Below are 84,850 nucleotides of genomic sequence, written 5' to 3' on the forward strand. Positions count from 1 at the left end.
TCGAGGAGTTCGACCATCGGACGCCACGGCTGGACGGGCGGGCCGGCCGGGTGGGTGTCGAAGGCGAAGAACGGCCCGAGGGCCGCGACGCGCTGTGGCGTCGCGGCCCTCGGTGACGTCTGCGTCATACCGCGCCGACCGGCTCGGGACCGGCCGTGGCCGGTGCCGTCGCGGCCGCGGTGCGGGCGTCGAGCAGGCGCTCGGCCATCGGTCCGAAGACCAGGCCGACCGTGGCCCACAGCAGGAGCTGTGCGGCCACCGAGTAGAAGCGGAAGCTGAACAGCGTGTCGGCCGGGAAGCCCGGGTAGACGATGGCGCCCTTGTCGTCGGTCAGCGGCAGCGGCGTCTCGGTCGCGTGGTGGCCGTACTGCTGAACGTTGTCGGCGAGTTCACCGAGGGAGGGGAGCACCGCCATGACGATGCCGATCGCCACGACGTAGGCGCCGGCGGCGAGCAGGGTCGCGTTCCAGTTGCCGAAGCGGGCCTGCAGGCGCTTGCCGAGCCAGACCGCCAGGACGAGGAAGAGGACGGAACAGGCGACCATGCCCAGGTAGAGGTTTCCGCGGTCACGGATGGTCTCGGCGTGGCCGATGGCCGGCGGGTTGGCCGGGTACTTGACGAACGGCACGAAGTACATGCCGAGGAAGCCGCCCAGCGCCACCAGCATCGCCCGCGCAGCTCGCTCGGGTGGACGCTCACGGTGAACGTGCGGCCCTTGTCCTTGCCACCTCAACGGTGTCCTGCTGGAAAGTACCGGTGTCCGCGGGCCCCGACGCCGGATCAGATGAACCGCCACAGGTGGTCGCTGGCGCCGGTGTCGTCCCAGAGCACGGCCTGCGCTCCCAAGGCGGTGGAGGCACCGGAGACACCGAGGACGCGGCCGCTGTTGGCGCACTGGATCCTGAAGGTGTCCCCACCTCCGTGGCGCAGGCGCCACCGGTGGTCGGTGGTGCCGTTGTCGGTCCACTGGACGATCCTCGCGCCGTTGGCGGTGCCGCCGTTCTCCACGGCGAGGACTTTGCCGCTGTTGGAGTTGCGCAGGCGCAGGTGGCCGCCGGTGTCGAGGGCGGCCGTCCAGAGGTGGTCGGCGGTGCCGTTGTCGTCCCACTGGATGACGAGGCCGCCGTCGGCGGTGGACATGTCCTTCACTCCGAGGACCCGCCCGCTGGCGACGTTCTGGATCCGCCTGGCACCGACGGGAGCGAACTGCCACTGGCCGGCGGCGGCACCGCTGCCGGGCAGCTGTACGGCTGCGGTGCCCTGGACGGTGGAGCCGCCGGCGATGCCGAGCAGCTTGCCGGTGTGGACGTTCTGGAGCTCGTGGTAGCCGTTGCCGGCGTCGACGACGGTCCACCGGTGGTCGGCGGTGCCCGTGTCGGCCCACTGGAGGATCGGGGCGTTGTCGGCGGTGGACATGTCCTTCACGCCGAGGACCTTGCCGCTGTTGACGTTGCGCAGCCGCAGTGCGGTGCCGTCGACGACGAGGGCCCAGTTGTGGTCGGCGGTGCCGGTGTCGGACCACTGCAGGGCGAGGCCGCCGTCGGCGCTGGACATGTTCTGGATGCCGAGGACGAGTCCGCTGGCCGCGTTGACCAGGCGGAAGCTCGCGCCGTCGGTCCGCCAGTAGACGGTGTAGTTGAAGCCCTGGGCGTCGTGGAACGGGCCGAGGCCGACCGTCGCTCCGTCGGCGGTGGCCGTGAAGGCGAGGGCGGTGCTGCTGGTCCGGGTGATCGTGGTGGCGTCCAGGGCCGGGAGGGCGGACAGCGCGGTGCTGCCGTAGTTGCCGGCCAGGACGGCGGGGCCGTAGGTGATCGCCGCGACACCGGGGCTGTCGTTGGCGGCTTCGAGGGCCACCCGCATGGGGAGCTTCACGGTGACGGTGTCGCCGGAGACCCAGGCCCGGGTGAGGGTGGCGTACGTGCCCGGGGTGGCCGCGACGCTCTGCGCGACGCCGTTGACGCTGACGCCGGCGCCCGAGGTCCACCCGGGGATGCGGACGCGCATGGACCACGTCCCGCCGACGCCGCCGGTGACCTTGAGCGTCGTGGTGTCCTCGGCCGGGAACGCGGTGGTCTGGGTGACCGTGATGCCCCGCTCGGTCCAGTCCAGGACGGACGGGAGGAACAGGTTCACCGTGAGGGTGGTGCCCTCGTGGAAGTAGATGGAGTTCATCAGCTTGGTGTTGGACTCGACACCCGTTCCCTGGCAGCACCAGAACGTGCCGTAGTCGGTGCTCCAGGTGCCACCGCCCCAGGCCGGGCCCTTGCCCCGGCGGCCGCCCGGGTCGAGGGAGCTGAAGTACGTGATGTGGCCGTGCGGGTCGGCCGGGTTCTGGGCGCCGATGACATGGTTGAGCAGCGCCTTCTCGTAGAAGTCGAAGTACGAGGCCCGGTCCGGGCTCAGCTGCCACAGCTCCCGGGTCAGCTTGAGCATGTTGTAGGAGTTGCAGAGCTCGCAGGTGTCGTCGGTGAGGTAGCCGGAGATGGCATTCGCGGCCCGGAAGTGCTCCGCCTGGCTGTTGCCGCCGATGGCGTAGGTGTGCGCGCCGGTGGTGATCGCCCAGGCGTTGGCGGCGATGTCGCGGTAGCGGGTCGTCCCGGTGGCCTGGTATTCGCGGACGGCTCCGATCCACTTGGGCACCTGCGTGTTGGCATGTAGGCCGTCGAGCTGGTCCAGGTTCGCCGCGAGCGGGTCGAAGACCGCGGCGTGGTCGAACCGCTGAGCGGTGGTCAGCCAGCGTGCGTCACCGGTCTGTTGGTAGAGACCGGCCAACACGTCGTTCATGCCGCCGAACTCGGTGCCCAGCATCGACTGCATCGTGCCGTAGCCGAGCGCGGCGGTGCGGCGGTCGACCCAGCCTGCGATCGCGAGGAGCACGTCGCGGGCCTGGGTGTTGCCCAGGAGGCGCCACACGTCGAGCAGACCGGCCATGGTCTTGTGGACGCAGTAGTACGGGACGTTGCCGTTGCCCAGCCTGCCCGCTTCGAGGCTGGCGAAGTCGGACTCGGGGAAGCCCGACAGGTAGCCGGCGGAGAAGCCCGCGGCAGCGTTGTTGGCCTGGCACTTGGCGAGTTCGGCCACCATCCGGTTGGCCTTGTCTCGGCAGGTGGTGTCCCCGAGCGCGGCGGCGGCCTGGGCCCACGCCGAGAGGAAGTGGCCCTGCACGTGGGTGCGGAAGGGGAACCCCGGGTCGTCCCAACCCCCGTTCGCGGCAGCGGCGTTGGTGGAGAGCCGGTGGTTGGCGCGGAAGTTGTACAACAGACGGTCGACGTCGACGAAGCGGAGGTACGCCAGGGTGCGGTTCTGGTTGTCGAGCCACCGGCTGCTGGTGAGCCGGACCTGACCCAGCTCGAACGGGACTGTCGACACTCCGACGTCGGACCTGACCGGTCCCGTCTGCGCCGCGGCGGAGACCGGACCGAGGGCGGGGCCGGCGGCGGCCACGGCCGCGACGCCGGTCGCCTTGAACATGGCACGGCGACTGAAGGGGCGAGCCGGCATGGCGAACTCCACGGTGTGTAAGAGAAGAGAACGGGGAGTGCAGCGGCCAAGGAATCCGCACACAAGGGCTGTTCGGCTCCAACCGGCTACCTCAGGCGCGGCGCCCGCCCGCCTGTTACAAGAGTGTTAACGCTCACAAATAGCGTGTCAATACTTTCGACGGGCAGTACCGGCAACGTCGCTGCGGCCCAACTGTCCTGCATCCCCGCCGTCCGAGCTTTCCCGCCCCCACCAACCTCGGGAATCTCTTCACCCGTCACGTCGACACCTGCCCCGGCACCTTCCGCCGCATCCGCCAAGGCCAGCAGCAGTTCCGTGAAGGCCAATTGGCGCGCGCGGCCGATGCTGTCGAAAGCGATTCGACAGTCCTTCGAGGGCGATTCGACAGTCAGCAGGTGAAAGAAGTGTGTCCCCCTGCACAGAGCCTTGCTGTGCTGAGTCCCCGTCATTATTACTGTCCACAGACGCAAGCGCTTCGACCCTTCGCACCTGCATCCGGCGAGCCCGGTGCTTGCGAGCAAGGGGACCGAGCACCGTTCCCGTAGTTCTTGAGCGCGCCACCTCGGACGGGGCTGAGCCGCGCCCGTCCCGAGCCCGGACCCGCCGGCGAGCGACACCTCGCCGCGCCGGACCCCGCCACCAGACCGGGGAGTCCGGAACAACCCATCGCCGTCCTTGGAGGGACACATGAGATGGCACACCCGTAAATCCATCAGCAGCAAGTCGGCCGGGTCCGGTCGGCTGGTCCTTGTCGTCGCCGTGATCGCCGGGTTCCTGAGCTTCGCGTCTCCGGCTCAGGCCCAGGTGTACTCCACCTGCGACAAGGGGGGTCAGTACACCCAGGGCAGCTGGACGATCTACAACAACATCTGGGGCCAGAACGCCGGTTGGCAGTGCCAGACCGTCGACAGCATCAAGTCCTGGTACGTCGACGCCGGCCACTCCGGCGGCGGGATCAAGTCCTACCCGAACACCTCGGTCCGGCCCCGGACGCCGCTGTCGCAGTTGAACTCGGCGGGCTTCTGGTTCAACACGTCGTCGGCCCCCGTCTCCGGCAGTGACTGGTGGAACTGGACGAGCGACTTCTGGTCGACCGGCAACCAGGACGAGATCATGGTCTTCACCAGCTGGTCCGGGACGGCAGGCGGCTGGGGACGGCAGATCGCGTCCAACGTGACCATCGGCGGCATCCAGTACGCGTCGGTCTGGCAGGCCGATCCCGGCTGGAACGTCCTGCAGCTCATCCCCGCCCAGCAGAGCAACACCGGCACCATCGACGCCTCGGCGGTCTGGCGATGGGCCGCGTCGCAGAACCTCCTGCGCAACACCGACTTCGACACGATGCAGTTCGGCATCGAGATCACCTCGACCAGCGGCGCGCAGAAGCGGTACTCGCTGAACGCCTACAGCGCCTGGTGGAACAACACCTCCGGCGGCGGATCGACCATCTAACCGCACGTCGACGACGGGCGGCCACATGCGCCGCACGTCCGCGTGGCAGAGGCTGAGGGCCTTGGCCACGTGGGCGCCAGATCATGAGCAAAGCCCCAGGCCAGAGGCCTGGGGCTGGCCTTTTGCATGCCCGGTTCCCGCTGCGGGTGGCCGATCGGCGGGTCCGGCACCCCCCGCACACGCCGGAACGGGACCGGCCGGACCGTCACGCACGGTGACGGCGGCGACATCGGCACGTCGTTCATCACGATCAGGTTTCAGGCACCGGCTCAAGGCTTGCCCTGCGGGCATGTAATCGATTCCAATCGTGGGAACGCGTTGATGTAATCGATTCCACGAGGAGGTGGGACGGCCGTGACGAGCATCAAGGACGTCGCCGCCGAGGCAGGCGTGTCCGTCGCCACTGTCTCGCGTGTCCTGAATGAGCACCCTTCGGTGAGCGAGGACGCGAGGGCGCGGGTGCTGGCCGCCGTTGCGTCGCTCGGGTACCGGCCCAACGCCGTGGCGCGGTCGCTGCGCACCGATCAGACCCACACCCTGGGCCTCGTGATCAGCGACGTGCTGAATCCGTACTTCACCGAGCTCGCACGGTCCGTCGAGGAAGAGGCGCGGGCGCTGGGGTACAGCGTGATCATCGGGAACGCCGACGAGCGGCCGGAACTGCAGGACCACCACGTACGGACGCTTCTGGACCGCCGCATCGACGGGCTGCTGGTCTCGCCCACCGACGGCGGGTCGCCGCTCATGCTCGACGCCGCCCGGGCCGGGACACCGATGGTGTTCGTGGACCGGTGGATCCCCGGCGTCGACGTGCCGGTGGTGCGGGCGGACGGGCGGGGTGCCGTCCGGGATCTCGTCCTGCACCTGCACCGGCTGGGGCACCGACGGCTGGCGATCATCGCCGGGCCGGCGGCGACCACGACCGGGCGGGAGCGTGTGGAGGCGTTCCGCGAGGCGATGGAGGAGTGCGGCCTCGACCTGCCGGACCGGTACATCGGCCACGGTGACTTCCAGGCCGACAGCGGCCGGCGGGCGACCGAGCGGTTCCTCGACCTCGCCGAGCCCCCGCAGGTCGTGTTCGCGGCGGACAACCTGATGGCGCTGGGCGCCCTGGACGCCGTACGCGCCCGTGGTCTGCGGGTGCCGGACGACATCGCGCTCGCCGCGTTCGACGACATCCGCTGGTTCGTGCACACGGACCCGCCGATCACCGCGATCGCCCAGCCCACGGGCGAACTGGGCCGGGCCGCCGTGCGCGCGCTCGTGGACCGCATCGAGGGGCGGGAGCCACGATCCGTGACGCTCCCCGCCCGTCTCGTCGTTCGCCGCTCGTGCGGCGAGACCCCCACAACGAACGAGAACCCCGCAACGAACGAGAACGCGACGAACGAGAACCCCGCAACGAACAGGAGCCAGTCGTGAGCAACGCGGACGAGTTGCTGCGCATCGAGGGCATCCGGAAGACCTTCCCCGGAGTGGTCGCACTGGACCGCGTCGACTTCGACCTGCGGCGGGGCGAGGTCCACGTGCTGCTCGGTGAGAACGGCGCGGGAAAGAGCACCCTGATCAAGATGCTCTCCGGTGCCCACGCACCCGACGAGGGCCGCATCCTGGTCGGTGGTGAGGAGGTCCGCATCCATGGTGCGCAGGACTCCGAGCGACTCGGGATCGCCACCATCTACCAGGAGTTCAACCTCGTCCCCGATCTGACGGTCGCCGAGAACATCTTCCTGGGGCGCCAGCCGCGCCGGTTCGGGATGATCGACCGGAGGAAGATGGAGGCGGACGCCTCGGAGCTTCTGGAGCGCGTCGGCGTCAGCGTGTCGCCCCGCGCGCGGGTGCGCGAACTCGGCATCGCGCGCCTGCAGATGGTCGAGATCGCGAAGGCGCTGAGCCTGGACGCGCGGGTTCTGATCATGGACGAGCCGACGGCCGTGCTGACCTCCGAGGAGGTCGAGAAGCTGTTCGTGATCGTGCGCACGCTGCGCGAGGACGGCGTCGGGATCGTCTTCATCACGCACCACCTGGAGGAGATCGCCGCCCTCGGGGACCGGGTCACGGTCATCCGGGACGGCAAGTCGGTCGGACAGGTGCCCGCCTCCACGCCGGAGGAGGAGCTCGTCCGGCTGATGGTGGGCCGGTCCATCGAGCAGCAGTACCCGCGCGAGCGGGCGGTGCCGGGCACCGCGCTGCTGTCCGTGGAGGGACTGTCCCGGGACGGTGTCTTCCACGACGTCAGCTTCGAGGTGCGGGCCGGCGAGGTCGTCGGCGTCGCCGGGCTGGTCGGGGCGGGCCGTACCGAGGTGGTCCGGGCCGTCTTCGGGGCCGACCCGTACGACCGCGGTACGGTCCGCGTCTGCGGGGCTTCCCTGAAGCGGCATGACATCGGCGCCGCCATGACCGCGGGGATCGGGCTGGTGCCCGAGGACCGCAAGGGTCAGGGGCTCGTGCTCGACCAGTCGGTCGAGGAGAACCTCGGACTCGTCACCCTCAAGTCCGCGACCAGAGCCGGAATCGTCGACCTCAAGGGTCAGCACGACTCCGCCGCGCGGATCGCCGGGCAACTCGACGTCCGGATGGCGGGGCTCGGTCAGCAGGTGCGCACGCTGTCCGGCGGCAACCAGCAGAAGGTCGTCATCGGCAAGTGGCTCCTGGCCGACACCAAGGTGCTGATCCTCGACGAGCCCACGCGCGGCATCGACGTCGGCGCCAAGGTCGAGATCTACCAGCTCGTCAACGAACTGACGGCGGCCGGGGCCGCCGTACTCATGATCTCCAGCGATCTGCCCGAGGTGCTCGGGATGAGCGACCGGGTGCTGGTGATGGCCCAGGGCCGGATCGCGGGCGAGTTGTCCGCCGACGAGGCCACGCAGGACGCGGTCATGTCGCTGGCCGTGAGCAACCCCACTACCGAACTGGAGGCCTCCCGTGGCCGCTGAAACGCTCACGAGCGGTACGGACGCCGGTGGCGCCGCGGCGTTGCGCCGTCTGCTGCTCGACAACGGCGCGCTGACCGCGCTGATCGTCCTCGTCATCGCCATGTCGGCGCTGTCGGGCGACTTCCTCACCACCGACAACCTGCTCAACGTCGGCGTCCAGGCGGCCGTGACCGCCGTCCTCGCCTTCGGCGTCACCTTCGTGATCGTCTCGGCGGGCATCGACCTGTCGGTCGGTTCGGTGGCCGCGCTGTCGGCGACCGTGCTGGCGTGGAGCGCCACGGCGCACGGAGTGCCGGTGGTCGTCGCGGTGCTGCTGGCGCTGGCGACGGGTGTGGCCGCCGGTCTGGTGAACGGCTTCCTGATCTCGTACGGCAAGCTGCCGCCGTTCATCGCGACGCTCGCGATGCTGTCGGTGGGGCGTGGTCTGGCACTGGTGATCTCGGACGGATCGCCGATCGTGTTCCCGGGCTCGGTCTCCCACCTGGGTGACACGCTCGGCGGGTGGCTGCCGGTGCCGGTGCTCGTCATGGTGGTCATGGGGCTCATCGCGGCGTTCGTCCTCGGCCGTACGTACATCGGCCGCTCGATGTACGCCATCGGCGGCAACGAGGAAGCCGCCCGGCTCTCGGGTCTGCGGGTGCCCAGGCAGAAGCTCGCGATCTACGCGCTGTCCGGTGTGTTCGCCGCGGTCGCCGGTGTCGTCCTGGCCTCCCGGCTCTCCTCCGCGCAGCCGCAGGCCGCCACCGGGTACGAGCTGGACGCCATCGCCTCCGTCGTCATCGGCGGCGCCTCCCTCGCCGGGGGCACGGGCAAGGCCTCGGGGACGCTGATCGGCGCGCTCATCCTCGCGGTGCTGCGCAACGGGCTGAACCTGCTGAACGTCTCCGCGTTCTGGCAGCAGGTCGTCATCGGTGTCGTCATCGCCCTGGCGGTGCTGCTCGACACGGTGCGGCGCAAGGCCGGGGCCGCTCCCACGGCGATCGGGGCGCCCGGCGGCGGAAGGGGCAAGCAGGTCGCCACCTACGGGCTCGCGGCCGTCGTGGCGGTGGCGATCGTGGGTGCGACGTCGTTCCTGCACAACGATCCGAAGTCCGGCACTCGGAAGATCGGCCTCTCGCTCTCCACGCTCAACAATCCGTTCTTCGTGCAGATCCGGTCGGGTGCGCAGGCCGAGGCGAAGAAGCTGGGGGTGGACCTGACGGTCACCGACGCGCAGAACGACGCCTCGCAGCAGGCCAACCAGTTGCAGAACTTCACCGGTTCGAAGCTCGGGGCGATCGTCGTCAATCCGGTGGACTCCGACGCGGCGAGCAACCCGGTGGCGGCCGCGGGCAAGGCGAAGATCCCGGTCATCGCCGTCGACCGCGGCGTCAACAACGCCGACGTGAACGCGCTGGTCGCCTCCGACAACGTCGCCGGCGGTGAGCAGGCGGCGAAGAGCATCGCCGAGAAGCTCGGTGGCAGCGGGAAGATCGTGATCCTCCAGGGGCTGGCCGGTACCTCCGCCGCGCGCGAGCGGGCCGAGGGCTTCGCCAAGGGACTCGCGGCGTACCCGGGGATCGAGGTCGTCGCGCAGCAGCCGGCCGACTTCGACCGGACCAAGGGGCTCGACGTCATGTCGAACCTGCTCCAGGCACACCCGGACGTCCAGGGTGTCATCGCCGCGAACGACGAGATGGCGCTCGGCGCGGTGAAGGCGCTCGGGTCCAAGGCCGGCGATTCCGTGCAGGTCGTCGGCTTCGACGGAACTCCCGACGGACTGAAGGCGGTCGAGCAGGGGACGCTGTACGCGTCCCTGGCCCAGCAGCCGTCGCAGCTCGGGAAGATCGCCGTGGACAACGCGGTCAAGGCGATCAAGGGCGAGAAGGTCGAGGAGAGCATCAAGGTGCCGGTGAAGGTGGTCACGAAGGAGACCGTGGCCGGGTTCACCGGCTGAGACGGGGAAGGGGTGGCCGGAGTGCCCGCGGAAGCGGGGCTCCGGCTGCCCTGTTTCGGATTTCTGATTGGGGAGTTTCATGTACGACTACGACGTGTTGGTCGTCGGGTCGGCCAACGTCGACCTCGTGATCGGTGTCGAGCGCAGGCCCGGGGCCGGAGAGACGGTGCTCGGGTCGGACCTCGCCGTCCATCCCGGCGGCAAGGGGGCCAACCAGGCGGTCGCCGCCGCGCGGCTCGGGGCGCGCACGGCGCTGCTCGCGCGGGTCGGGGACGACGCGAACGGGCGGCTGCTGCTGGAGTCGCAGCGGAACGCGGGGGTCGACACCGAGGGCGTCCTGGTGGGCGGGGCCCCGACCGGCGTCGCGCTGATCACCGTCGACCCGTCGGGCGACAACAGCATCGTGGTGTCGCCCGGTGCGAACGGGCGGCTCACGCCGGAGGACGTCCGGGCCGCCGGGCCCCTGTTCCACGCCTCGCGGGTGGTCTCGGCGCAGTTGGAGATCCCGTTGGAGTCGGTCGTGGAGGTCGTGCGGCAACTGCCGTCCGGCACCAGGTTCGTGCTGAACCCCTCTCCGCCGCGGGCGCTGCCGGCCGAAGTCCTGGCGGCCTGCGACCCGCTGATCGTCAACGAGCACGAGGCCCGGGTGATCCTGGGCGGCGGGGCCACTGGCGACGATCCCGCCGCATGGGTACGGGAGTTGCTCGCGAGCGGGCCCAAGTCGGTCGTGGTGACGCTCGGTTCGGACGGTGCGTTGGTCGCGTCCGCCGAGGAGAAGGTCGTGCGGGTCGCGTCGTTGAAGGTCGAGGCCGTCGACACGACGGGCGCCGGCGATTCCTTCACGGCCGCGCTGGCCTGGAAGTTGGGTGCGGGGGCATCGCTCGCGGAGGCAGCCGCGTACGCCGCCCGGGTGGGCGCCGTCGCCGTGACGCGGCGGGGGGCCCAGGAGTCGTTCCCCACCGCCGCGGAGGTCGAGGCGCTGTGAAGAAGGGCGGGATTCTGAATCGCCATCTCGCCGGAGCCATCGCCGAGTTGGGGCACGGTGACCGGGTGCTCGTGTGTGACGCGGGGATGCCGATTCCGGACGGGCCCCGGGTGGTCGACCTCGCCTTCCGGGCGGGGATTCCGTCGTTCGAGGACGTACTGGCCGGGCTCCTCGACGAGTTGGTGATCGAGGGGGCGCACGCGGCGCAGGAGGTCCGGGAGGCGAACCCCGCCGCGGACGGGTTGCTGACCGGCTCCTTCGCCGGGCTGGAGTACGTGCCGCACGACAAGCTGAAGGAGCTGAGCGCGGGGGCGCGCCTGGTGGTGCGGACCGGGGAAGCCCGGCCGTACGCGAACGTGCTGCTGCGGTGCGGAGTGTTCTTCTGACCGACGCCGGGGCGCGGCTCGTCACCCAGGCCGTCCAGTCTGCGCTGCCGTAGCAGGCGACGGTACGGGCCCGGGTACGTCGCAGGTGTAGGCGGCCGGGTCGAAGCGGCTCAGCTGTCGGATGAGCCGCCCGGTGGACCAGGGCCAGGCGAAGGTGTTTCGCCCGCTCGGGCTGAAGTAGTAGCTGGTGCAGCCGCCGGAGTTGTACACGGTGGTCCGTAACGCCTCCTGCACCGCCGCATTGTGTGCGGCCTGCGCGGCGGCCCGGACCTCCAGGACCCGCCGGCCGTCGCGGTCGAGGTGGGCCAGGGCGTCGGTGAGGTAGGTCAGTTGGGCTTCCAGGACGGTGATCGCGGAGGTGGAGCCCCCGAGCAGGTTGGGGCCCAGCAGCAGGAAGAGGTTGGGGAAGCCGCTGACGGTGGTCCCCAGGTACGCCTGCGGTTCGCCGTCCCAGGCGTCGTGCAGCGTCCGGCCGCCGCTGCCGTACAGGCTCCGGGCGAGCGGCGGCTCACCCATGCGGAAGCCGGTGGCCGTGACGAGGACGTCCGACCGGGCGGTCGTGCCGTCGGCACCGACGACCTCGTTGCCGCGCACGGCTGCCACGGCGGTGGGGTGCAGGTGGACGTGTGGCTGGGCGAGGGCCCGGTAGAAGGTGCTGGAGGTCAGCAGACGCTTGCAGCCCAGTCGGTAGGTGGGCGTGAGCGCCTCGCGCAGCAACCGGTCACGGACCGCGAGCCGCAGGTGTGCACGCGCGCCCGTCTCCAGCAGGCGGGCGAGGCGCGGGTGGCGGAAGGCGTAGCCGAAGCCCTCCTGCAGCATGTACTGCCCGGCGCGCAGTGCGTTGCGGGAACGGGGCAGGTGGTCCAGCAGCCGGTTGGCCGCGGCGGGCACCGGTAGGTCGGGCTTGGGAAGCACCCACTGGGCGGTTCGCTGGAAGAGGTGCACGGCGGCCGCTCGGGAGGCGATGGCCGGGACGAGCTGCACGGCGGAGGCGCCGGTGCCCACCACGCTCACCCGACGCCCCGTCAGGTCGATGCTCTGGTCCCACTGGGCGGTATGGAGCACCGGCCCGCTGAACTCCTCGACCCCGGGGACGTCGAGGTGGCGCGGGATGTGCCACGGTCCGGTGGCCAGGACCAGCACCTCGGCACTATACGGCCCCTTGCTGGTCTCCAGCAGCCAGCGCCCGGCCACCGGATCCCACCGGGCTCCGCACACCTGGACGCCGAAGCGCAGCACCTCGCCGAGCCCGTGCCGCTCGGCCGTCGCCCGCAGATAGGCGTGGATCTCCTGCTGCCCGGCGAACAGCCGGCTCCAGGCGGTGTTCGGAGTGAACGAGTAGCTGTAGAGCGTCGATGGCACATCGCAGGCGCAGCCCGGGTAGGTGTTCTCCCGCCAGGTGCCCCCGAGTTGCGCCGCCTTCTCCAGCACGAGGAGATCGCGCACCCCCGCCTGGCGCAGCCGGATGGCGGCGCCGATACCCGAGAACCCCGCGCCGACCACGAGGACGCGCACATCTCTCCTGGGCCGGGTGTCCTGAGTCGGGATGACGGTGCCGGTTCGCAGGCCGGTCACGTTCATGGGTGCCTTCTGACTTCCGCAGCAACAGGACGAACCGGCGTGGAAAACACCGGAGTTGTTCCTGGAGAACGGAAGAGGAGGCCGGGAGGTCACTCCTTGATGGATGATCCGTGTTCGGCGCCTCTCAGCGGTCGAGCAGTCCCTCACGATCTGCGTGATCCGTGTGCCGGATCTCCCTGTAGATCGTCGCGACGCCGCCCGCGCCGCCCGCGCCGCAACCGCCAAGAACGGCACGGACGGCGGACGTGGCGGGCCCACCGCCAGGAAGGTCGCCCCGAAGCGCGGAAAGCCGCGCCGCCGCTCCTGAGCCGCACTCCCCGTCAGCCGCCCGCGGCCTTCCCCGGCACGGCCGTGGCCGCGTCGGGTCTGGACGGGGTCGCGTCGGATCTGGACGGGGTCGTCGCCGGGAGCCTGGCGCTGCCCAGCACGGCCGGGCCGACGAAGGACGGACTCGCGGGGAAGACCCGGCGCTCGACGTGGTCGACGACGAATCCGGCCGCCCGGATCGAGTCGAGCGTCGGACGGTTGCACTCGCAGCAGACCACCAGCCGGTTCAGCCAGTTCATCCGGTCCTGGTGGCGGGCCACCTTCGGGTCCTCCGAGCGCATGTGCTCCAGGAAGAGCAGCCGCCCGCCGGGGCGCAGCACCCGGCCGAGCTGGCGCAGTGCCCGCTGCTGGTCGCTCACCCCGCAGAGCACCAGCGTCGACACGACGACGTCGAAGCTGTCGTCCTCGAACGGAAGGTCTTCGGCCGGCGCCCGCAGGACCGTGGTGCGCGGAGCCCGCTCCGCGACGTGCCGCTCCAGCCGGCGGACCATCGCCGGCTCGGGCTCGGTAACTGTGAGCGACTCGACTCCCTCGCCGTAGAGGGCGAGGTTGGCCCCGGTGCCGCCGCCGATCTCGAGCACCCGACCGTCGGCCTCGGCGATCAACCGGCGACGCAGGTCGCTCAGGCCCTGCCGCTCGGCCTTGGCCATCATCCGGTCGTAGGTCACCGCGAACAGTGTGCTTCTGACACCCATGACTGCCTCGATTCACGGTCCGACGTTCTGCCTCGACGCTAGGCCCGTGCCGTGCCCGGCGCATGGGGCGGATGCCTCATCTTCGGCATCTTCGGCGCCGTCGTCCCGTGTCGTCCTCCCCGGAGCCGGCCCCGCTCTCAGAGCAGACCGTTCTGCACCGCGAAGAGGCAGGCCGAGGCCCGGGTCGAGGTCCCGATCTTGGCGTAGATGTGCTCGATGTGGTTGCGCGCGGTCTTGGGCGAGATCACCAGCCGTGCGGCGATCTCCTTGCTGGAGCAGCCGCGGGCCAGCAGCCGCAGCACGTCGATCTCGCGGGCGGTCAGGCCCGCGGGCCCGGCGCCGCGCCGCGGCGTGCGGTGCCCGGCGGCCGCGAGGACCGCGGCGACCGCCTCGCCGCCCAGGCGTCCGGCGGCGACCTCGCCGTGCAGCTGCGCGGCGGCCTCCGCCGCCTGGAGCGCCGCCCGGTGCGGGCGCGGCTCGATCATCGACTGGTACGCGTCCGCGACGCCCAGGATCCGGCTCGGCCGGGAGATCGCGCCGCCCGCGAGCCCGCGCGGGTAGCCGGAGCCGTCCAGCCGTTCGCGGTACTGCACGGCGACCTCGCCCAGGGGGGCGAGCGCCGGGGACTGCCGGAGCATCCGCTCCGTCAGATAGGGCTGCAGCCGCACCCGTTCCCACTCCCCCGCGCCCAGCGGTCCCGGTTTGTCCCAGATCGCGTTGGAGACGCCGAGGCGGCCCAGGCCGTGCACCAGGCCGGCCCGGCGCAGCGTCGTCACCTCGGCCGGATCCATCCGCAGCCCGAGCGCCGCCGCCTCGGCCAGCGCCGCCACGGCACGGCCGTGGCCCAGCGTGTACGGGGACTTCAGATCCACGAAGTCGGCGACCGCGAGCAGCGCCGCGTCGAACTCCTCCTCGCCGAGACGCACGCCGAGCGCGGGCTCGGCCCCGATCACCGCCTCCCAGGTACGGGCCGTGTCCAGTCCGCCCACGATCTCCTCGGGCTCCCGGCAGAACTCGACCGCGAGTCCGGGATCGAACTGCGTCCCCGCCCGACGCCGGGCCAGCGCCGTGGCCGCGCCGGTCCCGCCGATCCGGTGCGCCACCTCGACGTACTCGGACAGCTGAGCGAGCCGGGAGGGCAGCGGCACGGCCTCACCCTTGAGCTCCCCCGGCCAGCCGCGCCCGTCCCATTGCTCGTACGAACAGGCCACCGCCTCCTGTACGGCGTCCGGCAGACCGAGCCGCCGGGCGAGCTCGCGGGCCAGCGCCGAGTGCGAGCTGATCATCCCGTTCATATCGCGGAACCCGCCGAGCGTGAACTCCAGGCCGACCCGGAACCGGTGCAGCGGCGGGTTGCCCGATCCGATCAACCGCAGCGTCGCCGCCGCGCCCGCCAGACTGCGCTGCTCGTAGGCGTACTTGCCGGACTTCAGCGTGATGTCGTCGCCGAACCACTTCGCCTGCTCGTGCGCGTCCGAGTGACAGCCGACGTTGACCAGCAACGCGGTGTAGTAGACGACCAACCGGGCGTCGTCGTCCAGGCCGAGCCGCTCGGCCAGTCGCAACGCGATCAGGCACTGGCGCAGCACGTGCTCCATCGGCTGGCCGAAGCCCAAGTCCACGCCCAGCGAGAGCGCGGCCACCAGCTCCGCCAGACGCACCCCCGCTCCGCTCTCCGCGCGGCTCGTCACCCTCACCACGCTACGCCCCCACGCGCCGCTGATCTCGATCTGCGGAGGTCTTCGGCCGAGCCCGGCAGATCCAACACTCTGTTCACGTTGCATCCGATGCAGTACCGCGCATTGGACCGGCGGATTGTCGATATTTCGACCATGCCGTGTTCCCTGGCATCGTCCGTTGGATGGCCGAGTGGCAGTTCGCCTATGGGAGGTCGGCTCTCCTGGCTTTGGTTCGCGGGTAGCGACAGCGCCCTTTACCGGCCGCCGTCACCCGTGGGCACCGGGGGTTCGTTGGGGACCGGTCCGGTGTGGAAGACGGGCCAGCAGATCTCGGTGCGCCACTCGACGGTCTCCGCGCTCTCGTGGCGGCCAACGGGGTAGTACTCGCGGATCGGGCCGTCCACGGCCAGGGCATGTTCAGCGACGTACGTGCCGAGGGCTCCATAAGCCAGGTCGATATTCGCATGCAGGCCGCGGTGCACAATCGTCGCCAACTCGACCGCCGGGATGACCAGCGCGTCGACCCGACCCATGGGGCGCAGCGGTCCGGCGCACGGCACGAAGATCGTCGCCGGTCCGTGCCCGTGGGTGAACAGGTCGGTACCGAAGATCCCACCGGCCGGCGCGTCGGCGGCCAGGCCCTGGGCGTCGAGCGTCGCGTAGATCTCACCGAGCGCACCCTGGTACCAGGTCAACGCCTCGGCGACGTCCACCGTCTCGGTGATCGCAGCCGCCGGCGTGGCCGGAACGCTCCGGCGCCCGATCTCGGCCCGGGTGCCGCCCGGCGGGCGGGTGAGCAGGTCACGCAGCGAGGCGACCGCGGACTGGCTGCGCGCCAACTCCTGCTCCATCTGGTTCAGGTGTGCGGCCAGCAGCGCGTTGCGGGTGTCGAGGTCGGGGGCGGCCAGCACCCTGGCGATCTGCTCGACCGGCATGTCCAGGGCGCGGAAGCGGCGGATGATCTGCGCGGTCGGGATCTGCGCGGTGGTGTAGTACCGGTGGCCGGTGTGCCGGTCCACCTCGTCCGGTTCCAGCAGGCCCACCTGGTGGTAGTAGCGCAGCGTCTTCACGCTCAGGTGCGTGGCCCTCGCGAAGTCCCCGATCGGCAGTGTCGCGTCCATGCCTGCCACTGTGCCACCTCCCCCCACGGGAGATGCACGGGCGCGCGCGGGTCTTGCACCTCTCGTCGGGGCACGCCCGAGCCTGCTTGCGGGCGGTCGACCGGGCTGCCGACCCGCGTGCGCCGCCACTTCGTTGCGCACCCATCCGTCCACCTCCGGAAAGCGGGACCACTTCCCATGAACCACACCGTCGACCCCGAACTCGTCCCCCTCCTGGCCGCCCGCACCGAGCAGGCCGCCGGCGTAGCCGCCCGCGAGCGCGGGGACTGGAGGTCGATTCGCGAGGCCGGCAACCTCGGCCAGGCTGCCATGGCGGCCCTGGTCCCCCCGGTCACCGGGATCAAGACCGCCACCTACCTCGCCACGGCGCCCGACGGCGCCCGGATCGAACTGCGCTGGTACACCGCCGGCGAGACCACGGCGCCCGGCCCGGCCGTGCTCTACGCCCACGGCGGCGGCATGATCCTGGGCGACCTGGACGCCTACGACACCCTGCTCTCCTGGTACGTCGCGCACAGTCGGGTGCCGTTCCTGTCCGTCGGCTACCGCCTGGCCCCCGAGGCGACCGGCACCATGCTCGCCGAGGACGTCTTCGCCGGCCTGACCTGGCTCACCGACCACGCGCACGAACTGGCCGTGGACACCGGACGCATCGCGGTGATGGGCGACAGCGGCGGCGGCGCACCTGCCGCGGCCACCGCCATCCTGGCCCGCGACCGGCGCACTCCCCTGGCTCGGCAAATCCTGGTCTATCCCATGCTCGACGACCGCAACCAGGGCCCCGACCCGGCCCGCGAACCCTTCCTGACCTGGACCTACGACAACAACTACACGGCCTGGAAGGCGGTGCTCGGCGACACGTTCGACACCGCGGACGTCTCCCCGATCGCCGCACCGGCCCGCCTGACCGACTTCACCGGACTGGCCCCCGCCTACATCGACACCGGTGACCTCGACATCTTCCGCGACGAGGACATCGCCTACGCCGCGCGCCTGGCCGCCGCGGGCGTCCCCGTCGAACTGCACGTCCATCCCGGGGTCCCGCACGGATGGGACCGCCTCGCCCCCCAGTCCGGGGCCGCCCGACGGGCCTTCGCCGACCGCATCCGCACCCTGGCGGCCCTCTGAGCGGCCGGCTTCGCGGGGGAAACCCCCGATGTCCAGCACTGACGGCAGGCCCTTGGCAGGGGCTCTCCCCTCGGGGGAGATCCCGTCGCGGGGCCGGCTCTTGCACCTCCCCTGACGGCACGCCGCAGGGTTGTCCGTAGCGGCCGATCAGGGCCACGAGACGAAGGGAGCAAAGTCATGACGACGACCGAGCAGGACAAGGAAGCCATCATCGCCATAGTCCGCGAGATGGCGGCGTCGATGACCGGTGCGCAGAGCACCCGGCACTGGGCATCCGACGTGCTGTGGTTCGACATCCCCCCGTTCGCGTCCAGGGGCGTCGCCCCGGCGCGCAAGCTGTTCGACGACACCTTCGCCGACTTCGAGTCCTGCAACGTCGAGATCCTCGAACTGGACGCGAAGGTCAACGGGGACATGGGCATCGTCTGCACGGTGCAGAGCACGAACATCGTGCTCAGGAACGGCTCCGCCAAGCACGTCATGGCCCGGCAGACCGACTGCTTCGAGCGGCGTGAGAACGGCTGGGAACTGATCCACCAGCACGCCTCCGTCCCGGCCGGCGGCGAGTGGGACGGCAAGATCACCACCGTGTAGGGCCTGATCCGCGAGGCGACCGGCCTCCCTGCCGAGCGGATCCCCCTGGACCACTGCAGCGCCCTCGCGGCAGACTCACCCAGCCTCGCCGCAGGCAGCAGCCGAGCCCCCCCCTTTCACCACCTCCCGGGCCAGCAGATCCCGCCAGTCGCGGCGCCACCCGGGCTCACCGATTGCCACCGCCCGAGGGGCCCGCGCCCCGGTGGCCGAGGTGCCGGCGCTCGCACCGGATGAACGGCGCCCCGCCACTCCGGGCAGGAGTGGCGCGGCATCCGGTGCATTACGAGAGGTCTCGGAGCTGGCTCAGCGGTGTTCGGGGTTCTCGAAGTCGAAGCGGCAGCCGGCGTCCCATTCGGAGCGCTGGTTGCCGTGGGCCGGGATGCCGCCGGCGTCCTTGAGCATGCGGGCCAGGTGGAGCTGGTTCCACGTCATGAAGGTCGTATTGCGGTTCGTGAAGTCGTTCTGCGGACCGCCCGAACCCGGGTCCAGGTAGGACGGGCCAGGGCCCGCCTCGCCGACCCAGCCCGCGTCGGCCTGCGGCGGGATCACGTAGCCCAGGTGCTGCAGGCTGTAGAGCACGTTCATCGCGCAGTGCTTCGCGCCGTCCTCGTTGCCCGTGATCAGGCAGCCGCCCACGCGGCCGTAGTAGGCGTACTGGCCCTCGGGGTTGAGGATCGACGAGCAGGCGTAGAGGCGCTCGATGACCTTCTTCATCACCGAGGAGTTGTCGCCCAGCCAGATCGGGCCGGCCAGTGTCAGGATGTCGGCGGACATCACCTTGGAGTAGATGACCGGCCACTCGTCCGTATCCCAGCCGTGTTCGGTCATGTCCGGCCAGACGCCCGTCGCGATGTCGATGTCGACCGCCCGCAGGACCTCGACCTCGACGCCCTGGCGTTCCAGGATGCCGGTGCTGACGTCGATCAGGCCCTGGGTGTGGCTGCGTTCCGGGGAGCGCTTGAGCGCGCAGTTGATCACCAGGGCGCGCAGGTCGGCGTAGGACGTCGTCGGGTCCGGCACGGGGTCCTCCCTCGGGGTGGCGGGGAGGCCGGTTCGGGTCGCGGACTCCCCGCACAGCTCACCAGGCCGGGTGCACGACCGCTCGCGGGGCTGGGCCGGTTGACTGAAGGCTCAGAGGTGCAGGCGCAGGGTGTCGCTCGGGGGGCGCCGGTAGGCGTCGCGGTAGAGGCCGGCGAAGTGGCCGGGGTGGGCGAAGCCCCAGCGCATCGCGACCTCCGTCACCGTCGTGGTGCCCGGGTCGGCGGCCAGGAGGTCGCGGTGGGCCGCGTCGAGGCGGACGCGGCGCAGGTAGGCGAGCGGGGTGGTGTCCAGGTGGCGGCGGAAGGCGTACTGGAGGGCCCTCGGGGTGACGAAGGCGGCCGCGGCGATGTCGGCGAGGGTGATCTCCCGCTCGGCGTTCGTCTCGATGTACGCGATCGCCTTGCGCAGCGTGGTGGACGTGGCGTCGGTCCGGTCGGCGGGGGCCGAGTCGGTGCGGGCGGTGTGCGGCAGGGCGGCCAGGGTCGCGGCCGCCAGGTGCTGGGCGGCGGTGGCGACGAGCAGGTCGTTCGCGCAGGCGGCCGGGTTGTCGAGCACGTGGTCGCGGACGTAGGCGACGGCGGCGCCCAGTTGCCGGTCGGCCGCCTCGTCGACGGCGCGGAGCCCGGTGAGGCGCACCGGGCCGCGTCCGTTGGCGCCGGTGGGGGCGAAGGCGTCCAGCAGGCTGCTGTCGAACATGGCGATCGTGTAGCGGGCCGACTGGACCTCTCCCCGGTAGGGGGCGTCCGGCGGGGCGACCAGGAACGTCTCGCCGGGGCCGAACACCGTCTCGCGGCCGCCGGTCCGGTCGGCGAGCGTGCCGGTGTGCATGCTGAGCAGGCACACCCGGCCGAGGCTCTCGGCGTCGTAGGTGAGGTCGTAGCCGAAGGAGATCCGGTCCACGGTGAGCCCGTTCACCGCCCGGCGGCTGATGCTCGCCCGGGCGTCCGCCACCGACTTGGCGATGCGCATCGGCGTGTAGGCCGTGGAGAGGAACTCCTGCGTGGCGTCCACGCTCGCGCTCTCGAAGGACAACGTCTCGACCATCATCACCATCCGCCCCCGTCGGCGCGGCGGCCTCGTCCCCGCACCCCGGCGCCGAGGCTACGCGTCCAGGGGTGTTACGGAAAACCCGGCCGCTCCTGACAAGGCCTGTTTCGTTCCGGCGGCTGCGCGGGCGCGGGGTACTTCGTTCCCGGAGCTGTGGGCGGTCGCCGTGGTGTACCAGCGTTGGACGTGCACCCGTCCCGGGGTGTCCGTTGCTCCACGGGGAGGGACCGCTTTGACCGCGCACGCAGCCCCGCCGGATCGTCCCCCGCGTTCCGGCGCGGAGCTGTGTGCGCAGGTCGCGGAGCTCGCCGAGGAGGCCGAACGGCAGTCCCGGGACGGGGTGTCGGAATCGGCCCCGGTGGACGCGGCCCCGGTGGAATCGACTCCGGTGGACGCAGCACTGGCCGGGAAGGTCGCCGACGACCTCGCGGCGGCGGTGGGCCCGGCCGCCGAGCAGGAGCGGCTCGCGGTCGTCGACCGCCTGGAGCGCCTGCGTGAGGCCCTGGCCGCCCTCGCCCTCGGGATCGCGCGCTCGCACGGCCGCCTGGCGTGGTTCCTGGCCCGGGCCGGTATCGTCCTCGCGCCCGTCCTGCAGTGGCGCGCCCCGGGCGCAGATCAGGTGCAGGCCTCCGGCGGCGTCGTGCTGCCGACGCCCGACGAGATCTCCGACGCCGAGGACGCCGTGCGCCGCCTGCACTCCGCGCTCACCCGCACGAGCACGGCCGCCGTCGGCCCGCAGGCCGGTCCGCCACCGGGGCCGACGGCCGTCACCTGAGCATCACCGGCCCGCTGCTGTTCGACCGCATGGAGAGCCCCCACCGCATGACCTCCGCCACCTGCTGGTCCACCTCCGTGACCCTGCCCGAAGGCGCGTTCCCGCACGTCGCCCTGGAGGCGCAGCTGCGCTTCGACTCCTCGCTGCCGTACGCGGTGTGCCTGGCCTTCCCCGCGCTCGGCGACGGCGAGGAGCGCCGGTGGTTCTTCGCGCGGGACCTGCTGAACGAGGGCCGCCACGGTCGCGTCGGCCGGGGGGACGTCACCGTCGCTCCCGGGCCGGAGGGGCGGGTACTGGTGACCTTGTGCGGCCACGACCGGCGGGCGGTGATCAGCATTCCCTCCGACGTCGTGACGGCGTTCCTGCTGGACTCGTTCAACCTGGTACCGGCCGGCGGCGAGTCCGGCCACCTCGACATCGACGCTGCGGTGGCCAGGCTGCTCGCGTGAGCGGTCGCGCCCTCACCCCCGATGGACGCCACAGGACGTGACGGGCGCGACGCCCGTCACGCCGCCCTGGGCCCGGAGTCGCTGGTGAACAACGAGCGGCGTTCCTCCTCCGCCAGCCCGCCCCACACGCCGTGCGGCTCCCGTGCCGCGAGCGCGTGCCGCCGGCACTCCACCCGGACCTCGCAGCCCGCGCAGACGGCCTTTGCCGCCTCCTCCCGGTCCTTGGCGGCAGCTCCGTGCTCCTGGGCGGGGCGGTCGAAGATGCCGCGTTCGGCAGTGCGGCAGGCTCCGTCCTCCTCGCGGCTCCAGTGGTGCTCGGATGCTTCGGGCAGGCGGGCGGTGTCGGCCACGGCGGGTCCTTCCGGTCGCGGCTATCGGTGGGGGCGATCGGTGGTCCCACTCGTCTAACCCCGTCCCGCGCGTTCATGCCTACCGATTCGTCCGGGTTCGGGTTCCGGGCGGAGCTACGCTGCCCAAAGCCGTGCGGCTCAGCATGACGGCCCGCTGAGCCCGTGAGCCCGCGACCATCGACCTCACACGAGCGCCGGGTGGATCAGGCGGCCGTGGTGGATGAGGGAGGCGGCCTGCTTGAGGCGGCGGACGCGGACGCTGATCTCGTAGCCCTTGACGCCCTCGACGTGGGCGAGCCGGGTGCTGAGGTAGCGGTAGAAGTCCGCGGTGTCCTTGCAGATGACGATGGCCATGATGTTGTGCTTGCCGCTGGTGGCCGCGGCGAAGGCGCATTCGTCGTGCCGGCTGAGCTCCTCGCCGATGGTGTGGAGGCGGGGCGGGTCGACCTGGAGCCAGAGGGCGGCGTTGAGTTCGTAGCCGAGGCGTTCGGGCAGGGTGTCGACGTCGTAGGTGAGGGAGCCGCTGGTTTCGAGGGCCTCCAGCCGGCGGGCGACGCGGGGTTTGGACCAGCCGGTGACCTCGGCGAGGCGGGTGTGGGAGACCCGGCCGTCCTCCGCCAGGGCTTCGAGGAGCGGCAGGTCCTCGTCGGTCGGCGGGAGCGGCGGCCCGACGGGGACGGGGCGTTCCGCGATCAGCTCGCGCGCCTGGTCGGCGGTGAGGGAGCCCTCCCCTCCCGTCCAGCCCGTCGGGCCGGGGACTCCGAAGGCGTGCATGATCAGGTCGACGCTCATGTCGAGGACCGACGCGGCCCTGGGGAGCTGGCGGAGGAGGACGTCGTCGCGGGCGGTGCCGGCGGGTGAGCGGATGATGCAGATGATCTCCGAGCCGCCGGAGGCGAGGCTGGCGTAGGCCACCTCGGGCCTGCGGGCGAGGGAGTCGGCGAGGGGGCCGACGGCGTCCGGACGGCAGCGCAGGCGGGCGATCCACTCGGTCTGGCCGTGGGCGGCGGGGCTGCTCAGACCGACGACGCGGACGAGGCCGCCCCGGCGCAGGGCGTTGTAGCGGCGGGCCACGGTCTGTTCGGACACGCCGACGACCTCGCTGAGCCGCCGGAACGAGACGCGCGGGGCGCAGTGGAGTCCGTGGATGATTTTGCGGTCCAGGTCGTCGGTCATGGGTGAATCGTCACACATGAAACCATCGGGACGGAGGTTCCATCACGGTTCACGAGATCAGTTGGGGATTCCTCGCACCCGGGCGCGAAGCTGATCGGCGGCTCCCCCGGTGCGACCGGTCCGGGAGCCGGGCGTGCGCCGGACGGCGGCGCCCCCACCGCAGCCGGTGCCCGTGCGGCACCTCCGCAGTCGAAGGAACGTCTCGTGAATTCCGCAACGGTGCAGGGCCCCACGGCCGGACGGGGCGTCACGCTCGTCATGGCCTGCCTGGGCGTCTTCGTCGCCTACCTCCCCGTGACCACCGTGTCGGTGAGCCTGCCCGCGATCCAGCGGGCACTGGGCGCCTCCACGTCCCAGCTGTCCTGGGTGTCGGACGCGTTCGTGCTGCCGATGGCCGCGCTGATCCTCACCACGGGCGTGTGGGGCGACGTCCACGGCCGCAAGCGGGTGTTCCAGGCGGGCATGGCCTTCTGCGCGCTCGGTGCGGCCGTGTCGCTCTCGTCCGACTCGGTGGGGTCGGTGTGGGTCGGGCAGGCGGCCTCCGGGCTGGGGGCGGCGGCGCTGCTGCCCACCACGCTGGCGATGATCAGCCACGCGGTGCCCGACCACCGGGAGCGCGGGAGGTTCATCGGCCTGTGGGCGACGTCCCTGCTGGCGTCGCTCGCCGTGGGCCCGCTGATCGCCGGGGTGCTGCTGGAGCACGTCGCGTGGCGCTGGATCTTCCTCCTGCCCGTCCCGGTGTCCCTGATCGTGCTGGTCGTCGCAGCGTTCGTGCTGCCGGACTCGCGCGCGCCGCACGGCCGCCGGCTCGACTGGCCGGGCCAGATCAGCGCGGCGGTCGCGGTCACCGCGGTGGTCTACGGCGTGATCGAGGGCGGCGCGAACGGCTTCGGCGAGCCCGCCGTGGTGGCGGCCCTGGTGCTGGGCGCGGTGAGCGCGGCCGCGTTCGTGGCCGTGGAGCGGCGCAGCGCGAGCCCGATGCTCGACCCGGCGCTGTTCCGCAGCCCCGCCTTTACCGCCACGGCCCTGGTGGCGATGATCAGCTTCCTGGGCCTGATCGGCTTCTTCTTCGTGCTGAGCCTGTACTTCGGTCTGGTGCAGCACCTGACGACGATCCAGGCGGCGCTGCGGATGGTGCTGGTGACCGGGGCGGCCATCGTCGCCGGCGGACCGGTCGGCCGGCTGATGCACCGGGTGTCCGCCCGGGTCCTGATCACCACGGGCCTGGTGGTGACGGCGGGTTCGCTGCTGTCGCTGACCACGCTGGACGCCCACACCTCCTTCGGCTCGATCGCCTGGCGGCTGGTCCTGCTCGGCCTGGGCCTGGGCGCCGTCCTCACTCCGATGACCGCCTCGGCCGTCGCCTCCGTCCCGCACCACCTGGCCGGTATGGCCGCGGCCGGGAACAACGCCTTCCGTCAGGTCGGCGGCGCGCTCGGCCCCGCCGTGCTCGGCACCCTGCTCACCACCCGGGCCCTGCACACCCTTCCTGCACACCTCGCCGACGCGGGTGTGCCCGCCGAGACCGTCGACCGCGTCCTCGCCACCGCGCACGGCCAGGGGCTCGGCGCCGTGGCCGCACTCCACCTGGACGCCGCCACCGGACCGGCCCTGACCGCCCTGAGCGGCTCGTTCCTCGACGGCCTCCGGCTGTGCCTGGTCGTGTCGGCCTCGCTCGCCCTGCTGGCCGCGCTCACGTGTGCCGTGCTCCTGCGTCCGGCCGCGCGTGCGGGCCGCGGCGCGCGTGCGGACCGCGGCGCGCGTGCGGACCGCACCGCGCCGGTCGCCGACGGCCGGGGCGCCGCCGCTGAGGGCACGTCCGACCGGGAGCCGGCGCACACCTCGTGACGCCGCCAGGACCGAAACCGCCCCGGTGACACCGGCCACGTGACGCCGCCCGGATCCGCATACCGCCCCGGTGGGACCGCCCTCCCGCCGGGGCGGTGTGCGGATCCGGTCGCCGCGAGATTCAAGCCTTGGTCAAATTTCCCGCGGAGCAACCCGATCCGGTTTTCCCACTCCGCCTTTCCGGCCCGATCGGCGCGCATTCCGGGAGGCCTGCGGCAGCGCGGCCATCGATCGTGAACGAACGCTGACGCCGCGTCAAGGGTCACGATCACCGAGATGCGGTGCCATGACAAAGGTGTGCTAGTAATACGAATAATGACGCCCCTCGGGGAGGCGGGGAACCCGGGACCACACATCGGACATGGCGGCCACGGGCCCTCACCGGGACGCCTGGGCGTCACGCACGAGGGGACCGCAGTCCATGATCCATCCCGTCCGGTTCTTCCTGCTGGGCACGATGCGGGCACAGTACGGGGACGAGGGGCTACCGGTCGGATCGCCGCTGCAGCAGGCGATGCTGGCCGCACTGTTGTTGCGCGACGGCCGGGCGGCCGGCGCCGGAGAACTCATCGAGGCACTGTGGGGCGACGAGGCGCCCGCCAGCGCGTCCGCCATGCTGCGCACGTACGCCTGGCGGTGGCGCAAGGTCCTGGAGCACGACAGTGACGCACCGGTGATCCTCACCTCGGTGGGCGACGGCTACCGCACCGTCGTGCAGGCCGGGGCCGTGGACGCGCTGCACATGGAGAAGCTGGCCGCCGCCGCGATGGGCGCGGCGCGCGGCGGTGAAGAACCCGCGCAGGTGCGGCGGCTGTTCGCCGAGGCGCTGGAGCTGTGGGGCGGCGAGCCGCTCACCGGGGTGCCCGGACCGTTCGCCGAGCAGCAGCGCACCCGGCTCGGGGAGCTGCGGACCAGCCTGCTGGAGGAGCGCTGCGGCCTGGACCTGGAGCTGGGCGACACCGCCCTCGCCATCCCGGTGCTGCGCGACCTCACCGCCGAACACCCGCTGCGCGAGCGGCCGTACGCGCTCCTGATGCGGGCGCTCTACCAGAGCGGCTGCCAGGCCGACGCGCTCGCGCTCTACGACCGGGCCCGCCGGCTGCTCGCCGAGGAGCTGGGCGTCGACCCGGGACCGGAGCTGCGCGAGATCCACCAGCGGATCCTGCGCAACGACCCCACCCTGCTCGGTACGGCCGCCACGCGTCCGGCACCGGCCGTGCAGCCCGGCCCGGTGCCGGCCCAACTCCCGGCCGACATCGCCGACTTCACCGGGCGGGAGGCCGAACTCGAGGCGCTGCACACCGCGCTGACCGCGGCCGTGCGCGAGCCGGCCGGGGATTCCGCACTGCACATCGCGGCGGTCTCCGGGATGGGCGGGGTGGGCAAGACGGCGCTGGCCCTGCGGGTCGCCCACCGGCTGCGCGCCGGCTTCCCCGACGGCCAGCTGTACGCGGACCTGCGCGGCGACCAGGACACGCCGGCCGACCCGAACGTCCTGCTGGCCAGCTTCCTGACCGCCCTCGGCATCGCGCCGGGCGCCGTCCCGGAGGCGCTGGAGGACCGGGCCCGGCTCTTCCGCTCGCTGCTGGACGTCCGCCGGGTGCTGGTCGTGCTCGACAACGCCAGGGACGCCGCCCAGGTCCGCCCGCTGCTGCCCGGCTCGGCCCGCTGCGCCGTCCTCGTGACCGGCCGCGCCCGGCTGTTCGGCCTGGCCACCGCCGTCCAGGTCGACCTGGACGTGTTCAGCGTCGCCGAGGCGCGCAGGCTGCTGGCCCGCACGGCCGGCGCCGAGCGGGTCGCCGCCGACCCGACGGCCGTCGGCGAGCTGATCCGCCACTGCGGGCGGCTCCCGCTGGCGGTGCGGATCGTGGCGGCCCGGCTGGCCTCGCGCCCGGCCTGGACGGTGGCCCGGCTCGCCGACCGGCTGGCCGCCGAGCAGGACCGGATGGCCGAGCTCCGGCTGGGCGACCTGGCCGTGGCGGGCGCCTTCGAGTGGGGCTACCGCCAGTTGACGGCGGAGCAGGCCGACGCGTTCCGAGTGGTCGCCGCGGTGTGCCGGCCGGACATCGGCGCACGGGCCGCGGCGGCCGTCCTCGGGACCGGGCCGCGCCGGGCCGAGGACCTGCTGGAGTCGCTGGTCGACGCCGGCATGCTCACCGCCCCGCGGCCCGGCCGCTACCGCTACCACGACCTGCTGCGGGTCTTCGCCCTCCAGATCACCGGCCCCGACGGCCCCGACGGCGCCGAGGAGCAGGCCGAGGAGCAGGCCACGGCGCAGCGCCACCACCTGCATTTCCTGCTGGCGAACGCCGGCGCCGCCTTCCAGCGGCTGGTGCCCGGCGATCCGATCGGCACCGCGCTCACCCCCGCCCTCGCCCCCGCGCTCACCCCGGGCCCCGCCTTCGAGGACGCCCAGGCGGCGGCCGACTGGGTGGCCGAGGAGTTCGAGGCGGCCATCACCGCGGTCCTCGCGACGGCCGGCCGGGCGGCGCCGGTCGAGGACGTCCGGGCCGCCGCCGACCTGCTGGTCGCGCTCAGCCCGTTCGACGCCGACCCGCGCTACGGGCGTCTCGCCGACGCCGCCGCGGCCGTCGCCCAGGCGGCCGACGCGCTCGGCGATCAGCGCTCGCTGGGCCGCGCCGAGTTCGTCCGCGGCAACCTCGCCGTCCAGGCGGCCCGGCTGGACGAGGCCGCCGAGCACAGCCGCCGCGCGGCCGACGCCTGCCGGGCCGGCGGCGACGTGGTGGTGCTGCAGCAGGCGCTGAATGACCTCGGCCTGCTCGCGCAGTTCCAGCACCGCTACCAGGAGGCGGTGCGCCTCTACGACGAGGCGAACTCGCTGGCCCGCGCGCTCGGCCACCGCGACGGGCACACGACGACGGCGCTCAACTCGGCGCTCGCCCAGGTGCGCGACGGCCGGCCCGCCGAGGCCGCCGCCGCCTGCCGCCGCCTGCTGCCGGGCCTGACCGACGCGGAGGAGTGGACCGGCCTGTCCTACGCCCTCTACGTGCTCGGCCTGGCCTCGCACGAGCTCGGCGAGCACCAGCAGGCCGTCACCGCGCTGGAGGAGTGCCTGCGGATCTGCCGGGCCGCGGGGATCCCGCTGCGCGAGGCGCAGGCCCGCTACCGCCTGGCCGACACGCTGCGCCTGCTGGACCGTCACGAGGAGGCCCTCGACCAGGCGCTGCGGGCCCTGGCCGACTGCCGGGAGCTCGCCGCCGAGCGGGACCGGGGCCACGCCCTGGTGATCGTCGCCAGGACGCTCGACGGCCTCGGCCGCACCGAGGAGGCCCTCGACCGGCTGCGCGAGGCGCAGGCGCTGTTCGACGGGCTCGGACTGCCCGACGCCGAGGACGTGCGGCGGGTGCTGGCCCGGCTGGACGGTTCGGCCGACGCACCCGCATCACCGGCGAAGACCGGGTACGTCGTGGGCGTCGCGTAGGACACACCCCGGCCCGCCGGGGCCGGAACGGCGACCCCGGCGGGCAGCGACCCGCCGGGGTCAGGACCCGGTGTTGTTCCAGACCTTCATGTCGCCGGCCCTCCTCACTGCTCCCGCGCGCATCTTCGTGCGCGCGAGTTCCTTCGCTGCTCCCGCACGCATCTTCGTGAGCGCGGATTCCCCTCGCGGCGGCCGCGTGCACGGCACCGCTTGCGGCCACAGCCTCCCAGCCCCCGATATCCGTCCGATATCCGGCGCTCTTCGCCGCACCGCAACCCGCCGCCGAGGCGGCCCCCGGCCGCGTAGACCACGCGCGTATCCCACGTTGATCGACTGGGGGCAAGCTCATTCCTCCGCGGAGAAGAGGAAACGGAGTACGGGATTTGAGCACGGTCCTCGTCAAGCGCCCGCCTCGCGCCGACGGCCCCCCGCTCCCCGAGGGGCAGATCGAACTGGCCGAGCCCCCGGTGCTGGGCGAGCCCGCCACCCCCGACCTCGGCTCCGCGCTGATGTACCTGCCGATGGGCCTGGGCGCCGGCGCGATGGTGCTGATGTTCTCCATGCGCGGCGGCGGTGCGTCGACCTACATGATGTCCGGGATGATGGGCGTCGCGATGGTCAGCATGACGCTGACCCAGATCGGCCGCCCGGGCGCCGAGCGCCGGCGCCGGATGCGCGCCGAACGCCGCGACTACCTCCGCTACCTGACGCAGAAGCGCGTCCAGGCCCGGCAGGCCGCGGCCGAGCAGCGCGCCGCCGTGCTGTGGGACCACCCGGACCCGTCGGAGCTGTGGGCGCTGGCCCGCGGCACCCGGCTGTGGGAGCGGCGCCCCGGGCACGAGGACTTCGCGCGGGTGCGGATCGGGCTGGGCGCGCGCCGCGCCGCCCTGGAGTTCCTGCCGCCGCGCACCAAGCCGGTCGAGGACCTGGAGCCGCTGTGCGCGGTGTCCCTGCGCCGCTTCACGCACGCCCACCAGAGCGTCCCCGGGCTGCCCGTCCCGGTGGGTCTGCGCCGTTTCAGCAGCGTCGAGTTCGCCGGCACGGCCGAGGACGCGCTGGGCCTCGCGCGGGCGATCGTCGGGCAGCTGGCGGTCCTGCACTCCCCCGACGAGCTGCGGGTGGCGTTCCTCGGCGACGAGGGCGCCCGCGCGCAGTGGGACTGGCTGAAGTGGCTGCCGCACAACGCCCACCCCGGCGAGGAGGACGCCGCCGGGCCGGCGCGCCTGGCCGCCGAGGACCCCGAGACCCTGCTGGACCTGCTCGGCCAGGAGGTCCGCGACCGCCCCGAGCACGACCCGGCGGCCTCGCCCAGCGTCGCCGAGCCGTTCGTCGTGGTCGTCGCCCAGGGCGTGCGGATCCCCGCCAACTCCCGCCTGGCGGGCGGCGGTCTGCGCAACGTCGTGCTGCTCGACGTCACCGGCACGATGCCCGGCGGCCCCAAGGTGCTGCGGCTGACCGTGAACGACGGGAAGGTCGAGTTCGCCTCCGGCGAGGACACCGACTCGGCCGACGCCGACGCGCTCACCGCCACCGCCGCCGAGGCCCTGGCCCGCTCGCTGGCGCCGATGCGCACGAGCGGCAGCGTGGACCTGGCCGACCGTCCGCTCGAATCGGACCTCGACCTCGTCACCCTGCTCGGCCTGCGCGACCCGCACACCTTCGACGTCGCCGCCAAGTGGCGGCCCCGGCAGGTGCAGTCCGCCCGCCTGACCGTGCCGCTCGGTGTCACCGACGACGGCGAGGTCGTGGAGCTGGACCTCAAGGAGTCCGCGCAGGGCGGCATGGGCCCGCACGGCCTGCTGATCGGCGCGACCGGCTCCGGCAAGAGCGAGCTGCTGCGCACCCTCGTGATGGGCCTGGCCGCCACCCACTCCTCCGAGGTGCTCAACCTCGTCCTGGTGGACTTCAAGGGCGGCGCGACCTTCCTGCACATGGACCGCCTGCCGCACACCTCCGCGGTCATCACCAACCTGGCCGACGAGATCCACCTCGTCGACCGCATGCGCGACTCCATCAACGGCGAGATGATCCGCCGCCAGGAGCTGCTGCGCGAGGCCGGGTACTCCTCGCTCTTCGACTACGAGAAGGCGCGGGCCGCCGGCGCCGGCCTCGCCCCGCTGCCCTCGCTGCTGATCGTGGTCGACGAGTTCTCCGAACTGCTCGCCAGCAAGCCCGAGTTCGTGGACCTCTTCGTCTCCATCGGCCGGCTCGGGCGCAGCCTCGGCGTGCACCTGCTGCTCGCCTCGCAGCGCCTCGACGAGAGCCGCATCCACAAGGTGGAGGGCCACCTCTCCTACCGGATCGCCCTGCGGACCTTCTCCGCGATGGAGTCGCGCAGCGTGATCGGCGTCGCCAGCGCCTACGAGCTGCCGTCCTCGCCGGGCAACGGCTACCTGAAGATCGACACCACCAACCTGGTGCGGTTCAAGGCCGCCTACGTCTCCGGACCGGCGCCCGAGCCGCTCGCCGCCGACGAGCAGCCCGCCCAGGAGGCCGGCGCGTCCGGCGTGCTGACCGACTTCGGCCTGGCGCGGCAGGGCGCGCTGCGCTCCGAGAGCACCGACGAGTCGCTGGCCGCACTCGCCCCGACCGGCCGTCCCGAACCGGCCGCCGCCGCCGCGCCCGACGAGCAGGCGAACGCCGAGAGCCTCCTGGAGGTGCTGGTCGGCCGCCTAGAGGAGAGCGGGCCGCCGGCCCGGCAGGTCTGGCTGCCGCCGCTGGCCGCCTCCCCCAGCCTGGACGAGTTGCTGCCCGGCATCGTGCCGGACCCGGTCCGCGGCATGAGCGCCGCCGGCCACCCGTCGCTCGGCACGCTGCGCGTCCCGCTCGGCATCGTCGACCGCCCCTACGAGCAGCTGCGCGAACTGCTGGTCGCCGACCTGTCCGGGGCCGACGGCCACGTCGGGCTCGCCGGCGCCCCACAGACCGGCAAGTCCACCCTGCTCCGCACCCTCATCCTGTCGCTGGCGCTCACCCACACCCCGGGCGAGATCCAGTTCTACTGCCTCGACTTCGGCGGCGGCGGCCTCGTCTCCACCGCCGGCCTGCCGCACGTCGGCTCGGTCGCCACCCGGCTGGAGCGCGACCGCGTGCTGCGCACGGTGGAGGAGCTGACGCAGCTGCTGGAGCGCCGCGAACGCGAGTTCACCTCGCGCGGCCTGGAGTCGATGGCCGCCTACCGCGCGCTGCGCGCGGCCGGCGAGATCGACGACCCGTACGGCGACGTCTTCCTCGTGGTGGACGGCTGGTCGACGCTGCGCCAGGACTTCGAGGACCTGGAGGCCAGGGTCATCGACCTGGCCGCCCGCGGCCTGTCCTTCGGCCTGCACCTGCTGGCCTCCGCGGTGCGCTGGTCCGAACTGCGGCCCCGCCTGCGCGACCTGCTCGGCACCAAGTTCGAACTGCGCCTCGGCGACGCGCTGGAGTCCGAGGTCGGCTCGCGGATCGCCAATGCCGTCCCGCACCAGCCCGGCCGCGGCCTGAGCGCCGGCGGCCACCACTTCCTGTCCGCGCTGCCGCGCCTGGACAGCTCCGGCGGGACCGCCGACCTCACCCCGGCCACCAAGGCGGCCGTCGCCGAGATCGACGCCTTCTGGACCGGCTCCCCCGCCCCCGGCGTGCGCCTGCTGCCTACCCGGCTGCCGGCCGACCAACTGCCGCCCGCCGAGGGTGACCTGCGGCTCTGCCTCGGCTGGGACGAGCAGCGCCTGGAGCCCACCTGGCACGACTTCTCGACCAGCCCGCACCTCATGGTGTTCGGCGACGGCGAGACCGGCAAGACCAACGCGCTGCGCCTGGCCGTCCGCGCGATCACCTCGCGCTTCAGCACCGACGAGGCCCGGATCGTCGTCGCCGACCCCGAGCGCGGCCTGCTCTCCTCCGTCCCCGAGGAGTACCGGGCGGGCTACGTCGTCGACCGCGACTCGCTCGCCCAGCTCGCTGCGAACGCCGCCCACTCGGTGGGCAAGCGGGTGCCCGGGCCGGACATCACCCCGGAGCAACTGGCGCAGCGCGACTGGTGGGAGGGCCCGCGGCTGTTCGTCGTCGTCGACGACTACGACCTCCTCGCGGGGGCGCCCGGCGCACCCACCCCGCTGGCGCCGCTCGTCCCGCTGCTCGCGCAGGGGCAGCACATCGGGATGCACGTGATCATCGCCCGCAGCACCTCGGGGGCGATGCGGTCGATGACCGACCCCGTCCTGCGGCGGATGTGGGAGCTCGGCAACCCGGCGCTGCTCTTCTCCTACCCCAAGGAGGAGGGCAAGTTCCTCGGCGAGGCCAAGCCGCGCACGCTGCCCGCCGGGCGCGCCCAGCTCGTCACCCGCCGGGCGGTGCGCCTCGTCCAGACCGGGCTGGTGACGCCCGCGTGACCGCCGCTCTCCCGTCCACCGCCCCGTCCACCGTGCCTTCCGCCTCTTCCGCCTCTTCGCCGTCCAGGAGCAGCATGTCGACCCCCGCGCCCGCCGGTGCCCCGCCGGTCACCGAGGTGTGCCGGCTGACCGTCGTCCACACCGACGGCCGCTTCGACGTCTCCGTCCCCGTCTCCACCCCCGTCTCGGCCCTGCTCCCCGTGCTCCTCGGCAGGCTGACGCTGAGCCCGCAGGAGCGCGGCACCGTACAGGTGCTCCAGCGGCTCGGCGAGAACCCCCTCGACCCCGACGGCACCCCCGAGAGCCTCGGGCTGAAGCACGGCGACGTGCTCCACCTGCGGCCCGCCGAGGCCGCGCTGCCCGCGCTGCACTTCGACGACGTCGCCGACGGCGTGGCCCAGGTGATCGGCGGCCGGACGGACCGCTGGCAGCCGGTGGCCACCGTCCGCCTCGCGCTGGCGGCCGGGGCCCTGCTGCTGGCCGTCCTCGCCGCCGCCCTGCTCAGTGGCGGCCCGGGACCGCTCACCGCGGCCACCACCGGCGTGAGCGCCGCCGCGCTGCTGGCGGCCGCCTGCCTGGTGGGCACCCGCCCCGGCGCGCGGCGCGGCACCGTGCTGACCGCCGCCGTCGGCGCCATGGCCCTCGCCGCCCTCGCCGGGCTCACCTTCCGCGGCGGGCCCGACCACGCGTTCCTGCTCGGCCCGGCCGAGGTCCTCGCCGGCGCCGTCGCCACGGCCGTCGTCTGCGGCGTCCTGCTGATCGTCCGTCCGCTGCCGTTCCTGCTGCCGGGCACCGCGCTGCTCACCGCGGTCGCGGCGGCGGCCGGTGCCGGCCTGGTCCACGTCGCGCACTGGGACACCGCGCAGGCCCTCGCGGTGGTCGCGGCGGCCCTGTTCGTCCTCGGGCAGCTCGGCCCGCGGCTGGCGCTGCGGCTGGCCGGGGTGCGGGTGCCCGCCCTGCCGCACGACGCCGAGGAGCTCCAGCAGGACATCACCCCCGAACCCCAGGCCCGCCTGGAGCGCGCCGCCGGGGCGGCCAACGACTACCTGGACGCGCTGGCCCTGGCGTCGGCGGTGCTGTACGCGGCGGCCTTCTGGTTCCTGGTGCGCGAGCCCGGCTGGATCAACTGGGTGCTGCCGCTGGTCCTCGCCGGCGCGGTGCTGCTGCGCTCGCGCGGGCTCACCGGCGTCCTGCAGCGGGTCTGCGCCGTGCTCGCCGGCACGCTCGGCCTGGCACTGCTCCTGCTGGCGCACGCCGCCTCGCACGGCACCGCCGCCCGGATCCTGGTGCCCGCCGCGCTGCTCGCCGCGGCCGTCCTCCTGCTGGTCCGCGCGCCCCGGCTGACGGACCGGCTGCTGCCGATCTGGGGGCACGCCGGGGACATCCTGGAGACGGCCACCGTGATCGCCCTCCTGCCGCTGGTCCTCCAGGCCCTGCACGTCTACAGCGCGCTGCGCGTGCTGGCGAGCTGAGCGGGGGCCGGGCATGCAGACACGACGCGACCACCTCCAGGCGTACCGCTTCGCCATGGCCCGCCTGGCCACCGCCCTCGTCCGGGGCGACGTCGGCCGCGGCGAGGGACCGACCGGGCGGGCCACGCTCGCCACCGTGCTCGGCGCCGGAGTCGTGGTGCTGCTGTGCGTCGGCTTCGCCGTCTACGGGCTCATCGCGCCCGTCGCGGACACCCGTTGGCGCAACCCCGGGTCGATCATCGTGGAGCAGCAGACCGGCAACCGGTACCTGCTCCTCGACGGACAGCTCCGGCCGGTGCGCAACTACGCCTCCGCCCTCCTCCTCGGCGGCAAGAGCAGCGCCGTCCACACCGTCTCCGGCGCCGAACTCGGCACCACCCCGCACGGCGCCCCCGTCGGCATCCCCGGCGCCCCCGACTCGCTGCCCGCGCCCGCGGGCCTGCTGCCCGGCCCCTGGACCTGGTGCCTGCGGCCCGACCTCGCGGGCGGCCAGCTGCTCGACCTCGCCCCCGACGGCCAGACCGCCGCGTTCCCCGACGACCGGCAGGTGCTGCTCGCCGCCCCCGACGGCTCGCACTGGCTGCTCTGGCGCGGCGTCCGCTACCCCGTGCCCTCCGACACCGCGCTCATCGCGCTCGGCCTGGACGGCGACCGCCCGGTCCCCACCCCGCAGAACTGGCTCGGCGCCCTGCCCACCGGCGCCCCGCTGGCCGCCGCCGTCCCGGACACCGGTAAGCCGGCCGGCCGGGTCGCCGGACACGAGGTCACCGTCGGCCAGCTCTTCCGCACGGCCACCGGCGGCGTCCAGCACTCCTACGTGATGACCGACGCCGGCGTCGCCCCGGCCAGCGCCACCGCCGCGGCCCTGCTGGCGGCCCGCCCCGGCGCCCCGGCCGTCCTGACCGTCGGCGCCACCGACATCGCCGCCGCCCCCGTCTCCCCCGACCAGTCGCTGCTCACCGCGCTGCCGGACGTCCTCGGCGCCCCCGGCCTGGACGCCGGCGCCCAGACCGCCTGCCTGCGCCAGCGCGCGGACGGCACCAGGCTGACCAGCCAGCTGGTCGTCGAGGGCGGCCAGGCCGCCACCGGGACCCGGACCGTGCTCGTCCCGCCGACCCGCGGCATGCTCGCCGTCGACCTGGAGCAGCTCGCCCGCCAGAACGGCAACGCGCAGACGTTCCTGGTGACCGATCAGGGCATCGCCTACCCGCTCGGCGACAGCCGCGCCGGCACGGCCCTCGGCATCACCGGCGCCCCCGCGACCGCGCTGCCGGAGGACCTCCTCAAGCTCCTCGGCCACGGCCCGACGCTCACCGCCCGGGCGGCCGCCGACACCGTGCAGGGAGGCTAGCCGTGCGCCTCGCGATGAAGCCCGCCCGCGCCGCCGGCGCCGCCCTGCGCATCCGGACCGCCGGGCACGCCCTGCTGGTCCACCCCAAGGGGCCGCCGGAGCCCAGCGCGCTGGCCTTCGCCGGAGCGCTCACGCCCGACCCCGAGCACACGCTGGTCGTGGTGGACCTGCTGCCCGCCGACCTCGACACCGCCTGGCCGGCACTCGCCGACCTGCTCGCCCGCCGCCCCGGCAGCCTCCGGCTGGTCTTCCACCCCTCGGTGGAGGGCCCGCCGGTCGGCCAGCGGATCGCCGACCAGCTGCGGCGGACGGTCCTCACCCCCGACGGCGAGGCGCTGCCCACCGCCGGCGGCGGCCTGTTCGTCCCCGCCGACAGCGGCACCGGCTGGCTGCGCCTGCGGCCCGGCCGCGCGGCCGAACGCGACTCGCACCGCTACCCCAAGCCGCTGTGGGAGTTCGCCACCTACGACCGCATCTGGCAGACCAGCCCGCTCGGCGTCGTCGAACCCGTGCCCGGCGGCGTGTGGGTGCGCAGCGCCCGGCCCGCCGAACTCGCCGCCGGACGGCGCCGACTGATCGCCTCGCTGCCCGGCCACCCGAACGCGCTCACCGTCGTCCTCGGCAGCCCCGGCGGACCGGCCGTGCCGCTGGCCGACGTGACCCGCTTCTGGGGCACCGTGCTGCCCTCGGCCCGCACCGGGGTGCGGTTCGTCCACTTCGGGCCGGTCGCGCTGCCGGAGGGCAGCGGCGCGCTCGGACAGGTGCTGGCGGACGCGCTGCGCCAGCGCGTCGTGCTGTCGCCGGGGCCGACGGCCGCCGAGGCCGTCGGCGGCGGGCCGGTGCTCCAGGGTGAGGTGGTCTACTCGCCGGCGCCCGGGTACCTGGCGGAGCCGCCGGCGTGGAACGCGGATGCGGACGCCCCTGCGGTGCGGGTGGTGGAGCCGCCGGTCGCGTCCGTCGAGGCACCGGCGCCGGTGTCGGCGGCGGCTGCCGAGGGGGTCGTTGAGCTCGGCCCGGTGCCGGTGAGCGCGCCGACGTCGGCAGCTGGGACGGTCGTCGATGTGGAGCCGGTGACGGTGGGCGCGCCGATGCCGGCGGCCGGGGCTGTCATCGAGCCGGACCCAGTGACGGTGAGCGCGCCCACGCCCGCCGCCGGGACGGTCGCCGAGCCGGACCCAGAGCCGGTGAGCGGCCCGGATCCGGTGGCGGAGCCCGTCTCCGCGCCGCCGCCGCTGCCGACGTCGCTGGTGACGTCCTCCCCGGGTCCGGTCGCCGACTGGCCGGCTCCGGCGTTCGAGCCGAAGGTCCCCGTGCTGGAGACGGAGTCCGAGGCCCTCCCCGAGCACGCGCCCGCCCCGACGAGCCCCCCGGTCCTCACGTCCCTGCTGGAGTCTGCTCCGCCGGAGCCCGCGACGCCGGTCCCCCCGGTCACGCCCGTCACGCCGCAGCTACCGTCCATCGAGCCCTCGAACGCCCCTGCCGCCACCCCCGAACCGACCACGCCTGCCCCCGCACCCGAGCCCGCGACGCCCGTCCCCCCGGTCGCGCCCGTCACGCCGCCGCTGCCGCTGCCGTCCATCGAGCCGTCGAACGCCCCTGCCGTCGCCCCCGAGGCAGCGCCGACGGCCCCGCCCGCCGAAGCCCCGCCGACGCCCGCTCCCGCGCCCCTCCCTGCGATGCCCCGGATCCGTCTGGAGTCCGGCGCCCCCAGCACGCCGCCCGTCGAGCCCACCCCTGCCCTCGACGCCCCGGCGCCCCCGCCCACCGCACCCACCACGCCGACGCTCCCCCCGGCCGCCACCCGCGCGACCGCCGTACGCGTGCAGCCCGTCCCGTCGGCCGCCGCCCTCGCGCTGCCGCCCGAGCGAGGGCTGGAGCGCGAACGCGACTGGGTGCGCCGCAAGTTCAGCGCCCAGTACCACGCCGTCGCGGGCACGGTGGCCCGGGTGATGTCCGAGTCGCCGGGCCTGCGCAGCTCCTCGCGCGCGCTGGACGGCGACGCCCTCACCGACCTCGTCGCCGTGCGCCTCTACCTCTCCGGCGACAGCGCCGCCGTCGACGCCGCCGTGCGCGCCGGAACGGCGGGCCCGCACGTGCCGCTGGCCCGCTGCGTGGCGTCCGGGCTGAACCGCCTGCCCTCGTACCGGGGTGTGGCCCTGCTGCGGGCCGCGGTCTCCGGTCCGGAGCTCGACTGGTACGAGGAGGGCAGGGCGGCCACCGAGTGGGCGTTCTGCACCGCGCGGATCACCGTGCCCGAGACGCCGGGCGACGGCACCACCGACTTCCTGATCTGGTCGATGACCGCGCGCCGGACGAGCCTGCTCGACCCCTCCGACCCCGACCGCGTGCTCTTCCCGCCCGGGACGGCCTTCAAGGTGCTGCGCGCGGGCTCCGCGACGGAACCGGTGCTGCTGCGCGAGCTGCTGCCGTCCGAGGGCGACGACGACACCGACCCGGACGCCCCCCGGCTGCCGCTGGACGAGATCGCCCTGGAGGGCCTCACCCAGGCCGCCGAGCAACTGCCCACCCACGGACGCCCCGGGCCCGGCAGCCCGCCGCTCACCGCCCCGCCCGGACTGATCACCGCCCCGCCCGAGCCGTCGGCCCGCGCCGCCCAGGGCACCCGTGCACCTATCGAGGGAGCAGAGAAGTGACCCGGCAAGTCCTCCTGGTGTCCGGCGACCGGCCGGGCGCCCACCGGTCCATCGCCGCCGCCCTGGCCGACGCCGTGGACGGCGCGCTGATCACCGTCGCACCGGGCCGCTACGACGAGGCGCTGACGGTCACCAAGGCGGTGACGCTGGCCGCCGAGGGCCCGGCCGGCACCGTGCGGATCCACTCCGCGGCCGGCAGCACGGTGGTGCTCGACGCGGAGGCCGTCCAGCTGTCCGGCCTGCACCTGAGCGGCGCGGACCGCGAGGCGCCGGTCCTGGACGTGCGGCGCGGGCAGGCCGCGCTCGACGGCTGCCAGGTCGCGGGCGAGGCCTGGGCGGCGGTCCTGGCCTGGCACGAGGGCGTGCTCGGCCTGCGCGACTGCACGGTGACCAACACGCAGGGCGCCGGGATCGTCGTGACCTCCGGCGGCGGCAACGTCGTGGAGCGCTGCGAGATCACCGACGTCGGCTCGTCGGCCGTCGTGGTCGCCGAGCACGGGCGACTGACCGTGCGCGAGTGCTCCGTCCGGGGCGCCCGGGGCAACGGGATCTGCGTCAACGGCCACGGCACCGCGCTGGTCGAGTCCTGCCGCATCGACGGCAGCGGCAAGCCCGCGATCGCCGTCGAGCAGAACGGCCGCGCGGACCTGCGCAAACTCACCGTCACCGGCAGCGCCGCCCTGGACGCCTACCTCACCAGCGCCGTCCAGACCCTGCTGACCGACTGCACGTTCACCGGCTCGGGCGGCCAGGCCGTCCACGTCAGCGGCGGCGCGGCGCCGGTCCTGCGCAACTGCGTCGTCGAGGGCGCCACGAGCGGCGGCGTGCAGGTCGCCGCGGGCTCGCGGGCGCAGCTGGAGCACTGCCGGATCGCCGGCACGCCGGTGGGCCTGCTGGTCGAGGCCGGCGGCGAGGCGGACTGCGCCGACCTCACGGTGACCGGCGCGGGCGTGGCCGCCAGGGCCACCGGCGAGGCCAGACTGACGGTGCGACAGGGCGAGTTCACGATGGACGGCGGACCTGGCGGCATTGGCTTGGACCTCGCCGACCGCGCGCAGGCGTCGCTCACCGGTCTGCGCCTGCGCGCCACCGCGGGCACCGGCCTGGCGATGACCGGCGGCGCCCGCGCCGAGCTGACCGCCACCCTCGTGGAGGGCTGCCGGACCGTCGTCGGCCCCGACTGCGAACTCACCGCCCGGGACAGCGGGTTCGCCGGTTCGGACGCCGACGGCATCAAGGTCTCGGGCGGCGGCGCGGTGACGGCCGTCGGCTGCCGGATCAGCGGCGCGCGCGGCCACGGCCTGAACGTCCAGGCGTCCTCGCGCGCGGAACTGGACAACTGCGCCGTCTTCGACAACTCCGGTGACGGCGTGCGTTGCAACACCGACGAGCCGGTGCGCGTGCACGACTGCGAGATCCGCGACAACGGCGGCACCGCGGTCCACCAGCTCAAGTCCGGCGGACGGGTCTCGGTCGAGCGCCTCGACACCGGCGGCGACGAGCGCACCGCGCCGGCCGGGGGTGGCGGGCAGGGACCGGCCGACCCGGCGGGCTCGCCGCGCCACCTGGGCACCGGGCCGCTCGCCGAACTGGAGGCCCTGGTCGGCCTGGAGAGCGTCAAGCACGAGGTCACCGGCCTGATCAACGTCAACAAGATGGCCCAGCGGCGCCAGGAGATGGGCCTGCCGATGCCGCCGATGAGCCGCCACCTCGTCTTCGCCGGGCCGCCCGGCACCGGCAAGACGACCGTCGCCCGGCTGTACGGCGCCGTCCTCGCCGAGCTCGGCATCCTCAGCCAGGGCCACATCGTCGAGGTCGCCCGCGCCGACCTGGTCGCCCAGATCATCGGCGGCACCGCGATCAAGACCTCCGAGGTCTTCACCAAGGCGCTCGGCGGCGTCCTCTTCATCGACGAGGCGTACACCCTGACCAACCAGTCCCGGGGCAGCGGACCGGACTTCGGGCAGGAGGCCGTCGAGACCCTGATGAAGCTGATGGAGGACCACCGCGACGAGATCGTCGTCATCGTGGCCGGCTACTCGGCGCAGATGGACCAGTTCCTCGCCTCCAACCCGGGCATGGCCTCCCGCTTCGCCCGGACCGTCGAGTTCCCCAACTACAGCCCCGCCGAGCTGGTCACGATCGTGCGCGGCCTGTGCGCCAAGCACTTCTACGAACTGGACGCCGGCGCCCTGGAGGCGCTCAACCGCTACTTCGAGGACGTGCCGAAGGGCGCCACGTTCGGCAACGGCCGCGTCGCCCGGCAGGTCTTCGAGGAGATGATCAGCCGGCAGGCGTCCCGGCTGGCCGTCCACCCGCCGACCGACGACAGCGAACTGAGCCGGCTGAGCAGCGAGGACGTCATCACCGTCCCCGGCGACCAGGCGGGCGTCCAACCGGCCACCCAGCCGACCGCCCGGGCCACCGCGCCGACGGCGTCCGCCGCGCCGGTCCCCGTGAGCGAGGGCACTCTCCCGCTCGACACGCCTGCGCTGCGCCGCATCGACGGCCTCGTCGGCCTGGACGGCGCCCGGCGGACCCTGCGCTCCCGCCTCACGCAGCTGGCCCGCCTCCGCGACGCCGGCGAACCGCTCGCCGGCCTGGGCAACATCATCCTCCAGGGCCCGCCCGGCGGCGGCCGTCGCGCGCTCGCCGGACTGTACGGGCGCGGCCTGGCCGAACTCGGCCTGCTGCCCACCGGCGTGACCCACCGGCTGGCGCTCTCCACCGTCCCGGCCCGGTGGGCCGAGCAGCCCGGGTTCCGGTTCGCCGCCGCCTGCGCCGAGGCGGAGGGCGGGCTCCTCCTGCTGGACCTGGACCCGGCCTTCGCCGAGCGCGCACCCGCCGCCCGCACCGCCGTGCTGACGTCGCTGACCCGGCTGGCCGCCTCGGGGCCGGGCGTGGTGCTGGCCCTGAGCGGCAGCACGGCGCACGTCATGGAGGTGCTGGGCGAGCACACCGACCTGATGGAGGCCTTCGCCGAGAACGTCGAACTCGCCGCGTACCGCGCGGAGGAGCTCGTGACGCTCACCGACCGCCGCCTGCGCTCGCTCGGCTTCCAGCTGGGCGAGGCGGCGGGCACCGAGCTGGTCGCGCGGTACGCCGCGCAGCCTCCGCAGGGCGGCGCGTTCGCGGCGCACCGGCTGGGCGACGCGCTGGCCCGCTCGGCCCGCGCGCGCACCGTCGCCGTCGAGGACCTGCCGCCCGTGCCCACCCCACCCGAGACGCCGGCCGCGCCGCCGCAGGCCGTCCCGGTCCCCCAAGAGCCCCGGACGCCGGGCACCGCACCCCTGGTGCACTCCTGACCCCGGCTCCGTGACCCCGCACGGTGCGCGAGCGCCGTGCGACCCCCGAAATGAAAGGACGTACCCATGGCACTGACCTCCGTGGAAATCCAGGGCATGACGGCCGCCCAGGGCACCTTCCAGACCGCCCTGGACGAGGCCAGCGGCTCGTACGCGCAGATGGAGGGCCAGATCGACGGCCTGCGCGGCAGCTGGAGCGGCGAGGCCGCGCAGGTCTACCACCAGGCGATGCAGGACTGGCTGACCGACTTCCAGAAGGTCAACCAGGCGCTGACCACGATGCTGGAGAAGCTCGCGGCCAACACCAACGTGTACGCCAACACCCACGAGAACACCCAGCAGATCGCCGGCCAGGTGGCCTCCGCCATGGCCTCCGGCGTCACCGGCCTGCCCGGCTTCCCGGTCTGAGCCACCCCCTTCCACCGCCGGCGGCGGTCCGCACCGCCCCGGCACCCCGTCCCAGTCGAGGAGAACGCAGCATGAGCACGTACACGGTCCAGATGGAGCAAGTCGACTACATCGTCGGCGAGATGAACGCCATCACCCAGAAGCTCAACCAGACCCTGGCCGAGCTGGACAGCCAGGCCAGGATCAACCTGCAGGCGTGGACCAGCGACGCCCAGGCGACCTACACCCAGGTCAAGGCGCAGTGGGACCAGGCCGCGGCCGACATGACGGCCAAGGCCGCCACCGCCGTGCAGATGCTCGGCACCATCAACGAGTACTACTCCCACGGTGAGCGCCAGGGCGTTCAGCTCTGGGGCTGACGGCATGCCGGGCTACATCCCCCCGAACCACTACAAGCCGAAGCCGAAGCCCCCGATCGACCCGTACCACGGGAGCACCAGCGTCCCCGACGCCACGGGCACCGGGACGGCGACGGCGCACACCACGTTCACCGCGCCGCCGGTGCCGCCCCCGGACGGCCAGCACAGCGGGACGTCCGTGGACACGGCCTCGATGGAGACCTTCGCGAAAAACATCCAGCTGCTCATCCAGCCGACCAACGACGCGCGGAAGCTCCTGGACGCGGTCAACATCGCGCCGGGCGCCTTCTACCACGCGAACAAGATGCGCATCGCGGTCAACGGCCCCAACGGGGACGACGGGCTGAAGAAGCAGTTCGAGAAGGTGCTGGACGACCTGGCCAAGGGTCTCACCGACCTGCACCAGGGCGTCATCGACCTGGCGACGAAGTACAAGACCATCGAGGACGCCAACCACATGGCGTCGACCGAGCTGCAGACCTTCATGGGCAACTCGTCGGCGGACTTCGGCGGCCTGGTCACCGATGCCGGGGGCAGCCCGGCCGCCGGTGGCGGAGGCGGCGGGGGCGGCGGCAAGCCGGGCAACGGCAACACCTGACGACCCCGCGCAGGAACCCCGTCCGGGTCCCCCGCACCACACGCGGGGGACCCGGCGGGACCGCCGGGCCCGGACACCGGGCCACACACCGGGCACCACACCGGGCGGAACGGCCGACGGACGGCGGAACGACAGGAGGGAGAGGGCGCGATGGGCGACCCGAACTACAACGGCAACGGCTTCAACCAGGGCAACGACGGCGCGGTCTACGGCGCGCCCGGCACCGACCCCGGCTCGACGGGCGACTACGAGACCTGGGACTGGAAGCAGATCGAGGCCGCCATCAACGGCATGGCCGCCGGCACCGGCGACGACAGCGGCCACGGCAAGTCGGTCTCCGACCCGCAGTCGCTGCAGAACGCGGCCGACACCTTCTACCAGGTCCAGCTGCTCCTCGCCGGCGTCGCCAAGAGCCTCGTCGACCAGGGCAAGGCCCTCGCCGGCGAGCACGGCCCGTGGAAGGGCGACGCGGCCGACGCCTTCACGACCATGCTGACCACCTTCTCCAAGCAGGTGCAGGCCACCGCCGACGTCCTGTCCGGCGGTTCGACCCACACCTACTCCGTTCCCCAGCAACTCGCCGACAACGCGGTCAACCTGGTCAACGCCCAGAACCTGATCTCCCAGATCGACACCTGGTACGCCAACCAGGCCATCGCCCAGGGCGTGACCGCGATGTCCAACGGGCTCATCCCGATCAGCCAGAAGCCCGAGCTGGTCAAGATGATGACCGCCGACATGCGCAAGGTGCTGAAGAGCCTGGCCGGCGAGTACCAGGTCACCATCGACTCCGTCCGCGCGCCGGCCCCGATCACCCCGCCGGTCAACCAGCCCAAGCTGACGGACACCAACGCGCCGAACACCAAGCTGCCCGACCTCAAGGACTTCGAGCACGGCGGCCCGAACCAGCTCGGCCCCGCCAAGAGCTTCAACATGCCCGACCTGAAGAAGTTCAGCGGCGCGCCGCAGCCCTTCCCCGGCGACCTGGGGACCGGCCACGGCCCCGGCGCGGGCGGCCTCAAGAACTTCTCCGCGCTGAGCGACGGGCCGGGCACCGGCGGCCTGCACTTCCCCGGCGGCCTGGGCACAAACGGCCCCGGCACCGGCCTGCCGGTCAGCGGCCTGCCGACCACCGGACTGCCGTTCCCCGGCAAGCTCGGCACGGGCGGGCCTGGCACCGGCGTGCCGGAGACGGCCGGCCTCGATCCGCTCGCCTTCGACCACGCGATCAACCCGGGCACCGGCAGCGGGGTCCGCTTCCCCGGCAGCACCGGCGTGGGCGACTTCGGCAACCTGCCGGGCGTCGCGCCGGTCGGCCTGCCGGGGACGACCACCAACGCCCGGGGCGCCCGGTTCCCCGGCCAGACCGGCACCGGCAGCGGCGCCGGCGAACTCTCCTCCCCGCACGGCACGTTCGGCACCGGCAAGCCGCTGGCCTTCCCCGGCGCCACCGGCGTCGGCTCCGGGACCGGCTCGCACGGACTGGGCGGCGGGCTCGGCAGCGGCCTTGGTGACGGGCTGGGCAGCGGCATCGACACCGGCTCCCCGGCCGCCTTCCCCGGTCTCACCGACGGCCTGGGCACCGGCACCGCCTTCCCCGGCCAGACCACGACGGAGTCCGGCCTTCCCAGCGCCTTCTCGCCCGCCGGCGGCACCGGCCTCGTGTCCGAGGGCCCCGGCGCCGGCATGGGCGGCGCGGGCATGGGTGGCGCAGGCATGCCGATGATGCCCGGCATGGGCGGCGGCGCCGCCGGGCAGAACGCACCCGGCGAACGCAGCGACGCCTCCGGCCTGCTGGACGCGAACGGCGAGCCGTGGGCCGGCAGCCCCCTCACCGGCGAGGAGGTCGGCTCCCCGCTCGGCACCGCCGCCGGTGGCGCGGCCCTGGACCTCCCGCCGGTCAAGACCGCCGATCTGGACGGCCCGGGGCTCGGCCTGCCCGACGCCCAGGCCGCGCCCGGCGCCACCGTCCTGCCCGGCTTCGGCGCGGCCGGGGGCGCGGCGGGCGCAGCGGAGGCGCCCGGCATGGGGATGCCGATGATGCCCGGCATGGGCGGCGGCGCCGCCGGGCAGAACGCGCCCGGCGAGCGCAGCGACGCCTCCGGTCTGCTGGACAGCGACATCGAGCCGTGGGCGGACGAACTGGACGCGGCGGAGGAGGAGATCACCGCCGGTGCGCTCGCGGGCGGTCCCGGTCTCACCACGGCGGGCGGGAGCCCCGTCACCGTTTCCGGCGACGCGCCTCTCGGCGCCGAACCCGCTGCGATCGCCGGGCAGGAGGCTCCGGCCGAGCAGGCCGTCCTCGGCTCGGACGGGCTGCCGCTGCCGGTGGCACCGACGGCTCCGGTCGCACCTGCCGCTCCGGTCGTCGTGCCGGAGTGGGAGGAGCCCGCAGCCCCGGTCGCGCCGGTCGCGCCGGTCATCGTCGCGGCGGCCGCTGTCGCCGCTGTCGCGGTCGCCGCCACCACCGTCGAGGAGAAGAAGAAGAGCTCGACGGAGGCGGAGGCGGAGGCGGAGGCGGAGGCGGAGGCACCCGAGATCGCCGTGGTCGAGCCTGAGGCCGAGCTAGAGGTCGAAGAGGTGGCCCCGGCGGCGGCCTCGCCTTCCGACCCGCTGTCCGCGCCCCTGCCGCTGCCGACCGAGAGCGGCGAGCACGAGGAGCACGAAGCCTGGGAGGCGGCCGGCTCGGCCTTCGTCCCGCTGCTCTGGACGGTGCCGACCGAGGACGAGGAGGAGGTCATGGCCCCCGGCTACACCACGGAGGCAACGGCCACCTGGAGCGGGGAAGCAGGACGACCCGAGCCGGAGGAGCCGCAGTTCGCGGTCTGGCGGCCGGACCGCTCGGCACCGGCCGCCGCCGCACCGGGGCAGTCGGCGTTCGCCTTCGACCCCGCCACCGTCTCGTGCGGGGCCGGCGCGGCCGGGGACGAGCCGCTCCTCATGGAGGACGAGTCGGCCGAGGAGCCGGAGGCCGAACCGGAGGCTCCCCGCGGCATCGCCGACCTGCTGGTCCAGGAGAGCGACGCCTGGGGCAGCGCACCCAAGGAGGGCTTCTCGGCCCTCGGCTGACGGAGCACCCGACCCACTCGGGCGTGTCCTCCGGCCCACCGACCCGAGCCGGAAGACACGCCCCGGGCCCCCGCCGGCCCGCGAGACCGCACGACACCCCCGAGGAGGGGCGCATGAGCACCACACCGTACGACCAGGGCATCGAGGACCTGCTGGCGCTGTACCACCGGCAGCGCGAGGAGGCCGTCGAGACCCGCCGCAGGATCAACGAGGTCACCTCGACCGCCACGGCCCCCCGTCAGACCGTCGAGGTGACCGTCACCGCGCAGGGCGAGGTCACCGCCATCGACTTCCCCACCGGCGCCTTCCGCCGGATGGCTCCCAAGGAGCTGTCCGAGCTCCTGCTGGCCACCATCCGGCAGGCCCGCGCCCAGGCACTCCAGCAGGTCGCCGAGCTGACGTCGCTCGGGCTGCCGCCCGGCGTCTCGGTCGCCGACCTGCTCCAGGGCAAGGCCGATCCGACGGCCATGCTCGCCGAGGACCCGACGATGCCCGACTCGGTGCGGGACTACCTCGCCGCGGGCGGCCCCTCGGCGACCCGCGGCAGCGCCCGGCGCAGCGGAACGGAGGACTGACGATGGCGAACGAGTCATTCTCGGTCGACACCGACGGACTGCACCTCCAACTGCCCTACGTCCAGCAGCTCGCGGCCCGCTTCAAGGGGATCGCCGGCGGGCTGGAGGGCCGGCTGTCGGACCTCGGCCCGTGCTGGGGCGACGACGCCACCGGCGAGGAGTTCTTCAAGCAGTACGACGCCCCGCACCAGGAGATCCACAAGGGCATCGGCGGCATCGGCCAGGTGGTCCACAGCACCGCCGAGGGCATCCGCACCATGGCCGTCAACTTCGAACGCCTGGAGGACAACAACATCGAGTCCGTCCGCCGGATCAACACCGGCGCCGGCGAGCACCGGCCCGCCCCCGAGAGGCCCGTGCACGGATGAGCATCGACATGCCCCCGGAGCTCGCCTGGGTCGCCCGGCTGGCCGTCGGCCAGTCCTGGCCCAAGGGCGACGAGGACAAGCTGCGGGCGCTGGGCGCCGCCTGGTACGACACCGCCCAGCAGCTCGACTCGATCACCAAGGAGATCGGTCCGGCGACCCTCGGCGTGCGGAACAGCATCAGCGGCCCGGTCGCCGAGCAGTTCAACGCGTTCACCCAGCAGCTGCAGACCAACCTGCCGCAGATGGCCGAGGCCGCCAACCAAATCGGTGACCTGGGCGACAACACCGGGGTGCAGGTCGAATACGCCAAACTCATGGTCCTCGCTCAACTCATCTGGCTCGCGTATGAGTTGAGCACCCTCTCGTTCGCCGCACCGGAGGCGATCCCGGCCGCGATCACCTCCGCGCGCCTGATCGTCCAAATGATCCTCCGCCGGCTGCTGGTGTCGGTGATCTCCGGCGTCGGGTTCATGGTCGGGATGGACGCCCTGATCCAGAGCATCCAGATCCTGCTCCTGCACGACCGCACCAAGTGGGACACCGACAGCACCATCCAGGCCGTCGAGGGCGGCGCGATCGGCGGCGCCATCGGGGGCATCCTCGGCGGCGGACTCGGCGCGTTCGCACCGAAGTTCGGCGGCTCGCTGATCGGCAAGCTCGCCGTCGGCGGCGCCACCGGTGTGATCACCACCGCCACGATGACCGCCGCCTTCGGCGGAGACGCCGACTACACCTCGGCCCTCACCTCCGGCCTGATCGGCGCCCTGGGCGGCGGGAAGCACGGGCGCGGCGGGGAGGAGGGGAAGACCAAGATCGACCCCGTCAACCTCAAGGAGATCAAGGCTCCGGACCTCCATCTCCCGGACGTCCACCCGGTCGACGTGCACACTCCGGACGTCCACGCGCCGGACGTGCACACGCCGGATGTGCACACACCTGCCGTCCACCCGACGGACACCGCGCCCGCCCCGATACGGACCGGATCGGGCGACAACACCGCCGGGGTCAAGGAGACGACGACGCCCGACACCCGGCCCGTGACGGTCTCGGAGGACATCGGCACCCACACCGACACCCACTCCGTCGGCACGCCCGACGTGCGCACCGTCAACACGCCGTCCGTCTCCGAGAGCCACACGACGAACGAGGCCACCCACGGGCAGCCCGAAACCTCCGTCGGTACGCAGGAGCGGACCAGCCCCCGCACCACGGACACCACCGTCGAGTCACCCGCCCGGACGACGGCATCGCGAGGCGAAACCGGCAGCACGACGGGATCCGGCCTCCACGGCAGCGAAACCACAACCTCGGCCCCGACGCCCCACCAGGAGTTGGGCCTCCCCGGCTTCGAGACCAAGCCGACCGACACGACCGCCGGAGCCACCCGCCCCGCCGAGACGCCCGGTACTACCGGTACGCCCGGTACAACCGGGATCACCGGACCCACCGTCGCCGACAAGCCGACGACGACCGGCGCCGACGCCTCGCGCACCACCGACTCCCCCGCCACGAGCGGCAACAACACCACGGCCACGGCAACGGCCAACCAGCCCCGTCCCGGCGAAGGACAGGCACAGGCCCCGGCGCAGACATCGGCGCAGACACCGGCACAGTCCCCCCGGGTCACCACCGAAACGAGCAGCACCAGCACGTCGACGGACAGCCGAACCGCCGCCCCCGTGCGAACCGCCGGCGAGCCGGCCGTCACCCGCACGGAGAGCAACCCCACCGCCCAGGCCCCGGTCGACCAGCCCCAGTCCGTCCATGCACCGGTCGATCACACCACGGTCGAGCACACCCCGGTCGATCACGTCTCCACCGGCCCGGTCGACCTCCACCACACAACCCCCGAGCACACCTCCACGGCCCCCGACGTCCCGCCGCCGCTCCCGCCCCACACGGCACCGCCCGAGCCCCCGCTGCCGGCCGCACCGCACGAGCCGGTGCGGGTCGACCTCGGCCCGATCGCCTTCGACGGCGGCTCCGCCGACCTCACCGCTCCCCGGCAGCAGGCCCTGAGCTCCACCGCCCGCCAGGTCGCCGACCTCGGGGTGCGCAACGCCCGCGACGGCGGCGGCCCGCCGGTGGTGACCGTAGAGGGACGCGCGAACGTCCTCGACCAGGGCCTCCCCCACTTCGGGAAGTCCTTCAAGCTGGGGCAGGAACGCGCCGAGGCGGTCGCCACCGCCCTGCGCAGCGAGCTGAAGGACCGGCTGGAGACCCTCCAGAGCGACGGCCCGGTGGTGCTGCACGGCGACGACGTCACCGTCATCCCGCGCTCGCGCGGCAACCAGGACTTCGAACCGGGCTCGCCCGATCACACCGGCGACCACGTCGCGGTGAGCGTCGAACTGCCGCCGCCCCCGCGTCTCGAAAGCGACCCCGGCACCCCGCACGAGACCCACGAACAGCCCGCTTCCGTCGTCGTCCCGGTCGTCCCGCAGGTCCACGTCCCGGAGCCCACCCCCGAACCGGTCGCCCGCCCGGTGCGGCAGCCGGCCTCGCCCGACTGGCGCTCCCGCCTCGACGGCGCACCGACCACCCGCGTGCACACCGAGCGCTTCGACCCCGCGCGCGACCCGCTCAAGGGCAACGCCCCGCACTCGCTGGCCGGTTCGCAGACCCTGGTCCGCTCCGTGGTGCGCCGCGTCCAGGCCGAGAACGGCACCTGGGTCCGCCACCACACCGTCGAGCTGCCGGTGAACCTCGGGCACAGCGGCATGTCGGCCGGCGAGCTGGCCGGCGTGCACGAGCGGATCCAGCGCGCGATCGACCACCACCTCAACGGCGGCCTCGAACTCCCGCGCTCCGGCGACCAGTTCCACCTCGACCTGAAGCTCGTCGCGGGCGACGACCACCCCGAGGCCATCACCATCGGCCGCAACGACCAGCGGGTGCCGCTCGACCAGCGCTCCTGGAACGTGCCCGTCGACCCTGCCCACGACGACACCCACATGCCCCGCGTCGTCCACGAGGTCCTGCACTACCTGGGCCTCAAGGACGAGTACCAGGACTCCGACAGCCTGTTCCGCCACAACGGCGACGGCCCCGGCGTCCACCGCGACGGCCTGATGGGCCACGACGTCAGCAGTTCCGCCGAGGTGCCCCACCGCTACCTGGAGACCATCGAGGACACGGTGGACCACACCGCCGTCGTCAAGGACCACCCGCACGGCGCCCCCGACGCACCCGAGACCGCCACCCGCACCGACCTTCCGCACATGGACGCCGACGACCTGGCCCGCTGGGACGCGCCGAAGGTCCTGGAGGTCGAGAAGACCGTCCAGGAGGACGCGGAACGCAGCTACCACGACATCGGTGCCGGCCTGGAGGGCCACCCGGACCTCCATCGGCGGTGGTACGACCCGGCCCAACGGCCCTCGATCGTCAAGGTCCTCACGGAGTGGGTCACGGCCCCCGCACCGCCGTCCATGCCGACGGCGAACGGTGGAGGCCGGAGCGCGGAATCCCGGGACGCGCTCTCCCGCGTCTACAAGACGAAGGACCAGGCGGCCTCGGCGGTCCTCGACCGGGTCAAGTCCCTCCCGATGGCCGAGATCGAGCGCGACCTCGCCCTGTCCGTCCGCCAGGACTCCGACATCCACGCGTCCAACTCGAACTTCGTGCAGACGAAGCTGATCCCGTGGCTGGCGGCGAACACGACGGGCAACGCCGAGTTCACCCAGCACCTCGGGAGCAGCAGCGCGGACCTCGCCGCCCTCAAGCGCCTGTACCTCCCGTTCGTCGAGCACGGCACGAAGACGATCAACGACATCCTCGGCTCACCCCACACCGAGTCGTTCTCCACGCTGATCTCGACCATCCACGACGTGGCGGAACTCATGTACATGGCGGAGCCGAAGGACCTCGCGCACCACGTCACCGTCAAGGAGATCAAGCCCACCACGGAGCCCGACGCGAGGGCCGCGCAGCAGGATTCCGACATCGAGTTCAGGGGCTACGTGCTCGGCGACGTCCCGGACCCCGCGTCGGAACGCACGTATCCCAACTGGACGAGCACCACGGCCGATCCGCCTCCGAACCCCCCTCTGGACCGGACCCCCGTCGAGCGGACCTTCCGCGGCGCCGCGGCCACCCCCAACCAGTTGGACCCGCACGTCGCGACCGCCGGCCGGCTGGGCTACCCGGTCTCGCTCGGCCCGTCGCGCACCACCGGCAAGCTGATCAGGCTCGCCCACGAGGCGGGCGCCACCCCGGAGGAGAAGAAGGCCCTCGCCTTCTCGCTCCTCAGCCTCTGGTACACCGACTACCGTCGCGACCTCACCGACATCCACCGCTACCACTTCGTGATGGACATGGCCGCGAACTTCGGCGTCGACTACGACCCGTTCTCGCGTCCCGTCCACCCGGTCACCGGCAAGGACGACTACCGCGACCTGATCGACAACGCCCTGAAGCGCCACCGCGACACCACGGCGGACCTCCAGCGGGACTACGTCCCGACGGAGCCCCCGCCGGTCGTCACCGAGAGCGCCCCCGCGGAAGCCTCCTCGTCCGCCGCGGCCGCGCCGGCACAGGGGCACGCGCAGGCGGAGCCCAACCTCAACATCCCGCAGAAGTGGGAGAACGAGACGGGAGTGCTGGACCTGGTGCGCCGGCTCGCGAAGGCCCCCGGTTTCATGATCCAGGTTCCCGGTGATCCCGACTCGCTCGGCCGGGACACCCCTGAAGGGAGCGCCTGGGCAAGGGTGCTGGAACACGAGAGCGTCAAGGCCCAGCGGCTCCTCGGGAAACAACGACGGCCGGACGGCACGTGGTACATCTCGATCCCCCCGAAAATCCAGAAGATGCTGGGCCTCAAGTGAGCGACGCCGGACCGGCCCGAGGGATTCCGCCTCGGGCCGGCGCCCGGCACCCTCCGCTGACAACAGCCGACAGCCGATTGACCGATAACGCTCTCGTGCACGGCGCGCATCGTCGACGAGGGCAAGGTCTCCCTCGACGCACCCATCGAGCGCTACCTTCCGGGCGTCGTGGACGGGAACGGCTTCGACGGCAACACCATCACCGTGCGCCGGCTCCTCCAGCACACCAGCGGCATCAAGGAATCGCAGAATCCAACCTCACAGAATGCGGCACGGGCTACGGCCTCGGCCTCCAGACCTTCCCGCTGCGCTGCGGCGGCGCGGCCTGGGGCCACAGCGGCGGGGTGCCCGGCTACACCACGATGACCGTCTTCGCCCCCAACGGCCGCCACGCCTCACTGGTCTCCAACACGATGACCGTCTCCGGCTCCAAGATGCTCGACGTCCTCAGCTCCGCCCTGTGCGACTGACCCCGCTGCCCGGCCACCCGGTGCGATCATGAACGCATGACGACAGCAGCGCTCGTGGACCTCCTGACGCGGTACGGCTCGACCGGGGACTTCGCCGGCCTGCGCCCGCTCGGGCCGTACCCGGTGCCCGAGCGGGGCGAGGCCGAGGATTCGGGGCGCGTCGCCGACGGGTTGCCGTGGCCGCAGTGGTTCCGGTTCGGCTGCATGTCGGTCGACGTGTGCCGGTGCGGGATCGTCAACACGGTCTCCGTCCGGACGTGGTACGACGACGTCGTCCTCCCGGTCGACGGGCCGGGTGAGTACGGTTCCTTCCCCGGCCCGCCCGGCTTCCGGGAGCTCTCGGACGCCTTCGCCTCCGCCGGTGTGCACTGGGAACGCGTCCCCGAGACCCACTCCCTCCCGCAGTTCACCATGCGGACCACCGTCGCCGATCTCCCGGATGTCACGGTGGACTTCATCTTCACCACCGATGAGGCCCCGGACCAGCCGACGCTGTACAGCGCCCACGCACACGAATACACCCACCTCTGCCCCGACAGCCCCTGACGGGTGGTGACGGCGGGCGCGGCCTGGGTCAGCCCCGGGCCGCCGCCGAGAAGACGTATAGCGCGGAGGTCCCCAGACCGGCGAGTCTGACCTCACCGTTCGCGCGGTGGAGCCAGAACCCACTATCTTCATCAGCCTTCCAGATCGTGTTTCGTCTCGCTTCTTCGGTTGCGGCCGACGCCTACTTCCACCGCCCCACCCGGGACAGACGGGCGCCGAGGTGGTTCAGCGCCGCAGCCAGGCCTAGCCAGTGGGCGGTGAAATCCGCCACGGCAAGACGCCGGTAGACGTCGACCGCCTCCTGGGTCGCAGCCCGCGAGTCGTCCAGCCGCCCCGCCCCCCACAGACGATCGCCGAGAATGTCCAGCGCGACAGCCAGGCCGGGCTCATGGGTGGCTGGGTCCGTGGCGGCCAGCGATCGGTAGACGTCAACGACTTCCCGGGTCGCACCAAACGCGTCGTCCAGCCGTCCCACCGCCGCCAGATCGATGCTGAGGTGGTTCAGCAGCTTGGCCAGGTAGAGTTGGTGGGCGGTGAAGTCCGCCACGGCAAGTCGCCGGTGCACGTCGACCGCCTCCTGGGTCGCAGCCAGCGCCTCGTCCAGCCGCCCCAACGCCGTTAGATGGATACCCAGTTTGTTCAGCGCCTCGGCCAAGGCGGATTCGTAACCGGCGGGGTTCGCCTCGGCAAGGCGCCGGTAGGCGTCGACCGCCTCCTGGGTCACAGCCAGCGCCTCCTCTCGCTGCCCGTCCCGCTCAAGGCGGGACCCGAGGGCCCACAGGACCCGGGCGAGATCCGGCTCGTACTTCTTGGGAGCATCGCGTGCCTGTCGAGCCCGGATGTCGGCGGCTTCACGGGTCGGTGCAAGGGCTTCGTGGTGGCGTCCTAGATCTGCCAACGCGGAGCCGAGGTTCTCCAACGCTCCGGCCAGCTCGACACCGCCGTGGAAGGCGTCGGCCCAACGCCTCCCACGCTCGGCGGCCTCCGCAGCGACGGCGCGGCGCCGCTCGGGGTCGGACTGGTGCCGGCCGGCGAGGTTGGCCAGTATTCGTACGAGCGTGGGTTCGTAGCGTTCGCGCTCGGCCTGGCTGAGACGACGGAAGATGGAGGCCGCCTCCTCGGTTGCTCTGAGGGCGTCGTCGTGTCGGCCGGTCAGCTCCAGATGGATTCCGAGCAAGTCCAGAGCCCGGCCTAAGGCTGGCTCGTAAACGGACCGGGCCGGCGATTCTGCTTTCACCAGTTCCCGGTAGATGTCGACGGCTTCCTGGGCGGGTACCACGCCCTGGCCATGGAATCCCGCGTTGAAATACCGCCCGCTGAGGTCATGGTGAATCCGGGCGCGGTCAGCTGGGTCCTTGGTCGTGGCGAGGAGGTGGTCGGCGAGGCGTTGCGCGAGCGTCGCGATGCCGGCGTCGAGGTCGACGCGCCGATCCGGGACCTGGGCCTCGATGGCCTGCAGCACCGCGGGATCCACGTCGGGAATCTCGGCAAGGCGAGCCAGTGCGGCACCGCCGGCCTCCAGAGCCAGCTGAGGCCGGCTGCGCAGAAGGGGGTAGAGCTGGCCGGTGGCGACGTGCTTCCAGCGGTGGGCGGTCTCGATGAGGACGGTCAGGGCCGAACGTGTCCACACCGGTGGGTCCGTGGCCTCCGGCTGGGCGAGCAACCGCTCGGCGGCCCTGACGGCCCAGCGGTTGAGCGGACGGGAGGCGTGGTGGCCGCGGGTGGTCTGCGCGAGGAAGTCCTCGCCGAGCCTGTCGGGATAGAGCGGCTCGAGCACGGTGAGCGGATTGCTCGCCGGATAGCACAATGCGTGGTCATCGATGATCTCATCCACCGGCACGGAAGACTTGATGCGCACCCGCTGGAGCGCCGTCTCCGCCTCGTCATCCCCCAGAGGGCCAACGAGGGTTGCGGTGAACACAGCCTGGGCCATGACATCGGCGTCGATGCGCACACGACCCTCGGCGAGCGTGTGGAGCTTGTGCCAGTACGCGCGCTCGCGGTTCAACAGGTAGACGGAGAGTGCCTCGGGATCGGGATCGGGGTCGGGTGTCGGGCTGAGGCCGCGCCGGAGCCGGTCCACCCCAACGAGGGCGGCCATGTGCACGGTGAGCATCAGCCCGAACGCGGGATCGTCGATGTTGCCGGGGACTTCGACGGCTTCGGCATCCGCTACGCCGAGGGCGTCGGCGAAGCGGTCGCGGGCCGCGAGGAACGCCTCGGCCCGGTCCCCGGTCGCGCCGTCCCTGAGGGGCTCCAGCTCGACCGCGCCCGCCGCGTAGCCGAGGAGTTGGAGGTCGTGGGGGAGGTTCTGCCACCAGGAGCCTGCGGAGCGGGCGATGAGCAGAACCCGTAGCCGCTCGCAGCGACGACGCGCCAGGTCGTGCATGAGCTCCATCAGGGTGGTGGCGGGCCAGCGTTCGGCGTAGTCCACGATGACCAGCACCCGCTGCCCCGGGGGCCCGGTCCTTCTCGCGGTCGGTACCGTCGAGGAACCGGCGGTGTACGCGGCCTGCCACACCTGCCAGCCGGCAGGTGTGTCGGCAGCGAATCTCGCGCCCAGTCGTGTCTTGCCCTGCCCGCCGGGACCGTGCAGCAACCGCACGGCGGCCACTGGCCCGGCCGGATCGTCCCGCCATGCTGTCAGACGTTTGAGGTCATCGAGGCGGCCGGTGAACGGCACTATCTGATGCCGTGCCATGAGCAGTTGACTGGGCTGCTCGTGCAACGACTCCACCGGGGAGTCCGCGCCGTCGCGGGGGAAGTGGCTGACCTTGTACCGGGCGGACCTCTCCGGGGCGGACCTCTCCGGGCCGGACCAGGGCGGGCCCGCGACGTCAGAGCCGTCCGGGCGGCCGAGGTCGCGGACCTCCGTGGAGGCAGGGGCTTCACGTGCCTGTTCGGCGAGTCTCACCCACTCCCGTCGCTTTCCCGGGGCACGACCGGCGGTTTCGCTCCAGAGGCAGACCAGCGCCCACAGGGCGTCCTCGCTGTCACTGGAGGGGGCTTGGGCCCGCCGGAAGTCGGTCGGAACCCAGTCGCTGACGCGTTGCCCCCGGAAGCCGGGGATGTTGTAGGGCGGCTTCCGGAGCGCCTTTTGGATATCGGATTGAGACAGCGGCCGACCGCCGTTCTCCCGGCACTTGGCATCAGCAGCTGCTTTGAGGGCCGACAACTCGCTGTGCAGACGTCGGCGGGGATCCGGCGTTGGGATGGTCTGCCCCCTGTCTGGATGCCGCCCGCCTCGCCCGCTGCGGGTGGGGGCGGGCAGTGCTACGTGCTGCAGGGTATCGCCGAAGTTGCCCGGGGCGCCCGCGGTTTGAGGTGTTGTTGCCGCACGCGAATGAGAGTGGGAGTACTGCTCCGGCGTCCGGCCGGGCAACGAGTGGGGGTGTACCCGATGAAAAGGAATGTGCAGCGGACGGCACGCCGACTGGCCGTGGCGGCCCTGTTCAGTGCTGTGCGCGCAGCGGCCACTGCCGGCGGTACAGCAGTGGCCGGCCTGGCCATGTGGTGGCTTCGGGGGCGGTGACGTCCCGACAGGCGGACGGTACCGGGCGGCCGTCGCGACCGGTGCCGTCCGCCTGTCCCCGTGCCCGTCACCGCGTCCAACGACTCGACTCGCCGGCGACGCGGGTTCGGGGGCAGCGTCCGGCCTCCGGTCGGTCGACCGGTGATCATGGCGCCAGTGATCGTGGCTCCTCCAGACGACGCCCGGGCGGAATCACCCGGCCTCGGCCGACATGATCACCACCGTGAAGCTCGCCGCGTTCCCGGCCTCCGCGCGGAGCGAGCCCGTGTCGCCGTCGACGTGGTCCAGCAGGTACTCGGCCATGTCACGGGCCAGGCTCGCGCTCCGGGGGAACCAGAGCGGGCGGCGGGCCTTCTCGTCGTAGCGGGGCAGGGGCAGGTCGTCCGAGCCCTTCCGTTCGTGGAACGGCTTCGCGTCCGCCGCCACGACGACCCGTACGCGCTTCCGCTCGCCCCAGCCCGAGGGCACCTCCACCACCGTGAGCCGGACGTTCCCGACGCCGTCGTCCATGCCCCACGGGAGTGTCCACTCGAGCAGGCCCTCGATCCCGCCGGCGATGCGCCGCTCGCGGTACTCCTCGATCAGGGGCGGTAACGCGGCGAGCAGCACGCGCAGGTGCCGCAGGACGTCGGCGAACCAGACCTCTTGCACGGGAAACCCCTCCCATTCCTCGCTTACTCGCATCGAAGCGGGGGTCGGGCGCGCCTGGCAAGGGGTCGGCGCGGAGGAAGGCTCAGGGGGTGGGCAGGCCGCCCGGTCGGGTGGGAGGGCCGAAGCGGACGGGCACGCCCGGGGAGTACAGCACGCTCACCGGCGGCCCGGCCGGCGCCGGCAGGCCGGCCGCGGCCACCAACTCGTCGTCGCACTCCAGGAGTTCGGCCCGGTGCAGCGGCCAGCGCGGGTGGACGTTGGGCAGGTGCACCGTCCGGCCGAAGAAGGCGTTGTGCAGGCCCCAGCGGGCGGTCAGGAAGTGTTCGAGGGCGGTCGGCTCCTCGATCCGCCCGCCGACGCGGACGGCGATCCGGGAGCGGGCGCCGCGCGGTCCGGGCCAGCGCCGCCTGCTGGTGTAGGTGAGGGTGTCCGCGTCGCGGCGGATCTCCATCCTGGCCCACATGTAGGGCAGCCGGAAGGCGCTGCGGGCGATGGCCACCGGCAGCAGCCGCGAGGCCTCAAGCGACCGGAACACCACGCCGCGCCGCCCGTGCCGGTCCACCGAGTAGAGCCGCACGTTGGTCTCGGGGAAGGTGCCGAGGTACGGGATGCCCGGCACCTTGAACCAGCCCACGCGGTGCATCCGGAAGGCCACCAGGCCGATGTAGGTGAGGCCGTCGTGCGTGTCCGGCACCGTCCCGGGCGGGAGGAGCGAGGCCACGTCCGCGGGGTCGGCGGCCCAGTGCAGGAACGACAGGTCGAGCCAGGACTGGGTGAGCAGCGTGCTCGGCACGTCGCCCACGGGATCGGGCGTTATCGGCTCCGCGGGGGCAAAGACGGGCGGCATCGCTCCAGCGTCGCACGGCCTGACATCGATCTTTCCGGCGGGGCCGGTGCTCCACTGCCCGCCGCGCGGGGCAGCAGCTCGCCCGAGGCCCCCGCCCGTTCGTCGCCGCCGTCAGCGGGGCTCGATGCCGAGGTCGGCGAGCAGGCCCCGGATGCGCCGTTCGATCTCGTCGCGGATCGGGCGGACCGCGTCGACGCCCTGGCCGGCCGGGTCGTCGAGCTTCCAGTCCAGGTACTTCTTACCCGGGAAGTAGGGGCAGGCGTCGCCGCAGCCCATGGTGATCACGACGTCGGACGTCCGAACGGCTTCGGTGGTGAGCACCTTCGGGGTCTCGGCGGAGATGTCGATCCCGACCTCGGCCAGGGCCTGGACCACGGCCGGGTTCACGGCCTCGGCCGGGGCGGAGCCGGCCGAGCGGACCTCGACCCGGTCGCCGCCGAGGCGGGTGAGGAAGGCGGCGGCCATCTGGGAGCGGCCGGCGTTGTGCACGCAGACGAACAGCACGGAGGGGACGGACGGGACGGACGGGACGGACGGGACGGCGGGAGTACTCACGAACGGGGTCCTCGGGTTTTCGGGGCGGGCAGGAGAATGCGGTGAGGGGAAGGCGGTGCGGGGAAGGCGGGGTCAGCGGGCGGCCGGGGCCGGGTGGTGGTCGCCGTGCGGGACCACCACGTCCTCGCCGGCCGGGGTCGGGCGGCCGAACAGCACCGCGACCAGGGCTACGCCGACGGCCGTACCGACGAGCTGGGCGGCGATGAACGGCAGCACGGAGGCGGGGGCGATGCCGGCGAAGGTGTCCGTGAAGGCGCGGCCGATCGTCACGGCCGGGTTCGCGAAGCTGGTGGAGGAGGTGAACCAGTAGGCGGCGCCGATGTAGGAGGCGACCGCGGCCGGGGCGAGGTGCGCGCGGCCGATGCGGGCCAGTCCGAAGATCAAGAGGATGAGACCGGCGGTGGCGACGGCCTCGCCCAGCCAGAGGTGCGGCGCCGACCGGGCGTGAGTCGACCAGCGCGCGAGCGGCTCGGCGAACATCGCGTCCGCCAGCATTGCGCCGCCGATCGCCCCGGCGACCTGGGCCGGGACATAGGCCGCCGCCTCCCGCAGCGTGGGCCCGTCCCCGTCGCGGCGGCCGGTCCACCAGGCGGCCAGCGTGACCGCGGGGTTGAAGTGGGCGCCGGAGACCGGGCCGAGGAGCAGGATCAGTACGCCGAGGCCGAACACGGTCGCGAGCGAGTTGGCCAGCAGTTGGACGCCGACATCCTGCGAGAGCTCGGTGGCCTGGATGCCGGAGCCGACCACGACGGCGACCAGCGCGCCGGTGCCGGTGAACTCGACGGCCGCCCGGCGGCCCAGCGGAGCCGTCCCGGTCATCTGGACCCCCCGGCGGTGGCCGGCGCCTGGAGCAGGGCGGACAGCTTGGCCAGCGCGACGGGCAGCACCCAGTAGTAGACCCAGGTCCCGCGACGCTCGGAGCCGACCAGGCCGGCCTCGCGCAGGACCTTGAGGTGGTGGGAGATGGTCGGCTGGGAGACGTCGAAGGGACCGGTCAGGTCGCAGACGCACGCCTCGCCGCCCTCGTGCGAGGCGATCAGCGACAGCAGCCGCAGCCGCACCGGGTCGGACAGGGCCTTGAACATCCTCGCCAGGTCGACGGCGGCCTCTTCGTCCAGCGGCTCGCGGACCATCGGCGAGCAGCACGCGACCGCCGTCCCGTCCTGGTCGAGCACCTTCAGCTCCAGATTCGACATGTGTCTATGTTGACGCTCATCTAATCCGGTGGCAAGCTCGCCTGTATCGATATCCATCGAAACAGGAATCCGGATCAGGGAGGATCGCCATGTCCCGCGTCCAGCTCGCCCTGCGCGTCGCCGACCTCAAAGGCTCCGTCGCCTTCTACGCCAAGCTCTTCGGCACCGAACCCGCCAAGCGCCGCCCCGGCTACGCCAACTTCGCCATCACCGAGCCCCCGCTCAAACTCGTCCTCATCGAGGGCGAAGCGGACGAGGAGACCCGCCTGGACCACCTCGGCGTCGAGGTCGCATCCACCGAGCAGGTCGCCGCGACCACCGTCCGGCTCAAGGAGGCCGGCCTGGCCACCTTCGAGGAGAACGACACCTCCTGCTGCTATGCCCTCCAGGACAAGGTCTGGGTACACGGCCCCGGCAAGGAACCCTGGGAGGTCTACGTCGTCAAGGCCGACGCCGACACTCTCGGCAGGGGCTCCGCCGCCGTGGGCGACACCTGCTGCACCACCATCGAGCAGGACGCCGAACCGACAGCCGCCGTGGGCTGCGCCTGCAACTGCTGATCCCGCTCCGATGATGCCGGCGCCGACAGGAACGGACAGTCGGTCAGGAAAAATTTCCGACGGCGTTGAACCGATCCCGCCGAGGATCCGTGTGGAGGGTGCACAGGGCGACACCGCCCGAATCCACAACCACACCTGCTCCAGGGGGAGTTCAGCATGCCCACGTTCACCGTCCCCGCCTTCGCCGCCCGCCGCCTGGTCGCCGTGTCCGGCGTCGCCCTGCTCGCGCTCGCCGCCACCGCCTGCGGGCCCGACACGAGCAGCGGGTACGGCGGGAACAGCTCCAGCAGCGCCGCCGCCCCGGCGGCCACGGCGTCCGCCCCCGCGGCCGGCGGCTCCTCCGGGGTCCGGATCGTCGCCGCGAACTCGCCCGCGCTCGGGCCGATCGTCACCGACTCCGCCGGCCGGACCCTGTACCGCTTCGACAAGGACACCGCCAAGCCGTCCGCGAGCACCTGCACCGACGCCTGCGCGGCGAAGTGGCCGCCGCTCACCGCCCAGGACCCGGTGAAGGTCACCGGGGTCGACTCCACCCTGGTCGGCAGCGTGACCCGGCCGGACGGGACGAAGCAGGTGACCCTCAACGGCTGGCCGCTCTACCGCTTCGCCGGCGACACCGCGGCGGGGCAGACCAGCGGCCAGGGCGTCGGCGGCACCTGGTTCGCGAGCACGCCCGAGGGGAAGAAGGCGGCGGGCATGCCCGGTCAGGCCTCCACCCCGGCCCCCGCCCAGACCCCGTCCGCCGCCCAGACCCCGTCGGCCGCCCCGTCGCAGGGCGGCTACTCCGGGGGCTACTGACCCGCCCCGCCGCGCCCGACGGTCCGGGTGATGGGCCGCCTTGCCCGGGCGGCGGCCCGTCGCCCAGACTGTCGCGGTGCACCGGGAACGTGATCACCACCGGCTGGGCGGCGTCGCGCTCCCGGTCGGCGTCCTGCTCTGCCTCGCCCTGGGGCTGTCGCTGCTGGCGGTCAGGTACTGGCCGGCCGGGCCGGAACCGGCGGCCGGGTTCGTCGACATCACCGCCGTGGCCGTCGCCGCACCCGCCCCTCCGTCCGCCGCCGGACCGGATGCCTCCACCGGCTCGTACGCGCAGGACTGCGGGCGCAATCAGGAGGGGCACCGCAACGCGGACAACGTGGTGATCTCACCCGGCACCGTGGGCGGCGCCCACCACGTGCACGACTACGTCGGCAACCTCTCCACGGACGCGGACTCCACCGACGACAGCCTCGCCGCCGCCGCGACCACCTGCACCAGCGGCGACCGCTCGACCTACTACTGGCCGGTGCTGCGCCGCACCGACGGCGCCGCACCGCGAACCACGGCCGGGGCGCCCGACGACGACCCGCACGGCAACACCGGCGAGATCCTCACCCCCGACACCGTCACCATCGAGTACCTCGGCAATCCATGGGCCAAGGTCGTACCGATGCCGCGCTTCCTCCGGCTCCTGGAGGGCGACCCGACCGCCGCCACCGACGGCGGCGCGGACGCCGGCGCCCGCTGGGGCTGCACGGGCTTCGCCGGCCGCACGACCACCGATCGCTACCCGCTCTGCCCCGCCGGGAGCCTCCTCACCCGCACCCTGGACTTCCCCAGCTGCTGGGACGGGCGCGGCACGGACAGTTCCGGCCACCGCTCGCACGTGCGGTTCCCGGACGCCGCCGGCGTCTGCCCGCACGACACCTTCCCGGTCCCGCACCTGCGGGTGACCGTCGGCTACCGCCCGCCGCCAGCCCGGGAGTTCGCCCTGGACGCCTTCCCCGAGCAGCACCACAGTCCGCTCACCGACCACGCGGTGTTCATCGGCCTGATGACCGACCGGCAGATGGCCGCCGTGGTGGCCTGCCTGAACGAGAACCGGACCTGCCGGGAATCCGGTTGAACCGAACGGCCCCCGCGTACGTGCTGGACGTGGCACCCGACGACGGAGGAATGGCGGATGGCGAGGACACGATCAGCCGGGCGGCAGGACGCCGCCGACGAGGCACTGATCCGGACGCTCTACGAGCAGCACGGCGCCGCGCTGCTCGCCTACGCCGTCCGGCTCACCGGCGACCGCGCGGCGGCCGAGGACGCCGTCCAGGAGACCCTGATCCGGGCCTGGCGCAACCCCGAGGCACTGACCGAGGCCCGCGGGTCGGTACGCGGCTGGCTGCTGACCGTGGAACGCAACCTGATCACCGACCGGTTCCGGGCCCGGGCCGCCCGGCCGGCCGAGGTGGCGGAGGTCTCCGAGGCGACGGCCACCGTGCCGGTCGAGCACGACCACGCCGAGGGCGTGGTGGAGGCGCTGGTGATGTCGCAGGCGCTGGAGCGGCTCTCGCCCGAGCACCGCGACGTGCTGCGCTCGATCTACTTCCAGCGGCTGTCCGTCAGCGAGGCCGCGGAGCAGCTGGGGGTGCCGGCCGGCACGGTCAAGTCCCGCGCGCACTACGCGCTCCGGGCGCTCAAACGCTCGTACACCGGCAGGTCGGGGACGTGGCAGGAGGTGTCGGCGTGACCAGGGACGACTCGCATGGGAACGACGCGAACAGGAACGACGTGAGCACGACACCGCACGAGTGGAGCGCGGAGCTCGTCGGCGCCTACGTGCTGGGTGCACTCGATCCGGCCGAGGCGGCGGCGGTCGAACGGCACCTGGCCGACTGCCCGGCCTGCCGTCAGGAGGTGACCGAATTGCGCGAGCTGGAGACCGCCCTGGGCGAGGTGCCGCCCGAACTGCTCGTGGACGGCCCGCCCGAGGGCGGCGACCTGCTGCTGCAGCGCACCCTGCGCCGGGCCCGGGCCGAACGCGGCTCGGCGCTGCGCCGACGCCGGGCCCGGATCGGCGCTGCTGCCGCCGTCGCTGCGGCAGCGGCGCTCGTCGCCGGGATCGCGCTGGGCCGCACCACCGCGCCCGCACCACCGGTGGCAGCCGGCCCGGCTCCGAGCACCACCGTCGCCACCCCGCCCCCAGCCGGCACCAGGACGGGCTCCGCGACGGACCCGGCCACCGGCGCCCGGATGACGCTGACGGTGACGCCGGCGATGGGCTGGGTCCGGGTCAACGCGGCCGTCACCGGCATCCCGGCCGGCCAGCGCTGCCACCTGGTGGTCAACGGCAAGGGCGGGACGAAGGCGGACGCGGGCAGCTGGCTGGTCTCCACCGTCGGCGCCAAGTCCGGTACCACACTGGATGGTTCGGCGATCGTCGCACCGGAGGACGTGGCCTCGGTGTCGGTCGTGAACGAGTCCGGCCAGACCTTCGTGACGGTCCCCGTCTAGGCAGCGATCATCCCGGTGGGTCCGCCCCGAGAGCGGGCGGACCCACCGGGAGTGAGCTCCCGCCGGGGTTCAGGTGCGCTCCGGGATCCGGGGAGCCGGGTTGGCCTTGCCGTCGCCGTGCGGGCCCGTCGAGTGCTGGAGGGAGTGCAGGATCGCGAGGCCCTGGCTGACGATGCCGGCCGCCATCTGGTTGACGCCGTCGCTCCCGTTGAGGACGGTGAGGTCGGCCCCGGACATGCCGCGGGCGGCCGCGTCGGCGAGGGCCGGGAGGTTCTCCACGATCCGGTTGGCGGCGATGAGTTCCTGGTTCCCGCCGCGCAGCGAGTCGGCCCGGGCCGTGTTGGCGTCCGCCTGTGCCTGGGCCAGGGTCCGTTCGCTGTAGGCGCTGCCGTCCGCCTCGAACTTCACCCGGTCACGGGCGGCTTCGGCCAGCGTCCGCTGCCGGTACGCCTCCGCGTCCGCCGGGCGCCGCACCTCCGCCTCCAGCTGCTGCGCCGCGAGCGCGGCCCGGCGCTGGGCGAGCGCGGTCTGCTCCTCGATGACGTCCTGGGAGGCGCGGGCCTCGGCGAGCGGGCCGGCCTGGGCGGCGCGGGCCCTGGACTGTTCCGTCTCGGCGAGGAAGCCGGCCCGCTTGATCGCGGTGTCCCGCTCGTACTCCGCCTTCAGCGCGGCCGCCTGCTGTTCCCGCTCGGTGGCCTCCTGGTCGGCCTTGGCCTGGGCGATCCGGGCCTGGCTGGCGACCGCCGCCACGTGCGGCGCGGCGAGGTTGTCGATGTAGCCGGTCGAGTCCTCGATCTCCTGGATCTGCAGGGCGTCGACCACGATGCCGAGCTTCTCCATCTCGCCGTGGCTGCCCGCCATCACCTCCTGGGCGACCCTGCTGCGCTCCCGGATGATCTGCTCCACGGTCAGCCCGCCGATGATCGACCGCAGGTGGCCGGCGAAGATCCGGCCGACGAGCTCCTCCATCTGGTTCTGCTCCGAGAGGAAGCGGCGGGCGGCGTTGGCGATCGACACGGCGTCGTCTCCGACCTTGAACACGCAGACCGCGCGCACGGTGAGCCGGATGCCCTGCTGGGTGACGCAGTCCTCGGCGATCGTCGCCTCCCGGAGGGCCAGGGAGAGCATCCGGACCTTCTGCTTGACCGGCAGGACCAGGCTGCCGTGACCGGTGACGATGCGGAACTGGGTGTCCTGCGACTGGCGCTTGGACCCGGATATGAGCATCGCCTCGTTGGGTGCGGGAACGTGCCAGAAGAACATGACCGACCACCTGACCTGCGGGGATTCCGACACGCGCCTAGGGCGGCAGGAGCTCGACGATCACCGAGCGGGCCGAGATCGCGTCCACCACGACCACCCGGACGTCCCGGCCGACCGGTTCCGAGCACCAGGCCGCGAACGCCTCCGACCCGCCCCGCAGGGCGACCAGGACCTCGCCCGGACCGCCCGGCGGAATGGGCACCGTCACCCTGCCGACAGCCCCGACCGGGCTCTGCGAGGAGTCGTCGGCTGCCGCGCGCATGCGCTCGTGCGCCACGTGTTCCACGGTACTCCGGCAGCGGCACGGGAACCCGTCCCGGAATCGGGCGTGGAAAATCGACCCGTCGCAGGCCCGAGCCTGCTAGAGTCGTTTTAGTTGCAGTAGTGGTTCCCAAGAACTTTGTGTGCGCCTGCCGATGTTTTGCAGGCGCATTTTTTGTTTTCCCGGCTCTTCCCCGGGTGGGCACTCCATGCGGCGACTCGAAACCCGCACCGTGCGGGCTTCGGACAGCCCCTTGAAGGAGTAATTTTTATGGCTAATGGCACCGTGAAGTGGTTCAACTCGGAGAAGGGCTTCGGCTTCATCGAGCAGGAGGGTGGCGGCCCCGACGTCTTCGCCCACTACTCGAACATCAACGCCAACGGCTTCCGTGAGCTGCTTGAGGGCCAGAAGGTCGAGTTCGACGTCGCGCAGGGCCAGAAGGGCCCGCAGGCCGAGAACATCCGCCCGCTGTAGTACTTCTGCCACGGCACCCGCCTGGTAGCGAGGGGCCCGCACCGCGCACACGCCCGGTGCGGGCCCCTCGGCATCGCGCCACGACGCATCCCCCCGGCCGTTCAAGGCCCTGGCTCCGCCACCGGCGGCCATCCCCACGCGAGACGCACAGCGCCGCGTCGGGATCGGCGCCCTGCCGTGACAGCTCACGGTTCGAGGTTCCCCGCTCCCGCCCTCCGCGGTGAGCGCCGACCGTAGGTGACGTGCCGCACGGTTCCACCGTCCACGCTCCGCCCGTCACATTCTCGGCCCGTTCCCTTGCGGTCTCCGCCCGCGCCCCGCGCCCCGGAGCCTTCCTCGTGACGTGCCGCACCGAGGAAGGTTCTCCGCATGGCCCGCTCCAGTCGCTCTTCGTACCAGAACGCCAACTCCCGCTCCGCCCGGGGCTCCCGCTCCGGCGGAAGCTCCTTCTACGGCGACCGGCCCGCCGGAGGCCGCCGCCCCGCCGGCCGGAGCGCCCCTCAGGGCCCGTCCGCCCAGGGCGAGTTCGCGATGCCGGTGAGCACCACCCCGGCGCTGCCGGCCGTCGAGTCCTTCGAGGAGCTGGACATGCCGAAGGCGCTGCTGTCGGTGCTGGCCCGCGAGGGCGTCACCGCGCCGTTCCCGATCCAGGCCGCGACGCTGCCGAACTCGCTGGCCGGCCGCGACCTCCTCGGCCGGGGCCGGACCGGCTCCGGCAAGACCATCGCGTTCGGCCTCCCCGTGCTGGCCCGCACGGCCGGGCAGCGGGCCGAGCCGCGCCAGCCGCTGGCCCTGGTCCTGGTCCCCACCCGCGAGCTCGCGCAGCAGGTCTCCGAGGCCCTCGCCCCCTACGCCCGCGCCGTGCACCTGCGGATGGCGACCGTGGTGGGCGGGACGTCGATGAGCCGCCAGGCCTGGCTGCTGAACCGCGGCGCCGAGGTCGTGGTGGCCACTCCGGGCCGCCTCAAGGACCTGATCCAGCGCGGCGACTGCCGGCTGGACCGGGTCGGCATCACGGTGCTCGACGAGGCCGACCAGATGGCCGACATGGGCTTCCTGCCGCAGGTCACCGAGCTCCTCGAACAGGTCGCCGCGGGCGGCCAGACCATGCTCTTCTCCGCCACCCTGGACCGCAACGTCGACCGCCTCGTGCGGCAGTTCCTCAAGGACCCGGTCACGCACTCGGTGGACCCGTCCGCGGCGACGGTCAGCACCATGGAGCACCACGTGCTGCACGTGCAGAACGTCGACAAGAACGCCACGATCGCCCACATCGCCTCCCGCGACGGCGGACTGATCATGTTCGCCGACACCAGGGACAGCGCGGACCGCCTGGTGACGGACCTGCTCGCGAACGGTGTGAAGGCCGCGGCCCTGCACGGCGGCAAGTCCCAGCCGCAGCGCACCCGCACCCTGGACCAGTTCCGCACCGGCGAGGTGACCGCGCTGATCGCGACCAACGTGGCGGCCCGGGGCATCCACATCGACGGGCTCGACCTCGTCGTCAACCTGGACCCGCCGAGCGACCACAAGGACTACCTGCACCGGGGCGGGCGCACGGCCCGGGCCGGCGAGTCCGGGACCGTCGTCACCCTGGTCCTGCCCAGCCAGCGCCGCGCGACGGCCCGCCTGATGAGCGCCGCCGGCATCACCCCCGTCACCACCAGGGTCAGCGCCGGCGACGAAGACCTGGCCCGCATCACCGGCGCCCGCGTGCCCACCGGCGTGCCCGTCGTCATCGCCGACCCCGTGGTCGAGCGGCCGCGCCGCAGCGCGTCGACGAGCCGCGGCCGCCGCGGCCGTCCCGGCGGAGACGCCCGGTCCGCCTCCGCGGGCGGCCGGTCCGCCGGCGGCCGCGACGACCAGGGCCCCGCCGGCCGCCGCCGGACGCCCAGGAACGCCGCGCGCGCGGCGTGACACCACCCGAGGTCGAGGTGCTCTTCCCGGAACGGAGACGGTTCGGTAGTTCTACGGATGTGCCCGCGTGGCAGGTCCGACACGATGGTTCCACGGCGTCGAGGCGAGGTCCGCTCCGCTCTGCGCCGGGATTGACACACCATCGACTTCTCTGAGGCATCCGAATCATGAAGAAGACCACGCTCGCCGGTTCGGTGAGGGCCGCCACCCTCGCCGGGTTCCTCTGCCTCGGCCTGAGCACCGTGACGTCGTGTTCCGGCGGTGCGGCCGAGCCCGCCGACACCGTCAAGCCCGCCGCCGCCCCGCCGAGCTCCGCAGCGGCGCCCGGCCCGGCGGGCTCGGCGGGTTCGGCAGGCTCGGCGGGTTCGGCGCAGGCCGCGGCGCACGGGGATGCCACCCGCTACCAGGCGTCCGCCTGGCTTCCCGCGAAGAGCCTGCCGCTGTACGGCACGTACCTGTGGGTGTCCGAGAACACCGAGGACCCGAAGTCCAGCGACGACGCCCTGAACTGGATGTACGCCTGCAGCGACGGCAGCAAGGAACCGACCGACGCCCTGAAGATCTCGGCCTACCAGACCAGGCAGTACAGGACCGACCTCAAGGACGACCCCAGGGCCGCCGCCTTCCAGTGGATGCTCTACTTCAAGGACGAGGCCGCCGCGAAGGCCGCGCTGACCAAGATCGAGAACGACTACGCCTACTGCGCCGCCCGTTCGTCCGACGAATCGAGCCGGACCACGGTCGTCAAGACGGCCACCGGCTCCGGGGGCATCAGCTGGCTCACCACCGTCCGGGACAAGGACGGCAAGCCGCACGTCGCGTTCGCGGACGTCGGCTCCGACGCCCACGAGTACTTCGTCCAGTCGGGCAACGTCATCAGCCTGGTCCAGGCCATGGGCGACACGCCCGCCATCGACCCTGCCACGGCCGACGGACAGATGCTCGGCGCCATGGCCGCGGCCCTGGGGACGATGCGCTGAGCCCGAACGCCGGCCGTCTCGTCGCCCGCGGCCTCGTCCTGCGGCGCGCGCTCCGGCCCATCAGCCGGCCGTTCCGCGCCCGAGGATCGGGTAGTCGAATCGCGTAGTTCTACCGATGCCGCGGCACCGCCCGCCTCCCCATACTCGGCCTGGCAACACGAGTGAACGCGGAGAGGTGACGACAAGGCGATGGCTGCACCGCACAACCAGAACGACCCGGATGTCCGGCAACTCACGGACGACACCTGGCAGTTCGGCCAGGAGGACCCGCCCGGCCGGTCGGCCGGGCAGCAGTACGGCCGGCCCGCCACGGCGCCGCCCGGATACTTCGCGCCCGCGAAGCCGAAGCGCCGCCCCTTCCGGACCGCCTACTTCGCGCTCCTGGGCGTGCTGTTCTGCAGCATGCTCGGCCTCGTCGGCTTCCTCGTCCTGAACCGCCCCCACCCGGCCCCGGACGCGCAGGTCGACGGCAACGGCAACGTCACCAAGGGCGGTGACCTCGGCCTCCGCAGCCTGACCACCGGCCAGTGCTTCGACGAGCCGAGCGGCGCCGCCCAGCAGCAGGTGGACGGGGTCTCGGCCGTCCCGTGCGGCGACCCGCACGACGCCCAGGTGATCGGCTACTCCATGCTCACCGACTCCTCGTACGACGAGGCGAAGATCAAGGACGAGGCCGCCGCGGCGTGTCAGAAGCTGTCCGCGGGCCCGACCGTCGACCGGACCAAGCTCGGCAGCGGTGCGAACATCGTGGACTTCGTCCCGACCGCGGGCTCCTGGCAGCACCTCGACCGCAAGGTCACCTGTGCCGTCGACAACGGAACCGGCGCCAAGCTCACCGGCTCGGTGCTCAAATGACCGGGCACAGCGGATCCCGGCGCAGCGGGTCCCGGCACGGCGAGTCGGAGCATGGCGAGTCGGAGCACGGCGAATCCCCCTTCGGCCCTGTCGTGGCGCACTTCCGGGGCACCATCCGCTTCGGCGGGTACCTGCCCTACATCGGGTCCCTGGCGCTGATCGCGGGAGTGGCCGGAGTCGTCACGGGAGCGCTCCTCAACGGGCTGTACGGCCTGGTGGTGGGTGTCCTGGCCTGGTCGCCGTCCGTCCTGGCGTGGCGGCACGAGGTGGAGGTCCACCAGCAGGGCTTCGTCTGGCGGCGCCCGACCGGAACGCGGAGCTTCAGGTACGCCGAGATCAGGGGTGTGCAACGCACCAGGGTCAGCAGCTTCCTGCTGGGCACCTACGACGCCGTGACGGTGACCCTGCTCAGCGGGCACGAAGTCCTCGTCGGACCGGTCCAGGACACGCCGCGGCTCGCGAGGCTCCTGGCCGGCGCGGAGCCCGCTCCGGTACCCGCCTGGCAGCCGCCGGACACGACCGGACGGAGCGCCCGGTGACCGCCGCCCTGATCATCCCCGCGATCGGCATCCTGATCGGCGGATTCGTCCTGGCCCGGGGCACGCTGCTGACACGCGGCAGCAGCCGCACGTACGCCCGGTACCAGGCGGGACACCTGGCCTGGCTGCTCGGGCTCGACCTGGTCGAGGGCGACCCGGCGACGAACCTGGGCGTGCGGATCGCGAACCCCGAGATGCGGCGCGGCCATGCGCCGGACCAGCCCCTGCTCGTCCGGGTCCGGCTGGCCGGCTCACCGCAGGGGGTGCCGGTCGAGCTCTCCTACGAGTACCGGGAGCAGTCGGTCCGGGGCCTCGGCTCGGTCACCCGGGACGAACGGTTCGCCTGCGGGATGACCGTTCGGGCGCGACGGCCGTTCCCGCCCTTCGAGGTGACGTCCCGCAAGGTCCCGCACGGCAGCATCGACCGCCTGCATGAACTGCCCGCGACGGACACCGGACGGCCCGCGGTCGACGCCGCCTACCTCGTCACCACCTCCGCACCCGCCATGGCCGAGCTGCTCGGGGGCCTGTTGGAGGGTTTCGCCCCGCTCGTCCCTTCGGGCGTGCACCTGGTCGGCGACGGGCAGCACGTCACGTTCGTGATGCGGCAGCGGGGGTTCCCGTTCGTCCGCACCTCACTCGACCACGCGGTCACCCTGCGGGACCAACTCACCGCCCTCGCCCGGGGCGTGGGCGGCTGAGCGACTGGACCACGACCGCCTCACCCCGCGCCCGGCGCCTCGGTCAGCAGGGCGCGGGTGAGGCTCGCCCGGTTGGCGACACCGAGTTTGCGGTAGATCCGGCCGAGGTGACCGTCGACCGTCCGTACACTGAGGACCAGCGTGCCGGCGATCTCACCGCTCGTCAGACCGGTGCCGGCCAGGCGGGCGATCTCCCGTTCCCGTCCGGTGAGCGCGGCCAGCACGGCCGACGGGTCGGGGGCGTCGCGGCCGCCGGCATCCTGCGCCGCATCGCGCAGCGCGTCGAGCAGGGCCCGGCTCTCGTCGGCGTCCCCGGTCAGCAGCCGGGTCCGTGCGAGCAGCACCCGTGCCTCGTGCCAGTGGTCCTCGCCCTCCCGGAGCAGCGACAGGGCGGCCGAGAGGTACTCGGCCGACGTCGCGGGAGAGGTGTGCAGCGCGTTGCGCGCGGCGGCGATCAGGGTCGTGACGTGCTCCGGCGCGCCGGGATCGGCGGCCCGTGCCACGTGGTGGGCCCGCCGGGCGATCGGCGCCGCCCGCTCGGCGAGCGCGGCCGCGGCGCGGCGGTGCAGTGTCAGGCGCCGGCTGGGTTCGAGGCGCTGGTGCACGACCTCGGCCACCGCCCGGTGACGCAGCACCAGCTGCGGCGCGCGTTCGGCCGGGCGCAGCAGGTCGAGACCGGTGAGGGTGTCCAGCGCCCGCATGGTCTCGGCCGGTTCCAGCCCCGCGACGGCGGCGAGCAGCTCCGGGTGGAACGGCTCGCCGAGCACCGCGGCGGCCTGGACCGCGGCGAGCGCGGCGTCGTCGAGGGCGGCGAGCTCACCGAGGACCGCCGTGCCGGCCTCGGCGATCGCCTCGCCGTCGGCGGCCAGGATCCGGAGGTACTGCGGGTTGCCGAGACCCTCCTGGTACAGCGCGTCGAAGCGGTGTACGTCGTCGAAGCGGTTCACGTCGGCGAAGCGGTTCACGCCGGGGAGCTCACCGAGCAGTTCCGCGGCCTCCTCCCGGGAGAGCGCGCCGAGCTGCCACACCTCCAGCAGGCCGGCGAACGTCGCCCGGGAGAGCACTGCGGCGATCGCGGGCGACAGCTGGCGCTGCCGGTAGGCCAGCAGGCAGAGCAGCGGGCCGGTGGCCGCCGCGTGGATCATCCGCTCCAGGCCCGGGATCTGGTCGGCGGCGAGCTGGTGCACGTCGTCCAGGACCACCACGGCGGCACCGCCCCGCGCCACCTGCCGGCGCACGTCGCAGTTGTCGTCGAGCAGCGGCCGGAAGCCCGGGAGCGCGGCCGCGATCTCGTACTGCCCCTGGGCCGCAGCCACCCGGACCCCCGCCGCCCTGGCGTGCGCGGCGGCCGTGAACATCAGCGTGCTCTTGCCGATGCCCGGCTCCCCCACCAGCGCGATCGCCCGCCCGCCGGCCGACCCCAGGCCGTCCAGCACCGCCAGCAGCGCCTCGGTCTCCCGCGCCCGCCCGAGGAGCCGGCGCCCTCCGGCGACCGCGTCCCGCGCCGGCAGGCCCCTGATGAGCGGGCCGCCGTTCCGTATCTCGTCCGACATGACCGGCACAGTAGCGGCCCCGGCTGACGCCGACATCGCGCGACCGTGTCCCGGGCCGCCCCGGGGCCGTCTCGCCCTGTTGATGGGGACCTCGAATCCGGCATAACCTCCCGGAATGGTGCAGAGCAAGGCCGTCGACGTCGACGGCTACCTGATCGAGGTTCCCGAGGAGCAGCGAGCCGTCCTGGCCGAGGTGCGGCAGCTGTGCCGCGAGGAGTTGGCGGGCTTCGACGAGGTCATGGCGTACGGGATGCCCGCGTACGAGCGGGACGGCGTTTGCGAGATCGCGTTCGCTCGCCAGAAGCAGTACTTCTCCTTCTACCTCATGCGCAGTGACGTCCGCGAGGCGTTCGAGGAGCGGCTGGCCGGGCAGGACATGGGCAAGGGTTGTCTGCGGTTCCGCAAACCGGAGGACATCGACTTCGGCCTGTTGCGGGACCTGCTCAAGGCCACCGCCGCCCGGCCCGGAAAGATCTGCTGACTCCTGCCGGTCACGGGGGCACCGCGCGGCCGGCGTCGCGTCAGCGCGGGGGTACCGGAGACGTGTGGAGCGTGCCGGAGAGGATGAGCAGCGCAGCGGCGACGAAGCAGGTTCCCACCAGGAACCCCATGATCGGGAACTGCCAGCCCAGCCGGCCACCGGCTTCCCGGGCCTGCTGCGGCCGTCCGGGCGGGTAGCAGACGATCACCTCGCTGCCCGGTCCCCCGGGCCGCGACAGGTACACCTCCTGCCGGTGCACCCCGCCCTCCGGCGCCTGGAACCGGACGACGCCCTTCCAGCGAGGTCCTCCCCTGTTCGTGCGCTCGCGGAAGCACTGGAGGAGCATGCCGACGACCCGGGTCCCCCTCTGGGCGCGCACCTGCCGAACGGCGCTCGTGAGGGAGAAGCCCCACAGGCCGACGCCCATCACCAGAAGGAACCACAACCCGCCGTCGCCGTGCATGGCGCGACCCACCGTCTTCCGTAGCAGGAACGAGGCCGCCCAGGCTACGCGACCGCCGGTCCCCCGCCCGGGGTGGGGCCCGCCCGCCCGCACTTCCACAGGCACGGGCACGGACACCACGGGCACGCACCCGTCCACGTCGGGTTGCGGAGGCCGCCGGAACGGGGCGTCATGACAGGAGGGACCGCGCCTGCCTGCCCCGGGAAGCGGCGCCGCGCCGTTCCCCGGCCACTAGAGAATGTCGGAGACCTCCGTGCAGACCGTTCGCACCTCACCGCAGATCACCCGGGACGTCATCGCCTTCATGGAGCCCGCGCTGCGCGCAGCGACGGCCCGGCTCGACGAACCCGTCCGGCGGATGACGGAGTACCACTTCGGGTGGGTCGACGCCGAGGGCCGCCCGACGACACCGGTCGGCTTCCGTCGGCGGCCGGCGCTGGTCGCCCTGCTGTGCGCGGGCAGCGGCCCGCAGGCGTGGGAGGCGGTCCGGACGGCAGCCGTCGCCGGCACCCTGATGTCGGCCGCCGGGACCGTCCACGACGACGTCATCGACCAGGAGATGGTCCGCAAGGGCCGGCCGACCCTCTGGACGGCCTTCGGCGTGCCGGCCGCGATCCAGGTCGGGGTCGCCCTGCACTGCCTCGCGTTCGAGCTCCTCGCCGAGGAGGGCGACCGGGTCTCCACCGAGCTGATCCGGCGGGCCGCCCGCGCCATCCGGGAGTGCTGCTCGGGGCAGATCCGCGACCTGGAGTCGGAGGGCACGTCCCGGATGAGCCTGGAGCTCTCGCTGGAACTACTGGAGAGCACCATCGCCCTCCCCACCGCCGGGGTGTGCCTCGCCGGCGCCCTGGTTCGCGGCGCCGGCGAGGAGGAACTGGTCGCGGCCGAACGGTTCGGCTACCACGCCGGCATGGCCATGGCCTTCTTCGACGACTGGGAGGGCGTCTGGGGCACCTCCCGCGACACCCTCGAGGACCCGCTGGCCGACCTGCGGCGGCGCAAGTCCCGGGCCTTCGTCGCGGTCGCCCTCCGGTCCGACGGACCGGCCCGCGACCAGCTCGCCGCCTTCTACGACGACACCGCCGTGCCCACCCTCGACCAGCTCCGGCACGTCGCCGGCCTCATCGAGGAGTGCCGGGGCCGCGCCTGGCTGGAGGAGCGGATCCGGGAGCACATCCGGCTGGCCCACGGGATCCTGCCGCAGGCCGTACCGGACCCCGTCGCGCGGGCCGAGCTCGCCGCGTTCGTCGCCGCCATCGCCGACGAACTGCCCTGACGGGCGCACGATCCGGGGTCGGGAGCACAGGGGACCGCAGGAGGAGGGGCGGGGCGCAGCGGTGTTCGCCGTCTCACCGCCGACGATCCGCCGCCTTCTCGTGGAGACCGTCAGTACTGGGCGAGGTCGAGGGAGCGGACGTCCTGCGGGGCCAGCGCCGTGACCGGGCCGAGGGGGATGCACTCCCCGGTCCCGGCGAAGGTGCACAGCTTGGCCTCGTGCAGGTCGTCGCCCTCGGGCACGAACTTCCAGATGTATGCGAAGTAGGCCGTGTCGGCTTCGAGGGGGCGTCCCGGCCACACCGCGCCGAAGGTGTGTCCGGCACGGGCATCGGCCTCGGTCAGGAAGTGCGACTCCCCGTCGACGTTCCAGCAGCCCGTCCCGGGGATGCTCTCGCAGGCGGGGTACCTGATGGCCCAGGCCATGAACATGGGCGACCTGGCGGTACGGCCCTCGGGGTCCGAGGTGACCTTGAGCCGGACCAGCAGGGCGGTCTTCCCCGCGGGGGCCGCGACTCCGGGGAGTGCGGCGCTGGTCCCGACACTGACGACCTGGGCCTTGATCGTGTCACCGTGGATCGCCGGCCCTGTGGGGGACGGGAAGGGCGACGGGCTCGGGGAGACGGCGACGAGCGTTGTCGGGTGCGGTACTGAGCCTCCCGGCGCGGCACCGATCGGACCACTGCTGCAACCCGCGAGTGCCGTGATCGCGATGCCGAGCGCCGCGACCTGCTTCGTCAGTCGATGAATCGTCATGAATCCCCCGTTACCGTGCCGGGCCGCGTGGTCCCCGGCCCCGTGCGAACCACCGGATCATGGCACACCGGTCGATCACCGGGGCAAGCACTGCCGCCTCGCGGGATTCCACGGGCGAGCGGCGGGCGGACAGCGGGCGAGCAGGTACTCGACAAGCGTCCAGCAGGTACCCGACAAGCTTCTACAGCCCTGTAGACAGTCGGGCCAAAAGCTGTAGAGTGAGCGCCGGTTGAACGACGGCCACCGCCGCCCGGCCGGTCCGGGACGGCCCGTGGGCGTCGGCGTTCCGTGCGCCGCCGCCGCGCGGCACGGGCCCGGCCGCGCCGCACTCGTCGGCCTGCCGAGCACCCGCCGCGCTCCATCCCGACGCACAGTTCCCGCAAGCCCCGACGGCGGCACCAGGCGCCGGAGGCCGCCCCGCCCCCTACCCCGCCATCGCGAGAAGATCGGCCGACCGTGTCGCAACCCCCAGACCTCCGGGAGGCACCGGCGCACCACGCCGCCCCCTCCTGCCCGCCCGGTTCCACCACCGGGCGCGTCGTGATCGTCTCCGCGAGCGTGGGCGCAGGGCACGACGGGGCTGCGGCCCAACTCGCCCTTCGGCTCTCTCATTTGGGCTTCTCGGTCGACCGCCACGACTTCCTGGACCTGATACCCGCCGGCTTCGGGCGACTGGTCTCGGACAGCTACCGGCTGCTGCTGACCATCGCCCCCTCCGCCTACCAACGGATCTACTCGGCCACCGAGAACGCCGGGCGTCCGGGCCTCATGATCCGGCTGATGCAGCGCAGCAGCCACCGGCGACTCCTGCGCCGGCTGCCGCCGGACACCCTCGCGGTGGTGGCGACGTACCCGCTCGCCGGGCAGGTGCTCGGCACCCTGCGCCGCCGGGGACGCCTCGCGGTGCCCGCCGCCGTCTACCTGACGGACTTCTCCGTGCATCCCCTGTGGGTGGCTCCCGGTGCCGATCTGCACCTGGCGGCGCATCCCGTCCCGGCCGGGCAGGCCCGCGAGCACGGCGCCGAGCGGGTGGTGGTCTCCGGCCCTGTGGTCGATCCCCGGTTCACCCCGGCCACCGACGCCCAGCGCAGCGCCGCCCGGGCCCGGTTCGGCCTCCCGGCGGACGCGCCGCTGGCGCTGCTGGTGGCCGGCTCCTGGGGAGTCGGCGAGGTGGCGAAGGTGGCGGCCGAGATCCGTGACACCGGCGCGGCCGTGCCGGTCGTGGTGTGCGGGAAGAACGGCCCCCTGGCGGCGCGGCTGCGGGCGGACGGCATCGAGCACGCCTTCGGCTGGGTCGACGACATGCCCGGCCTGATGCACGCCTGCGACGTGCTGGTGCAGAACGCCGGCGGCCTGACCTCCCTGGAGGCGTTCGCCTGCGGCCTGCCGGCCGTCAGCTACCGCTGCATACCCGGCCACGGCCAGACCAACGCCGCCGCCCTGGACGAGGCCGGCCTCGCCCCCTGGATCGAGGACCCGGCCGACCTCAAGCCCGTCCTCGCCGCCATGGTCGACGGCATCACCCGGCGCCGGTACCGCGAGGCCGGGCTGGCCCTGCACCGCGAGGCGACCGGCCCCGCGAACGCCATCGCGGCCGTCGCCGAGCAGTACGCCGCCGGCCAGTACGCCGCCGAGCGCTCCGGCGCCACCACGACGTCCCCCACGACCCCCCTGGCCCCCGCGATCCCGGCGCAGCGGCGCCATCCGGGCCGGGCGACCACACCCGCGCCGCGCCGCCCCGTCCGCAAGCTCGGCCTCGCGGCCGCAGCCCTCGCCGCGACCGCCTGGCTGGCCACCGGCGGCACCCAACTCGCCGTCGCCTACGGGGGATTCGACACCGTCGACCCCGACCACACCGGCCGGGCCTACCTCGTCGTCCACCCTCCGCACAACGGTCGCCTCGACGACGCGACACTGCGCACCCTGGTGGCCGAGAAGGCGGCCGTCTCCATCGACGCGGCCGAGGCCGCCGCCGACCCCGGCGAGGTGCGCCGCCTCGCGAGCGCCGGACTCACCGTGGTCAACGCCGGCTACGGCCCGCCGTACGCGACCGGGATCGTCACCCGCCGCGACTCGGTCGAAGCCGGTGCCACCGCCCTGCGCGCGGCCACCGGTGCGGCCGCCAGGTTCTTCCTCTCCGGCACCGACCTGGACGCCCTCGACCTCGGCCTGGCCGCCTACCACCACGAGCACGTGGTGGTCCCCGACGCCCGGGTCGCCTGCGGCAGCTCCACCACTCCCGCCGTGCGGCCCGGTCAGGTCGTCCTGGTCGAATGCGGCGACGCCCACCCGGCGGACCTCTCCGCCACCCTGCGCCGCCTGGCCACCACCCCCCACCGGCTCCCGCGCCTCGGCGCGCTCACCACCCTTTCCTGAGGCCGTACTCGATGAAGCCCCGCACGCTCCTGCGCATCGGCACCGCCGCAGCCGCGCTCACCGCCGTCCAGGCGGCCCCCGTCATCTCCACCTTCGGACCGCTGCGCAACCGCCTGATGCCCCGCCTCGCCGGGACCGGCCGACCCGACCACGTCGCCCTCACCTTCGACGACGGCCCGGACCCGTTCTCCACGCCGCACTTCCTGACGATCCTTCAGAAATACGACGTGCAGGCCACGTTCTTCCTCCTCGGCTCGATGGCCGACAAGTCCCCGGGCCTGGTGCGGGAGATCGCCGACGCCGGCCACGAGATCGCCGTGCACGGCTGGGCCCACCGCCCGCTGCTGCTGCGCGGCCCCCGCGCCACGTACCAGGACCTGCGCCGCGCCCGCGACACGATCACCGACCTCACCGGCCGGGCACCGCAGTGGTTCCGGCCCCCGTACGGCGTCATGACCACCGCCGCCCACTTGTCCGCACGCAGGCTCGGGCTCACCCCCGTGCTGTGGACGAGCTGGGGCGAGGACTGGACGAGCCGCGCCACCGCCGACTCGGTCCATCGCACGGTCACCGCCGACCTGCACGGCGGCGGCACGATCCTCCTGCACGACTCCGACTGCACCTCCGCCCCCGCCGCCTGGCAGTCGGCCCTCGGCGCCCTGCCCACCCTCCTCGACCACTGCGCCGCCAAGGGCTGGCAGGTCGGCCCACTGCGCGACCACGGCCTCCCGAACACCCCGGGCCGGCCGACCCCCGGCACGGAAGCCGCCTGAACGGGCAGCCCCGGCGGGCCGGCGGGAGCTGCCGGCCCGCCGGGCCAGGCCGTTCGCCGGTGCTCCGTCACCGGCGGGCGGTCCGGCGGCGGGCGGCCACGAACACGCCTGCACCGACGGTGAGCAGGGCGGCGCCGCCGACGCCGTAGGCAAGCGTCCGGCCGCCGTCGCCGCCGGTTTCGGCCAGGCTCCCGTCCGGCACGATGGAGGCCGATGGCGAGCCCGCGCCGGTCGGCGCAGCACTCGACGTGGCCGTCACGGTGACGCTCGGGCTCGGCGCGCCCGTGGTCGTGGCCGTCGGGCTCGGTGCAACCGTCGTGCTGGCGGTCGGACTGGGTGTCGCCGTGGCCGTCGCGGTCGGGCTCGCTGTTGCCGTGGGAGTGGCTGTCGGTGAAGCGGTCGGCTCGGGCTCGCAGGAATGGCCGCCGTTCCAAGCGGAGATCAGGTCCCCGTAGATGACGCCCTCAGGGTAGTTCGGCAACGGATTGTCGACACCGTCGAACTTCCGGTCACCGCGGTACAGGTCGAGTTGGCCGAAGCATTTCGGCAGGTGGGCCGATACGTCCAGGGACGCCCGGGGGTTGTCGGCGGAAAGTGCGGCGGTCGCCCAACCGAGGAAGGCCTGCTCGCCCGACGAGGACCACGTCGGGCCCTCGGAGTCGTAGGAGGCCAGCGAGACCTTGTAGACGCAGCCGGCGTCGGGCTTCCCGACGAGTCGGACCTCGATGACCCCATGCGGCTCGTTCATCCGGCTGCCCCTGGTCCAGGTCTTGCCCCCGTTGACGGAGTACTCGACTGCGAGCGGCTTGCACGCGGGTGCCTCGGCGGCCTGGGCCGGGCCCGCGGCGACGAGCGGAATGCCGGCGACCATGCCGAGGGCGGCGAGCCCCGGAATGTGACGAAGATACGTATGACGCACGAAAGAACCTTCTGAATAGTGCCGGTACTGATGAGTCCCCTTGCCTCCACTCCCTTGAAGGCCGGAACGAATCTATTGGCATACGAACGGGAATCGATCCGCACGACTGCCGCACTTGCTGCAGAACCCGCGTGCAGGTTCCTGCACCGCACGTGACATTGGTCCCGGCCACGATGGACCGAGGCCCCTTGGGCGCCCCGGGTCCCCCCTTGCAGGATCTGTTCTCGACGGCGGCGCCCGGCCTGGACCGCCGTTCTGTTCCGACGAGTTCCCGGGAGTCCGATGAACGGCAACGCGCTTGCGGCGCTGGGCGTGAATGCCCAGGAGGAAGCGGTCTACCGCCTGCTCCTGCGCTCCCCCGGAATCGGATTCGCCGCGATCCGGTTCGGCTGCGGGATGGACCAGGATGTCGCCGGGACCGCCGTCGCCCGGCTGCGGGACCTGGGCATGGTCAGGGAGATGCCCGGCCGCGGCACCTTCAGCGGCAACGATCCGAGGGCCGTGGTCGAACGGCTGGCACGGCGCCGCGTCCACGGCCTCCAGAGCGAGATCCGGCAGGTCGTCTCCTCGCGCCACGTGGTGGACGTCCTGCTGGACGACCAGCGGCAGGGGCAACGGGGTCCGGCCTTCGACCTGCAACGCGTCGAGGGAATCGACCAAGTGGTCGCGTGCATCGACGAGTTGTCCTTCTTCACCCGCGAGGAGCGGCTGACCACCCACCCCGGACCGATCATCACCGCCGCCCTCGATTCGGTCCGGAGCTCCGACCTCAAGTGCCTGCGACGCGGCCTGCGAATGCGGACCATCCTCCACACCAGCGCGCTCGACCGCCCGGAGGTCGGCCTCCTCGCGAGGGAACTGGCGGAGCAGGGCGCCGAAGTACGGGGCACGGCGGGTCCGCTGGAACGGATGGTCATCTTCGACCGGCAGACCGCCGTGGTGGCGGTCGACCCGCACGACATCACCCGCGGCGCCCTCGTGGTCCGCCAGCCCGGCCTGCTGGCGAACCTGCTGGCCTTGTTCGAACGCCGCTGGTCACAGTCCTGCCGGGTCGAGGAGCGACTGCCGAGCGAGACCGAACGACAGATCCTCCAGGCGATGGCCCGCGTCGACAAGGACGAGGCCGGAGCCCGCGAACTCGGCATGTCGCTGCGCACCTACCGCGGCCATGTCGCGGCGCTGATGCGCCGCCTGGGAGCATCGAACCGGTTCCAGGCGGCGCTGGTGGCCCGTGACCGGAACTGGATCTGACGCGCCACCGCCGACGGTGGCCGAGCGACGACGCCGGAGCACCGCGCCAAATCCGGTGACACGCGCGTGCCGTACGGGGAGACTGACGGCAGACGTGCACAAGCAGTCGAAGGCCGAAGGGCGAGCAATGGCACTGGTGAAGAAGGGCTCCCGTCGCATCGTCGTCGACGGCGTCGAGTACCGCTGGCGACTGAGCAGGAAGCACTGGTGCTGCGACTTCGACGCCAGCACCCTGGCCTACATGGTGGAGGACGCGGCCCGGCCCGGCACGACGCTCGTCGTCGAGACCGGTCGGCCGTCCGTTCTCGCACCGAGCCTGGTGCCGGCCGAGGTCGTCCTGCCGCGCGAAGTCACCGCAGGCATTCGGGCCGCGCGGTCGAACGGCTGGACGCCCACCTCCAACGGCTCGCCGTTCAAGCTGCACCTTTCCGCCGTCTGACCCGGCCGCACCCCGCCGGCGCGTTAGTGCTCGCACGCGGAGATCGAGCGGGAGCCTCGTTTGCCACCGGCGCACGCGGATATTGGCGGAGCGGGAAGTCTGCAGTGCCGATTTCCCACTCCGCCATCATCCGATCCGCCGTCAGCAGCGCCGAGTTGCCGTGATGACGGTGGCGTCCAGGTCCTCGTGGTGGGAGGCGGTGGCGCGCAGCCCGGTGTCCCTGGCGATGGCGAGGGCGGCCGGGGTCTGGCGTTCGCTGGTCTCGAAGAGGAGCGAGCCGCCGGGGGCGAGCCACTGCGGGGCGTCGGCGGCGACGCGGCGCAGCACGTCGAGGCCGTCGGCGCCGCCGTCGAGGGCGGGGAGGGCTTCGTGGAGGCGGGCCTCGGGCGGCAGGAGGCCGATGTCGGCGGTGGGGACGTACGGGACGTTGGCGAGCAGGACGTCGACGCGGCCGCGCAGGCCGGCGGGCAGGGCGGCGAAGAGGTCGCCCTGGTGGACGTGCCCGCCGTACGGGGCGAGGTTGCGCCGGGCGCAGCGGACGGCGGCCGGGTCGACGTCGGCGGCGTGGAGCTCGACTCCGCCCCGGGTGGTGGCCGCGAGTCCGGCGCCGAGGGCCCCGCTGCCGCAGCACAGGTCGACGACGACGGCGTCGGGGCCGGTGAGCGCGGTGGCCGTGGCGACGAGGTGCTCGCTGCGGCGGCGGGGCACGAAGACGCCGGGGTCGACGGCGATCCGCAGGCCCGCGAACTCGGCCCAGCCGACGACGTGTTCCAGCGGACGCCCTTCGGCCCGGGCCCGCACCATCGTGGCGAGCTCGGCCGGGGTGGCGGCGGCGCTGAGGAGGATCCGCGCCTCGTCCTCCGCGAAGACGCAGCCTGCGGTGCGCAGGCGCGAGACCACGGAGGAGCGGAGGGTTGCGGAAGGGAAGACCGACAAGGAGAACCTCTTGAGGGAATCGAGAAAAGCTGAACGACTCCGTCAGGGCCCCGTCGGGGCTGTCGCCGTGGGACGGGACGCGCCCGCGCCTTATGCGCGCGACGCGCCGTCTCTGCGACCGGACCCGGGGAGCACCCGCTCGGACGTACCGGTAATGGGTCTCACCTCCCTGGATCGCGGTCCTGTTCGACGTCGGTCACCCTACCGCACCTCTGCGTAACCGGGGTCCGGTTCGGTCACTCCAGGAACTCGGCGACCACGGCCGCGAACTCCTCCGGGGTGAGGATCCGGATGCCGAGCTCCTCGGCCTTGGCGCGCTTGGAGCCGGCCTTGTCGCCCGCGACGACGAGCGTGGTGCGCTTGGACACCGAGCCCGAGGCCTTGCCGCCGGCGCGCTCGATGAGCTCGTTCATCGCGTTGCGGGAGAGGTCCGCGAGGGCGCCGGTCATCGCGCCGGTGACGACGACGGCCTCGCCGGCGAGCGGGCCCGCCGGGGCCTCGCCCCCGCCGGTGGCGGCGGCCGGCGCCGTCGGCTCGGTGACCTCCAGGCCCACGCCCTGGGCCGCGAGCCTGTCCAGCAGCGGTGCGACGTCGGCGAGTTCGGCCACGATGACGGCGGCCTTCTCCACCCCGATGCCGTCCACGCCCGCGAGCGCCTCCGCGTCGGCGGCCCGGATCGCGGCCATGCTGCCGAAGTGCGCGGCCAGGCGGCGGGACATTGTGCGGCCGGTGCCGCGGATGCCGAGCGCGCAGAACACCCGGTTGAGCGGGCGGACGCGGGCCGTCTCCAGGGCGGCGAGCAGGTTGTCGGCGCTCGTCTCGCCCATCCGGTCGAGCGTGAGCAGCTGCTCCTTCGTGAGGGTGAACAGATCGGCGATGTCGTTGACGAGGCCGCTCTCCACCAACTGCACGGCGCGCGTGCCGCCGAGGCCCTCGATGTCGAGCTGGTCGCGCCCGGCCGCGTAGATCACCGAGGCCACGGCCTGGCAGCCCCTGCCCCGCACGCAGCGCCAGCGCTGCTCGGACGTGTCGATCGCGTCACCGCAGCGCGGGCACACCTCGGGGAACGCGATCGGCTGCTCGGCGCCGGTGCGCTCGTCCACCAGCGGCGCCTCCACGCGCGGGATCACGTCCCCCGCGCGGTAGACGAACACCTGGTCGCCGAGCATCAGGCCGCGGCGCTCGATGTCCGCCGGGTTGTGCAGCGTCGCGTACGTGACCGTGACACCGTCGATCACGACCGGTTCGAGGACGGCGCGCGGCGCGATGATCCCGGTGCGACCGACGTTCCACTCCACCGCGAGCAGCCGGGTGACCTTGTGCTGCGCCTGGAGCTTGCGGGCCACCGCCCAGCGCGGCGCGCGCGAGCCCGAACCGGCCTCCTCCTGGTCCGCCACCGCGTCCGCCTTCACCACGACGCCGTCGATGCCGAACGGCAGCGCGGCGCGCAGGGCGGCGATCTCGTCGATGCGCCGCTGCGCCTCGGCCAGGCTCGCGCAGCGGCGGGGCGCGGCGTCCGTGGTGGCGGCGGTGTTCGCGCCGAGCTCGGCGAGCCGGGCGAGGAGGGCGGCGTGGTCGAGGCCGGGCAGGCCGAGGGCGTCGTAGGCGAAGAACGTCAGCTCGACGCGGTACGGACGGTCCTTGGCGCGCAGGGTGCCGGCGGCGCCGCTGCGCGGGTGGGCGAAGGGCGTGGCGCCGTGGGCCGTGCGGACGGCGTTGGCCTGCTCGAACTGCTCGTGGGTGAGCAGGACTTCGCCGCGCAGCTCGACGTCCAGCGGCCAGGCGAGCCGGGCCGGCAGGCCGAGGACGGCGTCGGCTGCATGCGTGATGTCCTCACCCGCGAGGCCGTCGCCCCGGGTGAGCACCTGGGCGAGCCGCCCGGCCCGGTACCGGGCGGCCACGGCGAGGCCGTCCAGCTTCGGCTCGACGCACCAGGCGGCGACGGGCCGGCCCAGGCGGCGTTCCAGACCGGCCGCCCAGGACTCCAGCTCCTCGGCCGAGAACACGTTGTCCAGCGAGAGCATCGGCACGCTGTGCGGCACGTCCCCGACCGCCGCCCCGCCCGCGACCTTCCCGGTCGGCGTCTCGGGCAGCACCTCGTCGGGGTGCGCCAGCTCGTACGCCTCGATCGCGCGGACGAGCGCGTCGTACTCGTCGTCCCCGAGCGGCGTGCCGCCGTCGGCGTAGTACGCGGCGGCGGCCCGCACGGCGGTGGCGACGGCGTCGGTGTACGCGTCCGTCGAGGTCAGGGCGACAGGGGAGGCCGTGGAGGCGATGTCCTTCATGACGCCATCATGGCGAGTGGCACTGACATTCGACCCGCCGAGACCGAGCCCGACCGCCTCGACGGCGGGCCCCGGGCCCGCGCGAAAAACGCTTTGGTGGACCGCGGCGGCCGCTGCTAACCTGCCGGAGGCCGTGCGAGAGAACGAGGAGGTGGTACCCGTGAACGCAGATTCGACATGGGTGCTCTCCTCCGGGGTCACGGTCGGACGATAGGTCGTCCGGGAGCGCCGTTCCAGTGCACTCCCGAAAGGCACGACCATGCAGTTCACCTCCGAGCAGCGCCTCGACAACGGCGTCCTCGAACGCGAATTCACCCTCGGCCAGATCCCCGGCACCCTGTGGACGCCCGGATCCGCGCCAGCTCCGCTGATCCTCATGGCCCACAACAACGGCCTGCCCAAGAACGAGCCCCGGCTCGTGGCCCGGGCCCGGTACTCCGCTTCGCAGGGCTACGCGGTGGCCACCATCGACGCGGCCGGGTGCGGTGGCCGCCCCCGTTCCGCCGCCGACGACCGGGCCCGCGCCGACCTCCGCCGGGCGATGCAGGCCGGCGAGCCGGTCGACGGGATCTTCGAGTCCTTCATCGGCCCGCTGGTCGAGAACGCGGTCCCGGAGTGGCGGGCCACCCTGGACGCCCTCCTGTCCCTGCCCGGGATCGACGGACCGGTCGGCTACTCGGGCTGGACCGCCGTCGGCATCCGGCTCGCGGTGACCGAGCCCCGCATCGCCGCCGCCGGCTTCTTCGCCGGGGGCTACGTGCCCCTGGCCCAGCGCGAGGAGGCGCGGCGGATCACCATCCCACTGCTGTTCCTGCTCCAGTGGGACGACGAAGGGAACCCCCGCCAGCGGGCTCTGGACCTGTTCGACGCCTTCGGCAGCACCGAGAAGACGATGCACGCCAACATGGGCGGGCACGTCGG

68 protein-coding genes and 1 pseudogene are annotated in these 84,850 nt (G+C 73.1%); 45 read left to right on the plus strand and 24 right to left on the minus strand.

What is annotated here, in order from left to right:
- Positions 1 to 124: 124 nt before the first annotated feature.
- A complete protein-coding gene (locus ACFVU9_RS19330; protein WP_387594639.1) occupies positions 125 to 895 on the minus strand; it encodes a CbtA family protein in 771 nt (256 codons plus the stop codon).
- Complete coding sequence (locus ACFVU9_RS19335) at positions 781 to 3,471, minus strand: beta-L-arabinofuranosidase domain-containing protein (RefSeq protein WP_387594642.1); 2,691 nt, start codon at positions 3,469 to 3,471, stop codon at positions 781 to 783. Before ACFVU9_RS19335 ends, ACFVU9_RS19330 begins: the two co-directional genes overlap by 115 nt.
- Before the next feature lie 717 nt (positions 3,472 to 4,188).
- On the opposite strand from ACFVU9_RS19335, the gene ACFVU9_RS19340 reads away from it, so the two are divergent.
- The 6 genes from ACFVU9_RS19340 to rbsD all read left to right on the plus strand — a co-directional run bounded on the left by ACFVU9_RS19340 (position 4,189) and on the right by rbsD (position 11,199).
- A complete protein-coding gene (locus ACFVU9_RS19340; protein ID WP_387594645.1) occupies positions 4,189 to 4,953 on the plus strand; it encodes a hypothetical protein in 765 nt (254 codons plus the stop codon).
- Positions 4,954 to 5,307: 354 nt separating this feature from the next.
- The gene (locus tag ACFVU9_RS19345) at positions 5,308 to 6,375 is read left to right on the plus strand and encodes a LacI family DNA-binding transcriptional regulator (protein ID WP_387594648.1); all 1,068 of its coding nucleotides are present in this window, start codon (positions 5,308 to 5,310) and stop codon (positions 6,373 to 6,375) included.
- Positions 6,372 to 7,892 (plus strand): sugar ABC transporter ATP-binding protein, encoded by a 1,521-nt coding sequence (locus tag ACFVU9_RS19350; RefSeq protein WP_387594651.1) that lies wholly within the window; start codon positions 6,372 to 6,374, stop codon positions 7,890 to 7,892. The genes ACFVU9_RS19345 and ACFVU9_RS19350 overlap by 4 nt, the downstream gene beginning before the upstream one ends.
- Positions 7,882 to 9,828: a substrate-binding domain-containing protein gene (locus ACFVU9_RS19355; RefSeq protein ID WP_387594654.1), complete on the plus strand. Its 1,947-nt coding sequence runs from the start codon at positions 7,882 to 7,884 to the stop codon at positions 9,826 to 9,828. The genes ACFVU9_RS19350 and ACFVU9_RS19355 overlap by 11 nt, the downstream gene beginning before the upstream one ends.
- 79 nt (positions 9,829 to 9,907) lie before the next feature.
- Entirely contained in the window at positions 9,908 to 10,813 is a 906-nt protein-coding gene (locus ACFVU9_RS19360; protein ID WP_387594657.1) for a ribokinase, read from the plus strand.
- On the plus strand, positions 10,810 to 11,199 hold the full coding sequence (gene rbsD, locus ACFVU9_RS19365) for a D-ribose pyranase (protein ID WP_380448412.1): 390 nt from the start codon (positions 10,810 to 10,812) through the stop codon (positions 11,197 to 11,199). The genes ACFVU9_RS19360 and rbsD overlap by 4 nt, the downstream gene beginning before the upstream one ends.
- 21 nt (positions 11,200 to 11,220) lie before the next feature.
- On the opposite strand, the gene ACFVU9_RS19370 is transcribed toward rbsD, so the two are convergent.
- The 4 genes from ACFVU9_RS19370 to ACFVU9_RS19385 form a co-directional block, all read right to left on the minus strand.
- A complete protein-coding gene (locus ACFVU9_RS19370) occupies positions 11,221 to 12,780 on the minus strand; it encodes a flavin-containing monooxygenase (protein WP_387594660.1) in 1,560 nt (519 codons plus the stop codon).
- 320 nt (positions 12,781 to 13,100) lie between these two features.
- Positions 13,101 to 13,775, minus strand: coding sequence for a class I SAM-dependent methyltransferase (locus tag ACFVU9_RS19375; RefSeq protein ID WP_387594663.1), 675 nt, complete (start codon positions 13,773 to 13,775; stop codon positions 13,101 to 13,103).
- A 164-nt stretch (positions 13,776 to 13,939) separates the two neighbouring features.
- On the minus strand, positions 13,940 to 15,493 hold the full coding sequence (locus tag ACFVU9_RS19380; RefSeq protein WP_387594666.1) for an HD domain-containing phosphohydrolase: 1,554 nt from the start codon (positions 15,491 to 15,493) through the stop codon (positions 13,940 to 13,942).
- 242 nt (positions 15,494 to 15,735) lie between these two features.
- On the minus strand, positions 15,736 to 16,602 hold the full coding sequence (locus ACFVU9_RS19385) for a MerR family transcriptional regulator (protein ID WP_387594669.1): 867 nt from the start codon (positions 16,600 to 16,602) through the stop codon (positions 15,736 to 15,738).
- Between the two features lie 177 nt (positions 16,603 to 16,779).
- Here ACFVU9_RS19385 and ACFVU9_RS19390 point away from each other — a divergent pair, with 177 nt between their 5' ends.
- Both ACFVU9_RS19390 and ACFVU9_RS19395 read left to right on the plus strand, forming a co-directional pair.
- On the plus strand, positions 16,780 to 17,730 hold the full coding sequence (locus ACFVU9_RS19390) for an alpha/beta hydrolase fold domain-containing protein (RefSeq protein WP_387594672.1): 951 nt from the start codon (positions 16,780 to 16,782) through the stop codon (positions 17,728 to 17,730).
- Between the two features lie 177 nt (positions 17,731 to 17,907).
- Positions 17,908 to 18,324, plus strand: coding sequence for a YybH family protein (locus tag ACFVU9_RS19395; protein WP_387594675.1), 417 nt, complete (start codon positions 17,908 to 17,910; stop codon positions 18,322 to 18,324).
- A gap of 303 nt (positions 18,325 to 18,627) precedes the next feature.
- Here ACFVU9_RS19395 and ACFVU9_RS19400 read toward each other — a convergent pair whose 3' ends face one another.
- Together ACFVU9_RS19400 and ACFVU9_RS19405 are read right to left on the minus strand one after the other, a co-directional pair.
- Positions 18,628 to 19,344 carry a flavodoxin family protein gene (locus ACFVU9_RS19400; protein ID WP_387594678.1) on the minus strand — a complete coding sequence of 239 codons (717 nt, stop codon included), beginning with the start codon at positions 19,342 to 19,344 and terminating at the stop codon, positions 18,628 to 18,630.
- 111 nt (positions 19,345 to 19,455) lie between these two features.
- Positions 19,456 to 20,397, minus strand: coding sequence for a helix-turn-helix transcriptional regulator (locus ACFVU9_RS19405; protein WP_387594681.1), 942 nt, complete (start codon positions 20,395 to 20,397; stop codon positions 19,456 to 19,458).
- A gap of 247 nt (positions 20,398 to 20,644) precedes the next feature.
- Here ACFVU9_RS19405 and ACFVU9_RS19410 point away from each other — a divergent pair, with 247 nt between their 5' ends.
- Both ACFVU9_RS19410 and ACFVU9_RS19415 read left to right on the plus strand, forming a co-directional pair.
- A complete protein-coding gene (locus tag ACFVU9_RS19410; protein WP_387594684.1) occupies positions 20,645 to 21,187 on the plus strand; it encodes a hypothetical protein in 543 nt (180 codons plus the stop codon).
- A 47-nt stretch (positions 21,188 to 21,234) separates the two neighbouring features.
- Positions 21,235 to 21,636: an SsgA family sporulation/cell division regulator gene (locus ACFVU9_RS19415; RefSeq protein WP_380444707.1), complete on the plus strand. Its 402-nt coding sequence runs from the start codon at positions 21,235 to 21,237 to the stop codon at positions 21,634 to 21,636.
- Between the two features lie 56 nt (positions 21,637 to 21,692).
- On the opposite strand, the gene ACFVU9_RS19420 is transcribed toward ACFVU9_RS19415, so the two are convergent.
- Positions 21,693 to 21,986, minus strand: a complete 294-nt coding sequence (locus tag ACFVU9_RS19420; protein WP_387594688.1) for a WhiB family transcriptional regulator — start codon at positions 21,984 to 21,986, stop codon at positions 21,693 to 21,695.
- A gap of 183 nt (positions 21,987 to 22,169) precedes the next feature.
- Positions 22,170 to 23,162, minus strand: a complete 993-nt coding sequence (locus ACFVU9_RS19425; RefSeq protein ID WP_387594691.1) for an Lrp/AsnC family transcriptional regulator — start codon at positions 23,160 to 23,162, stop codon at positions 22,170 to 22,172.
- A 258-nt stretch (positions 23,163 to 23,420) separates the two neighbouring features.
- Here ACFVU9_RS19425 and ACFVU9_RS19430 point away from each other — a divergent pair, with 258 nt between their 5' ends.
- The 17 genes and pseudogenes from ACFVU9_RS19430 to ACFVU9_RS19510 all read left to right on the plus strand — a co-directional run bounded on the left by ACFVU9_RS19430 (position 23,421) and on the right by ACFVU9_RS19510 (position 52,823).
- Positions 23,421 to 25,010, plus strand: a complete 1,590-nt coding sequence (locus tag ACFVU9_RS19430) for an MFS transporter (RefSeq protein ID WP_387594798.1) — start codon at positions 23,421 to 23,423, stop codon at positions 25,008 to 25,010.
- Between the two features lie 421 nt (positions 25,011 to 25,431).
- A complete protein-coding gene (locus ACFVU9_RS19435) occupies positions 25,432 to 28,452 on the plus strand; it encodes a BTAD domain-containing putative transcriptional regulator (RefSeq protein ID WP_387594694.1) in 3,021 nt (1,006 codons plus the stop codon).
- A 383-nt stretch (positions 28,453 to 28,835) separates the two neighbouring features.
- Positions 28,836 to 32,822: a type VII secretion protein EccCa gene (gene eccCa, locus ACFVU9_RS19440; RefSeq protein ID WP_387594697.1), complete on the plus strand. Its 3,987-nt coding sequence runs from the start codon at positions 28,836 to 28,838 to the stop codon at positions 32,820 to 32,822.
- Positions 32,823 to 32,896: 74 nt separating this feature from the next.
- Complete coding sequence (gene eccD, locus ACFVU9_RS19445; RefSeq protein ID WP_387594700.1) at positions 32,897 to 34,294, plus strand: type VII secretion integral membrane protein EccD; 1,398 nt, start codon at positions 32,897 to 32,899, stop codon at positions 34,292 to 34,294.
- A 13-nt stretch (positions 34,295 to 34,307) separates the two neighbouring features.
- Positions 34,308 to 35,645: a type VII secretion protein EccB gene (gene eccB / locus ACFVU9_RS19450; protein ID WP_380444701.1), complete on the plus strand. Its 1,338-nt coding sequence runs from the start codon at positions 34,308 to 34,310 to the stop codon at positions 35,643 to 35,645.
- Positions 35,646 to 35,647: 2 nt separating this feature from the next.
- Positions 35,648 to 38,299, plus strand: a complete 2,652-nt coding sequence (locus ACFVU9_RS19455; RefSeq protein ID WP_387594704.1) for a hypothetical protein — start codon at positions 35,648 to 35,650, stop codon at positions 38,297 to 38,299.
- Entirely contained in the window at positions 38,296 to 41,604 is a 3,309-nt protein-coding gene (locus tag ACFVU9_RS19460) for a right-handed parallel beta-helix repeat-containing protein (RefSeq protein WP_387594707.1), read from the plus strand. The genes ACFVU9_RS19455 and ACFVU9_RS19460 overlap by 4 nt, the downstream gene beginning before the upstream one ends.
- Positions 41,605 to 41,670: 66 nt before the next feature.
- A complete protein-coding gene (locus ACFVU9_RS19465) occupies positions 41,671 to 42,012 on the plus strand; it encodes a WXG100 family type VII secretion target (RefSeq protein ID WP_380444696.1) in 342 nt (113 codons plus the stop codon).
- Between the two features lie 71 nt (positions 42,013 to 42,083).
- Positions 42,084 to 42,371 carry a WXG100 family type VII secretion target gene (locus tag ACFVU9_RS19470; RefSeq protein WP_380444695.1) on the plus strand — a complete coding sequence of 96 codons (288 nt, stop codon included), beginning with the start codon at positions 42,084 to 42,086 and terminating at the stop codon, positions 42,369 to 42,371.
- A gap of 4 nt (positions 42,372 to 42,375) precedes the next feature.
- A complete protein-coding gene (locus tag ACFVU9_RS19475) occupies positions 42,376 to 42,969 on the plus strand; it encodes a hypothetical protein (protein ID WP_387594711.1) in 594 nt (197 codons plus the stop codon).
- A 150-nt stretch (positions 42,970 to 43,119) separates the two neighbouring features.
- Positions 43,120 to 46,038 carry a hypothetical protein gene (locus ACFVU9_RS19480; protein ID WP_387594714.1) on the plus strand — a complete coding sequence of 973 codons (2,919 nt, stop codon included), beginning with the start codon at positions 43,120 to 43,122 and terminating at the stop codon, positions 46,036 to 46,038.
- 113 nt (positions 46,039 to 46,151) lie between these two features.
- Positions 46,152 to 46,613 (plus strand): YbaB/EbfC family nucleoid-associated protein, encoded by a 462-nt coding sequence (locus ACFVU9_RS19485; RefSeq protein WP_380444690.1) that lies wholly within the window; start codon positions 46,152 to 46,154, stop codon positions 46,611 to 46,613.
- A gap of 2 nt (positions 46,614 to 46,615) precedes the next feature.
- Complete coding sequence (locus tag ACFVU9_RS19490) at positions 46,616 to 46,981, plus strand: WXG100 family type VII secretion target (protein WP_380444688.1); 366 nt, start codon at positions 46,616 to 46,618, stop codon at positions 46,979 to 46,981.
- The gene (locus tag ACFVU9_RS19495) at positions 46,978 to 51,807 is read left to right on the plus strand and encodes a hypothetical protein (RefSeq protein ID WP_387594718.1); all 4,830 of its coding nucleotides are present in this window, start codon (positions 46,978 to 46,980) and stop codon (positions 51,805 to 51,807) included. The genes ACFVU9_RS19490 and ACFVU9_RS19495 overlap by 4 nt, the downstream gene beginning before the upstream one ends.
- Positions 51,808 to 51,918: 111 nt before the next feature.
- Positions 51,919 to 52,048 (plus strand): annotated as a pseudogene (locus ACFVU9_RS19500) (serine hydrolase); the annotation flags it as partial.
- A 103-nt stretch (positions 52,049 to 52,151) separates the two neighbouring features.
- On the plus strand, positions 52,152 to 52,277 hold the full coding sequence (locus ACFVU9_RS19505) for a hypothetical protein (RefSeq protein WP_380444684.1): 126 nt from the start codon (positions 52,152 to 52,154) through the stop codon (positions 52,275 to 52,277).
- 36 nt (positions 52,278 to 52,313) lie between these two features.
- Entirely contained in the window at positions 52,314 to 52,823 is a 510-nt protein-coding gene (locus tag ACFVU9_RS19510; protein WP_387594721.1) for a hypothetical protein, read from the plus strand.
- Between the two features lie 181 nt (positions 52,824 to 53,004).
- On the opposite strand, the gene ACFVU9_RS19515 is transcribed toward ACFVU9_RS19510, so the two are convergent.
- The 6 genes from ACFVU9_RS19515 to ACFVU9_RS19540 all read right to left on the minus strand — a co-directional run bounded on the left by ACFVU9_RS19515 (position 53,005) and on the right by ACFVU9_RS19540 (position 59,604).
- Entirely contained in the window at positions 53,005 to 55,551 is a 2,547-nt protein-coding gene (locus tag ACFVU9_RS19515) for a tetratricopeptide repeat protein (protein ID WP_387594724.1), read from the minus strand.
- A gap of 996 nt (positions 55,552 to 56,547) precedes the next feature.
- Positions 56,548 to 57,006 carry a hypothetical protein gene (locus ACFVU9_RS19520; protein WP_387594727.1) on the minus strand — a complete coding sequence of 153 codons (459 nt, stop codon included), beginning with the start codon at positions 57,004 to 57,006 and terminating at the stop codon, positions 56,548 to 56,550.
- Between the two features lie 82 nt (positions 57,007 to 57,088).
- Positions 57,089 to 57,853 carry a YqjF family protein gene (locus tag ACFVU9_RS19525; RefSeq protein WP_387594730.1) on the minus strand — a complete coding sequence of 255 codons (765 nt, stop codon included), beginning with the start codon at positions 57,851 to 57,853 and terminating at the stop codon, positions 57,089 to 57,091.
- 111 nt (positions 57,854 to 57,964) lie between these two features.
- Positions 57,965 to 58,408 carry an arsenate reductase ArsC gene (locus ACFVU9_RS19530; RefSeq protein ID WP_387594733.1) on the minus strand — a complete coding sequence of 148 codons (444 nt, stop codon included), beginning with the start codon at positions 58,406 to 58,408 and terminating at the stop codon, positions 57,965 to 57,967.
- A 72-nt stretch (positions 58,409 to 58,480) separates the two neighbouring features.
- The gene (locus ACFVU9_RS19535; protein WP_387594736.1) at positions 58,481 to 59,227 is read right to left on the minus strand and encodes an aquaporin; all 747 of its coding nucleotides are present in this window, start codon (positions 59,225 to 59,227) and stop codon (positions 58,481 to 58,483) included.
- Positions 59,224 to 59,604 (minus strand): ArsR/SmtB family transcription factor, encoded by a 381-nt coding sequence (locus ACFVU9_RS19540; protein WP_380444678.1) that lies wholly within the window; start codon positions 59,602 to 59,604, stop codon positions 59,224 to 59,226. Before ACFVU9_RS19540 ends, ACFVU9_RS19535 begins: the two co-directional genes overlap by 4 nt.
- Before the next feature lie 89 nt (positions 59,605 to 59,693).
- On the opposite strand from ACFVU9_RS19540, the gene ACFVU9_RS19545 reads away from it, so the two are divergent.
- The 5 genes from ACFVU9_RS19545 (at position 59,694) to ACFVU9_RS19565 (ending at position 63,431) form a co-directional block, all read left to right on the plus strand.
- Complete coding sequence (locus tag ACFVU9_RS19545; protein WP_387594739.1) at positions 59,694 to 60,164, plus strand: ArsI/CadI family heavy metal resistance metalloenzyme; 471 nt, start codon at positions 59,694 to 59,696, stop codon at positions 60,162 to 60,164.
- 156 nt (positions 60,165 to 60,320) lie between these two features.
- On the plus strand, positions 60,321 to 60,962 hold the full coding sequence (locus ACFVU9_RS19550; protein ID WP_387594742.1) for a hypothetical protein: 642 nt from the start codon (positions 60,321 to 60,323) through the stop codon (positions 60,960 to 60,962).
- Positions 60,963 to 61,038: 76 nt separating this feature from the next.
- Positions 61,039 to 62,049: a DUF1996 domain-containing protein gene (locus tag ACFVU9_RS19555; protein ID WP_387594744.1), complete on the plus strand. Its 1,011-nt coding sequence runs from the start codon at positions 61,039 to 61,041 to the stop codon at positions 62,047 to 62,049.
- Between the two features lie 57 nt (positions 62,050 to 62,106).
- Positions 62,107 to 62,667 (plus strand): sigma-70 family RNA polymerase sigma factor, encoded by a 561-nt coding sequence (locus tag ACFVU9_RS19560; RefSeq protein WP_380444671.1) that lies wholly within the window; start codon positions 62,107 to 62,109, stop codon positions 62,665 to 62,667.
- Between the two features lie 41 nt (positions 62,668 to 62,708).
- Entirely contained in the window at positions 62,709 to 63,431 is a 723-nt protein-coding gene (locus ACFVU9_RS19565) for an anti-sigma factor family protein (protein WP_387594748.1), read from the plus strand.
- Positions 63,432 to 63,500: 69 nt separating this feature from the next.
- Here the strand turns inward: ACFVU9_RS19565 and ACFVU9_RS19570 are convergent, their stop codons facing one another.
- Positions 63,501 to 64,694: an SPFH domain-containing protein gene (locus ACFVU9_RS19570; RefSeq protein ID WP_380444668.1), complete on the minus strand. Its 1,194-nt coding sequence runs from the start codon at positions 64,692 to 64,694 to the stop codon at positions 63,501 to 63,503.
- A gap of 37 nt (positions 64,695 to 64,731) precedes the next feature.
- Complete coding sequence (locus ACFVU9_RS19575; RefSeq protein ID WP_380444666.1) at positions 64,732 to 64,971, minus strand: hypothetical protein; 240 nt, start codon at positions 64,969 to 64,971, stop codon at positions 64,732 to 64,734.
- Between the two features lie 255 nt (positions 64,972 to 65,226).
- On the opposite strand from ACFVU9_RS19575, the gene ACFVU9_RS19580 reads away from it, so the two are divergent.
- The 6 genes from ACFVU9_RS19580 to ACFVU9_RS19605 all read left to right on the plus strand — a co-directional run bounded on the left by ACFVU9_RS19580 (position 65,227) and on the right by ACFVU9_RS19605 (position 70,422).
- A complete protein-coding gene (locus tag ACFVU9_RS19580; RefSeq protein ID WP_359959873.1) occupies positions 65,227 to 65,430 on the plus strand; it encodes a cold-shock protein in 204 nt (67 codons plus the stop codon).
- Between the two features lie 369 nt (positions 65,431 to 65,799).
- Complete coding sequence (locus ACFVU9_RS19585; RefSeq protein ID WP_387594753.1) at positions 65,800 to 67,347, plus strand: DEAD/DEAH box helicase; 1,548 nt, start codon at positions 65,800 to 65,802, stop codon at positions 67,345 to 67,347.
- A gap of 167 nt (positions 67,348 to 67,514) precedes the next feature.
- On the plus strand, positions 67,515 to 68,327 hold the full coding sequence (locus tag ACFVU9_RS19590) for a hypothetical protein (protein ID WP_387594755.1): 813 nt from the start codon (positions 67,515 to 67,517) through the stop codon (positions 68,325 to 68,327).
- Between the two features lie 189 nt (positions 68,328 to 68,516).
- Positions 68,517 to 69,182, plus strand: coding sequence for a septum formation family protein (locus ACFVU9_RS19595; protein ID WP_387594758.1), 666 nt, complete (start codon positions 68,517 to 68,519; stop codon positions 69,180 to 69,182).
- A gap of 92 nt (positions 69,183 to 69,274) precedes the next feature.
- Entirely contained in the window at positions 69,275 to 69,721 is a 447-nt protein-coding gene (locus ACFVU9_RS19600; protein ID WP_387594761.1) for a hypothetical protein, read from the plus strand.
- Positions 69,718 to 70,422, plus strand: coding sequence for a hypothetical protein (locus ACFVU9_RS19605; RefSeq protein WP_387594764.1), 705 nt, complete (start codon positions 69,718 to 69,720; stop codon positions 70,420 to 70,422). The genes ACFVU9_RS19600 and ACFVU9_RS19605 overlap by 4 nt, the downstream gene beginning before the upstream one ends.
- Positions 70,423 to 70,442: 20 nt before the next feature.
- Here the strand turns inward: ACFVU9_RS19605 and ACFVU9_RS19610 are convergent, their stop codons facing one another.
- Positions 70,443 to 71,975, minus strand: a complete 1,533-nt coding sequence (locus ACFVU9_RS19610) for a LuxR C-terminal-related transcriptional regulator (protein WP_387594767.1) — start codon at positions 71,973 to 71,975, stop codon at positions 70,443 to 70,445.
- Between the two features lie 115 nt (positions 71,976 to 72,090).
- On the opposite strand from ACFVU9_RS19610, the gene ACFVU9_RS19615 reads away from it, so the two are divergent.
- Entirely contained in the window at positions 72,091 to 72,456 is a 366-nt protein-coding gene (locus tag ACFVU9_RS19615) for an iron chaperone (protein WP_380447232.1), read from the plus strand.
- A 40-nt stretch (positions 72,457 to 72,496) separates the two neighbouring features.
- On the opposite strand, the gene ACFVU9_RS19620 is transcribed toward ACFVU9_RS19615, so the two are convergent.
- Positions 72,497 to 72,919 carry a DUF3592 domain-containing protein gene (locus ACFVU9_RS19620; RefSeq protein WP_387594770.1) on the minus strand — a complete coding sequence of 141 codons (423 nt, stop codon included), beginning with the start codon at positions 72,917 to 72,919 and terminating at the stop codon, positions 72,497 to 72,499.
- 253 nt (positions 72,920 to 73,172) lie between these two features.
- On the opposite strand from ACFVU9_RS19620, the gene ACFVU9_RS19625 reads away from it, so the two are divergent.
- Positions 73,173 to 74,195, plus strand: coding sequence for a polyprenyl synthetase family protein (locus tag ACFVU9_RS19625; protein ID WP_387594772.1), 1,023 nt, complete (start codon positions 73,173 to 73,175; stop codon positions 74,193 to 74,195).
- A 110-nt stretch (positions 74,196 to 74,305) separates the two neighbouring features.
- Here the strand turns inward: ACFVU9_RS19625 and ACFVU9_RS19630 are convergent, their stop codons facing one another.
- Positions 74,306 to 74,950 (minus strand): hypothetical protein, encoded by a 645-nt coding sequence (locus tag ACFVU9_RS19630; protein WP_380447238.1) that lies wholly within the window; start codon positions 74,948 to 74,950, stop codon positions 74,306 to 74,308.
- 456 nt (positions 74,951 to 75,406) lie between these two features.
- Here ACFVU9_RS19630 and ACFVU9_RS19635 point away from each other — a divergent pair, with 456 nt between their 5' ends.
- Both ACFVU9_RS19635 and ACFVU9_RS19640 read left to right on the plus strand, forming a co-directional pair.
- Positions 75,407 to 77,326, plus strand: a complete 1,920-nt coding sequence (locus ACFVU9_RS19635; RefSeq protein ID WP_387594775.1) for a glycosyltransferase — start codon at positions 75,407 to 75,409, stop codon at positions 77,324 to 77,326.
- Positions 77,327 to 77,337: 11 nt separating this feature from the next.
- The gene (locus ACFVU9_RS19640) at positions 77,338 to 78,099 is read left to right on the plus strand and encodes a polysaccharide deacetylase family protein (protein WP_387594778.1); all 762 of its coding nucleotides are present in this window, start codon (positions 77,338 to 77,340) and stop codon (positions 78,097 to 78,099) included.
- Positions 78,100 to 78,166: 67 nt separating this feature from the next.
- Here the strand turns inward: ACFVU9_RS19640 and ACFVU9_RS19645 are convergent, their stop codons facing one another.
- Positions 78,167 to 79,018: a hypothetical protein gene (locus ACFVU9_RS19645; RefSeq protein ID WP_387594781.1), complete on the minus strand. Its 852-nt coding sequence runs from the start codon at positions 79,016 to 79,018 to the stop codon at positions 78,167 to 78,169.
- A gap of 282 nt (positions 79,019 to 79,300) precedes the next feature.
- Here ACFVU9_RS19645 and ACFVU9_RS19650 point away from each other — a divergent pair, with 282 nt between their 5' ends.
- Positions 79,301 to 80,269 (plus strand): LuxR C-terminal-related transcriptional regulator, encoded by a 969-nt coding sequence (locus tag ACFVU9_RS19650; protein WP_387594784.1) that lies wholly within the window; start codon positions 79,301 to 79,303, stop codon positions 80,267 to 80,269.
- A gap of 127 nt (positions 80,270 to 80,396) precedes the next feature.
- Complete coding sequence (locus ACFVU9_RS19655) at positions 80,397 to 80,708, plus strand: hypothetical protein (RefSeq protein WP_387594787.1); 312 nt, start codon at positions 80,397 to 80,399, stop codon at positions 80,706 to 80,708.
- A gap of 141 nt (positions 80,709 to 80,849) precedes the next feature.
- Here ACFVU9_RS19655 and ACFVU9_RS19660 read toward each other — a convergent pair whose 3' ends face one another.
- Both ACFVU9_RS19660 and ligA read right to left on the minus strand, forming a co-directional pair.
- Positions 80,850 to 81,644 (minus strand): putative protein N(5)-glutamine methyltransferase, encoded by a 795-nt coding sequence (locus tag ACFVU9_RS19660; protein ID WP_387594789.1) that lies wholly within the window; start codon positions 81,642 to 81,644, stop codon positions 80,850 to 80,852.
- 236 nt (positions 81,645 to 81,880) lie between these two features.
- Positions 81,881 to 83,929, minus strand: coding sequence for an NAD-dependent DNA ligase LigA (gene ligA, locus ACFVU9_RS19665; protein WP_387594792.1), 2,049 nt, complete (start codon positions 83,927 to 83,929; stop codon positions 81,881 to 81,883).
- A 259-nt stretch (positions 83,930 to 84,188) separates the two neighbouring features.
- Between ligA and ACFVU9_RS19670 the strand changes: the two genes are divergently transcribed.
- The coding region (locus tag ACFVU9_RS19670; RefSeq protein WP_387594795.1) for a dienelactone hydrolase family protein at positions 84,189 to 84,850 on the plus strand (662 nt) is incomplete at its 3' end.

The sequence above is a fragment of the Kitasatospora sp. NPDC057936 genome (assembly GCF_042887525.1).
GTDB lineage: Bacteria > Actinomycetota > Actinomycetes > Streptomycetales > Streptomycetaceae > Kitasatospora.

What these genes read in the sequence shown, in the direction of transcription:
- ACFVU9_RS19425 (WP_387594691.1), bottom strand. Translation starts at nt 23,162, where the DNA reads ATGACCGACGACCTGGACCGCAAAATCATCCACGGACTCCACTGCGCC.
- ACFVU9_RS19390 (WP_387594672.1), top strand. Translation starts at nt 16,780, where the DNA reads ATGAACCACACCGTCGACCCCGAACTCGTCCCCCTCCTGGCCGCCCGC.
- ACFVU9_RS19620 (WP_387594770.1), bottom strand. Translation starts at nt 72,919, where the DNA reads ATGCACGGCGACGGCGGGTTGTGGTTCCTTCTGGTGATGGGCGTCGGC.
- ACFVU9_RS19585 (WP_387594753.1), top strand. Translation starts at nt 65,800, where the DNA reads ATGGCCCGCTCCAGTCGCTCTTCGTACCAGAACGCCAACTCCCGCTCC.
- ACFVU9_RS19540 (WP_380444678.1), bottom strand. Translation starts at nt 59,604, where the DNA reads ATGTCGAATCTGGAGCTGAAGGTGCTCGACCAGGACGGGACGGCGGTC.
- ACFVU9_RS19435 (WP_387594694.1), top strand. Translation starts at nt 25,432, where the DNA reads ATGATCCATCCCGTCCGGTTCTTCCTGCTGGGCACGATGCGGGCACAG.
- ACFVU9_RS19495 (WP_387594718.1), top strand. Translation starts at nt 46,978, where the DNA reads ATGAGCATCGACATGCCCCCGGAGCTCGCCTGGGTCGCCCGGCTGGCC.
- ACFVU9_RS19535 (WP_387594736.1), bottom strand. Translation starts at nt 59,227, where the DNA reads ATGACCGGGACGGCTCCGCTGGGCCGCCGGGCGGCCGTCGAGTTCACC.
- ligA (WP_387594792.1), bottom strand. Translation starts at nt 83,929, where the DNA reads ATGAAGGACATCGCCTCCACGGCCTCCCCTGTCGCCCTGACCTCGACG.
- ACFVU9_RS19480 (WP_387594714.1), top strand. Translation starts at nt 43,120, where the DNA reads ATGGGCGACCCGAACTACAACGGCAACGGCTTCAACCAGGGCAACGAC.
- ACFVU9_RS19615 (WP_380447232.1), top strand. Translation starts at nt 72,091, where the DNA reads ATGGTGCAGAGCAAGGCCGTCGACGTCGACGGCTACCTGATCGAGGTT.
- ACFVU9_RS19490 (WP_380444688.1), top strand. Translation starts at nt 46,616, where the DNA reads ATGGCGAACGAGTCATTCTCGGTCGACACCGACGGACTGCACCTCCAA.
- ACFVU9_RS19610 (WP_387594767.1), bottom strand. Translation starts at nt 71,975, where the DNA reads ATGTCGGACGAGATACGGAACGGCGGCCCGCTCATCAGGGGCCTGCCG.
- eccB (WP_380444701.1), top strand. Translation starts at nt 34,308, where the DNA reads ATGCAGACACGACGCGACCACCTCCAGGCGTACCGCTTCGCCATGGCC.
- ACFVU9_RS19465 (WP_380444696.1), top strand. Translation starts at nt 41,671, where the DNA reads ATGGCACTGACCTCCGTGGAAATCCAGGGCATGACGGCCGCCCAGGGC.
- ACFVU9_RS19360 (WP_387594657.1), top strand. Translation starts at nt 9,908, where the DNA reads ATGTACGACTACGACGTGTTGGTCGTCGGGTCGGCCAACGTCGACCTC.
- ACFVU9_RS19595 (WP_387594758.1), top strand. Translation starts at nt 68,517, where the DNA reads ATGGCTGCACCGCACAACCAGAACGACCCGGATGTCCGGCAACTCACG.
- ACFVU9_RS19475 (WP_387594711.1), top strand. Translation starts at nt 42,376, where the DNA reads ATGCCGGGCTACATCCCCCCGAACCACTACAAGCCGAAGCCGAAGCCC.
- ACFVU9_RS19580 (WP_359959873.1), top strand. Translation starts at nt 65,227, where the DNA reads ATGGCTAATGGCACCGTGAAGTGGTTCAACTCGGAGAAGGGCTTCGGC.
- ACFVU9_RS19560 (WP_380444671.1), top strand. Translation starts at nt 62,107, where the DNA reads ATGGCGAGGACACGATCAGCCGGGCGGCAGGACGCCGCCGACGAGGCA.
- ACFVU9_RS19630 (WP_380447238.1), bottom strand. Translation starts at nt 74,950, where the DNA reads ATGACGATTCATCGACTGACGAAGCAGGTCGCGGCGCTCGGCATCGCG.
- ACFVU9_RS19550 (WP_387594742.1), top strand. Translation starts at nt 60,321, where the DNA reads ATGCCCACGTTCACCGTCCCCGCCTTCGCCGCCCGCCGCCTGGTCGCC.
- ACFVU9_RS19510 (WP_387594721.1), top strand. Translation starts at nt 52,314, where the DNA reads ATGACGACAGCAGCGCTCGTGGACCTCCTGACGCGGTACGGCTCGACC.
- ACFVU9_RS19570 (WP_380444668.1), bottom strand. Translation starts at nt 64,694, where the DNA reads ATGTTCTTCTGGCACGTTCCCGCACCCAACGAGGCGATGCTCATATCC.
- ACFVU9_RS19545 (WP_387594739.1), top strand. Translation starts at nt 59,694, where the DNA reads ATGTCCCGCGTCCAGCTCGCCCTGCGCGTCGCCGACCTCAAAGGCTCC.
- ACFVU9_RS19370 (WP_387594660.1), bottom strand. Translation starts at nt 12,780, where the DNA reads ATGAACGTGACCGGCCTGCGAACCGGCACCGTCATCCCGACTCAGGAC.
- ACFVU9_RS19470 (WP_380444695.1), top strand. Translation starts at nt 42,084, where the DNA reads ATGAGCACGTACACGGTCCAGATGGAGCAAGTCGACTACATCGTCGGC.
- ACFVU9_RS19395 (WP_387594675.1), top strand. Translation starts at nt 17,908, where the DNA reads ATGACGACGACCGAGCAGGACAAGGAAGCCATCATCGCCATAGTCCGC.
- ACFVU9_RS19415 (WP_380444707.1), top strand. Translation starts at nt 21,235, where the DNA reads ATGACCTCCGCCACCTGCTGGTCCACCTCCGTGACCCTGCCCGAAGGC.
- ACFVU9_RS19590 (WP_387594755.1), top strand. Translation starts at nt 67,515, where the DNA reads ATGAAGAAGACCACGCTCGCCGGTTCGGTGAGGGCCGCCACCCTCGCC.
- ACFVU9_RS19385 (WP_387594669.1), bottom strand. Translation starts at nt 16,602, where the DNA reads ATGGACGCGACACTGCCGATCGGGGACTTCGCGAGGGCCACGCACCTG.
- ACFVU9_RS19485 (WP_380444690.1), top strand. Translation starts at nt 46,152, where the DNA reads ATGAGCACCACACCGTACGACCAGGGCATCGAGGACCTGCTGGCGCTG.
- ACFVU9_RS19525 (WP_387594730.1), bottom strand. Translation starts at nt 57,853, where the DNA reads ATGCCGCCCGTCTTTGCCCCCGCGGAGCCGATAACGCCCGATCCCGTG.
- ACFVU9_RS19640 (WP_387594778.1), top strand. Translation starts at nt 77,338, where the DNA reads ATGAAGCCCCGCACGCTCCTGCGCATCGGCACCGCCGCAGCCGCGCTC.
- ACFVU9_RS19335 (WP_387594642.1), bottom strand. Translation starts at nt 3,471, where the DNA reads ATGTTCAAGGCGACCGGCGTCGCGGCCGTGGCCGCCGCCGGCCCCGCC.
- ACFVU9_RS19430 (WP_387594798.1), top strand. Translation starts at nt 23,421, where the DNA reads ATGGCCTGCCTGGGCGTCTTCGTCGCCTACCTCCCCGTGACCACCGTG.
- eccD (WP_387594700.1), top strand. Translation starts at nt 32,897, where the DNA reads ATGTCGACCCCCGCGCCCGCCGGTGCCCCGCCGGTCACCGAGGTGTGC.
- ACFVU9_RS19650 (WP_387594784.1), top strand. Translation starts at nt 79,301, where the DNA reads ATGAACGGCAACGCGCTTGCGGCGCTGGGCGTGAATGCCCAGGAGGAA.
- ACFVU9_RS19655 (WP_387594787.1), top strand. Translation starts at nt 80,397, where the DNA reads ATGGCACTGGTGAAGAAGGGCTCCCGTCGCATCGTCGTCGACGGCGTC.
- ACFVU9_RS19340 (WP_387594645.1), top strand. Translation starts at nt 4,189, where the DNA reads ATGAGATGGCACACCCGTAAATCCATCAGCAGCAAGTCGGCCGGGTCC.